Origin of the sequence: Rhizobium sp. BK661 (genome assembly GCF_024808825.1) — a bacterium.
Lineage (GTDB): Bacteria > Pseudomonadota > Alphaproteobacteria > Rhizobiales > Rhizobiaceae > Rhizobium.
The window spans coordinates 56,455-169,746 of record NZ_JANTYT010000002.1; the positions used below are offsets into that span (position 1 = coordinate 56,455).

Annotated in this window: 108 protein-coding genes, 1 tRNA gene and 2 pseudogenes (1 of these 111 only partly in view); 49 read left to right on the forward strand and 62 right to left on the reverse strand. The window is 61.0% G+C overall.

Going from position 1 to position 113,292, the window contains the following annotated elements:
• The first annotated feature begins 106 nt into the window (after positions 1 to 106).
• The 3 genes from FHX16_RS06585 to FHX16_RS06595 all read left to right on the forward strand — a co-directional run bounded on the left by FHX16_RS06585 (position 107) and on the right by FHX16_RS06595 (position 2,841).
• Entirely contained in the window at positions 107 to 856 is a 750-nt protein-coding gene (locus FHX16_RS06585) for an electron transfer flavoprotein subunit beta/FixA family protein (protein ID WP_183863625.1), read from the forward strand.
• A gap of 25 nt (positions 857 to 881) precedes the next feature.
• A complete protein-coding gene (locus FHX16_RS06590; RefSeq protein WP_183863627.1) occupies positions 882 to 1,811 on the forward strand; it encodes an electron transfer flavoprotein subunit alpha/FixB family protein in 930 nt (309 codons plus the stop codon).
• Between the two features lie 148 nt (positions 1,812 to 1,959).
• A complete protein-coding gene (locus tag FHX16_RS06595) occupies positions 1,960 to 2,841 on the forward strand; it encodes a 3-hydroxybutyryl-CoA dehydrogenase (RefSeq protein WP_016556416.1) in 882 nt (293 codons plus the stop codon).
• 197 nt (positions 2,842 to 3,038) lie between these two features.
• Here the strand turns inward: FHX16_RS06595 and FHX16_RS06600 are convergent, their stop codons facing one another.
• Positions 3,039 to 3,482, reverse strand: a complete 444-nt coding sequence (locus FHX16_RS06600) for an SRPBCC family protein (protein ID WP_183863629.1) — start codon at positions 3,480 to 3,482, stop codon at positions 3,039 to 3,041.
• 269 nt (positions 3,483 to 3,751) lie between these two features.
• Between FHX16_RS06600 and FHX16_RS06605 the strand changes: the two genes are divergently transcribed.
• From FHX16_RS06605 to FHX16_RS06625, 5 genes and pseudogenes are all read left to right on the forward strand, one after another.
• The gene (locus FHX16_RS06605; RefSeq protein ID WP_183863631.1) at positions 3,752 to 4,174 is read left to right on the forward strand and encodes a cysteine rich repeat-containing protein; all 423 of its coding nucleotides are present in this window, start codon (positions 3,752 to 3,754) and stop codon (positions 4,172 to 4,174) included.
• Positions 4,175 to 4,178: 4 nt separating this feature from the next.
• Complete coding sequence (locus FHX16_RS06610) at positions 4,179 to 4,760, forward strand: OmpA family protein (protein WP_183863633.1); 582 nt, start codon at positions 4,179 to 4,181, stop codon at positions 4,758 to 4,760.
• A 167-nt stretch (positions 4,761 to 4,927) separates the two neighbouring features.
• Complete coding sequence (locus tag FHX16_RS06615) at positions 4,928 to 6,502, forward strand: carboxylesterase/lipase family protein (RefSeq protein WP_405049263.1); 1,575 nt, start codon at positions 4,928 to 4,930, stop codon at positions 6,500 to 6,502.
• 128 nt (positions 6,503 to 6,630) lie between these two features.
• Positions 6,631 to 8,282: pseudogene (locus tag FHX16_RS06620) on the forward strand (Na/Pi cotransporter family protein).
• A 321-nt stretch (positions 8,283 to 8,603) separates the two neighbouring features.
• Positions 8,604 to 10,364: an adenylate/guanylate cyclase domain-containing protein gene (locus tag FHX16_RS06625; protein ID WP_183863637.1), complete on the forward strand. Its 1,761-nt coding sequence runs from the start codon at positions 8,604 to 8,606 to the stop codon at positions 10,362 to 10,364.
• 32 nt (positions 10,365 to 10,396) lie between these two features.
• Here FHX16_RS06625 and FHX16_RS06630 read toward each other — a convergent pair whose 3' ends face one another.
• Positions 10,397 to 11,803, reverse strand: coding sequence for an adenylate/guanylate cyclase domain-containing protein (locus FHX16_RS06630; RefSeq protein WP_183863639.1), 1,407 nt, complete (start codon positions 11,801 to 11,803; stop codon positions 10,397 to 10,399).
• 396 nt (positions 11,804 to 12,199) lie between these two features.
• Here FHX16_RS06630 and FHX16_RS06635 point away from each other — a divergent pair, with 396 nt between their 5' ends.
• Positions 12,200 to 12,832, forward strand: coding sequence for an isochorismatase family cysteine hydrolase (locus FHX16_RS06635; protein WP_183863640.1), 633 nt, complete (start codon positions 12,200 to 12,202; stop codon positions 12,830 to 12,832).
• Positions 12,833 to 12,861: 29 nt separating this feature from the next.
• The gene (locus FHX16_RS06640; RefSeq protein ID WP_259126849.1) at positions 12,862 to 12,990 is read left to right on the forward strand and encodes a hypothetical protein; all 129 of its coding nucleotides are present in this window, start codon (positions 12,862 to 12,864) and stop codon (positions 12,988 to 12,990) included.
• A 232-nt stretch (positions 12,991 to 13,222) separates the two neighbouring features.
• On the opposite strand, the pseudogene FHX16_RS06645 reads toward FHX16_RS06640, so the two are convergent.
• Positions 13,223 to 13,618 (reverse strand): annotated as a pseudogene (locus tag FHX16_RS06645) (GFA family protein); the annotation flags it as partial.
• Positions 13,619 to 13,961: 343 nt separating this feature from the next.
• On the opposite strand from FHX16_RS06645, the gene FHX16_RS06650 reads away from it, so the two are divergent.
• Positions 13,962 to 15,545 carry a Na+/H+ antiporter gene (locus tag FHX16_RS06650; protein WP_183863641.1) on the forward strand — a complete coding sequence of 528 codons (1,584 nt, stop codon included), beginning with the start codon at positions 13,962 to 13,964 and terminating at the stop codon, positions 15,543 to 15,545.
• 15 nt (positions 15,546 to 15,560) lie between these two features.
• On the opposite strand, the gene FHX16_RS06655 is transcribed toward FHX16_RS06650, so the two are convergent.
• Positions 15,561 to 16,034, reverse strand: a complete 474-nt coding sequence (locus FHX16_RS06655) for a VOC family protein (RefSeq protein WP_183863642.1) — start codon at positions 16,032 to 16,034, stop codon at positions 15,561 to 15,563.
• Positions 16,035 to 16,179: 145 nt separating this feature from the next.
• A complete protein-coding gene (gene tlpA, locus FHX16_RS06660) occupies positions 16,180 to 16,842 on the reverse strand; it encodes a thiol:disulfide interchange protein TlpA (RefSeq protein ID WP_183863643.1) in 663 nt (220 codons plus the stop codon).
• A 41-nt stretch (positions 16,843 to 16,883) separates the two neighbouring features.
• Between tlpA and argH the strand changes: the two genes are divergently transcribed.
• The 6 genes from argH (at position 16,884) to FHX16_RS06690 (ending at position 23,751) form a co-directional block, all read left to right on the forward strand.
• Positions 16,884 to 18,284, forward strand: coding sequence for an argininosuccinate lyase (gene argH, locus FHX16_RS06665; protein ID WP_183863644.1), 1,401 nt, complete (start codon positions 16,884 to 16,886; stop codon positions 18,282 to 18,284).
• Positions 18,285 to 18,363: 79 nt separating this feature from the next.
• Positions 18,364 to 18,558, forward strand: a complete 195-nt coding sequence (locus FHX16_RS06670) for an LPS translocon maturation chaperone LptM (protein ID WP_016556431.1) — start codon at positions 18,364 to 18,366, stop codon at positions 18,556 to 18,558.
• 12 nt (positions 18,559 to 18,570) lie between these two features.
• Positions 18,571 to 19,839, forward strand: coding sequence for a diaminopimelate decarboxylase (gene lysA, locus FHX16_RS06675; RefSeq protein WP_183863645.1), 1,269 nt, complete (start codon positions 18,571 to 18,573; stop codon positions 19,837 to 19,839).
• Between the two features lie 172 nt (positions 19,840 to 20,011).
• Entirely contained in the window at positions 20,012 to 22,690 is a 2,679-nt protein-coding gene (locus tag FHX16_RS06680) for a TIGR02302 family protein (protein WP_246712657.1), read from the forward strand.
• Between the two features lie 119 nt (positions 22,691 to 22,809).
• On the forward strand, positions 22,810 to 23,136 hold the full coding sequence (locus tag FHX16_RS06685) for a hypothetical protein (protein WP_183863646.1): 327 nt from the start codon (positions 22,810 to 22,812) through the stop codon (positions 23,134 to 23,136).
• A 165-nt stretch (positions 23,137 to 23,301) separates the two neighbouring features.
• A complete protein-coding gene (locus FHX16_RS06690) occupies positions 23,302 to 23,751 on the forward strand; it encodes a hypothetical protein (protein ID WP_016556435.1) in 450 nt (149 codons plus the stop codon).
• Between the two features lie 27 nt (positions 23,752 to 23,778).
• Here FHX16_RS06690 and FHX16_RS06695 read toward each other — a convergent pair whose 3' ends face one another.
• The 3 genes from FHX16_RS06695 to FHX16_RS06705 form a co-directional block, all read right to left on the reverse strand.
• Positions 23,779 to 24,138: a response regulator gene (locus FHX16_RS06695; RefSeq protein ID WP_007789408.1), complete on the reverse strand. Its 360-nt coding sequence runs from the start codon at positions 24,136 to 24,138 to the stop codon at positions 23,779 to 23,781.
• Between the two features lie 118 nt (positions 24,139 to 24,256).
• A complete protein-coding gene (gene hpt / locus FHX16_RS06700) occupies positions 24,257 to 24,799 on the reverse strand; it encodes a hypoxanthine phosphoribosyltransferase (RefSeq protein ID WP_183863647.1) in 543 nt (180 codons plus the stop codon).
• A gap of 64 nt (positions 24,800 to 24,863) precedes the next feature.
• Entirely contained in the window at positions 24,864 to 25,520 is a 657-nt protein-coding gene (locus FHX16_RS06705) for a hypothetical protein (protein ID WP_183863648.1), read from the reverse strand.
• Positions 25,521 to 25,723: 203 nt separating this feature from the next.
• On the opposite strand from FHX16_RS06705, the gene ftsE reads away from it, so the two are divergent.
• The 4 genes from ftsE (at position 25,724) to FHX16_RS06725 (ending at position 29,044) form a co-directional block, all read left to right on the forward strand.
• The gene (gene ftsE / locus FHX16_RS06710; protein WP_007528031.1) at positions 25,724 to 26,383 is read left to right on the forward strand and encodes a cell division ATP-binding protein FtsE; all 660 of its coding nucleotides are present in this window, start codon (positions 25,724 to 25,726) and stop codon (positions 26,381 to 26,383) included.
• A gap of 55 nt (positions 26,384 to 26,438) precedes the next feature.
• On the forward strand, positions 26,439 to 27,386 hold the full coding sequence (locus FHX16_RS06715) for an ABC transporter permease (RefSeq protein ID WP_016556439.1): 948 nt from the start codon (positions 26,439 to 26,441) through the stop codon (positions 27,384 to 27,386).
• A gap of 68 nt (positions 27,387 to 27,454) precedes the next feature.
• Complete coding sequence (locus FHX16_RS06720) at positions 27,455 to 28,162, forward strand: YdcF family protein (protein ID WP_405049264.1); 708 nt, start codon at positions 27,455 to 27,457, stop codon at positions 28,160 to 28,162.
• A gap of 84 nt (positions 28,163 to 28,246) precedes the next feature.
• A complete protein-coding gene (locus FHX16_RS06725) occupies positions 28,247 to 29,044 on the forward strand; it encodes a 1-acyl-sn-glycerol-3-phosphate acyltransferase (protein ID WP_259126852.1) in 798 nt (265 codons plus the stop codon).
• Positions 29,045 to 29,046: 2 nt separating this feature from the next.
• On the opposite strand, the gene FHX16_RS06730 is transcribed toward FHX16_RS06725, so the two are convergent.
• Entirely contained in the window at positions 29,047 to 29,580 is a 534-nt protein-coding gene (locus FHX16_RS06730; RefSeq protein WP_259126853.1) for a gamma-glutamylcyclotransferase, read from the reverse strand.
• A gap of 51 nt (positions 29,581 to 29,631) precedes the next feature.
• Between FHX16_RS06730 and FHX16_RS06735 the strand changes: the two genes are divergently transcribed.
• Positions 29,632 to 30,630 (forward strand): DUF2125 domain-containing protein, encoded by a 999-nt coding sequence (locus FHX16_RS06735; protein WP_259126854.1) that lies wholly within the window; start codon positions 29,632 to 29,634, stop codon positions 30,628 to 30,630.
• An 18-nt stretch (positions 30,631 to 30,648) separates the two neighbouring features.
• Here the strand turns inward: FHX16_RS06735 and FHX16_RS06740 are convergent, their stop codons facing one another.
• The 3 genes from FHX16_RS06740 to FHX16_RS06750 all read right to left on the reverse strand — a co-directional run bounded on the left by FHX16_RS06740 (position 30,649) and on the right by FHX16_RS06750 (position 33,570).
• Positions 30,649 to 31,578 (reverse strand): prephenate/arogenate dehydrogenase family protein, encoded by a 930-nt coding sequence (locus FHX16_RS06740; RefSeq protein WP_016556444.1) that lies wholly within the window; start codon positions 31,576 to 31,578, stop codon positions 30,649 to 30,651.
• A complete protein-coding gene (gene hisC, locus FHX16_RS06745) occupies positions 31,575 to 32,684 on the reverse strand; it encodes a histidinol-phosphate transaminase (RefSeq protein WP_259126855.1) in 1,110 nt (369 codons plus the stop codon). Before hisC ends, FHX16_RS06740 begins: the two co-directional genes overlap by 4 nt.
• 109 nt (positions 32,685 to 32,793) lie before the next feature.
• The gene (locus tag FHX16_RS06750; protein WP_259126856.1) at positions 32,794 to 33,570 is read right to left on the reverse strand and encodes a class I SAM-dependent methyltransferase; all 777 of its coding nucleotides are present in this window, start codon (positions 33,568 to 33,570) and stop codon (positions 32,794 to 32,796) included.
• Between the two features lie 54 nt (positions 33,571 to 33,624).
• On the opposite strand from FHX16_RS06750, the gene gloB reads away from it, so the two are divergent.
• Together gloB and FHX16_RS06760 are read left to right on the forward strand one after the other, a co-directional pair.
• The gene (gene gloB / locus FHX16_RS06755) at positions 33,625 to 34,395 is read left to right on the forward strand and encodes a hydroxyacylglutathione hydrolase (protein ID WP_259126857.1); all 771 of its coding nucleotides are present in this window, start codon (positions 33,625 to 33,627) and stop codon (positions 34,393 to 34,395) included.
• Positions 34,395 to 34,817 (forward strand): cupin domain-containing protein, encoded by a 423-nt coding sequence (locus FHX16_RS06760; RefSeq protein WP_259126859.1) that lies wholly within the window; start codon positions 34,395 to 34,397, stop codon positions 34,815 to 34,817. The genes gloB and FHX16_RS06760 overlap by 1 nt, the downstream gene beginning before the upstream one ends.
• Positions 34,818 to 34,820: 3 nt before the next feature.
• Here FHX16_RS06760 and FHX16_RS06765 read toward each other — a convergent pair whose 3' ends face one another.
• Positions 34,821 to 35,717: a DMT family transporter gene (locus tag FHX16_RS06765; RefSeq protein ID WP_183863654.1), complete on the reverse strand. Its 897-nt coding sequence runs from the start codon at positions 35,715 to 35,717 to the stop codon at positions 34,821 to 34,823.
• A 30-nt stretch (positions 35,718 to 35,747) separates the two neighbouring features.
• Positions 35,748 to 36,524, reverse strand: coding sequence for a DUF3108 domain-containing protein (locus tag FHX16_RS06770; protein WP_183863655.1), 777 nt, complete (start codon positions 36,522 to 36,524; stop codon positions 35,748 to 35,750).
• Between the two features lie 238 nt (positions 36,525 to 36,762).
• Between FHX16_RS06770 and rpmB the strand changes: the two genes are divergently transcribed.
• Both rpmB and FHX16_RS06780 read left to right on the forward strand, forming a co-directional pair.
• On the forward strand, positions 36,763 to 37,059 hold the full coding sequence (gene rpmB, locus FHX16_RS06775) for a 50S ribosomal protein L28 (RefSeq protein WP_016556451.1): 297 nt from the start codon (positions 36,763 to 36,765) through the stop codon (positions 37,057 to 37,059).
• Positions 37,060 to 37,175: 116 nt separating this feature from the next.
• Positions 37,176 to 37,811 (forward strand): queuosine precursor transporter, encoded by a 636-nt coding sequence (locus tag FHX16_RS06780; RefSeq protein WP_016556452.1) that lies wholly within the window; start codon positions 37,176 to 37,178, stop codon positions 37,809 to 37,811.
• Positions 37,812 to 38,057: 246 nt separating this feature from the next.
• Here the strand turns inward: FHX16_RS06780 and FHX16_RS06785 are convergent, their stop codons facing one another.
• The 4 genes from FHX16_RS06785 to FHX16_RS06800 all read right to left on the reverse strand — a co-directional run bounded on the left by FHX16_RS06785 (position 38,058) and on the right by FHX16_RS06800 (position 42,942).
• Entirely contained in the window at positions 38,058 to 39,089 is a 1,032-nt protein-coding gene (locus FHX16_RS06785; RefSeq protein ID WP_183863656.1) for an esterase-like activity of phytase family protein, read from the reverse strand.
• Between the two features lie 21 nt (positions 39,090 to 39,110).
• Entirely contained in the window at positions 39,111 to 41,012 is a 1,902-nt protein-coding gene (cobT, locus tag FHX16_RS06790) for a cobaltochelatase subunit CobT (RefSeq protein ID WP_183863657.1), read from the reverse strand.
• A gap of 12 nt (positions 41,013 to 41,024) precedes the next feature.
• Positions 41,025 to 42,017, reverse strand: a complete 993-nt coding sequence (gene cobS / locus FHX16_RS06795) for a cobaltochelatase subunit CobS (protein ID WP_183863658.1) — start codon at positions 42,015 to 42,017, stop codon at positions 41,025 to 41,027.
• A 313-nt stretch (positions 42,018 to 42,330) separates the two neighbouring features.
• On the reverse strand, positions 42,331 to 42,942 hold the full coding sequence (locus tag FHX16_RS06800; RefSeq protein WP_016556456.1) for a J domain-containing protein: 612 nt from the start codon (positions 42,940 to 42,942) through the stop codon (positions 42,331 to 42,333).
• A 100-nt stretch (positions 42,943 to 43,042) separates the two neighbouring features.
• Between FHX16_RS06800 and FHX16_RS06805 the strand changes: the two genes are divergently transcribed.
• Positions 43,043 to 43,324 (forward strand): BolA family transcriptional regulator, encoded by a 282-nt coding sequence (locus FHX16_RS06805; RefSeq protein ID WP_183863659.1) that lies wholly within the window; start codon positions 43,043 to 43,045, stop codon positions 43,322 to 43,324.
• A gap of 68 nt (positions 43,325 to 43,392) precedes the next feature.
• Here the strand turns inward: FHX16_RS06805 and FHX16_RS06810 are convergent, their stop codons facing one another.
• The 4 genes from FHX16_RS06810 to FHX16_RS06825 form a co-directional block, all read right to left on the reverse strand.
• Positions 43,393 to 43,872 (reverse strand): DUF2938 domain-containing protein, encoded by a 480-nt coding sequence (locus FHX16_RS06810; protein WP_183755241.1) that lies wholly within the window; start codon positions 43,870 to 43,872, stop codon positions 43,393 to 43,395.
• 67 nt (positions 43,873 to 43,939) lie between these two features.
• The gene (locus tag FHX16_RS06815) at positions 43,940 to 45,250 is read right to left on the reverse strand and encodes an HlyC/CorC family transporter (RefSeq protein WP_183863660.1); all 1,311 of its coding nucleotides are present in this window, start codon (positions 45,248 to 45,250) and stop codon (positions 43,940 to 43,942) included.
• Positions 45,247 to 46,377, reverse strand: coding sequence for a 3-dehydroquinate synthase (gene aroB / locus FHX16_RS06820; RefSeq protein ID WP_259126861.1), 1,131 nt, complete (start codon positions 46,375 to 46,377; stop codon positions 45,247 to 45,249). The genes FHX16_RS06815 and aroB overlap by 4 nt, the downstream gene beginning before the upstream one ends.
• Positions 46,374 to 46,964, reverse strand: coding sequence for a shikimate kinase (locus FHX16_RS06825; RefSeq protein WP_259126862.1), 591 nt, complete (start codon positions 46,962 to 46,964; stop codon positions 46,374 to 46,376). The genes aroB and FHX16_RS06825 overlap by 4 nt, the downstream gene beginning before the upstream one ends.
• 146 nt (positions 46,965 to 47,110) lie before the next feature.
• Here FHX16_RS06825 and FHX16_RS06830 point away from each other — a divergent pair, with 146 nt between their 5' ends.
• From FHX16_RS06830 to FHX16_RS06850, 5 genes are all read left to right on the forward strand, one after another.
• The gene (locus tag FHX16_RS06830; RefSeq protein ID WP_183755237.1) at positions 47,111 to 47,287 is read left to right on the forward strand and encodes a hypothetical protein; all 177 of its coding nucleotides are present in this window, start codon (positions 47,111 to 47,113) and stop codon (positions 47,285 to 47,287) included.
• A 4-nt stretch (positions 47,288 to 47,291) separates the two neighbouring features.
• On the forward strand, positions 47,292 to 48,245 hold the full coding sequence (gene xerD, locus FHX16_RS06835; protein ID WP_183863663.1) for a site-specific tyrosine recombinase XerD: 954 nt from the start codon (positions 47,292 to 47,294) through the stop codon (positions 48,243 to 48,245).
• Positions 48,246 to 48,308: 63 nt separating this feature from the next.
• Positions 48,309 to 49,262, forward strand: coding sequence for an acetyl-CoA carboxylase carboxyltransferase subunit alpha (locus tag FHX16_RS06840; protein ID WP_259126863.1), 954 nt, complete (start codon positions 48,309 to 48,311; stop codon positions 49,260 to 49,262).
• 187 nt (positions 49,263 to 49,449) lie between these two features.
• On the forward strand, positions 49,450 to 50,673 hold the full coding sequence (locus FHX16_RS06845) for a murein L,D-transpeptidase family protein (protein WP_183863664.1): 1,224 nt from the start codon (positions 49,450 to 49,452) through the stop codon (positions 50,671 to 50,673).
• Positions 50,674 to 50,677: 4 nt separating this feature from the next.
• On the forward strand, positions 50,678 to 50,902 hold the full coding sequence (locus FHX16_RS06850; protein ID WP_183863665.1) for a sulfurtransferase TusA family protein: 225 nt from the start codon (positions 50,678 to 50,680) through the stop codon (positions 50,900 to 50,902).
• 1 nt (position 50,903) lies between these two features.
• On the opposite strand, the gene FHX16_RS06855 is transcribed toward FHX16_RS06850, so the two are convergent.
• Both FHX16_RS06855 and FHX16_RS06860 read right to left on the reverse strand, forming a co-directional pair.
• Positions 50,904 to 52,055, reverse strand: coding sequence for a GTP-binding protein (locus tag FHX16_RS06855; RefSeq protein WP_183863666.1), 1,152 nt, complete (start codon positions 52,053 to 52,055; stop codon positions 50,904 to 50,906).
• A gap of 12 nt (positions 52,056 to 52,067) precedes the next feature.
• Positions 52,068 to 53,195, reverse strand: coding sequence for a D-alanyl-D-alanine carboxypeptidase family protein (locus FHX16_RS06860; RefSeq protein ID WP_183863667.1), 1,128 nt, complete (start codon positions 53,193 to 53,195; stop codon positions 52,068 to 52,070).
• 157 nt (positions 53,196 to 53,352) lie between these two features.
• Between FHX16_RS06860 and FHX16_RS06865 the strand changes: the two genes are divergently transcribed.
• The 4 genes from FHX16_RS06865 (at position 53,353) to FHX16_RS06880 (ending at position 55,566) form a co-directional block, all read left to right on the forward strand.
• Positions 53,353 to 54,516, forward strand: coding sequence for a M20 aminoacylase family protein (locus FHX16_RS06865; RefSeq protein ID WP_183863668.1), 1,164 nt, complete (start codon positions 53,353 to 53,355; stop codon positions 54,514 to 54,516).
• Positions 54,517 to 54,588: 72 nt separating this feature from the next.
• Positions 54,589 to 54,665, forward strand: a tRNA-Arg gene (locus FHX16_RS06870).
• Positions 54,666 to 54,812: 147 nt separating this feature from the next.
• A complete protein-coding gene (locus FHX16_RS06875) occupies positions 54,813 to 55,127 on the forward strand; it encodes a hypothetical protein (protein ID WP_183755230.1) in 315 nt (104 codons plus the stop codon).
• Positions 55,128 to 55,143: 16 nt separating this feature from the next.
• Complete coding sequence (locus FHX16_RS06880) at positions 55,144 to 55,566, forward strand: hypothetical protein (RefSeq protein ID WP_183755229.1); 423 nt, start codon at positions 55,144 to 55,146, stop codon at positions 55,564 to 55,566.
• 29 nt (positions 55,567 to 55,595) lie between these two features.
• Here the strand turns inward: FHX16_RS06880 and FHX16_RS06885 are convergent, their stop codons facing one another.
• From FHX16_RS06885 to FHX16_RS06900, 4 genes are read right to left on the reverse strand one after another with little or no spacing between them, the layout of a single operon-like run.
• Positions 55,596 to 56,393: a 3-methyl-2-oxobutanoate hydroxymethyltransferase gene (locus FHX16_RS06885; protein ID WP_183863670.1), complete on the reverse strand. Its 798-nt coding sequence runs from the start codon at positions 56,391 to 56,393 to the stop codon at positions 55,596 to 55,598.
• Positions 56,394 to 56,422: 29 nt separating this feature from the next.
• Positions 56,423 to 57,649 (reverse strand): NAD(P)/FAD-dependent oxidoreductase, encoded by a 1,227-nt coding sequence (locus FHX16_RS06890; RefSeq protein ID WP_183863671.1) that lies wholly within the window; start codon positions 57,647 to 57,649, stop codon positions 56,423 to 56,425.
• A 10-nt stretch (positions 57,650 to 57,659) separates the two neighbouring features.
• On the reverse strand, positions 57,660 to 57,974 hold the full coding sequence (locus FHX16_RS06895) for a MocE family 2Fe-2S type ferredoxin (RefSeq protein ID WP_016556536.1): 315 nt from the start codon (positions 57,972 to 57,974) through the stop codon (positions 57,660 to 57,662).
• 33 nt (positions 57,975 to 58,007) lie between these two features.
• Positions 58,008 to 59,096 carry a fatty acid desaturase family protein gene (locus FHX16_RS06900; RefSeq protein ID WP_183863672.1) on the reverse strand — a complete coding sequence of 363 codons (1,089 nt, stop codon included), beginning with the start codon at positions 59,094 to 59,096 and terminating at the stop codon, positions 58,008 to 58,010.
• Positions 59,097 to 59,241: 145 nt separating this feature from the next.
• Between FHX16_RS06900 and FHX16_RS06905 the strand changes: the two genes are divergently transcribed.
• Together FHX16_RS06905 and FHX16_RS06910 are read left to right on the forward strand one after the other, a co-directional pair.
• Positions 59,242 to 60,270, forward strand: coding sequence for a LacI family DNA-binding transcriptional regulator (locus FHX16_RS06905; protein ID WP_183755225.1), 1,029 nt, complete (start codon positions 59,242 to 59,244; stop codon positions 60,268 to 60,270).
• Between the two features lie 132 nt (positions 60,271 to 60,402).
• Positions 60,403 to 62,031, forward strand: a complete 1,629-nt coding sequence (locus FHX16_RS06910; RefSeq protein WP_259126867.1) for a phosphoethanolamine transferase — start codon at positions 60,403 to 60,405, stop codon at positions 62,029 to 62,031.
• Here FHX16_RS06910 and FHX16_RS06915 read toward each other — a convergent pair whose 3' ends face one another.
• On the reverse strand, positions 62,032 to 62,676 hold the full coding sequence (locus FHX16_RS06915; protein WP_183863674.1) for a ThuA domain-containing protein: 645 nt from the start codon (positions 62,674 to 62,676) through the stop codon (positions 62,032 to 62,034).
• Between the two features lie 188 nt (positions 62,677 to 62,864).
• On the opposite strand from FHX16_RS06915, the gene FHX16_RS06920 reads away from it, so the two are divergent.
• The gene (locus tag FHX16_RS06920; RefSeq protein ID WP_183863675.1) at positions 62,865 to 63,011 is read left to right on the forward strand and encodes a hypothetical protein; all 147 of its coding nucleotides are present in this window, start codon (positions 62,865 to 62,867) and stop codon (positions 63,009 to 63,011) included.
• Between the two features lie 7 nt (positions 63,012 to 63,018).
• Here FHX16_RS06920 and FHX16_RS06925 read toward each other — a convergent pair whose 3' ends face one another.
• A complete protein-coding gene (locus FHX16_RS06925; RefSeq protein WP_183755222.1) occupies positions 63,019 to 63,285 on the reverse strand; it encodes a BON domain-containing protein in 267 nt (88 codons plus the stop codon).
• A 191-nt stretch (positions 63,286 to 63,476) separates the two neighbouring features.
• On the opposite strand from FHX16_RS06925, the gene dxr reads away from it, so the two are divergent.
• Positions 63,477 to 64,670: a 1-deoxy-D-xylulose-5-phosphate reductoisomerase gene (gene dxr / locus FHX16_RS06930; RefSeq protein WP_183863676.1), complete on the forward strand. Its 1,194-nt coding sequence runs from the start codon at positions 63,477 to 63,479 to the stop codon at positions 64,668 to 64,670.
• 33 nt (positions 64,671 to 64,703) lie between these two features.
• Here the strand turns inward: dxr and hemA are convergent, their stop codons facing one another.
• From hemA to FHX16_RS06950, 4 genes are all read right to left on the reverse strand, one after another.
• Positions 64,704 to 65,918 (reverse strand): 5-aminolevulinate synthase, encoded by a 1,215-nt coding sequence (gene hemA / locus FHX16_RS06935; RefSeq protein ID WP_259127001.1) that lies wholly within the window; start codon positions 65,916 to 65,918, stop codon positions 64,704 to 64,706.
• Positions 65,919 to 66,111: 193 nt separating this feature from the next.
• Positions 66,112 to 66,909, reverse strand: coding sequence for a xanthine dehydrogenase family protein subunit M (locus FHX16_RS06940; protein WP_183863677.1), 798 nt, complete (start codon positions 66,907 to 66,909; stop codon positions 66,112 to 66,114).
• A gap of 12 nt (positions 66,910 to 66,921) precedes the next feature.
• Positions 66,922 to 69,267 (reverse strand): xanthine dehydrogenase family protein molybdopterin-binding subunit, encoded by a 2,346-nt coding sequence (locus FHX16_RS06945; RefSeq protein WP_183863678.1) that lies wholly within the window; start codon positions 69,265 to 69,267, stop codon positions 66,922 to 66,924.
• A gap of 82 nt (positions 69,268 to 69,349) precedes the next feature.
• Positions 69,350 to 69,841: a (2Fe-2S)-binding protein gene (locus FHX16_RS06950; RefSeq protein ID WP_183755217.1), complete on the reverse strand. Its 492-nt coding sequence runs from the start codon at positions 69,839 to 69,841 to the stop codon at positions 69,350 to 69,352.
• Between the two features lie 268 nt (positions 69,842 to 70,109).
• Here FHX16_RS06950 and FHX16_RS06955 point away from each other — a divergent pair, with 268 nt between their 5' ends.
• The 3 genes from FHX16_RS06955 to FHX16_RS06965 all read left to right on the forward strand — a co-directional run bounded on the left by FHX16_RS06955 (position 70,110) and on the right by FHX16_RS06965 (position 78,653).
• Entirely contained in the window at positions 70,110 to 70,373 is a 264-nt protein-coding gene (locus FHX16_RS06955) for a YMGG-like glycine zipper-containing protein (protein ID WP_183755331.1), read from the forward strand.
• A gap of 169 nt (positions 70,374 to 70,542) precedes the next feature.
• A complete protein-coding gene (locus FHX16_RS06960; protein WP_183863679.1) occupies positions 70,543 to 72,474 on the forward strand; it encodes an autotransporter assembly complex family protein in 1,932 nt (643 codons plus the stop codon).
• Positions 72,475 to 72,530: 56 nt separating this feature from the next.
• Entirely contained in the window at positions 72,531 to 78,653 is a 6,123-nt protein-coding gene (locus FHX16_RS06965; RefSeq protein ID WP_246712658.1) for a translocation/assembly module TamB domain-containing protein, read from the forward strand.
• Here the strand turns inward: FHX16_RS06965 and FHX16_RS06970 are convergent.
• Positions 78,650 to 79,078 (reverse strand): Lrp/AsnC family transcriptional regulator, encoded by a 429-nt coding sequence (locus FHX16_RS06970; protein WP_183755215.1) that lies wholly within the window; start codon positions 79,076 to 79,078, stop codon positions 78,650 to 78,652. The genes FHX16_RS06965 and FHX16_RS06970 overlap by 4 nt on opposite strands.
• Before the next feature lie 128 nt (positions 79,079 to 79,206).
• Here FHX16_RS06970 and rocF point away from each other — a divergent pair, with 128 nt between their 5' ends.
• From rocF to FHX16_RS06990, 4 genes are all read left to right on the forward strand, one after another.
• Complete coding sequence (gene rocF, locus FHX16_RS06975) at positions 79,207 to 80,142, forward strand: arginase (RefSeq protein WP_183863680.1); 936 nt, start codon at positions 79,207 to 79,209, stop codon at positions 80,140 to 80,142.
• Positions 80,143 to 80,154: 12 nt separating this feature from the next.
• Entirely contained in the window at positions 80,155 to 81,354 is a 1,200-nt protein-coding gene (gene rocD / locus FHX16_RS06980) for an ornithine--oxo-acid transaminase (protein WP_183755213.1), read from the forward strand.
• Between the two features lie 265 nt (positions 81,355 to 81,619).
• A complete protein-coding gene (locus FHX16_RS06985; RefSeq protein ID WP_183863682.1) occupies positions 81,620 to 82,096 on the forward strand; it encodes a chemotaxis protein CheW in 477 nt (158 codons plus the stop codon).
• 307 nt (positions 82,097 to 82,403) lie between these two features.
• Positions 82,404 to 84,158 (forward strand): methyl-accepting chemotaxis protein, encoded by a 1,755-nt coding sequence (locus FHX16_RS06990; RefSeq protein ID WP_183863683.1) that lies wholly within the window; start codon positions 82,404 to 82,406, stop codon positions 84,156 to 84,158.
• Between the two features lie 75 nt (positions 84,159 to 84,233).
• Here the strand turns inward: FHX16_RS06990 and FHX16_RS06995 are convergent, their stop codons facing one another.
• From FHX16_RS06995 to FHX16_RS07085, 19 genes are all read right to left on the reverse strand, one after another.
• A complete protein-coding gene (locus tag FHX16_RS06995) occupies positions 84,234 to 84,479 on the reverse strand; it encodes a formate dehydrogenase subunit delta (protein ID WP_016556555.1) in 246 nt (81 codons plus the stop codon).
• Positions 84,469 to 85,269 carry a formate dehydrogenase accessory sulfurtransferase FdhD gene (fdhD, locus tag FHX16_RS07000; RefSeq protein WP_405049268.1) on the reverse strand — a complete coding sequence of 267 codons (801 nt, stop codon included), beginning with the start codon at positions 85,267 to 85,269 and terminating at the stop codon, positions 84,469 to 84,471. Before fdhD ends, FHX16_RS06995 begins: the two co-directional genes overlap by 11 nt.
• Positions 85,270 to 85,295: 26 nt before the next feature.
• The gene (fdhF, locus tag FHX16_RS07005; protein WP_259126868.1) at positions 85,296 to 88,175 is read right to left on the reverse strand and encodes a formate dehydrogenase subunit alpha; all 2,880 of its coding nucleotides are present in this window, start codon (positions 88,173 to 88,175) and stop codon (positions 85,296 to 85,298) included.
• A 4-nt stretch (positions 88,176 to 88,179) separates the two neighbouring features.
• Positions 88,180 to 89,736 (reverse strand): NADH-quinone oxidoreductase subunit NuoF, encoded by a 1,557-nt coding sequence (locus FHX16_RS07010; RefSeq protein ID WP_183863685.1) that lies wholly within the window; start codon positions 89,734 to 89,736, stop codon positions 88,180 to 88,182.
• Positions 89,733 to 90,212 (reverse strand): formate dehydrogenase subunit gamma, encoded by a 480-nt coding sequence (locus FHX16_RS07015; RefSeq protein ID WP_183755208.1) that lies wholly within the window; start codon positions 90,210 to 90,212, stop codon positions 89,733 to 89,735. The genes FHX16_RS07010 and FHX16_RS07015 overlap by 4 nt, the downstream gene beginning before the upstream one ends.
• 169 nt (positions 90,213 to 90,381) lie before the next feature.
• Positions 90,382 to 91,275, reverse strand: a complete 894-nt coding sequence (locus FHX16_RS07020; RefSeq protein WP_183755207.1) for a LysR family transcriptional regulator — start codon at positions 91,273 to 91,275, stop codon at positions 90,382 to 90,384.
• A 70-nt stretch (positions 91,276 to 91,345) separates the two neighbouring features.
• A complete protein-coding gene (locus tag FHX16_RS07025) occupies positions 91,346 to 91,687 on the reverse strand; it encodes a helix-turn-helix transcriptional regulator (RefSeq protein ID WP_183863686.1) in 342 nt (113 codons plus the stop codon).
• Positions 91,688 to 91,793: 106 nt separating this feature from the next.
• Complete coding sequence (locus FHX16_RS07030) at positions 91,794 to 92,564, reverse strand: SDR family NAD(P)-dependent oxidoreductase (protein WP_183863687.1); 771 nt, start codon at positions 92,562 to 92,564, stop codon at positions 91,794 to 91,796.
• Positions 92,565 to 92,628: 64 nt separating this feature from the next.
• Positions 92,629 to 93,096 (reverse strand): redox-sensitive transcriptional activator SoxR, encoded by a 468-nt coding sequence (gene soxR, locus FHX16_RS07035; protein ID WP_016556563.1) that lies wholly within the window; start codon positions 93,094 to 93,096, stop codon positions 92,629 to 92,631.
• A gap of 144 nt (positions 93,097 to 93,240) precedes the next feature.
• On the reverse strand, positions 93,241 to 93,648 hold the full coding sequence (locus tag FHX16_RS07040; RefSeq protein ID WP_016556564.1) for a F0F1 ATP synthase subunit epsilon: 408 nt from the start codon (positions 93,646 to 93,648) through the stop codon (positions 93,241 to 93,243).
• Entirely contained in the window at positions 93,648 to 93,884 is a 237-nt protein-coding gene (locus FHX16_RS07045) for a hypothetical protein (protein ID WP_016556565.1), read from the reverse strand. Before FHX16_RS07045 ends, FHX16_RS07040 begins: the two co-directional genes overlap by 1 nt.
• A complete protein-coding gene (gene atpD / locus FHX16_RS07050; RefSeq protein ID WP_183863688.1) occupies positions 93,884 to 95,332 on the reverse strand; it encodes a F0F1 ATP synthase subunit beta in 1,449 nt (482 codons plus the stop codon). Before atpD ends, FHX16_RS07045 begins: the two co-directional genes overlap by 1 nt.
• A gap of 23 nt (positions 95,333 to 95,355) precedes the next feature.
• Positions 95,356 to 96,240, reverse strand: coding sequence for a F0F1 ATP synthase subunit gamma (locus FHX16_RS07055; RefSeq protein ID WP_183863689.1), 885 nt, complete (start codon positions 96,238 to 96,240; stop codon positions 95,356 to 95,358).
• Positions 96,241 to 96,265: 25 nt separating this feature from the next.
• Complete coding sequence (gene atpA / locus FHX16_RS07060) at positions 96,266 to 97,795, reverse strand: F0F1 ATP synthase subunit alpha (RefSeq protein WP_016556568.1); 1,530 nt, start codon at positions 97,793 to 97,795, stop codon at positions 96,266 to 96,268.
• A complete protein-coding gene (locus tag FHX16_RS07065; RefSeq protein ID WP_183863690.1) occupies positions 97,795 to 98,355 on the reverse strand; it encodes a F0F1 ATP synthase subunit delta in 561 nt (186 codons plus the stop codon). The genes atpA and FHX16_RS07065 overlap by 1 nt, the downstream gene beginning before the upstream one ends.
• A gap of 260 nt (positions 98,356 to 98,615) precedes the next feature.
• Complete coding sequence (locus FHX16_RS07070; protein ID WP_183755201.1) at positions 98,616 to 99,005, reverse strand: DUF4345 domain-containing protein; 390 nt, start codon at positions 99,003 to 99,005, stop codon at positions 98,616 to 98,618.
• A gap of 77 nt (positions 99,006 to 99,082) precedes the next feature.
• On the reverse strand, positions 99,083 to 101,299 hold the full coding sequence (locus FHX16_RS07075; RefSeq protein WP_183863691.1) for a primosomal protein N': 2,217 nt from the start codon (positions 101,297 to 101,299) through the stop codon (positions 99,083 to 99,085).
• A 60-nt stretch (positions 101,300 to 101,359) separates the two neighbouring features.
• Positions 101,360 to 102,496 carry an AAA family ATPase gene (locus FHX16_RS07080; RefSeq protein ID WP_183863692.1) on the reverse strand — a complete coding sequence of 379 codons (1,137 nt, stop codon included), beginning with the start codon at positions 102,494 to 102,496 and terminating at the stop codon, positions 101,360 to 101,362.
• 21 nt (positions 102,497 to 102,517) lie between these two features.
• Complete coding sequence (locus tag FHX16_RS07085) at positions 102,518 to 103,465, reverse strand: GNAT family N-acetyltransferase (protein ID WP_183863693.1); 948 nt, start codon at positions 103,463 to 103,465, stop codon at positions 102,518 to 102,520.
• Positions 103,466 to 103,606: 141 nt separating this feature from the next.
• On the opposite strand from FHX16_RS07085, the gene FHX16_RS07090 reads away from it, so the two are divergent.
• Positions 103,607 to 104,542: a tyrosine recombinase XerC gene (locus tag FHX16_RS07090; protein ID WP_183863694.1), complete on the forward strand. Its 936-nt coding sequence runs from the start codon at positions 103,607 to 103,609 to the stop codon at positions 104,540 to 104,542.
• An 80-nt stretch (positions 104,543 to 104,622) separates the two neighbouring features.
• On the forward strand, positions 104,623 to 105,702 hold the full coding sequence (locus FHX16_RS07095; RefSeq protein ID WP_183863695.1) for a TraB/GumN family protein: 1,080 nt from the start codon (positions 104,623 to 104,625) through the stop codon (positions 105,700 to 105,702).
• Here the strand turns inward: FHX16_RS07095 and FHX16_RS07100 are convergent.
• The 8 genes from FHX16_RS07100 to FHX16_RS07135 form a co-directional block, all read right to left on the reverse strand.
• On the reverse strand, positions 105,699 to 106,202 hold the full coding sequence (locus tag FHX16_RS07100) for a cytochrome b (RefSeq protein WP_259126869.1): 504 nt from the start codon (positions 106,200 to 106,202) through the stop codon (positions 105,699 to 105,701). The two genes, FHX16_RS07095 and FHX16_RS07100, sit on opposite strands and share 4 nt — an antisense overlap.
• A gap of 95 nt (positions 106,203 to 106,297) precedes the next feature.
• Positions 106,298 to 107,704, reverse strand: a complete 1,407-nt coding sequence (lpdA, locus tag FHX16_RS07105; RefSeq protein ID WP_183863697.1) for a dihydrolipoyl dehydrogenase — start codon at positions 107,702 to 107,704, stop codon at positions 106,298 to 106,300.
• Positions 107,705 to 107,730: 26 nt separating this feature from the next.
• Complete coding sequence (locus FHX16_RS07110; protein ID WP_183863698.1) at positions 107,731 to 108,369, reverse strand: LysE family translocator; 639 nt, start codon at positions 108,367 to 108,369, stop codon at positions 107,731 to 107,733.
• Between the two features lie 20 nt (positions 108,370 to 108,389).
• Positions 108,390 to 109,142: an SDR family oxidoreductase gene (locus FHX16_RS07115; RefSeq protein ID WP_183863699.1), complete on the reverse strand. Its 753-nt coding sequence runs from the start codon at positions 109,140 to 109,142 to the stop codon at positions 108,390 to 108,392.
• A complete protein-coding gene (locus FHX16_RS07120; RefSeq protein ID WP_405049269.1) occupies positions 109,139 to 109,663 on the reverse strand; it encodes a hypothetical protein in 525 nt (174 codons plus the stop codon). Before FHX16_RS07120 ends, FHX16_RS07115 begins: the two co-directional genes overlap by 4 nt.
• A 78-nt stretch (positions 109,664 to 109,741) precedes the next feature.
• On the reverse strand, positions 109,742 to 110,983 hold the full coding sequence (odhB, locus tag FHX16_RS07125) for a 2-oxoglutarate dehydrogenase complex dihydrolipoyllysine-residue succinyltransferase (RefSeq protein WP_183863701.1): 1,242 nt from the start codon (positions 110,981 to 110,983) through the stop codon (positions 109,742 to 109,744).
• Between the two features lie 29 nt (positions 110,984 to 111,012).
• Positions 111,013 to 111,330, reverse strand: a complete 318-nt coding sequence (locus FHX16_RS07130; protein ID WP_183755189.1) for a YciI family protein — start codon at positions 111,328 to 111,330, stop codon at positions 111,013 to 111,015.
• Between the two features lie 12 nt (positions 111,331 to 111,342).
• A protein-coding gene (locus tag FHX16_RS07135; RefSeq protein WP_183863702.1) for a 2-oxoglutarate dehydrogenase E1 component crosses the window boundary here: on the reverse strand, positions 111,343 to 113,292 show its 3' portion. It continues 1,035 nt past the right edge of the window; the window shows 1,950 of its 2,985 coding nt (coding positions 1,036-2,985); its start codon lies off the right edge, out of view; the stop codon is at positions 111,343 to 111,345.

The window sequence follows — 113,292 nt, forward strand, 5'->3', positions numbered from 1 at the left end:
TGAGCGTTGTGTTTGGAGGAAAAACGCGTATCCATGTCGCCATTCGACAATCGGAGCAGCGCCGAAACGCGCATTTTCTTGGCGAAAGAGTTGAAGGAAGGACCCCATGAAAATTCTCGTCCCCGTGAAGCGGGTGGTTGATTACAACGTGAAGATCCGCGTGAAGCCGGATGGCACAGGCGTCGAGCTCGCGAATGTGAAGATGTCGATGAACCCGTTCGACGAGATCTCGGTGGAGGAGGCGCTGCGGCTAAAGGAAGCCGGCAAGGCCGAGGAAGTCGTTGTCGTGTCGATCGGTCCTGCCAAGTCTGAAGAGACACTGCGCACCGCACTCGCCATGGGCGCGGACCGGGCGATCCTGGTCGAGACCGACGATGCCGTCGAGCCACTCGCCGTTGCCAAAATTCTCAAGGGCGTCGTCGACGCTGAAGAGCCGGGTCTCATCATCGTTGGCAAGCAGGCGATCGATGACGATTCCAACCAGACCGGCCAGATGCTGGCGGCGCTGCTCGGCACCGCGCAGGCAACCTTCGCCTCGAAGATCGAAATCGGTGATGGCAAGGCAACCGTGACGCGCGAAGTCGACGGCGGCCTGCAGACCATCGACGTCAAGCTCCCGGCCGTCGTCACATCAGATCTGCGCTTGAACGAGCCGCGCTATGCCTCGCTGCCGAACATCATGAAGGCGAAGAAGAAGCCGCTCGACAAGAAGAGCCCCGCCGATTTCGGCGTCTCCACAGCGCCGCGCCTGAAGGTCTTGAAGACCGAAGAGCCGTCCGGCCGCAAGGCGGGCGTCAAGGTCAAGTCGGTCGCCGAGCTGGTCGAAAAGCTGAAGACCGAAGCCGGCGTCCTCTAGGGTTCGAGAAAGGGAGATTATATCCATGGCCATTCTTCTTCTGGCTGACCACGACGGCAGCCACCTTTCCGACCAGACCGCCAAGACGCTGACGGCGGCATCGAAGATCGGCGGCGACGTCACCATCCTCGTCGCGGGTGCCGGCGCCAAGGCCGCCGCCGAACAAGCTGCCAAGCTGTCGGGTGTTTCCAAGGTGCTGGTTGCGGAGGACGCAGTCCTTGCCAACAACCTCGCCGAACCCCTGGCGGCCCTGATCGTTTCGCTCGCGGCAAGCTATGACACGCTCATCGCCGCCGCCACCTCGACCGGCAAGAACGTCATGCCGCGCGTTGCCGCCCTGCTCGACGTCGCCCAGGTCTCGGAGATCATTGAAGTGGTCTCTGCCGACACCTTCAAGCGGCCGATCTATGCTGGCAACGCCATCCAGACGGTACAGGCGACCGACGCCAAGAAGGTCATCACCGTGCGCACTGCCTCCTTCGCCGCCGCTGCCGAAGGCGGTTCCGCCGCGGTTGAGACCGTCGCGGCTGCTGCCAATCCCGGTCTGTCGACCTTCGTCAAGGACGCACTGTCGGCCTCCGACCGTCCGGAACTGACCTCGGCGAAGATCATCATCTCGGGTGGCCGGGCGCTGGGCTCGGCCGAGAAGTTCAAGGAAGTCATCCTGCCGGTCGCCGATAAGCTCGGGGCCGCCGTCGGCGCCTCGCGCGCCGCCGTCGATGCCGGCTACGCCCCGAACGACTGGCAGGTCGGGCAGACCGGCAAGGTCGTGGCACCTGACCTTTACATCGCCTGCGGCATCTCCGGTGCCATCCAGCATCTCGCCGGCATGAAGGATTCGAAGGTCATCGTCGCCATCAACAAGGACGAAGAGGCGCCAATCTTCCAGGTCGCCGACTACGGCCTCGTCGCTGATCTGTTCGATGCCCTGCCGGAACTGCAGAAGGCCCTGTGAAACGAGCAGATGCCTTCATTTCGCACTTGCGAATGACTGGAAAATTATCTTTTTAAGGGCTACTACTTCTGCCGGGCGATCATTCGTCCGGCAGTTTTGCTAGAAAAATGCGGCGGCGCGGCGGCGCATGCCGAGCGGGGGTTTGGAGATGAATGCGGTGTTGAAAACGGTTGGTATCATCGGCGCGGGCCAGATGGGTTGCGGCATTGCACAGGTTTCGGCAACGGCCGGCTACAAGGTCCAAATCTACGATCTCTCCGACGAACGCGTCCAGCACGGTCTCGCCACCATCAATGGCAACCTCGCCCGCCACGTAACGAGTGGCAAGATGACGGACGACGAGCGCTCCGCCACGCTTTCCCTGATTTCAGGCTCCTCCGACCTCAACGATCTCGCCGCCTGCGATCTGGTGATCGAAGCGGCGACCGAGGACGAAAGCGTCAAGCGCAAGATCTATGCTCAGGTCTGTCCGGTCCTGAAGCCGGAAGCGATCCTTGCCACCAACACATCCTCGCTCTCGATCACCCGGCTTGCCTCAACCACCGATCGGCCCGAACACTTCATGGGCATCCATTTCATGAATCCGGTTCCGGTCATGAAACTCGTGGAGCTGGTTCGCGGCATCGCGACCGACGAGGTGACCTTCGCGACAGCCAAGGAATTCGTCGCATCGCTGGAAAAGACCGTGACGGTCGCCGAGGATTTCCCGGCTTTCATCGTCAACCGGATCCTGCTGCCGATGATCAACGAGGCGATCTACACGCTCTATGAAGGCGTTGGCACCGTCGATGCGATCGACACCGCAATGAAGCTCGGCGCCAACCACCCGATGGGACCGCTGCAGCTCGCCGATTTCATTGGTCTCGACACCTGCCTGTCGATCATGCAGGTGCTGCACGACGGCCTCGCCGACTCCAAATACCGCCCCTGCCCGCTACTGGTGAAGTATGTCGAGGCCGGCTGGCTCGGCCGTAAATCCGGCCGCGGCTTTTACGACTATCGCGGCGAAACGCCGATCCCGACGCGCTAAGGTTTGGCGGCGGCCAGAGCAGCGGGAATCCCCTGCTCCACTACCAACGCCGTGAGTGCTCGCTCGACGCGAATTCGGATTTCCGCGTTTTGACCGGCTCGTGCATCAAAGCAGGCGGCGCCAATCGTTAAGTTCCGCCTTCCTTTTGCTTTTCTTGCCGCCCGAGCGGTTGATTCCGCTCAACGCTGGTTTGAGAGCTACTCCTTGATGTCAGGCTCGACGAGCTTCGCCAAGTTGCGAAGCGATTCCTGCCAGCCAAGATAACATGCCTCCGGAGGGATCACGTCTGGCACGCCCGCCTGGACGACATCGAGCTCTGTGCCGACCGAGACTTTTCGAAATGTCACGGTGACTTCCATTTCGCCGGGCAAGTTGGGATCATCGAATTTATCCGTGTAGCGAAGCTTCTCGCCCGGTACCAGTTCGAGATAACTGCCCCCGAAAGAATGGCTGTCGCCGGTCGTGAAATTCCGGAAGGACATCCTGTGTGTTCCGCCGACGGTCGGCTCAAAATGGTGGACCGTGCAGGTAAACCCATTGGGTGGAAGCCATTTGGCCAGCGCGTCCGGCTCCACGAATGCGCGATAGACTTTCTCGGGACTGGCCCCCAGGACGCGATGAAGACGTATCGTATTGGGCATGACGTTCCTCCTTTGGATTGAACTCTGAGAACGCGCATAGGACGAACCTGCTACGGTCAATCCGACAACGGGATTGAATATTTGGCACCAGCCTGGCTCGGTCCATTCAGCAGCGCCGAGCAATGCATGCCATATCTTTGCGGAGCGAAACCGGCAAAGCGATCCCATCTGAGGGGGCGTTCTTTACAGTAATATACGTCCCCAATGATGCCATCTTATGCATGATCTCCGCGTTCAATCTCAATCCGATCTGACAGAAAGAGTGCGAAATGTTGAAACGCAATTTAACGGTGGCGATCGTCCTAGTTGCCTCCGCCTTTCACTCCGGAGCAGCGAGCGCCCAGACCTTGAGCTACGCAGACGCGGTGACGAAGCTGGCGGATGACTGCGGCGCGGACATCCAGAAGCTCTGCAAGGGGCTAAATCTCGGGAATGGGCGAATTGCAGATTGCCTGCAGCAGAACGCCGCCAAGGTGTCGGCAACTTGCAAGGGCTCGTTGAGCACCGCCTTCCAGTCGATCACCCAGCGCGAACATGCCCAGGTGTCGTACAAACAAGTCTGTCAGAGGGACATGTCGAAGAGCTGCTCCGGCATCAAGGGTGACGGCTTTGTTCTCGCCTGCCTCGTCAAGAAGGAAAAGCGTGTCAGCAAGGAATGCAACCAGGTCATTACCGATGCGGGATGGAGATGAACCAATGAAGCGCATTTTTTCAAGGATGTCCCTGGCCATCGCCGTCGCGGTTCTCCTTCCCGGACTTGCCGCCGCACAGGAGGTGTCGCAAGAGCGGATCGTCAAGGGACTGGGCAAACTGACGGCAGCGGCCCCTGTGATCGATCTCGTGATTTTGCGCGAGGAGGCGATCAGTGGCGGAAGCAAGCCGATGTCGGCACTTCCAAATTGGCAACGGATCGCGAAGCTGCCGCAGATGGTTGTCGAGATCAATTTCGAGAATGACTCCGTTTCCATTCAGCCGAAGTCGTACCGCACACTCGGGATGATCGCCGACGCCCTGCATCATCCAAACCTATGGGCCTACAATTTCCTCATTGTCGGTCACTCAAGCGCGACAGGCGATGAAAAGCACAATCTCGAGCTTAGTGAGCAACGTGCGGCGGCCATCAAGGAAGCTCTTTCGACAACCTTCGCAGTCGATCCTCGACGCCTCTACGCCGTCGGCGTTGGTGAACACTTGCCGATCGAAGGCACCGATGTGAACGGGTCGAACAACAGGCGCGTGCAACTCATCAATCTTGGGGTCTTCAAGAGCAAATCGTAGTTTGACAGGGATTGCACGGCGTCGAACGAAACGCCGTGCAATCCGATGAACCGCTGCGGAGCGAAGGCGACAGCGGACGAGAGTCGCCGCCGGACGCACCCTTCTCGATGCCGCTCGCGGGGACTATTCTTTCTCCCGGACTCCCTAACCTGGCGATTGGAGGGCTCGTGTCGGTAGGCAGCCGTAGCAAACTTCCCTTCGTGTTGGCGGTCGCAACGCTTCCGACGATTTTTGCATCGGGAAGCGATGCGGCGGATCTCACCGTTCGAATTGATAGCGGAATGCTGAGAGGCGAGAGGTCAGGCACTGTCCTAAGCTTCAAAGGAATCCCCTACGCGGCACCGCCGGTCGGCAGGCTGAGATGGCGCAATCCGACACCAGTACAAAAATGGACCGGCGTCAGGGACGCGCGCAACTTCGGTCCTTCATGCATGCAGACTGACGACGTGCCGAAGTCCGAGGATTGCTTGACCCTCAATGTCTGGAGACCCGCCAAGCACTTCGAGAGATCGCTTCCGGTGATGGTTTGGATTTACGGCGGCGCGCTTGTTCACGGAAACACCGCTCAATATCCCGGCAACCAGCTTGCCGCCCAGAGAGTCGTGTTCGTCAGCATGAATTACCGCATGGGACGGCTGGGCTTCTTTGCCCATCCCGGGCTCATAGCGGAATTGCCCGGCGAACCGGTGGGCAATTATGGTTACATGGACCAGCTTGCAGCCTTGAGGTGGGTCCAGCAAAACATCAGAGCCTTCGGTGGCGACCCAACAAAAGTAACCATATTCGGAGAGTCAGCAGGTGGCGGCTCGGTGATGGCACACATGATATCGCCGCTATCACGAGGACTTTTCCAGGCAGCCATTTTGCAGTCGCCGACCCTCCCCACCGCGCGTGCGCGAAGCTTGCAGCAGCCGTCATTGAAACAAGCCGAGAAAATCGCGTTGGACTACGCAAAGTCTCTCGGAATTGCTGGCAGCGATTCAGCCGCTCTGGCGGCGCTCCGGGCGCTGCCTGCTGAAAAGCTGACGGAGGGTGCGTCTGCCCAAGCGGTGCTGACAGGAATGTCGACGGGTAAGCCCATTGTCGGCGTCTCCGGTCCGATCGTGGATGGGCGGTTCTTGCTCGAAACACCCGAAGCGGCCTTCGCAGCACGACGGCAGGCGTCAGTGCCCGTCATTGTGGGTGCGGATAGCCTTGGTCTTGGCATCGGTCAGGCGGCGTCGAAAGACGACCTCTTCCAGATGTTCGGAGAGCAGGCAGCGGAAGCCCGTGCGCTTTATGACCCAGACAATCAGGAGACGCTTGATGCGCTGAAACAGCGGGTCCTCGCCGACAAGACGATTATTGAACCGTCTCGCCATCTCGCTGACGAGATGCTCCGAGCGGGTCAGCCGACGTGGTGGTATCGTTTTTCCTATGTCGCCGAGGCCCTGCGCAACGATCCGACATGGAAAGGCACTCCGCACGGCTCCGAATTTCCCTATACGTTCGATATTCCTGCCGCGTTGGTGAAAGGCAAAGTTACGCCAGCCGACTGGGCCATGGCCGCGCTGGCGAGTGCTTATTGGGTTGATTTTGCAACGAAGGGTGATCCCAACGGCGGATCCCGGCCGAATTGGCCAATCTACGATCCCAATGTCGATAAAGTCATGAGATTCACCAATGGCGGCGCGCTTGTAGCGCCCGATCCGCTGAAACGCAGGCTTGATCTCTGGCAACGATATTGGAACGAACAGAACTGACGGGTCAGGCGCTGCGGTTCAGAGGGCTTGGCCGGTGTTGTGCCGCAAGTGGCGACGCGAGATTTTTGGACAATTCTATTTCTGGTGCTATGTCTTGAAAGCGGTTTGAGGCGAAGCGCGGAGCGCGCATGTCGACAGCGGTTGCCATTCTGGGGGGTATCGGGCTGTTCTTGCTCGGTATGACCGTCATGACCGACGGCCTAAAGGCGCTGGCGGGATCGGCGCTGCGCACCGTGCTAGGCAAGGCCGCTGCAACACCGCTTTCGGGCGCTTTTTGGGGCGCGATCGTCACTCTGCTCGTCCAGTCGTCAAGCGCTGTGACGATGACGACGATTGGCCTTGTCAGCGCCGGACTCCTGACCTTCCCGCAAGGACTCGGCCTCGTATTTGGAGCAAATGTCGGCACGACGGGAACCGCCTGGCTCGTGGCGCTGATCGGTGTGCGCGTCTCGCTTTCGACCTACGCCTTGCCGATCATCTTCTTTGGCGCGCTGGCGAAGTTGCTTGGTGGTCGGCGGATCGCGGCCATCGGCGGCGCCCTCGCGGGATTTGCGCTGGTTCTCTATGGTTTGACAACGTTGCAGCAGGGCATGGGCGGCTTGGCCGAGACCCTGCATCCGTCCGACCTGCCGCTGTCCTCGGCACGCCGGGTGTCGGCTGGATGGAGGGCTCGGTCGGCCTCTTAAGCCTTATCGTCGTCGGCTTGGCGATGACGGCAGTCATGCAGTCCTCGACAGCGTCGATCGCCGTGACCATCTCGGCTTTCTACGCCGGTGCGGTCGGCCTCGAGCAGGGCGCGGCCCTGATCATCGGTCAAAACATCGGGACGGCGACCAGCTCCGCCTTGGCGGCCATTGGCGCCAGCGCAACGGCCAAGCGCCTGGCTCTTGCCTATGTCCTGTTCAAGCTCATCGCAGCACTCATCGCAATCGTCGCCTTTCCTTTCACGGCGCCGCTGATGCGGGCCTTTACCGCATCGATCGATGGGATGACGCTGCTGGCTGCCTACCATACGGCCTATAATGTGGTCGGCGTCGCAGTGCTCCTTCCTGCGACGGAGTGGTTCACCCGCACGGTCGAGCGGCTCTTGCCCTCCAAGCAGACGGCACTTCAGCAAGCGCTCGATCCAAGCGCGCTCGCCAGTCCGGTGATCGCCGTCGAAACCGCACGCCGTGTCATAGCCGGCGTTCTCGGAAGGATCGCGGCCGCCGTTTCCGCGACCCTTTCCGGCGGCGGCACGCAGTCAACCGAGGCCAACGACGCGGCCGCGCTTCTGGAAGTGCGGGCGTTCCTCTCCGAACTGAGTGCCGGTCCAGAGACGGACGCTGAGCGCCAGCGTATGACGAGCACGCTCCACGCACTCGACCACGCCTCCCGCCTCCTCGAAAGCTTGGCCGACGGCGGTCCGCTAAGACATCCGGCCGAGGCAACAGATGGCCTCCGCACCACCGATCTTTGCACACGCACCATGCGTGCGGTGGAGGCAATCGCCGGTTCCATCACCTCGGAATGTGCTCTGACCATAAAAGCCACCCCCATCGGCTGGAACGTCTCGGCCGAGGTCGCCGTGGCGCTCGCTGACGCCGAGGCTGCTGCAAGCGCGCTAGAAGTCCTGCAGCGCAACCATCGCGCCGCCATCCTCGCATCCGTTGCCCCAGGCGAGCTGACGGCGGCGGACGCATTTGCGCGGATCGATGCTGCCCGACGGCTGGACCGGATCGCTCATCACGCCTGGCGCGCGGCCGTCCATCTCCTCGGTCGTGGTGCAAATGCCGATTGAGGCGTGTCGTGAGCCGACGCGAGCGGGCAAGATACGGCGTTGCCGCTCTTTTTTGAGAGGAGAGACCTCGGCGGGGGTTCCGCGACAACCACCGAGGTCTCCCTGTACCCCTTCGAGAAGAATTCTTGAGGTAGAGCGCGCAGCGATTTTGGAAACCCAATGACGACGCATAAATTGAGTCAACCGGCGTGCGGGGCGATGCCATCGTCACAAGCGGACCGGCTTGTCGCTCCGTCGCTATCCTTGCCAAACGCAAAACACCCAGCCCGGCTATTGTGCTAGATTGCGTCATCACGTGCTTCCGTTGCGGAGGGATCGAGAATGCAGCGCAAGCTGGCCACGATCATGGTCGGGGATTTCGTCGGCTCCACCCCTGCTATGGAAACGGACGAGGAAGGGGCAATTGTCCGAATCGATGCCGTCCTCGACACGGTTCGTTCGGTCGTCCGGCGTCATGACGGCCGTGTCTTCGGCACCGCAGGCGACGCCCTGCTCGCCGAGTTCAGCAGCCCTGTCAACGCGCTGAGGTGCGCGATCGCGGCGCGTGCCGAGATCGCCGCCATGCCTGGATCGAGCGGTGGCGAGATGCGTTTCGGCCTCCACGTTGCAGATGTCGTCGTGGTCGGCACGGACCTGCGCGGCGACGGGGTGAACATCGCCGCCCGCATCGAGACGTCGGCTCAACCTGGCGCAATCGAGGTTTCAGGGCTGCTATACGACCAGGTCCGGCGGGTGTCGCCATGCGGGTTCGAAGATACCGGCGAACGGCAGCTGAAGGGCATTATCGAGCCGATCCGGGTCTACCGGGTCACCGAACTGGTGGACCGCCACGTGTTTCAGTTCGCTCCAACGCGTTCCACGCCGAATGCGGCCCAATCTCCTCGTACGAACTCGATCGCAGTGGCGCGCTTCGACATTGCACCCGGCGCTGTCGTGGATCAATCTTTCCTGGCGGAAGGCATTACCGACGACCTCACACTGGAGCTTAGCCGCCTGAAGGGATTGTTTGTCAGTTCCCGCTCCGCGGCAACCGCCCTGACGACCAAAGACCCGGTCGAGATCGGCCGCCTACTCGGCGTTGGCTATGTCATCAGCGGTTCCATCCGGCAAGCGGGTGACGAGATGCGGATCAACATCCAGTTGACGGAAACTGGTGAGGGTCTGGTCATCTGGTCCGATCGCATCACGCGTCCGTTTCGCGAATTGCTCGATGTCATGGACGAGATCATCGCGCGCGTTGCAGCCACCGTCTCTGGACGGGTCGAGCAGTCGGAACTTGCTGCGGCTCGGTTGAAGCGTCCGGAAAACATGACCGCCTACGAGTATTATCTGCGCGGACTTGACCATCACCGCCTGATTGGCGTCTCGGATAGTCACATCCACGAAGCCATGGCCTGGTTCGAGCGCTCCATGACCACGGACCCCGGGTTCGGCCGGCCTTTCGGCATGCACGTCTGCTCATGGAGCAACCTGCCAAGTTTTGACCTCCAGAAGGCGGAACAGCAGGTCGCACACGCGCTCGCCCTCGATCCCACGGACCCTGAAGCCCATCGCATCATGGGCGCGATCAAGATGAAGTCAGGCGATTTCGTTTCGGCGCGTTACCATCATATCCGTGCGCATGAACTCGCCCCGAACGACGCCTATATTCTCGGCCGCAGCGCGGCGTTCTATGTTTATGCCGGAGAGCCTGAGCGCGCCCTCGAAATGCTTGATCGCGCCGAGACGCTCGATCCCTTCCTGCCAGTCTGGATCACCGAGGAGCGAGTGGCGGCCCTCTACGCGCTGGGTCGTTTCGACGACATGCTGCGCGTCGCGCTCACACTGCCCTTCCAGACGAGGAGGACGTCGCTCTACCAGATCGCTGCCTGCATGGCCTGCGGCAACACGGCACGGGCTGAGCTTCTGGTTCGGCAGGCGCTTTCGCTCGATCCCGGTCTCTCGGCAGTCTACATCAGGATGCAGGAAACCTATGCGGACACGTCGATCACGGAGACCATGATCCAGCGCAATTGCGATGCCGGCTTGCCATTGACGCCGCGGAAGCCCGCGGTCCGGAAGAAATCGCTCTTGCTGAGATGACGAGCGCCGAGCAGCGTGCCTTCGCGTTCAGCTCACGACAGGGCGAAGATCCTTACCTCTCTCCCGATGCCGTGAAGCTCCTCCATCCGGGAGACCGAGCTGATGCCGCTATCTCGCAGGATCTCCGAAACGTGGGCGTCCCCGACAATCGCTTCCGTCGTCAGGATCACGTTTGGATCGGCAAGGCCCTGCACGCGCGACGCGATATTGACCGTCTGGCCGAAGTAGTCCTGCCGGTCGTTCAGGTTGACGGCAAGGCATGGTCCCTCATGGATGCCGATCTTCAGGAGGAGATCGTCGCTGCCATGTTCGGCATTCAATTGAAGCATCGCCTCCCGCATCCGCAGGGCGGCCGCAACCGCGCGGTCGGGGCTCGGGAAAGTCGCCATCACAGCATCGCCAATCGTCTTGACGACCGCTCCGGCCTCCGTGGCGACGATCTCGTGAAGAACCCTGAAATGGGCCCGCACCAGGTCGAAAGCGGCGAGATCCCCCACACGCTCGTAGAGGGCGGTCGAGCCTCTGAGGTCCGTGAAAAGGAACGTCAGGCTTGTGATCTTCAGCCGCTGGTCGACGTCAAGCGTGTCGGTCCGGTAGATGTCGCGGAAGCTCTGGTTCGTCAGCAGACGCTTGGCCGTCAGGAATGGTCGCCTGCTGCCCAATAGGTTATGCAGGTCGTCTCCAGCGACGCAGATGTTCGGTACAACTCTGCGATCGGTGTGGTTCTCGAGGGCGATCCGCAGAGGGCCTGGACGGAGCGTTAGCGTATCGCTCAACGCATGCCCGCGACTGATGACCATCGAGAGGTTCTGCCGTTCGCCGGTCGGCTCGCCCTGCACGTCGATGAACTGCGCCGAATGTGTTACCGCATCGAAAATGATGACGAATTGTGCCGGCAGTCGTACGGAGACGAAAGCCTTCTCGCCCGGATCCAGCTCGATGATCTCCAAGAGGATTCGTCCGAAGATCGCTTCGAAGTCCTCTGGCAAATCGACGCCGGAGCTGAAGAAGATTTGACGGTAGTACTCCAGCGGAGGTAGCCGATCGGGATCATGGGCAGCGATCCGGCGCACGCGCGGACTGACCGTGAATGTCACCTCGACCATCTCGTCGAGCGTTGGCTCGTAGCCAGCTGCACAGAGCGCGCAATGGTAGCTCTCCTGGTCGACGGTCTTGAGGGTCGCGCCGGTGTCAAGGACTCCACCACAACCTGGACAAAGGACATTCCAGGTCATCTCGAACACGCCCAGACGGGCCGCATGCAGCAGCGCCGCGATCGTTTTCTCTTCATCGAGATGATGTGCCTTTGCGAAGGCCAGCGCATTGATGCGATTGAGATCCCGATCCGAGCCGCGCATGACTGCGTTCTCGATGCACTCGACCGTCTGCCGGTCGGCCGCCTGTCGCAGGGCGGCAAAAAGCGCGTCCACTTCACTCATCAGACAAGCCTCTCTGCGCCTGGTCCCACGACGGACGGCGCAGGAGCAGAAATCATAACACGGGAACGCCCTGATAGAAATCTTGACACCTGACACTGCCCCCTAGCACTCCGGCGTATGCGCTGCGGATTACTACCTGGACTGGAGCCAAGTCGCCAGATCTTTGCGCCGCGGAAACCCAGGCGCCCGGTGCGAAAATTGCATCGGCCGGCGAAAACTCAGCTCCCAGCGGATCAGTCGTCCGGCAACCACCGACAACCGGTTCCCGCGCACTGCGCGCAGCACAGTCGTTGTAACTTTCTTTTTCACAGGGTCTTGTAACTATGATTTTCATAGTCAATTAGGGTCTTGTTGAAGCCAGTTCAACGACCGCGTTGCAAGCCAAGGAGATGACCAATGGTTGACGCCACCTACCCTCGAGAGCAAACCGCATTCCTTCTTGTCGATCCGTACAACGATTTCCTGTCCGAAGGCGGAAAGGTTCATCCACATATCAAGCCAATCGCCGATGAGGTGGGGCTTCTTGATAACCTCCGCCGTTTGGATGGTGCCGTGCGATCGGTGGGCATCCAGGTGGCCATCGTTCCCCACCGTCGGTGGGAGCCCGGCGACTATGAGGATTGGGATCACCCAAATCCGACGCAGCAATTGATCATGCACCGCCACAGCTTCGCGCGCGGTGAGTGGGGCGGCGAATGGCACCCCGATTTTGCGCCGAAGCCCGGCGACATCGTCGCCAAGGAACACTGGGGTCAAAGCGGGTTTGCCAACACCGATCTCGACATGCGGCTGAAGCAGAAGGGTATCACCCATGTGATCGTGGTCGGATTGCTCGCCAACACCTGCATCGAGTCCACTGCCCGTTTCGCGATGGAACTCGGTTATCACGTGACCCTTGTGACCGACGCAACGGCCGCCTTCTCGCACGCGATGATGCATGCGGCGCATGAGTTGAACGGTCCGACGTTCGCGCACTCAATCCTGACAACAGCGGAACTGATCGAGGCTTTGCCTGAGGCGCAAGGCTAAACCCAAAACGGAACCTGAAAGGTACGGCAATGAAAGAGACACCAAAGGCTGAGAGCGATGCCATGTCGGGGCTCCGGCGCCCGGTCATCTTCGGTGCGGAAGTGCGTCAGGCGCTCGAAGCCGCGAAGCCTGAGGTCGTCATTAATCAGCTCCCCTGACTCCCGGCCCACCGGCTAAGCGTCGATGACGCGCTCAAAAGGCCGGTGCGAAGGTCGTCTATCATGACCTCTCACTAACGGGAGCCGCCAACCACAAGGCGAAGGCATCTCTCGGCTCCTCTCCGCGACCATGGCTCTGGAAGTCTTGAGGGCAACGGCCGAGAAGACGAGGGAGCGACGCCGTTGCCAATGAGGACAAGGAAGGCTTCACATCCCCCCAATCCCGCCGGTCTGGAAGACCTTCGAAATGCTTCACAGTGTCGTCGAGCTGCACCCACGCATGTTTCGATTGCTCGAAGACGGACATGGCAGGCGGCGCGTAGGCAGGGTCGGCAAACGCGCCGACCCCCACACCGATCCAGGACGGCGCACCATCGGCCTTCCAATAGACGGTCGAACCGCAGGTCGGGCAAAAATACATATGAACCTTGCGGCCGCTATCGGCAGTGCGAATGAATTCGGTCGACGTCCCGCATATTTCGACACAATCGATTGCATAGAACGAATTGGCGCTGAACGGTGCGCCCGTTCTTCGCTGACACGCGAGACAGTGACACAGCGCCGTCAATAGTGGTGGTTCGCTAACGGCCAGTCTGAGAGCGCCACAGGCGCATTGGGCATCGGCCATAAAAACTCCTTCCGCTTACGCGGTGAGATCAATCGAGCTGTGAGGGGTGTAACGCAGGCCCGAACCGCAATTCATGCGAAGGGGCGGAGCCCTGATGCAATGTCGGCCTACTAAACATGAATGTAGACCGCGGACCGCCGAAGTCTAGTGGACCGCCTAGTACTACGAGCGGCGAGCGCCGGATCTCATACGACGAGCAACCTTTGGCGATCGTCGCCGGAGAGGCTGGTCCGGAATTTTCGTTGCGTTATGCTTGGTGGGCATCGCTTGGCAATTGCGTTTCGCGGGAACGCGCCCTTTAGTAGAGCTGGTCGTGGCAAACGGTGTATCAGGGCACAAGCGCATGGATCCCACACACTTGTTCGAACTGGTTATCGGTATGTTCGTGGCGATCATCGCGCTGCACTATGCCGCCGACCGGTTTGGGTTGCCGCCGTCCGTGGCCCTGCTTGCCGGCGGCGCGCTGCTCGCTTTCCTGCCGGGCCTGCCGACGATTACCGTCGACCCCGGTTTGGTGCTCGTCATCTTCCTGCCGCCACTCCTCATGGACGGTGCTTGGTCCATCGCTCTTCATCCGCTGCGCCGTCATGTGATCGGCATCGCCTCGCTTGCCATCGGAGCGGTGTTTTTCACCTGCGCCGTCGTGGCCGCTGTCACCCATCTCCTGTTTCCGTCGCTGCCCTGGGCAGCGTGCGCGGCGCTCGGCGCAATCGTTTCGCCACCTGACGCCGTTTCCGCCCGCGCTATCCTGGAGCGGGTACGGTTGCCCCGGCGCCTGCAAATCCTGCTCGAGGGCGAAAGCCTGCTCAACGACGCGAGCGGCCTCGTGCTGTTCCGTTTCGCGGTCGCCGCCGCGGTCACCGGGGGTTTCAGCGTGGTCGACGCGGCAGGAAGCTTCCTGCTTCTGGCAGCAGGCGGCGCCTTCGTCGGCATCATCGTCGGAACGGTCTGGGTTCTGTTCGTGCGGCGGCTCGGCGATGAGTACCTGATAATCGCCGGAACGACCCTGTTGTGTTGGGCCTCATATCTGCTGGGCGAACTGATCCATGTTTCGGGCGTCATTGCCACCGTGACCGCCGGCCTGATCATGGGTTGGTATCAGCACACGGTCCTTTCGGCCTCGACGCGCATGCGCGGCACGTCGTTCTGGACCGTGATCGTCTTCCTGATGGAAGCCGCTGTCTTCATATTGATCGGGCTATCGCTGCGCGGGGTCGTCGAACGCGGCGGCGGCTTTGGTGTCGTCGCTGCAACGATGGGATTGCCCATCCTTGCAATCCTTGTCGCACTCACGCTCGCACGCTTTGCCTGGCTCTTCGGATCCGACCTCGTGATCAAGGTCTGCAACCTTCTGGGTTTTGATCGATACACGCCGCTCGGCAGCCGCGGCGTAACTGTCATAGGCTGGGCAGGCGTCCGCGGCGTCGTGACGCTGGCGCTTGCCCTGAGCGTGCCGGAAGGCTTCCCCGGCAGGGACCTCATCCTGGTTACGTCGTTCGCCGTCATTGTCGGAACCGTGCTTGTGCAGGGAACGACGCTCGGACACGTCATCAGTTGGGCACGGCTGACCGAGCCCCAGGCGGAAAGGGCGCACCTCTCCATGAGCCAGGCCGAAGCTGCCATGGCCCAGGCGCAATTCGCGACAGTCCAAAGCCTGGCCTACGACAAAGAGGGAAACCTCATCCATCCCCAGCTGCTGGAGCGCTATCAGCGCAGGGCCGTGGCGATCGTCGACTATGCCGCACGCACCGACCACTACTCGCCGATCCTCCATGCCCATTTCGATGTCGTTCTCGAGGCGGTAGCGACAGGGCGCCGTGAACTGATCCGGCTCCACCGCGCTGGCGAGATCGACGACGAGACGTTGCATGAGCTGGAACGGGACCTGGATCTCGAGGAGCTCAGCGCGATTTCAGCCAAGTCGTGACCGAAGCCATGGTGATCAGCCGCGCCGGGCGGCTTCGATCTTAGCAACGTCGATCTTTTGCATCGTCATCATCGCGTCAAACGCACGCTTGGCTTGCGCGCCGCCAGCCGCGAGCGCTTCAGTCAGAACGCGCGGGGTGATCTGCCAGGAAACACCCCACTTGTCCTTGCACCAGCCGCATTCGCTTTCCTGACCGCCATTGCCGACGATGGCATTCCAGTAGCGATCGGTTTCCTCCTGATCGTTAGTCGCGATCTGAAAGGAAAAGGCTTCGTTGTGCTTGAAAATGGGGCCGCCGTTCAGGCCGATGCAGGGGATACCGGCAACCGTGAATTCGACCACCAGCACGTCTCCCTGCTTGCCGTCCGGATAATCTCCCGGTGCGCGAATGACGGCACCGACCGCACTGTCCGGAAAGGTCTCGGCGTAAAAGCGCGCGGCGGCCTCGGCCTCCTTGTCGTACCATACGCAGATCGTATTCTTGGGCATGTCGCGGTTCCTTCGCTGTTGGTTGCCGTGTCCTCCTGACATAAGGGGCAAACCGACTTTCTCCAGTTGAGAGAAGCCGTTTCACGCTTCTACAACCAAAAGCGGTCGAAGGTGCTTTGGAGACGGATGGAAACGACGGAATGCCTTAAGAGCCCACCGCGCCCTTGATCAGCGCCTTCGCGTCGTCGCTGTCCCAGGCGGCCGGGCCGTTCATGGCGGAGATCAGGCAGCCCTTGTCGTCAATCAACAGCGTGACCGGCAGACCGAAGGCAAGGCCTTCCTTCTTCAGGCTGTTGAACACCTCGATGGTGTTGTCGCGATAGAGCTTCAGCGCATCGACGCCGATTTCGCTGAGGAAGGCCTTTGGCTTCTCGTCATCGCCGGTGTCGATGTTGACCGGCACGACCTGAAACTTGTCGCTGCCTAGCTCCTTCTCCAATGTGTTCAGAGCCGGCATTTCCTCGCGGCAGGGCACACACCACGTCGCCCACAGATTGAAGAGCACCGTCTTGCCGGCGAAACTGTCGAGCGTCATCGGCTGGCCGTCTGCGCCCTTGAAGGCGACGGTAGTGAGCTTGCGATGCTCGTCAGGGGCAACCATCGCCGCCACCTGGCCCTTGAGCAGCGGTGCGATCCGCGTGGCAATCTCCTTTGTCGCCGCGCATTCGCCCGAGGCCGTTTGCGTCCCGCCATTGCCAGACCCGGCTTCCCTGATGTAAACCGCTGCCGCACCGGCAATAATGCCTGCGACGGCCGCGATCCCGATCAGCTTCAGGGATGGCAGGCGCAGGGGCGTTCTTGTCGTCATTTCATTCTCCGAGACACGCGTTCTTCAAGGCAGGCATCGTCATGGCCGACAGCACGGACACCAAATCCTCCAACCAGATGTGGGGCGGCCGTTTCGCCTCCGGTCCCGATGCGATCATGGAGGAGATAAATGCCTCGATCGGTTTCGACAAGAAGCTGTTTGCCCAGGACATCCGCGGCTCGATCGCCCATGCCACCATGCTTGCCCACCAGGGCATCATTTCCGCTGACGATAAAGACAAAATCGTCGCGGGGCTAAACACGATCCTGTCAGAAATAGAGAGCGGCAACTTCGAATTCTCCCGCAAGCTCGAGGACATTCACATGAATGTCGAGGCCCGTCTCGCGACGCTGATCGGCCCGGCCGCCGGTCGTCTCCACACGGCCCGCTCGCGCAACGACCAGGTGGCGCTCGACTTCCGCCTGTGGGTGAAGGAAGAGCTGCAGAAGACCGAGCAGCTGCTCACCAATCTGATCGCAGCCTTCCTCGACCGCGCCGAAGAGCATGCCGACACCGTCATGCCCGGTTTCACGCACCTGCAGACGGCGCAGCCCGTCACCTTCGGTCATCACTGCATGGCCTATGTCGAAATGTTCGGCCGCGACCGCTCGCGCGTCCGTCACGCCATCGAGCACCTGGACGAAAGCCCGATCGGCTCGGCGGCACTCGCCGGCACCGGCTATCCGATCGATCGCCATATGACGGCCAAGGCGCTCGGCTTCCGAGAGCCGACCCGCAATTCGATCGACACCGTTTCGGACCGCGATTTCGCCATCGAATTCCTGGCCCTCGCCGCCATCTGTGCCATGCACCTGTCGCGTCTGGCCGAGGAGATCGTCATCTGGTCGACGCCTCAGTTCGGTTTCGTCCGCTTGTCGGATGCCTTCTCCACCGGCTCCTCGATCATGCCGCAGAAGAAGAACCCGGATGCCGCCGAGCTGGTGCGCGCCAAGACCGGCCGCATCAACGGCTCACTGATCGCCCTGCTGACGATCATGAAGGGTCTGCCGCTCGCCTATTCCAAGGACATGCAGGAAGACAAGGAACAGGTCTTCGACGCCGCCGAAAGCCTGGAACTGGCAATATCAGCCATGACCGGCATGGTCCGCGACATGACAATCAATACCGCCCGTATGAAGGCCGCGGCCGGCTCCGGCTATTCGACGGCGACCGACCTTGCCGACTGGCTCGTGCGCGAAGCCGGACTGCCGTTCCGCGACGCCCACCATGTGACCGGCCGTGCGGTAGCGTTGGCCGAGAGCAAAAGCTGTGATTTGGCCGAGCTGCCGCTTGCCGATCTGCAGGCCATCAACGCTGCCATCACCGACAGGGTGTACGATGTTCTGACGGTCGAGGCATCGGTTGCCAGCCGCAAGAGCTTCGGCGGAACCGCGCCTTCGGAAGTGCGCAAGCAGATCGCCTATTGGCGCGCCCGCAACTGACCTCAACAATCAGGGTGCACAAGCTGGATAAACTTCGCTATGAAGATGTCCACCAGTGCCGCTTCCCAAGAGGAATTCCATGCAGAAGAGCTTGCCGCAGATCGTCCGCCTGACGGTTGTTTTTGCCGTGATCGGCCTTGCCGTCGCCGGGTGCGGACGAAAAGGCGATCTCGATCCGCCGAGCGCGAATGCAACGAAGACCGGCGACTCGTCGAAGCCGACGCCGCAGCCGGGCACCGCGAACAGGCCATTCATTCTCGATCCGCTTCTCTAAGAGGCCAAGACCGTGAACCATTTCCAGTACATTGACGGCGTCCTCCACGCCGAAAACGTTCCCGTTCCCGAGATCGCCAAGGGCGTCGGCACGCCGTTTTACTGCTATTCCACGGCAACACTCGAGCGCCACTACCGCGTCTTCGCCGAAGCGTTGAGCGGTGTCGACGCGATGGTCTGCTATGCCATGAAGGCGAACTCCAACCAGGCGGTACTGAAGACGCTCGGCAATCTCGGCGCGGGGATCGACGTTGTCTCCGAAGGCGAACTGCGCCGCGCACTGGCCGCCGGCATCCCGGCATCGCGCATCATGTTCTCGGGCGTCGGCAAGACGCCGCGGGAAATGGATTATGCGCTCGAGGCCGGTATCTACTGCTTCAACGTCGAGTCCGAGCCGGAACTCGAGATCCTCAACCAGCGTGCCGTCAAGGCCGGGAAAAAGGCACCGGTCTCCTTCCGGATTAATCCCGATGTCGACGCACGGACGCATGCGAAGATCTCGACCGGCAAGAAGGAAAACAAGTTCGGCATTTCATGGGAGCGCGCCCGCGCCGTCTATGCCCGCGCCGCGACCCTGCCTGGGATCGAAGTGACCGGCATTGACATGCATATCGGCAGCCAGATTACCGACCTGCAGCCGTTCGAGGACGCCTTCAAGCTGCTGCGCGAACTGGTCGGCACGCTGCGCGCAGACGGCCACGCCATACACCACGTCGATGTCGGCGGCGGCCTTGGCATTCCTTACCGCGATGACAACAACCCACCACCGTCACCGGAAGCCTATGCCGCAGTCGTCACGAGCGCGCTGCGCGAACTCAACTGCAAGATCGTCACCGAGCCCGGCCGCCTGATCGTCGGCAATGCCGGCATTCTGGTCACCGAGGTGGTTTATGTGAAGGACGGCGGCGAGAAGACCTTCGTGATCGTCGACGGCGCGATGAACGATCTCATCCGCCCGACGCTCTATGAGGCCTATCACGAGATCCGCCCGGTCGTGATCTCGGCGGCGAACGCGCCCCGCATCAAGGCGGATGTCGTCGGTCCTGTCTGCGAAACCGGCGATTTCTTGGCGCTGGACCGCGAAATGGCCATTCCGAAGCCGGGCGACCTTTTCGCCGTTAGCACCGCGGGCGCATATGGGGCGGTTCAGGCAGGCACGTACAACAGCCGCCTTTTGGTTCCCGAAGTGCTGGTAAAAGGCGGCGATTTCCACGTGATTCGCCCGCGCGGCACCTATGAAGAGCTGATCGGACTCGATTCCGTTCCGGCTTGGCTGGATTGATCACGCGCTCGACGATGACTTCACTTTTTGGCGAAGAGCCCTGAAAAATCGGGATCGATCGGCGCTTGCCCTCGTCTTCGCCACAAAGAATGTTATCCTTGATTGAGAGCGAATTGCGCTAGCAATCGCCGAAGCGCCCTCTGCCCTTGAACGCCAGCTCGCGGAGAACGGATTGAACAAGAGCTCCAGCAGGGAGAAAAACGGTGCATTTGCCCTGAGGCCATCCTTGGCAAGGCTGGTTGCGGCAAAGCGCTTTCTGGCGCGCTTGGTGCTGCTGTCCGAGCAAATCTTGCCGCTCTTCCTGCCGATCCTTTCCGTCGTGGCGCTGTATCTGGCGGCATCGTGGTTCGGCGTCTTCCGCTACGCACCAGAGTGGATCCGCCTGGCGCTGCTCGTCGTTTTCGCGATTGCCGCCGTCGCAACGCTGCTTCCGCTGCGTCGGCTCCATTGGCCCGACACGGCCGCTGCCGACCGGCTGCTCGAACAGCGCAACGGCCTGCAGCACCAGCCGGTGGCCGTCCAGGAAGACGAGCCCGCCACCGACACTCCCTTCGCGCGCGCCCTCTGGCGCGAACACCAGACGCGTATGGCGGAGAAGATCGCGGCGCTCGATACTGGCTTTCCGCGTCCCGACATCGCCTCGCACGACCGGATGGCGTTGCGCGCCGTTCCCGCGCTGCTTGTGGTGATGGCTTTCGGCTATTCGCTGTCGATGAACGGCGGCTCGATTACGGACGCGCTGCAGCCGCGACCGACACCGCAGGCGACCGATCCCGCCGTGCGCATCGATGCCTGGGTTACGCCTCCGTCGTACACCGGCCGCGCCCCGATCTATCTGACGGCGAATGGCACCGAGCAGGCGGCGATCCGCGTTCCTCAACTCTCGAATCTGACGATCCGCGTCAGCGGCGGCAAGACCGCCGAGAAAGTCATCTTCAGGAACGAGAACGGCGAGGCGCAGGAGATCGTGTCTCAAGAGGCGGGCAAGCCGACCGCGCCAATTCCGCAGCCTGAAGGCGCTGCAAATACGCCTCCGTCGGCTGCCACGCATGAGATGAAGCTCGAGGAAAACGGCCAGCTTGAAGTCAACGGCCGGACGTGGAGCTTCGATGTCATCGCCGACAAGGCGCCGGAAATAGCCTTCAATGGGATGCCGAAGCCGACGGTCAATGGTGCGCTCGAAATCGGCTTCACCGTCAAGGACGACTACGGCGTGCAGGAAGCGCGTGCCGAGATCGTTCCCGTTGATGCCGACCCCGCCGCAACACCTCTGTATCCACTGCCCGATTTCCGGTTGGACATCCCTCGCCGCAACTCGCGAGATGCGAAAGGCGTAACCAGCAAGAACCTCACCGAGCACCCGCTGTCCGGCAAGCGCGTCCGCATTACGCTCGTTGCCAAGGACGCTGCAGGCCAGACCGGCCGTAGTCCTCCGCATGAGATGACGCTGCCGGCCCGCCCGTTCAACGAGCCGCTTGCCGCTGCCGTGGCCGAGGAACGGCAGGTGTTCACGCTAGATACACGGAAGATGCCGGAAGCGGTTGCGCTGAACGAAGCACTGACGCTGCGGCCGGAAGAGACGATCCCGAACCTGACCAACTACCTGCTGCTGCAATCGGCGCTGACACGCATGAAGCTCACCAAGGGCGAAGAGGCGATGAAGGACACCGCCGATTATCTTTGGGACATTGCGATCGGCATGGAGGATGGCGACCTTTCGCAGGCCGAGCGCAACCTCCGCAATGCGCAGCAGAACCTGGCCGACGCGTTGCAGCGCAATGCACCGGATGCCGAGATCAAGAAGCTCATGGACGAGCTGCGCAAGGCAATGCAGGACTACATGAAGGAGCTCGCCCAGCGCATGCAGAATGCGCCGATGCAGCCGAACCAGAACGCGCAGAACATCATTCGCCAGCAGGACCTGGAGCGGATGATGGATCAGATCGAGAATCTGGCTCGCTCGGGCAATCGCGATGCGGCCCAGCAGATGCTCTCCGAACTGCAGCGGATGATGAATAATCTGCAGGCCGGCAGGCCGCAGCAAGGACAGCAGGGCCAGGACAACAGCCAGATGCGCCAGCAGATGGACAAACTCGGCCAGATCCTGCGTGACCAGCAGAAGCTGATGGAGGAAACCTTCAAGCTGGATCAGCAGCTGAAGGACCGCATGCAGCGTGGCGACCCCAACATGGGCATGAACGATCCGCTCCTCGACGACATGCCGATGGACAACGACGGCATGCAACAGGATCAACGGCAGGGCCAGCAAGATCAGGGTCAGAATCCGAACCAGAACCAGCAAGGTCAGAACCAGCCGGGGCAGCAGCCTTCGGATCAGATGACCGCGGAGCAGCTGCGCGAAGCCCTGAAGCAACTGCGTTCGCGCCAGGACGAACTCGGCAAGCAGCTCGGAGAGCTTCAGAAGGGGCTCGGCGACATGGGTATCAAGCCCGGCCCGGGCTTCGGCCAGGCGCAGCGCGAAATGGAAGGCGCCGGGCGTGAGCTCGGCCAAGGCCATGGCGAGCCCGCCATACAGGGCCAGGGACGCGCATTGGAAGCGCTGCGCCAAGGCGCGCGCGACATGATGAACCAGATGATGCAGGCAATGCAGGGTCAGCAGGGCCAGGGCCCACAGGGGCAGGTGGGACAAGGCAACCAGAACGGCCGCGATCCCCTTGGCCGTCCACGCCGCGCTGAAGGACCGGATTTCGGCGATCAGGTGAAGGTGCCTGACGAGATTGACGTCCAGCGGGCCCGAGAAATCCTCGACGCCATTCGCGAAAAGCTCGGCAACAACCCGACGCAGGCGATCGAGCGGCAATATCTGGAACGACTGCTAGACATCCAGTAGCGCGTTTGTGCCATTTCGGGTCACAATAGCGTGAGATTCAATGCCTCCACGCGAGAGATACCTATGTCTACTGTGACGCGAGATCGCGCGTCGTTTGGGCACGAGTTGAGGGTATTTCCATGAAAACGGAATTGAAGCTGATTGCAGCTGTCGCTCTTGGATTCGGCATGGCCGCAAGCACGGCAAGCGCATGGGATATCGGTGGTTTCGCAACGACCAACAGTGGCGGCAAGACGCTCGCTGCAGACGGTTACGAATCAAACTGGGATAGATCGGACCGCTATCGCCCGGCTCCCTACAGCATGGAGACGACGGGAAGCATCTCGTCCAATGGCTCGAAGGTACGGCGACCGGTGAATTGCCCGCCGCGGCCGGTTCCCGGTACGCTGCAGACGCAGGGTGGGAACAGCGGAACGACGATAAATTCGGCTTGCCCCGATTATTGAGAAGCTGCGGCTTTCTTACCGGTTGTGCCATCGTCTTAGTGAAGCGATGACAGAGTTGTGCCGATGCCATTGTCGACGCCAAGCTCCAAAATTGAACGCCAAGGCTAGCCTTGCCTGCCGAAAGCTTCGTATGTCACCCTGCAGGTGAATAACGATAGCGATTCGATGGCAATTCTCTTCAAGACGGTAATCAGCGAAAGCGCGGCATTTGAGTTGATCGAGAATGCGCTTGCCCGAACCGGCGAATATGATGGCTACCTCAACGTCGTGGCTGACGAAGGCGAGAAGACCCTCCCCTGGTCACCCGGCATGCATGCCGAGCAGTTCCAGGCGGAAATCACGGAGATTCTCCGTTCGACCTGGGACATCTGCCGCTTCTGGGTGATCTACGAACGCCGGGACGATCGACAGGATGCCGAGGCCAACGCCATTCGCAATGCGGCGTTCAGGCTGACGCGCGGCTATGCCGGCGTCATTGTCGTCACGCTCAGCCTGCTTCACAAGCGCGACAGCCTTGCCGATATCGAACTGATCTTTGTGTGTTTCCAGCAGGACTTCCAGCGACGCAATTTTCGCGTCCGCTATGAAGGCAAATTCATCCCCAACGAGGGCTGAATTGTCGAGAGAGTGCCGTTAGCCGCCTCAGGCGGCCAACGCGCGCGCCACGGCCTTGCGAATGTCAGGCAAGGCAAAGGGCTTCGAGACGACATCGACAATCTTTTCCGCCAGGTCGTCAGCGCGTTCGCGCTGTTCCGCATAGCCGGTCATCAGCAGGATTTTCAGCGCCGGGAAAGCGGATTTCGCCTGATGCGCCAGTTCGATGCCGTCCATCACGGGCATGCGGATATCCGAGAGCAGCAGGTCGTAGACGCCGTCTCTGAGTTTTTCCAGTCCTTCCGCACCGTCGGCAGCTTCCTCGGTCTCATGACCGTCAAGACGCAAAGCGCGGGCTACGAAAGAGCGCAGGGAATCCTCGTCTTCCGTAATCAGAATTTTTGCCATGGTGTGCATCACTCCGTTTCATGCCCCGCAACGGAAATCACACGACTTTCCTTTGCGATCGGTAAACGGCACGAAGGGATGGACGGGATGGTTAACAACCCGTCTTATCCTGACATAGTCAGGCGTCGCCGGTGACGACGCCGACAAAAGGAAGTTCGCGGAACGCATAAGCGACATCCATGCCGTAGCCGACGACGAAATAGTCGGGGCATTCGAAACCGACATAGTCGGCCTCCAGCTTTTCCTTGCGCTTGACGCTCTTGTCGAGGAGCACGGCGATATTGACGTTGCGGGCGCCGCGCTCGTAAAGCAATTCCTTGGCAAACAGCAACGTGCGGCCAGACTCCAGAATGTCGTCGATCAGAAGAACGTCGCGATCCTTCACGTCGCTGTCGATGTCCTTGACGATCCGAACCCCTTGCGAGACCGTGCCGGTGCCATAGCTCGACAGCGTGATGAACTCGACCTCGGGCGCCAACCCGCTGTCATGCAGCGCGCGAATAAGGTCGGCAGCAAAGATGAACGAGCCCTTCAAAACCGCGATGACCAGCAGATCCTTCGTCGGTCCCGATGCAATCTGCTTCGCCATCACATGATTGCGTTCGGCGATCTGCTCGGCGGTGAAGAGTGGTTCGATGTTTTTTCCGCGCACGACGGGCATAAGAAGGCTTGCTCCATGACTAGAAGCACAAGCCGTTACCACAAACGGCGGGACGAAACACCCCTTAGGGCATGAAGGAAAGCCGGACTTCCGGCATTTTTCCACCCGCGTACTGCACTCTGGTCGAAAATCCGCGGCTCTGCCCGCCATAAATGACATCTGCAGGCGGGTTGATGACGATGCTTGCGGTCAGCTGCTCATTGGCAAGAAAATCAGCGCGGATGGGGCGCACGACCTGTGTCGTGCCGCTCTGATTGTCGATGATGCCATTGATCAGCAACACCCGCATGCCGTTCGCATCGCGGGGCGTCATCGTTACATGCGCGAAATGCAGCGGCGAGTCCGTCGATGCCGCCTCGCTTTGCGAAAAGCCAGCAAATCCCCCAACGAGGCCGAACACGAGCACTGAGAGAGCGAGCACCAGCGCGACGAAGGTTCTGACCGATGCCTGCTGCAACCAAGCCTCGCCTGCCCGAGCGAGCGCGGATGGAAGCGACCGCGGTTCTACGCTCGACATGCTCGACGGCTGTGACGGGCGCCGTCGATTGTCATTGAAGCTGCGTCTATCAAAGCCTTGTGTGCGGTTGTTCGAAATCACCACGAATTCGGCATCGGCGACGTCCGTTGGTCGAGCTCGGCGCGCCTCGCGCTTGATCGGTTCGGGCGGCAGAAAATCATAGGTACGGCCGGGCGCCTGGCGTCTGAACGAGGAGGAAGTCATGATGACGGCCTTTCCGGTGTCCACATGGTTTCGGGGCCGGACAGAAATCCGGCATTGAAACGAATCCTGCTCAGTCGTAAATTTTAATGGTTAATGCTTCGCAAAGATCGCCATCAAAGCGGCGTCTTTCCGGTAAATTTACTGGTTGTTAATGGTGTTGGTTAACAAGTCGTGCGGTGAACAAACAAAAGACTGATCTCCCGTTGATCCACTTCGAAAATGTCGGTTTGCGCTATGGCATGGGCCCGGAAATTCTCCGGGACCTGACGTTCGACATTCCGAAGAAATCGTTCCAGTTCCTGACCGGCCCTTCGGGCGCCGGCAAGACCACGCTGCTGAGATTGCTGTTCCTTTCGTTGCAGCCGACCCGCGGGCTGATCCGCATGTTCGGACGCGACATTTCCGACATTCCGCGGCCCGAACTGCCGCTGCTGCGTCGCCGTGTCGGCATCATCTTCCAGGAATTCCGTCTGCTGGATCATTTGACCACCTACGAAAACGTAGCCTTGCCACTGCGCGTTCGCGGCAAGGACGAGAGCTCCTACAAGACGGACGTACTCGAGCTTTTGAAGTGGGTCGGCCTCGGCGAGCGCATCAATGTCCTGCCACCGGTGCTGTCGGGCGGCGAAAAACAGCGCGCCGCGATCGCGCGCGCCCTGATCGACCGTCCCGAAATTCTTCTCGCCGACGAGCCGACCGCGAACGTCGATCCGCCGATGGCCCGCCGACTGCTCAATCTGTTCCTTGAGCTCAACCGTCTCGGTACGGCGGTTGTCATCGCGACCCATGATCTGGCCCTGATGGACCAGGTGGAAGCCCGCCGTATGATTCTCTCGGAAGGGCACCTCGATATCCATGACTAAAGCTGCGCCCAAACCGCCCGCAGAGGCCGCCCAGAAAAGCCAGAAGCGGCCGGAGATGAAGGTGCGCCCGACGGCCCCGATCCTGCCCTCCGCCAACATTCAGGGCAATGCGCTAATGGTGGTCATCGCCATCATGGCCTTCCTTGCCTGCCTGACACTCGGCGGCGTCAGCATGGTGCGCTCCACGGCTGCGAGCTGGGAAAGCCAGATTTCCCGCGAGGTCACGATCCAGATCAAGCCCGACGAGGGGTTGGACATGGAGAAGACGCTGGCGCAGGCGCGCGACCTCGCGCTCACCTTCGTCGGCACCAAGGACGGCCAGATCGTTGACGAAGCGGCAACTGCTCGTCTCCTCGAACCCTGGCTCGGCACCGGGCTCGACATCAAGGAGCTGCCGGTTCCGCGGCTTATCATCATCACCATCGACGAGAACAACCCACCGGATTTCGAGGCGATGCGGACGCTGCTGAAGGAGAGCATTCCTCAGGCCTCGCTCGACGACCACCGCACTTGGGTAGACCGGCTGGTTTCGATGGCCCACACGACCGTTATGATCGGCACCGGCATCCTGCTGCTGGTTTTCTCGGCGATGGTGCTGACCGTGGTCTTCGCGACCCGTGGCGCCCTGTCCGGCAATCGTCACATCGTTGAAGTTCTGCACTTCGTCGGTGCGGAAAGCTCGTTTGTCGCCACCGAGTTCCAGAAGCACTTTCTGAAAATCAGCCTCAAGGGATCGGCGGTCGGCAGTGCCCTCGCCGCGCTCTTCTTCATGACCGCCGGCTTCCTGCAGAGCCGCACGCTGGCGACCCCGCAGACCGACCAGGCAACCGCTCTCTTCGGTACGTTTTCGGTCGGCGCCCTCGGCTATGCCGGCATCTTCGCAACCATGATCGTCATCGCGCTACTGACGACTTTTACAGCTCGCCTCACCGTCATGCGAACGATTTACGAGATTGACACGTTGCGTTCCGATCCGACACGGGCGGACGGGCTCGTGAATTGAGCTTTACATGCCTTTTTTGCCATGAAAGCGTCTGTTCGCCGCCGCAATCTCCATATATTTTCCGATTCATGAGCATGGGCCACATGTCGCGCACCCCGATTCGCCCGGAAACGGAGCTTGCTCGCTCCGAAGGGAGGCCTGTGCGCGGTCCTGTGCGGCGCATGCTGCGCTGGGGTGGCATGGCGTCCGTTCTGGCCATGGCCCTCGTCTTTGGTGGGTTTCTGCGGTTTGCCGATTCGGTCACGACGCTGAAGCCGCCGCTTGATCCCCGGGCGGATGCGATCGTCGTTCTGACCGGCGGCTACCAGCGTATCGACCAGGCCGTCGAATTGCTGCAGAAAGGCGCCGGCAAGCGCCTGCTGATTTCGGGGGTTCACCCGGCAACCACGCCAAAGCAGATCCGCAGAATGACCCAGGCCTCGCCTGAGCTTTTCTCCTGCTGCGTCGACATCGGCTACGATGCGCTCGATACGATCGGCAACGCGCAGGAAGCATCGAACTGGATCCACCAGCGCGGCTACAAGAGCGTCCTTGTCGTTACCAATAACTACCATATGCCGCGCAGCCTGGCGGAACTCGCTTACGTCGACTCCGACACCCAGTTCATTCCCTATCCTGTCGTGAACACCGACCTGAAGACGAGCGACTGGTTCACCGACCCCAACGCCGTCCGCGTGATGCTCGCCGAGTATGCGAAAGTGCTCTTCGCCGGCGCGCGAAACCTGACCGGGCTCGGCCGTCACCCGGGGCTGCGCTCGGCCGGCGTCTCCGGCTAAGACCGACGGAAACCTTTTTCTGCGAGCCAATATCGTGTAGGAGGGCGCAACCGCCTCTTGCGGGCATTGGCCTCGGGAAAATTTATGATCGCCCTGCGTTCCGTTCTCTTCAACACGATCTTCTACGCCAACCTCATCCTCCGGATGATCGTACTGTGCCCCTATTACTTCCTCGCACCACGCAAGGAAGCCTATAGTGTGCCGAAGAACTGGGCGCTGTCGTGCCACTGGCTGATGGAAAAGATCGTGGGCACGACCTTCGAGATCGAGGGCATGGAGAACCTACCTGACGGCGGCTATATCCTGGCGCCGAAGCACCAGTCGTTCTGGGACACCTACGCCCTGCTGCCGTGGCTGAAGGATCCGGTCTACATCCTCAAACGCGAGCTGATGTGGATTCCGCTCTTCGGCTGGTATGCCAAGAAGCAGCGGATGATCCCGATCAACCGCGGTGCGCGCGGCAAGGTGATGGTCGAGGCATTGCGGCGGACCAAGGAAGAACTGGCAACCGGCCGCCAGCTGATCATCTATCCCGAGGGAACCCGCCGCCCGCCGGGCGCAGAGCCGCTCTACAAATACGGCATCGCCCGCATGTACCGCGACCTGCAGCTGCCGGTCGTGCCAGTCGCCATGCATCCCGGCTTGTTCTGGCCGCGACGCAGCACAATGCGCTATCCCGGCCACTTCAAGGTAAGAATCCTGCCGCCGATCCATCCTGGCATGGATCCCGATGCCTTCTTTGCCCATCTGATCGAGGTGACCGAGAGGGCGAGCGACGAGCTGCTGATCGATACTATCAAGCGGAACCCGGATCTGCCGCTCCCGCCGACCGCCGCTAACCGTCTCGCGGAATTGCAAAAGAGTGAGACAGCGACGGCCTGAGGTCAGGCGGCTTGTTTCAGCCGCTCCACTTCGCAGGCCACCTGCTCCAGCCAGTGATCGCGAATGCCCATTTGCCGCAAGTGCGCCAGTGTATTGAAGACATAGGCGTCGTTCGGCCCCGACTTGCCTTGCGCACGGTGGACTACGGATGCGGCCGCAATCGCATCGAGACTGCCGGCATATTGCGTGTGTTTGCGATCGACGACATAGGCGACCGCCTTGCTTGTCCGGCCGTCCGCCAGCTGGAGCGGCAGGCAGCGCTCGAGATAGACGTTGGTGACCAGCTCGCGCTCCCGGAGATAGTCGATCGTTTCGTCCCATAGCGACGGGGCGATCCGGAAGCCCATGCCGCGACATGATCCGCCGCGATCGAGGCCCAGCACGAGGCCTGGATTCTGCTCGGTGCCACGATGCACCCAAGAACGGACGCAGAGCGAACGCCTGTAGCCATAGACAAGAGCCTGAGAACGCTCCAAAAACTCGAAACCCGGATTCCACATCAGGGATCCGTAGCCAAATACCCAAAATTCGTCCATATCGCACGCCAGACCGACATTCCCACTCGCGAGTCACCATTGGAGAACATCATGGCATCGTCAAGCCAATCCCGTAGCGGCAGAAAATTCTGGTTGCTCGGCGGCGGTATCGTCCTGGTGATCGCGCTCTACACCGCCGGCTGGTTCTATGCCGCCTCGCAACTTAAGACGACCGTACTGAGGGCGATCGCACCCGGCAATACGGCCGGCGTCAGCGGCGAGTGCGCGGATATCGACTTCCGCGGCTATCCGTTCCGCATTGGCCTCTTCTGCTCGAAAGTCGATGTCGATGACAGCGTCAACGGCGTGTCGGCGAGTTTCGGCCAGCTGCGCTCAGCAGCCCAAGTCTACGCTCCAGGCCATATCGTGTGGGAACTCGACTCGCCTGCCGAGATCCGTAGCGCCCACGGCCTGACCCTCAACGCCGAATGGGCTAGCCTGCAGTCCAGCCTGATAACGAAGCTGAAGGGCATCGACCGTTCCTCCACCGTCATCGAAGGGCTGAAGGGAACGGCAGTATCCTCGCAGACCGGCCAGTCGATCAACTTCGACGCCGCTCATACCGAAATTCACCTCCGTCAGAACGGCGGCGATCTTGACAGCGCGATCTCCGTCACGGACGCCAATACCGTGATCAAGGACTGGCCGGCCTTCCCCAAGCTCTCGGCGAGCGCCGACGTGACGCTCGCCGGCAAGGCCGGCATGATCGATGGCAGCGATCAAAGAGGCCTCTACGGCTCGAGCGGCGAACTGCGCAAGGTTGTGGCCGATATTGGTGACGGCAAGGTCATGACACTGAGCGGCCCCTTCTCCTTCGACGAAGAGGGCTATCTCTCAGGCAAGTTCAAGCTGGAGATCGAACAGCTCGGCCCTTGGCGCGACAGCATCAAGCAGACCTTCCCCGAGATCGCCAAGACCGTCGATACCTCCGCCAAGCTTTTGAAGGCGCTGGCAGGCGGCGGCGACAAGGTGTCGGTCGACCTCGTCGTGGCACGCGGCAATGCCACGGTCGGCGGCTTCATCCCGCTCGGATCGATCCCGCCGATCTGAAACTAGGGCCTTTCAGGGTCAAGCATTCTTCTCGAGCGGATGCGGGCGACCGAAGTCGGGGGCATCGACATCCTGACCCGCCTGGATGATCGAGCGGCGGATCGAGCGGGTTCGCGTGAAGAGATCGAAGATCTTGTCGCCCTCGCCCCAGCGAATGGCCCGCTGCAGATAGGCGAGATCTTCGGAGAAGCGCGCCAGCATTTCGAGGATGGCATCCTTGTTGTGAAGGCAGACATCGCGCCACATCGTCGGGTCGGAGGCGGCGAGACGCGTGAAATCGCGGAAACCGGAGGCGGAATATTTGATGACTTCCGACTCAGTGACCGCTTCCAGATCGTCCGCAGTGCCGACGATGTTGTAGGCGATGATGTGCGGCAGGTGCGAGACAATAGCCAGCACCTTGTCGTGATGCTCCGGATCCATCTCGTCGACCTTGGAGCCCAACGCTTCCCAGAACTGCCGCAGCCTTTTCAGTGCTGCTTCATCCGTGCCCGCGATCGGCGTGAAAATGCACCAGCGCCCTTCGAAGAGCCCCGGGAAACCGGCATCCGGACCGGACTTCTCGGTACCCGCCAGCGGATGGCCAGGAATGAAATGGACATGCGGCGGCATATGCGGCTGCATCTGCGCTATGACCGAAGCCTTGGTCGAGCCGACGTCGGTGACAATCGCACCGGGCTTCAGGCTGCCGGCGATCTCCTTGGCAACACTCTCTGATGCCCCTACCGGCACCGAGACGATCACGAGGTCCGCATCCTTGACCGCCTCGGCCGATGACGTCGTATAGCGGTCGCCGAGTTGCAGTTCCTCGGCCCGCTTCAGCGTGTCGGCACTGCGCGTGGCGATGACAACCTCTTTCGCCAGACCAAGCCGCTTGATGTCATGCGCGATGGAGGAGCCGATCAGGCCGATCCCGATCAGCGCAATGCGATCGAACTGCACCGTCATGACTTGCGTCCCATAAACTCGCCGAGCGCTTCGATGACGCCGCGGTTCGCCTCTTCCGGGCCGATGCTCATGCGCAGCGCGTTGGGGAATCCGTAGCCCTTCACCGCCCTCAGGATATATCCGCGGCTTGTCAGGAACTCATCGGCCTCGGGCGCGCGCTTGCCGTCGACATCGGGGAAGTGAATGAGCACGAAATTGGTGACCGATGGCGTCACCTTGAGACCGATAGCCTCGAGCGCGACCGTCATCTTCTCGATCCACATCAGATTGAAGGCGACCGCTTCCTGCATGAACCCTTGGTCGCGGATGGCAGCAGCACCGGCAGAGATGGCCGCTGCGTTCATGTTAAACGGACCACGGACACGATTGACCGCATCGATGATATCGGCCGGCGCATACATCCAGCCGACACGCAGCGCCGCCAAGCCGTAGACCTTCGAGAAGGTGCGGGTCATGACGACGTTCGGGTTGGACGACACGATCTCGATGCCGGCCTCATAATCGTTGCGGCGGACGTATTCGGCATAGGCCGCGTCAAGGATGAGCACGACGTTCTTGGGTAGGGCAGCATGCAGGCGACGAATCTCGCTGACGGGGACGAATGTGCCCGTCGGATTGCCGGGGTTGGCGATAAAGACCATCTTCGTCTTCGGCGTAACCGCAGCAAGGATCGCATCGACGTCAACCGTTGCGTCCTTCTCCTTGACGGTAACGGGGGTGGCACCCGCACCCATGATCTGGATCTTGTAGACGAGGAAGCCATGCTCGGTGATGATGGCTTCGTCGCCAGTGCCGAGATAGACATGGCAGAGCAGCCCGAGCAACTCGTCCGAGCCATTGCCGCACATGATGTTAGCCGGGTTAAGCCCGTGAACCGCCGCGATGGCCTCGCGCAGTTCGAGGGCCTGCCCGTCCGGATACCGTTCGAGGCTGTCGGCGGCATTGCGGAAGGCGTCGATTGCCTTCGGGCTCGCGCCAAGCGGCGTCTCATTGGACGAGAGCTTGTAGACACGGGCGACGCCCGGCGCATGTTCCTTGCCCGGCACATAGGCTGCGATATCCAGAATACCGGAACGCGGAACGGGCTTGCTCTTGTCTTCGCTCATCAGATCGACCTTGGGAAAATACCGGGAAAAATTCGGCTGAAAATTGCCTAGAGGCAATAGAACGGAAAGGCGATCTTGTCGAGTGCCGCGGGACCTGGGTCAGGACCGGCTAGCGGCTGCGCGTCGTCGGAACACCATGCGGCGCCAGCACCGGCACGAAGACGCGCCGCGAGGCGCGGGCGGCAACGGGCAGGCCCTGATAGAGTCGCTTCTGCGCCTCGACGATGATGACGCCGGAAAAGGCGGGCCATAAGGTGCGTCCCACGCGGTCGAAAACGCTGCGCAATCGCATCATGGTCCGCAGCTTCGACGGCGGAAAGAACAGAGCCTCCGCTGTCGCGCCGGGCGTGAAATTGGTCTCGCGCAACAGACTTGTCAGCTGCCCGCGCGAATAGGGGCGCCCTGACCCAAACGGTGTATGTTCCATGCGCGCCCAAACACCGCGACGGTTCGGCACGACAATGACCAGCCGACCGCCAGGCGCCAGCACGCGCCACAGCTCCTTCAGGGTTTCCCGTGGGCTCTCGGCGAATTCGAGCGAATGGACCATCAGCACCCGGTCGATCGATGAATCGGGCAGCGGCAGCTCCTCGTCGAAGATCAGGGCCGTCGTCGACAATGCACCCACAGGCCAGTTCACCGCCCCCTGCCCCGCCGGCATGAAGGCAAAGGTTCGCTCCGTGTCGGGCTGGAAGCGATCGAGGAAGGGAACGACATAGCCCAGACCCACAAGGCGCTCCTGCGGCAGCCGGACCCAAAGCGAGGAAAGCGCCATGGCGATCGACTGCTCGGCAATACGTCCGAGGTCGGAATGATAGAACTGGCGAAGGTCGACGATATCAGCGTGCATTGAGCCAAATGTTATCAATGGGCGGTTGGACTTCAAGGCACGACCCTCTACATTCCCGGTAAACCCGCGATAAAGAGGCTGCCTGAGACTATGAAACCTTTGGATTTAGACGTTTTTCTTTGCCGTTCCGATAATTTCGGCGTGTTGGTGCATGATCCGGAAACTGGCCTGACCGCCTCGATCGACGCGCCCGATGCAGCTGCCGTCGAAAGGGCGGCAAGCCGCCGCGGCTGGACGATATCGCATATTTTTACGACCCATCATCACACCGACCACGTCGAAGGCAATCTGGCGCTCAAGGAGCAGTATGGCTGCGAGATCATCGGTCCGGTCAACGAAGCGGTGGCGATCCCTGGCCTCGACAAGACGATGGCCGATGGCGATACGTTCCTCTTCGGCGATCACACGGTTGCAGTCATCGAAACACCAGGACATACGGCCGGGCACATCTGCTACCACTTTGTCGATGACAAGCTGCTGTTTGCCGCCGATACGCTCTTCGCCCTCGGCTGCGGCCGCCTGTTCGAGCGGCCGGCCGCCGATATGTGGCATTCGCTGCAGAAGTTAGCCGTTCTGCCCGACGAAACCGCCGTCTATTTCGGCCACGAATATACCCTGTCGAATGCGCGCTTCGCACTCACCATCGACCCTGATAATCAGCGCCTGATCAGCCGTGCAGCCGAGATCGAGGCGCTGCGGGCCGAGAACAAGTTCACGATTCCGACGACGCTGGCGCTGGAGAAGGAGACCAACCCCTTCCTGCGCGCCGCCGATCCCGCCATCCGCCGCAACCTCTTGATGGAAACCAAGACCAACGAGGAAGTCTTCGCGGAAATCCGTCGGCGCAAGGACAATTTCTAATGTCGCCGGACGATATTATTAGCGAACTTGGAATGCAGCCGCACCCCGAAGGTGGTTGGTATGTGCAGACCTTTCGCGACACCGACGGCGGATCACGCGGCCATTCGACGGCGATCTACTATCTATTGAAGGCGGGGCAGCGATCCCACTGGCACCGTGTTCGCGATGCTGTAGAGGTATGGCATCATTATGCCGGGGCTCCGCTTGCTCTTCACCGCTCGCAGGATGGCAGCGGCCGCGAGACGGTGGTGCTTGGGACTGACATCCTCAAGGGCGAGCGTCCGCAGGCGGTCATTCCCGCCAACTGGTGGCAATCGGCTGAAACGACAGGCGATTACACGCTCGTCGGATGCACCGTTGCGCCAGGCTTCGACTTCGCCTCCTTCGAGATGGCACCACCGGACTGGCAGCCTGTCGGTTGAACGCTATTCGGCGGCCGCCGGCTGTTCGGCAGTCGTGGCCTTCCGGCGAAACAGCTCGTTTGCGGCGAGAACGGCGCCGCCTGTAACCAGCACGCACGCAAGCGCGATCCGCCAGCTCGGCTCGGCAAAGCCGAACAGCGTCAGGTTCAACGTCGAAAGAAGCGGCGCGGCATAGCTCGCAGCGCCGAGGATCTGGATATCACCATTCTTGACGCCGTAATCCCAGGCATAGAAGGCTGCACCGACCGGGAAGAGCCCGAGGCCGAGAACCGCAACCCACTGCGAGACCCCCACGGGCCAGACCGTTGTCTCCAGGCCGAGATGGCAGATGGACGACAGGATCGCGGTCGCGAGGCAGAAGCCGGTGACGACATCGGTCGAGACAGCATCGAACCGGCGCGTCAGCAGTGAATACCCCGACCATGTGAAGGCGCAGAGGAAGGCCGCGCCATAGCCGACGGCATAGGCACCATCGAAGTTGATGCCGTTGCGGCCGACGATCAGGAAGGTGCCACAGAGACCGGCCAGCGCTCCCGCGACATGATACCAGCGCAGCCGTTCGCCCGGTAGCAACGCCGACCCGACAACGATCAGCAGCGGCCAGAGATAGGCAATCAGCCCGGCCTCGACCGCCGGCGCATTCCTGAGCGCCGTGAAGTAAAGGAAATGATATCCGAACAGCCCGGCGATCCCAACGATCCATACCTTGGCCGGCTGCTTGAGCAGAGCGAGCCGCGACGGATTGAGGATCAGCACGACGATGCCGGGGATGCTGCCGATGGCAAAGCAGATCGCGGACAGCTGGAAGGGCGGCATCGTACCTGACGCAGCCGTGAATAACGCCAGGAACGACCACATGAGAATAGCCGCAAAGCCGATTAGCGTTGCCCGAAGCTTCACCTGTCCCCCTTTACGGAGACACTTGCTCCGTCAGCTCGCGCCGTATTTCACCGCCGTGATCGTCACCGGACCGTATTGCGTCGGAATACGGACGTAGACCGGAGCATATACATTTGCAGCATCCGACTTGGCAAACCAGATTTCCATCCGGCTGCTCTTGCTCAGATAGTCGATATCGCTGCGGCCCTTCTTGTAGCCGGAGCGCGGGACGAAGCGCACGCTGCAAACGGTCGCTTTGCCGCTGAACCCCGACGTCGAGAAATCCTGAGAGCCCTTTGGCGAGAGCACCAGATCCATGCGCATTTCGCCATCGTAGATCGGCAGTTTCTGCGCGCAGACATTGGCGTCGGCAGGGAAGATCAGGCCGGAGATCGGATCAAGGACGGAACGCAGGTCGCTTGCCGGCACGCTGACCCAGTTCTTCGGCGGTGTCCGTGGCGGCCTGACGGTCGTCGAAGTGATATTGCCGTTGTTGTAACGCACCTCGTATGTCCGGGCGCGCTTGCCGCTCTTGTAATAGAGATAGTAGCGGGACGCCTGCAGCCGGTCACCGCGCAGGACGCCGTCAACGCTGGTCTTTGCAGAGATATTGGTGACGAGATCGGCAAGTCCTGCCGAGCTGATGTCGCCGGATACCTTGTAGCTCTTGTCGTCCTCGATCTTCGTCAGGAAGGCGGCGCGCGCAATCGTCAGGATACCAAGCGAAACCCTGTACTCGGTGCGATGCACGATCTCGCTTGCGCCGGCCGGAATGGCCACCAGCGCTGCGACTGCGGAAATAAGAATGCGTTTGCCCAGATGAGCCATGAAATGAACCTTGTTCAGGCGGCTGGAAACGCCGTTGATAACGGTCTATACGCCTGTCTCTCGATGAAGCAAACACGAGCTTTTTGACAGAATTGCGGGAAATGCCAAGGATTGGCTTGACGCGCACGGCCTGTCTGACTATAGAACCGCAACTTTCCAATCATGGTCTGATGGATTGCTAGCCCGGTTTTGCGTGGGCGTGCACCCGATGGCCGAGAAAAACAAGAATAGGTGTTCCATGTCCCGCATGTGCGAATTGACCGGCAAGGCAGTCCTCGTTGGCAACAATGTCAGCCATGCCAACAACAAGACCAAGCGCCGGTTCCTCCCGAACCTGTGCCAGGTTACGCTGATCTCCGACGCGCTCGGCCAGCGTTACCGTCTTCGCGTTTCGGCTGCTGCTCTTCGTTCCGTCGAGCATCGTGGCGGTCTCGATGCCTTCCTGATCAAGGCAAGCGAAAATGAACTGTCGATGCGCGCTCGTCTGCTGCGTCGCCAGATCGTCAAGAAGACTGCCGAAGCCGCTGCTGCGTAAGCTTCGACTGCTTCTTTTTCATACGGCTTCAGAAGGCTTGCACGGATGAACTCCGGACAAGCCTTTTGCTTTGCCGGTCTGTTCCTCCAACTGGTGGCATACCCCAGGATAAAAAAATGCTGACGACACGCTCTACGCTTATCTATGTCACCCTCATGACGCTGGTCGTCGTCGCCTCGAACTTCCTCGTGCAGTTCCCTCTGAATGCCGAATTCGCCGGCATCAATCTGGCCGACATCCTGACCTGGGGTGCTTTTACTTATCCGGTCGCCTTCCTCATCACCGATCTGACCAACCGCCAGTTCGGACCGCAGGCGGCCCGCAAGGTCGTCTTCGCCGGCTTCGTCGTCGGTGTGGCGCTGTCCTTCTATACCTCGGTGCCGCGCATCGCGATTGCGTCGGGCTCGGCCTACCTGGCCGGTCAGCTGCTTGATATCTCGGTCTTCAATCGCCTGCGCCGTCAGGCCTGGTGGCGCGCGCCGCTCGTCGGCTCGCTGATCGGCTCGATGCTGGACACGATCATCTTCTTCTCCTTCGCATTTGCTGCCTTCTTCGTCTTCTTCGGCCCGAATGATCCCTTCGCGCTGGAATCCGCCCCGATCCTCGGCGCATTCACGGCCGAAGCCCCGCGCTGGATTTCCTGGGCGATCGGCGACTTTACGGTGAAGGTAGTCGTCGGTCTCGTAATGCTGCTGCCATACGGCGCACTGATGAACGTGCTGCGCCCCCTGCAGGCCGCCGCCGCCCGCTGAGCGCGCTCCCCCCAATTCGAGTTCCAGCTGTTCGGCGGAGCCTATGGCTCCGCCGTTCCTGTTACTGAGACCGAGTCAGGGAGAATTCTCGTCGGGAAGTGTGTGCGGCCCCGAGCCCAATTCGAGCGACGCAGCGAAGCAAAATAGATTCTCCGGTGACGAGCGTACGAAGAGCGGCGGGCAACGGATCGGGACTGATTGCGGGCATTGAACCGAAAGTCGATTTCGGCGGCTGATACGCCGCTGTCACCGCTGCAGGTGTGCCGTGTCGCCAGATGGTACCTCGACCAGTCGAAATTCCAGCATCAGGTTGCGCTGCAGGATGGAGTGATTGTCGTCGGAGACTATCACCACATGCGTGGTCCCGTCCTCGGCTGCGAAGACATCCAAGCCTTCCATGTTGTCGATCTGGTAGCCGAAATCGCCCTGCAGCAAGATCTCTCCGTCCATCACGGAACCGGGACGAATGTCGGCGGCCTTGATGCGGCGGAGTCGCATTCCGATGCCTTCCGCGACATTGAAGCGCCGCTCGAGGAGCAAGAGGTCACCATTCTGCAGAAACGCTCCGTCCGTCGCGTCGAAGTCGCCATAATGGGCGAGCGCAAGACGTCCCTTCAATGGCCCGTCGAGGATCGCGGCGTAGGCATTGTCATCGGCGTCCAAGCTGCGCTCGGCCACAATCAGTGTGCCGCCCTTCAGCGCGCTGTCCGCGGGCGCGACGGCGATCGTTTCAAAGCCGCGATTGGCGCGCAGGGATTTCTTGGAAAACGGATTGGGAATCATGTCGATTGCACGCGACACCTCAAAGCCCGGATCGGGATAGACGTCAACGCGGTGATCCTGTTCGAAGGAGACCAGGATTTCGTTGCCGTGCAACGCCAAGCCCTCCGCATCCATATGTCCCTTGCCTTCGAAGGTCCGCCCGGCACGATTCCTCATCGGCGTGATCGCGACGTCGGCGAGACCAGACAGGCGCCCCTGTGGATCGCGCTCGATGCGCCCGGTCATCCAGTGGCCGGTGTCGAGTACGCCGACGAAATGCGTCTTGTCCTGTCGAAACCGGATCGACGACAGCGAGCCAAACAGCCGCTGCGGCGAGACCATTTCCAACCCGCCGAGGAATTCAAGCGGACCGAACCGGGTATCGTCGGAACCAATCTTGAATTCAGTGATGGCGCGGCTGCGAACCTCGACGCTGCCATCGGCAAGTGCTGGCGGCACGAATGCCGCCAGACCAACGGCGATCGCGATCAGGCTGGCGAAAGGCTTCCCGAGCATCCAGAAAGCGTCCTTTCGCGGTTAGCCGGCGCGGCGGAGGCGACCGCCCCGCGGCTGGACGGTCTTGTCTTCGAAGAGCGATGCAAGCTGCTCGGTCATCGCACCGGCCAGCTCGTCCGCGTCGACGATGGTTACGGCGCGCCTATAATAGCGCGTCACGTCATGGCCGATGCCAATTGCCAGAAGCTCGACGGGAGAACGCGTCTCGATGCGCTCGATGACGGCGCGTAGGTGCCTTTCCAGGTAGCTGCCCGGATTGACCGACAATGTCGAATCGTCGACCGGCGCGCCGTCGGAGATCATCATCAGGATCTTGCGTTGCTCGCGCCGCGCGATCAGGCGGTTATGCGCCCACATCAGCGCCTCGCCGTCGATGTTTTCCTTCAGCAGGCCTTCGCGCATCATCAGGCCAAGATTGGCCCGCGCGCGGCGCCAGGGAGCATCGGCCGACTTGTAGATGATGTGGCGCAGATCGTTGAGACGGCCAGGCGTCTGTGGCTTACCGCTGCCGAGCCACTTTTCGCGCGCCTGTCCGCCCTTCCAGGCCTTCGTCGTGAAGCCGAGGATCTCCACCTTGACACCGCAGCGCTCGAGTGTACGGGCCAGGATATCGGCGCAGGTGGCGGCGACCGTGATCGGACGGCCACGCATCGAGCCCGAATTGTCGATCAGAAGCGTCACGACCGTATCGCGGAACTGCGTGTCTCGCTCCATTTTGAACGAGAGTGCCTGCATCGGGTCGATAATCATGCGTGTAAGGCGTGCTGGGTCGAGATAGCCTTCCTCGAGGTCGAAATCCCAGGAACGGTTCTGCTGTGCCATCAAGCGGCGTTGCAGGCGGTTGGCCAGTCGCCCGACCGCGCCCTGCAGGTGCGCCAGCTGCTTGTCGAGGAAGGCGCGCAGGCGCTCCAGCTCGGCGGCGTCACAGAGCTCTTCGGCCGTGATCGTCTCATCGAATTCCTCAGTGAAGACGTGGTAGTCGACCTTCTCGTTGAAGTCGTCGAAGGGGGTGTTCGGACGGCGGGTTTCGCCCGGAGTCTCGGAATCTTCCTCGCCCTCATCCTGCATGTCGTCGTCGGAGATTTCGGCGCCTTCGGTCTCGCCGTCCTCCATCTGCTCGTCGGCGACTTCGCTGTCCTCTACGGGTGCGGCATCGGAGCCGGCGTCGTCGTCGACTTCGTCCTGATCCTGCTCGTCGCCGTTCGGCTGGTCTTCCTGCTCAGACTCGTCGTCGGACTCCGGCTCGCTGTCGTCGTCGCCATACTCCTCGGCCATTTCCATGGCGGAGAGCATGTGGCGTATTACCTTCGAGAAGGCCTGCTGGTCACTGATGACGGCGGGAAGGTTGTCGAGATCGGCTCCGGCCTTTTCCTCGATGAAGGAGCGCCAGAGATCGAGCACCTTGCCGGCAGAAGCTGGCGGTTGCTGGCCGGTCAGCTTCTCGCGCACCATCATGGCGACGGCTTCGCCGATCGGCGCATCCTCCTGCCGCTCGATGCCAGAGAGATTCGCCTTGGCGTATTTCTCCTCGGTCATCGAACGCAAGTTGGCGGCCACACCTTCCATGCGCAGCGCGCCGATCGATTCCACACGCGCCTGCTCGACAGCGTCGAAGATTGCGCGGGCGTCGGAACCCTGCGGCGCCATCGTCGCGTGCACCTTATCGTCGTGGCAAGCGAGTCGCAGCGCCATCGAGTCGCCAAGTCCACGCGTCACCGCCAGCTCATGCTTCGTCGGGCGCTTGGAGAGTTCGGGCAAGCGGACACGCTCGGCCGTCATTCCGGGGCGCTCATTGGCGAAGGTCACCTCGACGTCGCCATCGCCGGCGATCGCGCGAACACTGCCTGATATCGCCCGACGCAACGGTTCGACGTCGACTGGCGAGCCGGGCTTTGCTTTCGAATTGTCACCGCGAGCAGCCATGGTCGGTCGGCCTTAGGCCTCCAGAACAATGTTTGCAGCACTCTCTTTCAGCTCGACGCCGAAAGCGCGCTGGTAGTGCTCGGCCACCAGCGGGCGCTCCAGCTCGTCGCACTTGTTCAGGAAGGTGGTGCGGAAGGCGAAGGCGAGGTCACCGAAAATCTCAGCGTTCTCGGCCCAGGTGATGACGGTACGCGGGCTCATAACGGTCGACAGGTCGCCATTCATGAACGAAGCGCGCGTGAGATCGGCAACGCGGACCATCTTGGAGACGATGTCGCGGCCGTTCTTGTCCTTGCCGAAGCTCTTCACCTTGGAAGCGACGATATTCACTTCGTGATCGTGCGGCAGATAGTTCAGAGTGGTGACGATCGACCAGCGGTCCATCTGTGCCTGGTTGATCTGCTGCGTGCCGTGATAGAGGCCCGTCGTGTCGCCGAGACCGATGGTGTTTGCGGTTGCAAACAGGCGGAAGGCGGGGTGCGGGCGAATGACGCGGCTCTGGTCGAGCAGCGTCAGGCGACCGGACGACTCCAGCACGCGCTGGATGACGAACATGACGTCCGGGCGGCCGGCATCGTATTCGTCGAAGACGAGCGCGACATTATGCTGGTACGCCCAGGGCAGGATGCCGTCCTTGAATTCAGTAACCTGCAGACCGTCCTTGAGGACGATCGCGTCCTTGCCGACGAGGTCGATACGGCTGACATGGCTGTCGAGGTTGATACGCACGCAGGGCCAGTTGAGGCGAGCGGCGACCTGTTCGATATGCGAGGACTTACCGGTGCCGTGATAGCCGGAGATCATCACGCGTCGGTTATGGGCAAAGCCGGCAAGAATGGCGAGCGTGGTCTCGCGGTCGAAGAGATAGTCGGGGTCGAGGTCCGGAACATAGGCGCTGCCCTGGCTGTAAGCCGGCACGCGAATATCGGAATCGATACCAAAGACCTCCCTGACCGAAACGGTGGTGTCCGGAATCTCCGAAATATCAAGGTCAATCTTGCTCATCATGTCTCCAAGGCGGGTGCCCGACACCCGGCCATACTGTATCAGCCCATTTCACAACCATGACGCCGCAAGTCTACACTGCGCTCGTTCATGTCGGAACGTCGGCGATGCTTCTCCGGGACTGAAACGAAACCTCGGGGGCGGTAAACTACCGCTAGCGAGCATTCTTGAACAAAGTCCCGGACAAGAAACGCCGCGCCCGGAAGTGGCCGAGGCGCCTGTGGGACAAACGCAAAAAATTGTGCCGCGGTTGCCTGCGGCCTCAGCCGATTTGGGACCATACCTGATTGAAGACCAAGAGCAAGGACGGGAACTAACAAAAACCGTTCTGCTTCAATAATTGATAGGCCTGGATGACGGCGCGGAACCGTTCCTCCGAACCACGGTCGCCGCCGTTGGCGTCGGGGTGGTGCTTCTTGACCAGTTCCTTGTACCGGCTCTTGATCTCCGAGGAGGTCGCGCTGGCGTCAAGGCCCATCGTGTCGAACGCCTTCGCTTCGAGGCTTTTCAGCTTGCGCTGCTCAGGGAAGCGCGGGCCGTTTCCCTTGGTGCCGTTGACGAAGCCGAAGGGATCGCGGACGCGGTAAGTACCCGAGCGCATATCGGAATGCAGCGGGCTGTTCTTGGCCGACTTGTTGACGCCGACCGTCCAGGTCGGGCGGTGGCCGGTGATCGCTTCCTTCTGGTAGCGCGCGATCTCGCCGTCGGAGAGGCCGGAAAAGTAGTTGTAGCCCTTGTTGTATTCCTTGACGTGCTCGAAGCAGAACAGAAAAAACTGCCCCTCGGCATTGCGTCCGACGGGAGCGCGATGCACGCCTTTCTTGTCGCAGCCGTCCCACTGACAGGAAGGGGGAGCCTGTTCGGGTTCCTGCTCGCGTTTGCGGCGGGTGCGGATGCGGTCGAAATATTTGGAATCGAGTCTCATGACGGCACTAATTTTAGGCCTCCGAAGAGGCGACAACAAGAATTGACAAACCGGAATGTTGCTGGCTTGGTGGGAACCTTTTTCGCAAAGCAACGAGACCATGACCCTGCAGACCCGCATCGAAGAAAAGCTGACCGCCGCGTTCGCGCCGGAGCGCCTCAGCGTGATCAATGAAAGCCATCTTCATGCAGGTCATCAGCCTGATATGACGGGGACCGGCGAGACCCATATGCGGGTTCGCATCGTATCCGCCATGTTTGCCGGCATGCCGCGACTGGCAAGACACCGTGCGATCACGGAGCTTTTGAAGCCAGAACTGGATGCCGGATTGCATGCCCTCGCCGTCGAGCCAGCAGCACCAGGCGAACCGGTGCGCTGGTAGCGAGCACGGGCTCTATATAGTGACCTGGTCGCACTTTCCAATGCGACCGAAAGGGTCATCGTCCCTTTTCAGCGGATCAGAAGAGCCGTCGCGTAAAGACCGATGCCGAATACCGTGTGCGAGACCAGGTTCAGGAAACGCACCTTGTTCGGGTTTGGCGTCTTAGACGCGGCCCAACCGATGCCGAGGCCCGGTTGCAGCAGGAACCAGCCGGCACCAACGGTGACAATCGCCCAGATCCACGCCGGTAGAAACGTCGGCGCTGCGAGCCAGGCCGGGCCCGTAAGCAGCACAAGCAGGATCCCGTAAAGAATGCCGACCGCATAGTGGCCGATCCAGCCGAGCGCGAGCTCGTGCTTGTACGGAGCGGCCGTGCCGATATCTCCGTGGAAGACCTTGCCGTCCTTCAGGTGCCAGAACCAGCGCCCCACCGGCGCCCAGTTCGGCAGTGGCCCCCCCGTGGCTTTCGCAAGAACAATTGCCCAGATGTCCATGAGGACCGTTGCCCCGACGCCGATGGCGATGGCCCGCCAGAAAATATCAAACATATCAAATCCATAATAATGATGTCGGCGACGGACTCCTCTCCGTCGCAAACAAGAGTTGATGCTCGCCTCAGGCCGGACCTGCTTCGTTTTCCTCTGCCGGCCGGATTCGAAGTTTGGTGATGCGGTTCTTTTCGCGCTTCATCACGATGAAGCGCTTGTCGTGGAAGGTGAAGGCCTGCCGCTCCTCCGGGATCGTCATCGACTCGTGGATGACGAGGCCAGCAATCGTCGTCGCTTCCTCATCCGGCAAATGCCAGTCGAGCGCGCGGTTGAGATCGCGGATGGGCACGTTGCCGTCGACCACGATCGAGCCATCCGCCTCCTGACGTACCCCCTGGATATCGATGTCGTGTTCGTCGGCGATGTCGCCGACAATCTCCTCAAGGATGTCCTCGAGCGTCACGATGCCTTGCACCTCGCCATACTCGTCGACGACGACCGCGAAATGCTGCTTGCGGCGCAGGAATGCATTCAGCTGCGCTTCCAGGCTCGTACTGTCAGGCACGAACCACGGCTTCTGGGCGATCTTGCTGATATCAAGATGCTCTGGCTCCGCATCACGCTCGGCAAGCGCGCGCAGCAGATCCTTGGAGTGCACAACGCCTATGATGTTGTCCGTTGACCCACGCCAGAGCGGCATGCGGGTGAACGGGCTTTCGAGGATCGTTCGCACGACCACCTCGGGTGGATCGTCGGCATTGATCGCCCGCATCGCCATGCGGTGCACCATGATATCGGAGAGTTCCAGTTCGCCGAGATCAAGGACGCCTCCCAACCGGTCGCGGTCCGCCTTCACGACCGATCCCTCCCGGTGCAGAAGGTCGACGGCGCCGCGCAGTTCTTCGTGCGCCGAGAGCATCGAAACCTCGCGCGAGAGATTGATGCCGAACAGCGACAGAATCCGGCGAACGATTGCATTGACGAAAGACGACAACGGGCCGACGACGGCGACGAACGTCTTGACCGCATAGGCGGTGTTCAGCGCAAACCGATCCGGCGTCGAGATCGCCCAGCTCTTCGGCAAGACTTCGGCGAAAATGACAAGAATGACGGTCATCGCGAGGGTCGCGAGCGCGACGCCCGAATTGCCAAACAGCCCGAGGAACAGGCTGGTCGCCAGCGACGAAGAGAGGATGTTGGCAAGATTGTTGCCGATCAGCAGGGCGCCGATCAGCCGGTCCCGGCGCTCGATCAGCTGACGCACGATCCCTGCGCGTTCCTCGCCATTGGCCTCGAGTGTGTGAATGCGGCTGCGGGACACCGCAGTCAGCGCCGTTTCCGAACCTGAAAAGAACGCAGACATGAGGACGAGGGCCACGATGGAGACAATTTCCGGCCAGTATACGGAAAGAAATGCCAGCGTGCCTTCGAGGGTCATTGCGGGTATTTCTCCTTGAGGAAGCTCAGCACTTCCGAGGCGGGAACATCATTGGCGACAAAGGACTGCCCGATGCCGCGCGTCAGGATGAAGGTCAGCTTGCCGCCCTTCACCTTCTTGTCTTGGGCGATCGCATCCATCAAGACTTCGGCCGGCGGCAGCGCGCCGAGAATTTCCGACATGCGGGTCGGCAGGCCGACGGCCTTCAGGTGGGTTTCGACGCGGCGGGCGTCATCCGGGCTTGCGAGGTTCATGCGCGCCGAGAATTCGTGCGCCAGGACCATGCCGATCGAAACGCCTTCGCCATGAACGAGGCGCGCGCTGTCATAGGCGGTTGCCGCCTCCAATGCGTGGCCGAAGGTGTGGCCGAGATTGAGAAGCGCTCGCTGTCCGGTCTCGCGCTCGTCGGCGACGACGACATCTGCCTTCGCCTGGCAACTCGTGGCAATCGCCTCGATCCGAGCCGCACCCCCGGCAAAAACCGCTTGCCAGTTGGCTTCCAGCCACGCGAAAAAATCAGGCTTGTCGATCAGGCCGTACTTCGCGACCTCGGCATAGCCGGCGCGAAATTCCCGAGCGCTCAGTGAATTCAAGACGTCGGTATCGGCAAGCACCAGGTCCGGCTGATGGAAAACGCCGATCAGGTTCTTGCCGTGACGGCTGTTGATGCCCGTCTTGCCGCCGACCGAGGAGTCGACCTGCGACAGCAGTGAGGTCGGCACCTGCACGAAACGCACGCCGCGGCGCACGATGCCGGCCGCAAAGCCGGTGAGATCGCCAATGACGCCACCGCCGAGTGCAATCACGTAATCGTTGCGCTCGATCCGCGCTTCAAGGACCTTGTCGCAAACCGTCATCAGGTGTTCGAAGCTCTTGGTCTTCTCGCCTGCCGGCAGCACAAGCGTTGCCGAAGCGATGCCCGCTGCTTCGAGGCTTTGCACCAGCGCATCCAAATAGAGCGGGGCCACGTGCTCGTCGGTGACGACTGCCGCCTTGCGGCCCTTGAGGCGCGACGCGATCTCCGCACCGGCGCGGGCGATCAGGCCGGGACCGATCAGAATGTCATAAGTACGCTCGCCGAGCGGCACATGGACCTTGCGTTCGGAGGCAGGGGCAATCGCATTCATCTGGCTGCACTTTCGGTTCGGGCGTCGATCACGGCTTGGAGCACCTCTTCTGCCATGAGTTCCTTGCGCACATCGCGCGAGAGGACAGTGAGGTCGGCGAGTTCGTAGATCGGATAGCGCGCGTTCATCAGGCTTTCGAGGGTCTGCTTCGGGTTCTCTGTCTTGAGCAGCGGCCGAGTATCGCGCTTGCAGACGCGCTCCCAGAGAACCTCAAGATCCGCCTTCAGCCAGACGGAAATACCACCCTTCTTGATATGCTTGCGCGTCCGGTCGTTGATGAAGGCGCCGCCACCGGTGGAAACAACGCGCGGCCCGTTCTTCAGAAGACGCTTCATGACGCGGGTTTCGAGCGCGCGAAATTCTTCTTCCCCGTAAGCGGCAAAGAGCTCGGTGATCGACATGCGCGAGACCTTCTCGATCTCGGCATCGCTGTCGACGAAAGGAATGCCAAGCTGATGTGCAACGATCCGTCCGACAGAAGATTTGCCCGCGCCCATCAGTCCGACCAGGATCAGGTTGCGAGAACCAAGCGCAGCGCGAGCCCTGTCTTTCAAGCTTTCGGCAACGGTCAGAACTGAGTCGCTCATTGGTCCATTCACACTTTGTTTTCGAACGGTATCGACAAATGCAGGTGGAGCGTCAAGTCGCGCGCAAGGGAAACGTGGTCCAAATGCAGCTTCTTGCACTTGCAAACATGCTTCTTCATAAAGAAGCAGAGCCATGGAGTTGCTGAATGCCGAGTTTGTTCCGTTTTCTCGCCATATTGGCGATCATCGCCGGTGCGATATACGGAACGATGTGGGCATTGGTTGTTTTTGTCGAGCCGCAGGAGCGCGACGTGACGATCCGCCTTCCGTCCGAGCGGGTCAATCCGCCCGCCACCGGCGCCATCAACCCGTCCAAGAAGTGAGACCATGAAGGATCTCGGCTGGGCTCACGTCGAAGCCTTTCTGGAAATGATGAGCGCTGAGCGGGGTGCTGCGGCTAATACGCTTTCGTCCTATGAGCGCGACCTCGACGATCTGCACAGCTTCCTGAACGGCAAGGGCGTGCGGCTGCTGGAGGCGACATCGGCGGACCTTTCGGCCTATCTCTCCTCGCTCGGCGCCAAAGGGTTCAAGCCCTCTTCCCAGGCGCGGCGACTGGCGGCGATGCGCCAGTTCTACAAGTTCCTCTATGCCGAGGGCCTACGCACCGACGATCCAACCGGCATTCTCGACGCGCCGAAGAAGGGCCGCGCGCTTCCGAAGACGATGGGAGTCGACGAAGTCGGTCGGCTGCTGGAGCAGGCGGAAACCGAAGCACAAGATCCAGCGCCCGGCCAGCTTCAGCGGCTACGGATGCTGGCCCTTCTCGAGTTGCTCTACGCGACGGGGATGCGTGTCAGCGAACTCGTCTCGCTTCCTGCCCGCGTACTCGACCAGGACGGACGCTTCCTGATGATCCGTGGCAAAGGCAACAAGGAACGGCTTGTGCCGCTGTCGCAGTCGGCGATCGTTGCAATGAAGCTCTACGGCAGGATGCTTGCAACCGAGAACGCCGCCGCCAAAGTGCCGCAGGAAGGTCCCTGGCTGTTCCCCGCAGCTTCCAAGGAAGGCTATCTGCCGCGTCAGGTCTTTGCGCGAGACTTGAAAAATCTTGCGATCCGGGCAGGTCTCACCCCATCTATGATCTCGCCGCACGTCATGCGGCATGCATTCGCAAGTCATCTTCTCGCCAATGGCGCGGATCTTCGCGTCGTTCAGGAACTGCTCGGTCACTCAGACATTTCAACCACGCAAATTTATACGCATGTGTTGGAGGAACGGCTTCAACAACTGGTCCAAACGCACCACCCCCTTGCCAAACAGGCCAAAAAGCAGGAATAGGACCGGCAACAAAGGGCGCGCTTAGGAATAGCAGCCCCGGCAAAAGGAACGGAAACGCACCTCATGCACAACTATCTCGACTTCGAAAAGCCGATCTCCGACCTCGAAGGCAAGATCATCGAACTGAAGAAGCTCGCGACCGAAGACGAGAGCATCGACACGTCAGATGAAATCGGCAGGCTCGAAGTTCGCGTTCGCGAGGCGATGGTCGATATCTATTCGAAGCTCAACGCTTGGCAGAAGACGCAGGTCGCGCGCCATCCGCAGCGACCGCATTTCGTCGACTACGCCAAGACGCTGTTTCAGGAATTCACACCGCTTGCCGGCGACCGAAAGTTTTCCGAGGATGCTGCGATCCAGGCAGGCCTTGCCCGTTTCCGCGGCCAGCCTGTCGCCGTTCTCGGCCAGGAAAAGGGCAATGACACCAAGAGCCGCCTGAAGCACAATTTCGGCAGCGCCCGCCCGGAGGGTTACCGCAAGGCAATCCGCGTTCTCGAGATGGCTGATCGCTTCGGTCTCCCCGTCATCACCCTCGTCGATACGGCAGGCGCCTATCCGGGCGTCGGCGCCGAAGAACGCGGCCAGGCGGAGGCCATTGCCCGTTCGACCGAGATGTGTCTTTCGGTGAAGGTGCCGATCGTCTCTGTCGTCATCGGCGAAGGCGGCTCGGGCGGCGCCATCGCGATCGCCACCGGCAACCGCGTTTACATGCTCGAGCACGCGATCTACAGCGTCATTTCGCCGGAAGGTGCAGCCTCGATCCTCTGGCGCGATTCCGCCCGTGCCCGCGAAGCCGCCACCAACATGAAGATCACGTCCGACGACCTGAAGGCGCTCGGCATCATCGACGGCATCATCAGCGAGCCGCTCGGCGGCGCCCACCGTGATCCCGACAGCGTCATTGCCGCAACGGGCGATGTCATCGCCAACGCGCTTGGTGAGCTTTCCAACCGCGCCGGCGAGCAGCTCCGCAACGATCGCCGGCAGAAGTTTCTCAACATGGGCCGCAATTTGTAGTGCACAAGCGCGCAGATGCCCTGTGAATGAGGCCAAACCTTGGCCACAATAATGTTATCAGTAACATTCCTACTTGCGGGGGACGCGAGCGCGCTTCATAGGCTGCTAAGAGTTTGTGAACCATAGTCAGCCTATGATTCGCTCCGCATCTGGGGCCAGGTTGCATACTGTTGATGGGCTATTTTGAATGCGCATTCGTCATTTTGCATATGTTTCCCTGATGGCGCTGGCGCTCGCCGGCTGCAACGACGCATTGGAAACCGCCCAGGTCGACCTCTCGAGAGTCAAGAACAAGGTCGAGCAGCCGCTTCCGCCGAAGATCCTGTCCGAAATGTCGGCCAAGGGGATGCAGCGCAATTCGCCGATCATGATCCGCATCTTCAAGGAAGAAGGCGCGTTGGAGATCTGGAAGGCGAAGACCGACAATCGCTTCGACAAGATCGCCGACTACAAGATCTGCGCCTGGTCCGGTCGCCTCGGTCCCAAGGTGAAAGAGGGTGACCGGCAGGCGCCGGAAGGCTTCTACGAGCTGACGCGCGCCAACCTGAATCCGAATTCGAAATATTATCTGGCGATCAATACCGGCTTTCCGAACCGCTACGACGCTATCAATGGCCGCAGCGGTACCAATCTAATGATCCATGGCGCCTGCTCGTCGTCGGGCTGCTACTCGATGACCGACCAGCAGGTGCTCGAGATCTACGCCTTCGCCCGTGACGCCTTTTCCGGCGGCCAGTCGACAGTGCAGCTTCAAGCCTTCCCCTTCCGCATGACGGCGGAAAACATGGTCCGGCATCGTCTGAACTCGAACATCGAATTCTGGAACATGCTGAAGGTCGGCTACGACAACTTCGAGGTCACCAAGCGTCCTCCAGAAGTGAACGTCTGCGAGAAGAAGTACGTCTTCAACCAGCAGGCAACCGGCAACGGCACCTTCAGTCCAGCCGGCGCGTGCCCGGCGATGTCGACGCCGCCGGCACTGACCGCTGCCCTTGCCTCCTACGGCAAGACCTATGACGCCGACTACGCCAAGGCCGTAAAGAAATACGACGGCATGGCTTGGTACGACCCGAGCGAAGCCGAACGCAAGGCGGTGGTCGCAAAGCTCAGGAAGGGTCGCGAATTGGCCTACGCACCAACGGGCACGTCGCTCGAAGCCGGCAAGATGGTGAAGGTCGCGGATCTGGAAGAGATGATGGCGAGCAAGACCGCATCCACGGTCGCCGCGAACGCGGCACCGGGCGCGGCGCCAGCAACGTCGGAAGCAAAGGCGATTGCCGTCGCTGCTGCTATTCCGGCCCAGGTTCCAGTCCCCACGCCGAGCCCGCTCGCCTTCGCGCCGGTGGAACAGCCTGAGCCTGTCGAAGTCGCCTCGAAGAAGCCGTTCTGGAAGTTCTGGGGCAAGGACTGATGGCGTGAGCGCCATTCTCTACGATTTGCGCGGGCTGAAATGCCCGCTACCGGTGCTGAAGACCCGCCGCAAGATGTCCTCGCTGCCGAGCGGCGCGTTGATCCAGGTCGAAACCACGGATCCGCTCGCCGGTATCGACATTCCCCACTTCTGCAACGAAGACGGCCACCAGCTGATCGAGGCGGAAAAGACCGAAGCCGGCCACCGCTTCCTCATCCGCAAGGGATAGCTCAGAACCGCATTCCCGGCACAGCGAGCGGATTGTCGTTCAGCGCCGCTCGATCCGGCGTATCGATGCGCGGCTTGCCAAGAAACGCATCGAACAGATCCTTGACGAAGGCCTCCGGCAGATCCTTGGTGATCAGCACCATGCGCGTGCGACGGTCCTCGGGGTCCGGCCAGGCCGGCAGCCGCGACGGCGGATGGAAGATGCTCTGCACGCCGTGAAGGACCAGTGGACGATCCGGGCGGTCTGAGACAGCGACGATCGCCTTCATCCGCAGTAGTTTTTCGCCGTGCGCCGACCGCAAGAGATCGATGAACATGTCAAGCGCCATCGGGTCGATCGGCTTGTCCTCGACGATCGAGAAGGATCGGATCGAAGCGTCATGACGGTTCACGTCATGCGGATCCTGATGATCGTGCCCATGATGATGGTGGTGGCCGCCCGCCCCGTGATGATGGTGATCATGGTGGTGCGCGTGGGCATCTTCGTCCCGCAGCCAGCGACCAACGTCGGCAATCTTGCTGGCAGGATCATAGAGGCCGTTGACGAGAAGGCTTGCCTGGCCAGCCTCGACGCTATCGGCATCCATCAGTGCCGCGCGCGGATTGAGCGCATAAAGGCGCTTTTCTAAAGCAAGCAATCCTTCCGGCGACGCCATAGCCCGCTTCGAGAGAACCAGCCGATCAGCAACCGCGGCCTGCTTCACCGCCTCCTCGTGATTATCGAGGGTCTGCGAACCGTTGACCGCATCGACCACCGTTACGATGCCATCGAGATCGAAATTCGTGGCGATAACAGGGTTGCCCATGATCGCCTGCATGACCGGTGCCGGATCTGCCAGCCCTGTGGTCTCAATGACGACGCGCTTCACCGGCTTGACGCGGCCGGTCTGCACCGCATCCATCAAGTTGGCGAGCGTATCGACCAACTCGCCGCGCACGGTGCAGCAAAGGCAGCCATCCGACAGTTCAATGATGGCGTCGCCGGAGCTTTCCACCAGCAGATGATCGATGCCGACATCCCCGAACTCGTTGATGATGACGGCAGCGTCCTTCATCGCCGAATCCTTGAGGATCCGGTTCAGCAGGGTGGATTTGCCGGCGCCAAGAAAGCCGGTCAGGATGGTGACCGGGATTCGATTGGAAGCTGCGCTCATCGCGAATTGACCTTAGAAGGAGGTGGCAGGACGTGGCAGCGGCACCGGCACGTTGGCAATCGTTCCTGCGGTCTCGGCGGTTGCCAGCTTGTCGGGCTGCGGCTCGTTCTGACCCGGAATGAGACCGGCAAAGACGAAGTTCGGCTCGTGGTCCATTTCCTGGATATAGGGCGACTGAACCTTCATGCGACCGACTTCATCGCGCGTTTCACTGCGGACCTTGGCGCCCTTGGCGCTGCAGATATCGGCGGTGATATCCGTGACCTGGTCCTGGCCCGGCCCGTAGGGTTGCAAGGAAGTGAGCGTATCGGGCGCGGAAAACTGCGAGGTGAAGCCCTTCTGCAGCAAGTCGGCGGACGCATCCGCGCGAGCAGCCAGACTATCGGTGCCGAGCACGACGGAGATCAAGGTACGGCCGTTACGGGTCGCCGAAGCAATCTGATTGAACCCCGAAGCACAGATGAAGCCCGTCTTCATGCCGTCGGCGCCGGCGAAGCGTCCAATCAGGACGTTGATGCTCGGTACGTTCTTCGTGCCGGTCGTGATGCCCTCGAGCGAGAAGTATCCGGCATATTGCGGGAAGTCACGGCGCAGCGCGACGGAAAGAACCGCAAGATCGCGTGCCGTCGTGTACTGGCCCTTGCCGGGCAGGCCGTTCGGATTGACGAAATGCGAATCGTTCATGCCAAGCTTCGCCGCCTCGGCATTCATCTTCAGCACGAAGGCTTCCTGCGTGCCGCCAACGGCCTCGGCAACCGCAACCGCGATGTCATTTGCCGACTTCACCATCAGGATCTTCAACGCGCTATCGAGCGTCAGCTTCTGTCCCGGTTTGAAATACATCTTCGCCGGCGGCTGGGCCGCCGCCCGCTTGCTCATCACGATGGGGGTATCGAGGCTGATCTGGCCGGCGCGAACCGCATCGAAGACCGTGTAGACCGTCATCAGCTTGGTCAGTGACGCCGGATACCACTTGCGGAAAGCCTCGTCATGCTCCAGCACGCGGCCGCTTTGCACATCGACCAGGATGTGTGGGTTCGCATAAGCCTGCGCTGTGGCCGAGAGAGCGATGGCGGCTGCGGAAGCTGCGATTGAAAGCGGCCGCAAGGCGGCAAGCAAGCGATTCTGGCGCGTCGACACGGTTCGTCCTTAAAGATGTCCGGAAGTCTCGAAAGTTTCCCCTATTTAACGTATATGGCCATGACATGGCAAAGGGCCTTGATTAAGTTATTTCTGCGGCATCGTGTCCCCGCGACCCGGTTCCGTCCCCGTTTCGATTTCACGACAGGAAGCTGACATGCCGATTTTGAACAGAGCCGCCGAACTTCAGGACGAGGTGACAGAGTGGCGCCGGCATATCCACGCGCGTCCCGAACTTCTCTTCGCCGTCGAGAACACCGCCGCCTTCGTTGCCGAAAAACTCAAGGAATTTGGCGTCGACGAGATCGTCACCGGCCTCGGCAGAACGGGCGTCGTGGGCCTGATCAAGGGCAAGGGTGAAGGCAGCCGCACGATCGGCCTGCGCGCCGACATGGACGCCTTGCCGCTGACGGAAATCAGCGGCAAGCCATGGGCTTCGACCACGCCAGGCAAGATGCACGCCTGCGGCCATGATGGCCACACCGCCATGCTGCTCGGCGCGGCGAAATATCTGGCCGAAACGCGCAACTTCAACGGCAATATCGCGGTCATCTTTCAGCCGGCTGAAGAAGGCGGCGGCGGCGGCAACCTGATGGTCAAGGACGGCATGATGGAGCGCTTCGGCATCGAAGAGGTCTATGGCATGCACAATCTGCCGGGTCTACCGGTCGGACATTTCGCCATCCGCAGCGGCGCGATCATGGCGGCCACCGACGAATTCACCATCACCATCAAGGGCCGCGGCGGCCATGCCGCACAGCCGCACCGCACGATCGATCCGATCACCATCGGCGCCCAGGTCGTCAGCAACCTGCAACTCATCGCCTCCCGAAATGTCGACCCGTTGCGCTCGATCGTCGTTTCGGTCACCAAGTTCAACGCCGGCTTCGCGCACAACGTCATCCCGAACGACGCAACGATCGCCGGCACCGTGCGCACGCTCGACGAAGAGGTGCGCAACCTTGCCGAAACCCGATTGAAAGAGATCGTCAACGGCCTCGTTGCCGCCCACGGTGCCGAAGTCGATATCAATTTCAACCGGAACTACCCCGTCACCTACAACCACGCGACGGAAACCGGACACGCCGTCCGCATTGCCGGCGAGATCGCCGGCGCGGGCAACGTCAACGCCGAGATCGACCCGCTGATGGGCGGCGAGGATTTCTCCTACATGCTGAACGCCCGCCCCGGCGCCTTCATCTTCATCGGCAATGGCGATACCGCAGGCCTGCACAACCCCGCCTACGATTTCAACGACGAAACCATCACCCACGGCATTTCCTACTGGGTGCGGCTCGCCGAACAGCGCCTCGGCGACTGAAATTCACTTCATCCAACACATGCAAAAGAGCTTGGCTTCCGGCCAAGCCTTTTGTATGCATGACGCTCAAGTGGTCCCGTAGCTCAGCAGGATAGAGCACCAGATTCCTAATCTGGGGGTCACGCGTTCGAATCGCGTCGGGATCACCACTGTTTTCGCTAGTAGACGAGGTTTTGGCGCTTCGCGCCAGCTGTCGCTATCATTTCTCGATTGACATTCCTTCCCCACACAATTCTTGCCTCGATTGCATTAGCGACATAGATTGCACGGCGTCATTGTTTCCCGGGGGACGTTCTATGCTTCGAATTTCGATGACGTTGCTTCTATGCTCTCTTGTAGCGACCGCATTGCCGGCATCCAGTTCGGCACGCAGCTGGCATTCCGATGATACTGCCGCCCTGGTCGGGGGCCTGCTGCTAGGCGGCATTGCCGCTTCAGCCGCCTCGCATGATCATGTACATCAAAACCAGTACATTCCTCCGCCACCGCCCTATCCGCCTCGCAGCGCGCCCTTCAGTCCCGCCCGCGACGTCATCTGCTATCCAAGGCAGGGCGCCTGCTTCAATCCCGACGGCGATTTTCTGCCGACCTGGACCAACCGGCTATTCTGATTGCGAGGAAACCGAGATGAGACGACTGGTAGCAGCACTCGCCGCATGCCTGGGAGCCGCTTCGCCCTCCTTTGCCGAAACCCCGACCAGCGGCTTCGTTCGCTTGCACGCGATCGACCTGCTGGAACGCGCGCTGACGCAGGAACAGCAGACCAAACTTCAACTTGTCGCCTACCAGACGGCGATTGCCGACGTCTGCCTGGGATTTACGCTCGACGGTGCAAAAATGGGAAAGGCCTTCGAGGCGCTTGCGCCGGCCGACGCGGCCAAGATGAGCGATGCCCAGAAGGACTATCACGACAAGCACATCCTGGTGATCTATGGCATTCTCGTCGGCGGTGAACTGGCCGCGCTGTCCGACGATCCGTCGGAAGCCTGCGCGGCGGCCGAGAAGGTCAAGGCCGACCCCGACTTCGCCGACCAGGTGGTCTGGCAATGAGCTGACGGGAGCACCCGACACCCGACGGCTCAGAGTCCAGACAGAAACGCGGCCAGTTCGTCGGTATCGACAGGCACCCGATGCCGCTCCTCCGGATACGCGCCGCCGGCAATGTCGGCGGCATATTCGCGGAATGCCGCGATCCGTTCCGCCTGGATGCGGTCGTATTCGGCGGCAAGATTGCGATAGACCTTGGCGTGGCGCGGATAGTGCCCGCGGTTGAGGCCTAGCACATCTTCGGAGAAGAGGTACTGCGCGTCGCATCCGCTGCCGGCGCCCATCGAGATCATCAGCATCGACGTGCGCTCCGAAATCGCCGCCGCCACCTCGGCCGGCACGACCTCGATCTCGGCGCTGAACGCGCCGGCGGCTTCCAGATCCTTCACTTGCCTATAGACGAAGGCGGCGGATTGCGCCGTCTTGCCCACGGCGCGAAAGCCGCCCGTCCAGGTGGAATGCGATGGGATGAGCCCGGTGTGCCCGCAGACCGGAATATATTCGTCACGCAACCGCCGGATCGTCTGCAGACTGGCTGCACAATAGACGGCATCGGCGGAGGCCGCCCGCATTTTCACGGCGGAGCGCAGGATCTCATCCGGGGTCGCACCGCTCTGGCCGTATTCGCCGCCGGGAATCGCAAAGCGCCCGGGGGCGGCATCACGAAATCGCGGATCGAAGAGGAGTTCTGGCGGGACGGAAATCAGGTCGATGCCGGCCGCCTCGGCGGCCTCGGCCTCCTCGAGTGACACGACGCGCAACATGCTGAGCTGCCGCTTGCCCTTCATCGACAGGAGATCATGCACAGTCGGTCGCAGTTGTTTGCCCATCACCAATACCTTGAGAATGCCACCGCCCGTCAGGCGGCCAGGAGAGATTTCAGTTTGACGCTGCTTGCGACCAGCGCGGCCGGATCCGGATGCGCGCGCGCCGCGATCAGCATCTCGGCAAGCCGGATATCGCGGGCGACGATGTTGCCGCGACCGATGCCGCTGGCCGCCAGCAGCCGGCCGGCCTGATCGAGATGAAAGAGAATGAAGGCGCCGTCGCCGAGGTCCCGGCGCAAGTGCTGGACGGCGCCCTCTGCCAGGCCGGCAATCTGCAGCGTTACGTCATATTGGTCGGACCAGAACCAGGGAACGGCGGACACGGCTTCGCCGAGCCCCATCATGTTGGCGGCGGCCAGAGCCCCCTGCTCCTGCGCATTCCGCCAGGATTCGAGCCGTACGCGGCGGCCGCCATAGATCGCCAGCGGAAAAGAGCAGCAGTCGCCGGCTGCGTAGACATCAGGCGCCGAACTGCGCAGAAATTCGTCCACGGCAATGCCATTGTCGATCTGGAGACCGGCGCGCGCCGCAAGCTCCGTATTCGGTGTGGCGCCAATCCCGACGAGCACGAGATCCGCGCTGATCGTGTCGCCATCGGCGAGGTGGATGATCGCCTTGCTACCCTCCTCGGCCATCGCCGTGATCGCGACGCCACAGCGGATGTCGACGCCCTCAAGCAGATGCCGCTCGCAGATCGCGCCTGCGACCTCCTCCGCCACGCCGCGCTTCAGCACGCGCTCCAGGCCTTCGAGAACCGTCACCTCGGTTCCGAGCGCGCGCGCCGTTGCGGCAAGCTCGAGGCCGATAAAACCGCCGCCGATGATCAGGATATGCTTTCCGGGCATCATCGCTTTGCGAAGAGCTTCCGCGTCCGCATGGGTGCGGAGCGCGCGGATGTGCTTGCTATTCTCGGCAATCCCGGGAAATGCCCGCGCGCGAGCGCCGGTCGCGAGCAGAATCCTGTCATAAGTGATGGAGCTGCCGTCGGAAAGCGTAACCGCCTTTGCCTCGGGATCAACGTCCTCTACCGTCACGCCGGTCAGCAGGCGGATGCCACTCGCCGCATATCTCTCCGGCTCGGCGATAAACTTCGGCCCCGCGGCCCCTCCAACGACCGCCTTTGAAAGCGGCGGTCGTTCATAGGGCGCAAGGGATTCGCTTCCAATCAGCGTGATCTCGCCGTCAAACTCTTTTTCGCGCAGGGCAAACGCCGCGCGTGCGCCGCATTCCCCGGCCCCGACGATGACGAAATGGGTCATGACGGCCTCCTCAGATGGAAATGAAGACAGCGCCGTCTTCGACCTTCACGGGGTAGGTAGCGAGGTTGACGCAGACCGGCGCTCCCTTGGCCTGCCCCGTCTTGTAGTTGAAGCGGCCATTGTGCTTGGGACACTCGATGATCTCGTCCATGACGAGGCCATCGGCCAAATGGACCTGCTCGTGGGTGCAGAGCCCGTCTGTTGCGAAGAACTCGTCATCCGGACTGCGGTAGACGGCAAACGTTCTGCCCTGATGATCGAACCGCATGACATCTTCCTCGTCGATGTCCTCGACCGCACAGACCTCGATCCAATTTCCGCTCATCTTGTCCTCCCATGCTTCATGTCTGGTGCTGCTCTATTGGGCGGCCGGCGCAAGCTCGGCATGGAACTCCTCGCGATAAGGCCGCGCTGTCGTTGGCAGCTCACGCTTGAGGAAATAGTCTTCGTTGCGCAGCTGGCGCAGGAACGCCGGGATCATCTCTCGATAGCCTGACCACATCGACGGGTTTGCCGCGGGCAGGTCGTGCTTGATCATGGCATGCAGGCGCGGCAACGCATGATAGGGCACCATCGGGAACATGTGATGCTCGACGTGGTAGTTCATGTTCCAGTAGATGAACCGGCTGATCGGATTCATATGGACGGTGCGGCTGTTCAGACGATGGTCGATGACATTGTCAGCGAGGCCACCGTGCTGCAGCAGGCCGGTCAATACGTGATGCCATGCCCCATAGAGCCGCGGCAGACCGATCAACACCAGCGGCAGGACAGACCCCATCGCAATAGCGGCGGCAATCGCCACGACATAGATGGCGAGCCAGATGCGGGCGATGAAGATGGCGCGCGGCTGCTCCATCTCGGGGATGAAGGTTTTCTCTTCCGCACTGATGACGCCGAAGGCATTGCGCAGCATGTCCACCATGGCATGCCAGACATCGAGAATGCCGAAGAAATTGAGGATCAGCCGCAGCAGATCCGGCGGGCGCATCACGGCAATTTCGGGATCCCGGCCAACGATCACCGTATCGGTGTGATGGCGCGTATGGCTCCAGCGCCAGGTCACCGGATTGCGCATGATCATGAAGCAGGCGATCTGATAGACCGCATCGTTCATCCAGCGCGTCTTGAAAGCTGTGCCATGACCGCACTCATGCCAGCGGCTATCGGATGCCGAACCGTAAAGCACTCCATAGGCAAGGAAAAAGGGCACACAGAGCCAGGAGCCCCAGAAATAGACGCCAAGCCCGGCAAGTAGAATCATCGCACCGAGCCAAATGATCGTGTCGCGAATGGCCGGCGCGTCGGAGCGCTGCATCAGCGCCTTCATCTCCTTGCGCGGAACCTCGGTGTGATACCACTCGGCGGCCGCCAGGCCCATATCGACGGCCGTCCGGCCGCTTTCGCCGAGCAGGCTATAGTCCCGCTTCCTCGTCTGATCCGCCATCGCAACCTCCCGCATGTCATTCCTCCCGGCCTGTGCAGACGAGAGTATGTTGACTTTCACCAAGCGACAATGCAGCCTTGATGTATTCTATCAAAACCCATCATTGCGACACCTCTCAATGATGGATTCTTGCAAAGGGCCGACGGTGAAGCGACCAACGATCCAGGATCTGGCGGATGCCTCCGGCGTCAGCGTAGCAACAGTCGATCGCGTGCTGAACGGTCGTCATCGCGTTCGTGAGGAGACGGCGCGAAGGGTCTATAACGCAGCTGCCTCAATCGGCTACCATGCGGTCGGCCTGCTCAGACAGCGCGTTTTTCAGGATCTCCCGCACCATCGGCTGGGCTTTCTTTTGCAGCGTCCGACGCAATCCTTCTATCAGACGCTCGCCCGCGAAATCGAACATGCCGCGCATGCCCACACAACGTCTCGCATCACCGCTCAGGTCGAATATGCGACGGCATCGACGCCGGCCGCGATAATCGAAACCTTGAAGCTTCTTGCCAGCCGCAACCAGGCCATCGCCTTGGTCGGCCCCGACTATCCTGCCGTCGCCGCCGAAGTGGAAGCGTTAAAGGCCAGGGGAATCCCGACCTTCTCGATCCTGTCCGATCTCGCAAGCGGCGTGCGGCAGGGCTACGTCGGATTGAACAATCGAAAGGTCGGTCGCACCGCAGCCTGGATGATCGCAAAGGCCGCCAAGCGGCCAGGAAAGGTCGTCTGTTTCGTCGGCAGCCACCGCTACCACGGACACGAGTTGCGCGAGATCGGCTTCCGCTCGTATTTCCGCGAGAACGCTCCTGAGTTCGAAGTTCTCGAGACGCTGATCAATCTCGAAACGCCCGAGATAACCCATGAGGCCACCGTCAATCTCCTCAAGGAACATCCGGATCTGGTCGGATTCTACGTCTGCGGTGGCGGAATGGAAGGCGCGATCTCTGCTGTGCGCGAGGAGGGCCTCGCAGGCAAGCTCGTCGTCGTCGTCAACGAACTGACGCCGGATTCGCACTCGGCCCTCGCCGATGATGTTGTGACCATGGCCATAGCCACGCCCGTCAAAAGCCTATGCAGCGAACTGGTCACCTTGATGACGGCATCCATCGGATCAGAAGGCGACGCTGTCCCCGGACAGTCGTTTCTGCCGTTCCACATCTACACTTCAGAGAATATTTAGCTGCCCTCAACCAATTTCGACTGCGCTCGGCCCCTTCAGGTATGCGTCAGTTTTATGACAGATAGTAAGCAACTGCTGCGGTGAACTGAAGTTCGCCCGTGCGAACAACAAGACACCGAAGGCCCCCGCCTCTTGAAACGACAGTCGCCTTATCGGCCACAAATTGGCAGCATTTCGCTGTCCGCCATCACGGCGCTCTATCTCGTCCTGTTCACCAACCGGACTTTCTGGGGAAAGGTTCACGCCTACCTCGGCGCGACACCGATCGCGGTCGCCGCCCTCTACCTCGCGGTATCTGTTCTGTTCGTGGCCTTTGCCACGGCCTTCTCGGCAAAGTACGTCATCAAACCGGTCCTGATCTTCCTCGTTCTCGCGGCTTCGCTTGCCGCGTGGTTTACCGACTCCTTCGGCGTGATTGTCGATTCGGACATGATCCGAAACGCGATGGAAACCACACCTGCAGAAACAAATCACCTGATCACGCCGGATTTCCTTTGGCATGTCCTTCTGTTCGCTGTCATCCCGATCGTGTTGATCCTGTGGGTCAGGGTGGTTCACCGCCCGGTGCTGCAGAAGCTCTGGTGGAACAGTGTGACGATCGTCGGCTGCCTCGTGATATTCGGCGCCGTCGCGGGCGTCTACGCCAAGGAATACACCGCGGCAATCCGGCAGCACCGCGATATCGTTAAGAGCCTGAATCCCGTCACCCCGATCGTTAGCACCACACGATACTTCATCCAGGCCCGCAAGGAAGCGCGGCTTGTCGTCAAGCCGCTCGGCACCGACGCCAAAGTCGTTCCAGTCATGGACGCCCACAAGCCGCGCGTGACGATCATCGTTGCTGGAGAGACGGCAAGGGCGATGAACTTTTCGCTCGGCGGTTACCGTCGCGACACCAACCCCGAGCTTCGGAAGCAGGGCGTTACCTACTTCCCGCAGACGACGAGCTGTGGCACTGCGACGGCTACGTCGATCCCTTGCATGTTCTCGCAGTTCACGCGCGCGAACTTCACCCACACGAAGGGTATGGAGAACGAGGGCTTGATGGATGTCCTCGCCCACGCTGGGATCGATGTGGCCTGGTTCGACAACAACACCGGCAGCAAGGGCGCCGCAGCGCGCATCAACTTCGTCAACCTCGCGAATTCGACCGACCCACGTTTCTGCAAGAACCGTGAATGCCAGGATGGCATCTTTTTCGACAAACTGGACGCATGGCTGAACGGCGTGACGAAGGATAGCGTGCTTGTGCTGCATCAGATCGGCAGCCATGGGCCAGCCTACTATCTGCGCTATCCAAAGGAATTCCGGAGGTTTATGCCTGAGTGCGAGACGGCCGAGCTAGGGAAGTGCAAGGACGATGAGATCGTCAATGCCTATGACAACTCGATCCTCTACACCGACCATTTCCTTTCCACCGTCATCGATAGGCTCAAGGCCCGCAGCGACAAGATCGCCAGCGGATTGATCTACATGTCGGATCACGGCGAGTCGCTCGGAGAAAAGGGTCTCTACCTTCACGGCACACCCTACATCCTTGCTCCCGAGGAGCAGACACACGTTCCGTTCCTCGTCTGGCTCGACCCCGATTTCACGGCTTCGATGGCGCTCGACAAGACATGTCTTGGCCAGTCGGCTGCGCAGCCCACATCCCACGACAACCTGTTCCACAGCGTGCTCGGGATGATGAATGTCTCGACATCCGCCTATAACGCGAAGCTCGACGTCTTTGCTGGATGCAGGACAGGCCGGACCTCCTAGCTAGGAGCGCGCCGCCCACGAAAGACCGCGACGAAGAATGAGGCGCATGTAAGGGTGATCGAACTCGCTCGCGACATGGCCAAGTGCCGTGTAGAACACGCGTCCCGCGCCGAAGTGGCGCTTGAAGGCGACCGGCATCGTGACGTTGCGGGCGGCCGCATCATACTTCCCGGAAAAGCTCGTCGTCGCCAGAATATCGACCGACGGATCATAGTGAAGATAATATTGCTCTGACCGGTAATCGAAATCGGGAATACCTTCCATCACCGGGTCGTGCTGGCGCGTCACGTTGACGCGAAAGTCGATGATGTTGCCGGGATGGGCGACCCAGGTAACGCCGGAGACATAGCGGAAGGGCGCACTTTCCTTGAACGAGGTCGCAAGCGCCCCGTGATGTCCGCCGAGGCCGAGACCGCCACGCACGGCCTCCACCAAGCCATCGGCATGCGCTTTCTCGAGCTTCTCGCCGGTAATCACGGGCACAAGCAAATCGGCCTTCGCGATCGCGGCCGAGCCAAAGATGTCCAGCTCGGGGGTCACCTCGACGGCAAAACCATCGTCTCGCAACAGTTCGGCGACACGGTGCGCACAGGCTTCAGGTTCATGACCGCTCCAGCCGCCCCATACGATAATCGCTTTGCGCATACCCACCTCCATTTGCAAATGCATCAAGCCACGGCGTTGAAACAGGTGGCCCTATCTTTACCCTTTACGACAGGAGCGGCGACACAAGCCAGTGCTAGGCGAGGAGATCACATTTTCTGACAGCCATCGGAAGTCGGAACTTTCCGACCTGTACGGCGTTTGAGGCGTAAAAGAGAGGAGTGCTCGACATGCGTATGAAGCTGACGTTGCTTGCATTCGCATATCTTGTTGTCAGCGGCCTGCTGCTCGCAACCGCCTACAAATCGACAGGGCCAATTACCACGCCGAAGACGGACAGAGTGGCCGTTTTCGAAATGGAACGCTTCGCTGGCTGAGGGTTAGCTACGCTATCTTGATATCATTGCGCACGGGTCGTGTTCCGGCGATGGCTCGTGCGACGGCCGTTGCGCGCTCGATTTCTGCCGCGGTGGCAACCAGGCCGGTCAATACAACAGCGCCATCATCGAGCGTCACGTTTACATCCGCAGCGTCAATCCCACCAGCGACAGCCAGAGCATTCGCCACGGCCTCCTCGAGCGCTGCATCCTTGTCAGCCCCGGACTCCGGCTCATAAGGCTCGCCAAAGAACGTCGGTTGCTTGAAAACCATCTGCCTTCCTCCTGCTTCGACCATAACAAAACGCGGCAATCAGCCAGTTGGTTTCGCTCCGCGGCAAGAGATCGCTGACGAAGGCAGTGACATCCTGCTGGGCGTCAGATTTCTGCTGCGCCGCACACTTGCCGCCTATTTCAATCCCCTGTACAGCCAGAGCCAATGCAAGTGTTTTGGCGAAATCACCGATGATAGCAGGCGAAAGCGCGCCGAGGCGCCTTAGTATTTTTGGCTCAACCGGCTCGATCGGACAAAATACGCTCGACGTTGTCGAGCAATTGGGCGGACGGGACTGCTACGAGATCGCTGTCGTCACCGGCAACGAGAACGTCCAGTTGCTGGCGCAGCAGGCAAAATCGTCTGGCGCCAGGTTTGCGGTCACCGCAAGCGACGACAAGTATCACTCGCTGAAGGAAGAACTGTCCGGCAGCGGCATCGCCGTGGCTGCCGGCGTATCGGGCCTGGCGGAAGCCGCGGACCTCGAGGCGGATTGGGTCATGGCCGCCATTGTCGGTACGGCCGGACTGGCGCCGACGCTTGCCGCGGCCCGTAAGGGCGCCACGATTGCGCTCGCCAACAAGGAATGCCTGGTGTCGGCCGGCGATCTGTTCGTCGATGCCGTGGCGAAGGGCGGCGGACGGCTGATCCCGGTCGACAGCGAACACAGCGCGATCTTCCAGTCTCTGGACGAGGATCAGCGGCACGCCGTCGAACGGATCATCCTGACGGCTTCGGGCGGTCCGTTCCGCACCTGGTCGCGCGCCGACATGGCGAATGTGACTGCGGCGACGGCGCGAGCGCACCCCAACTGGTCAATGGGATTGAAGATCTCGGTCGGCAGCGCCTCGATGTTCAACAAGGCGCTGGAGATGATCGAGGCGAAGCATCTCTTCGGCGTGCGGCCCGATCAGATCGAAGTAATCGTGCATCCGCAGTCGATCATCCACTCCATGGTCGGCTACACCGACGGGTCGATCATCGCGCAGCTCGGTTGCCCCGACATGCGCACGGCGATCGGCTACGCGCTCGACTACCCGCGCCGACCAACATTGAATGTCGAGCGGCTGGATTTCGCCAAGCTCTCGCGCTTGGACTTCGAGGCACCTGACGAAGAACGCTTTCCGGCACTGAGGCTGGCGCGCACCGCGCTGGAGCGCGGCGGACTGCAGGGCGCCATCATGAACGCGGCCGAGGAAATTGCGTTTCATGCCTTCGTCGAGGAACGGATCGGTTTCCTTGCGATGGCCGATATTGCCGAAGCGGTGATGGACAAGATGATCGCAACCGGCGAAGCGACGACGATGGACGACGTCTTTGCTGCTGACGCCGAGGCCCGCAGGCTTGCCGCAGAACTGGTAGCCTTCAACGAAAAGGCCGCCTGACGGCGGCCTTGCTTTCCCAAATAACGCGAACCCTTAGGCCACGTGCCGGGCCAATGCACAGCGCGACCAGAGCGAATGCAGCGCCTCGACCAGATGTTCGATGTCCGTATCGCTGTGCAGCGGCGTCGGGGTGATGCGCAGGCGCTCGGTCTTCTTCGGCACCGTCGGGTAGTTGATCGGCTGGACGTAGACACCGCAATTGTCGAGCAGCAGATCCGAGATCCACTTGCACTTGGCGGCATCGCCGACCATCACCGGCACGATATGGCTCGGGTTCGGCATATGCGGAATGCCGCGCTGATCGAGCAGTGCCCTCAGCTTGCGGACCCGCTCCTGATGCCGCGCCCGCTCGAACGGGCTGACCTTCAGATGCTGGATCGAGGCAACCGCACCGGCGGCAAGCGCCGGTGGCAGCGCCGTCGTGAAAATGAAGCCGGAGGCGAAGGAGCGGATGAAGTCGCAGAGCGCCGTCGAGGCAGCGATGTAGCCGCCCATGACGCCGAACGCCTTGCCGAGCGTGCCCTCGATCACCGTCAGGCGATCCATCAGGCCTTCGCGCTCGGCAATGCCGCCGCCGCGCGGTCCGTACATGCCGACGGCATGGACTTCGTCGAGATAGGTCATTGCACCGTACTTGTCGGCGAGATCGCAGATTTCCTTGATTGGCGCGATATCCCCATCCATCGAATAGACGGATTCGAACGCGATCAGCTTCGGCGCCTTCGGATCGGCAGCCGCCAGCTTGGCTTCGAGATCGGCGACGTCGTTGTGCTTCCAAATCACCTTGTCGCACTTGGCATAGCGGATGCCTTCGATCATCGAGGCGTGGTTCAGCGCGTCCGAGAAGATGATGAGGCTGGGGATCTTGGCACCGAGCGTACCGAGTGCCGCCCAGTTCGAGACATAGCCCGAGGTGAAGATCAGCGCCGCTTCCTTGCCGTGGAGGTCGGCCAGCTCGCGCTCAAGCAGAACGTGGTAGTGGGTGGTGCCAGAGATATTCCGGGTGCCTCCCGCACCCGCGCCACAGTGATCAATGGCATTCTTCATTGCCTCGATCACTTTCGGGTTCTGGCCCATGCCGAGATAGTCATTGGAGCACCAGACTGTGACGTCCTGCGGGCCGTTCTCCGTGTGTCGCGTGGCGCGCGGAAAGCTGCCGCGGTGACGCTCAAGATCGGCAAAAACGCGATAACGGCCTTCCGTGTGAAGCCCATCCAGCTCGTTTTTAAAGAACGCTTCGAAATCCATCATCTGCTCCAGTATCGTGCGAGCGTTTTTTTGCCAACGGACGCGCGCACGTCAACCCTTTGCCCTCGCTTTACCATTAACTGCGTCAAAAGGCCCATACTCTTGAATTATTTTAATTCGAAAAAGCTCATTTTGAGGCAGATGGCAGAAAAATGCGAGGCAGCTTGCCTGCCTCGCATTTGCGCGGGTTCCGTCAAGTGGCGGCGGAAACGGCGCGTTTAGCCATCACTTTGATGAGGTTGGCGCGGTATTCCGCACTGGCATGCAGGTCCGACATCAACCCTGTCGGATTGACATCGACACCAGCGACGGAGCCGGCAGACCAGTTGGCGTTAAGAGCTGTTTCCATGGCCGGCTCGCGGAAGACGCCATTCGAACCAGCCCCAGTGACGGCGACCCTTACGCCCCCAGCACCTTTGGCAACGAAAACCCCGGTCATTGCGTAGCGCGACGCCGGATTTGGAAACTTCGAATAGCCGGCCTTGTCGGGAGCCTCGAAGCTGACCGCAGTGAGCAGTTCGCCGTCCTCCAATGCCGTCTCGAACAGACCCGTGAAGAAATCGTCGGCAGGGATCTCGCGCTTGTTGGTGATGATGCGGGCATTGAGCGCCAGCATGGCCGACGGGTAGTCCGCAGCAGGGTCGTTGTTGGCGATCGAGCCGCCGATCGTGCCCATGTGCCGGACATGCGGATCGCCGATCATGCCGGCGAGGTCGCAAATCGCGGGACAAACCGCACGCAGAGCCGCCGATGCGGCAACTTCGGCATGCGGAGTCGCCGCCCCGATGGTCACCTTGCGACCATCGACCTTGATTCCCTGCATCGCGGGAATATGCCTGAGATCGACGAGATCGCTCGGCGCGGCGAGGCGTTGCTTCATCGTCGGGATCAGTGTCATGCCACCGGAAACATATTTGCCCTCCGATGTGCCCGAAATCATCCTCACGGCTTCATCGACCGAGGACGCACGGTGATAGTTGGTCTGATACATCGTCGTTCCTCCTCAATGAACCGCGCGCGCTGCCATCCACACCTTCTGCGGCGTGGCCGGCATCGTCAGCATGTTGTTGCCGATGGCATCGGTGATGGCGTTGATGAGCGCCGGCGGAGATCCGATGGCACCAGCCTCGCCGCAGCCCTTGATACCAAGCGGATTGCTCGGGGACGGCGTTACCTGATGCGAGACCTTGAACGACGGCAGATCATCGGCGCGCGGCATGGCGTAATCCATGAAACTTGCCGTCAACAGCTGCCCATTCTCGTCATAATGCACGGCCTCGAGCAGAGCCTGACCGATGCCCTGTGCGATACCGCCATGCACCTGGCCTTCAACGATCATCGGGTTGATGATGTTGCCGAAATCGTCCGCCGCGACGAACTGGATGATCTCCGTCTTGCCGGTTTCCGGATCGACTTCGACTTCGCAGATGTAACAGCCGGCCGGGAAGGTGAAGTTGGATGGGTCGTAGAAGGCGGTCTCCTTCAGCCCCGGCTCCATGCCGCTCGGCAGGTTGTGTGCGGTGTAGGAGGCGAGCGCCACCTGGAACCACGGCAGGCTCTTGTCGGTGCCGGCAACCTTCACCTCGCCGTTCTCGATGACGATATCGCCCTCGTCGGCTTCCATCAGGTGAGCGGCGATCTTCTTGGCCTTGGCTTCGACCTTGTCGAGCGCCTTGACCACGGCCGACATGCCTACGGCGCCGGAGCGTGAGCCATAGGTGCCCATGCCCATCTGCACCTTGTCGGTGTCGCCGTGGACAATCGACACGCTGTCCAGCGGAACACCGAGACGATCCGAAATGAGCTGCGCGAAGGTCGTTTCATGCCCCTGTCCGTGGCTGTGCGACCCGGTGAGCACCTCGATGGTGCCAACCGCATTGACCCGTACCTCGGCGGATTCCCATAGACCGACGCCCGCACCAAGCGAGCCGACCGCCTGCGAGGGAGCGATGCCGCACGCCTCGATGTAGCAGCTCATGCCGAGGCCGCGCTTCAGGCCGCGGCTTGCCGCCTCTGCCTTGCGCGCCGCGAAGCCGTTCCAGTCGGCGGCCTGCATGGCGGCATTGAGTGATGCCTCGTAGTCACCGGCGTCATAGTTCATGATGACAGGCGTCTGGTGCGGGAAGGAGCGGATGAAGTTCTTCCGCCGCAGCTCGGCCGGCGAAATGCCAAGCTCGCGGGCTGCCGTTTCCATCGTCCGCTCGAGCAGGTAGGTGGCCTCGGGGCGACCAGCGCCACGATAGGCATCAACCGGCGCGGTGTTGGTATAAACCGTACGCACATTGGCATGGATGGCCGGAATATCGTACTGGCCGGACAGCAACGTTGCGTAGAGGTAGGTCGGAACCGCCGACGAAAACAGCGACATGTAGGCACCGAGATTGCAGATGGTATCGACTTTTAGCCCAATGATGCGGTGGTCGCTGTCAAAGGCCATCTTTACCTTGGAGACATGGTCGCGGCCATGGGCGTCTGTCAGGAAGGCCTCGGTTCGGTCCGAATTCCATTTCACCGGCACGCCTGTCTTCTTGGAAGCCCAGAGACAGACGATCTCTTCCGGGTAGATGTAGATCTTCGATCCAAATCCGCCGCCAACGTCAGGAGCAATCACCCGCAGCTTGTTCTCGGGCGCGACGTTGTAGAAGGCACTCATCACGAGACGGGCGACGTGCGGGTTCTGGCTAGTCGTGTAGCAGGTGTAGTGATCTTCGGCGGCGTCGTAGATCCCGAGCGCAGCACGCGGCTCCATCGGATTGGGCGACAAGCGGTTGTTGTGGATCTCTATTTCCGTGACATGCGCCGCTGCGGAAATAGCCTTGTCGGTTGCAGCACCGTCGCCGAGTTCCCAATCGAAGATCAGATTGTTCCGAGCTTCCGGATGGATCTGGGGTGCACCGGACTTCAGTGCGTCGACAGCCTCGACGACAACGGGCAATTCGTCGTAGTCGATTACGACGGCCTCTGCGGCGTCCCTGGCCTCTGCGAGCGAGTCGGCAACCACGATGGCAACAGCATCGCCAACGTAGCGGACAGTCTCGACCGCCAGCGGACGCCAAGCCCCCATCTTCATTGGCGAACCATCCTTCGAATGAATCATCCAGCCGCAGATGAGGTTGCCGATGCCGTCTGCAAGCAGCTGCTTGCCGTCAAGCACGTCGATGACGCCCGGCATGGCCTTGGCCGAAGCCGCATCGATTCCCGTGATCCTGGCGTGTGCATGTGGACTGCGGATGAAATAGGCGAATTTCATGCCCGGCACGACCATGTCGTCCGTGTAGCGGCCCTTGCCGGTCAAGAACCGTTTATCTTCCTTGCGTGCGACGCGTGCACCAATTCCTTCAACACCCATGATGTCCTCCCAATGGGGTTTCGGGCCTGGCATTCCGCCAAAGCGAATCGTATTCGGCAGTCAGCCAGACAATTCCTGAGAGCTATTCGGCCGCCTGCTTGGCGGTGCCGTGCATCTGTTCGTTGGCAGACAGGACGGCTTTGACGATGTTGTGATAGCCGGTGCACCGACAGATATTGCCGTCGAGTTCATGGCGGACCGTCTGTTCGTCCAGCTGGCCGCCGTGGCGCGAAATCATGTCGACGGCCGTCATCACCATACCCGGCGTGCAGAAGCCGCATTGCAGACCGTGATGCTCCTTGAAGGCGGCCTGGACAGGATGCAATTCACCGTTGCTGGCGAGCCCCTCGATAGTGGTGACCGTGGAACCCGACGCTTGGACAGCAAGGATCGAACAGCTCTTCACCGACTTGCCATCCATGTGAACGACACAGGCACCGCATTGGTTTGTATCACAGCCGACGTGGGTTCCCGTCAGGCCGAGTTTTTCGCGAATAAAATGGACAAGAAGCGTACGCTCTTCACAGTCACCGCTGACTGCCCGGCCGTTCACCGTCAGTTTCACTTTCGCCATGATTTCCTCCTCGCGCCTCCTCCAGGCACGGACGGTATCATTTGACGTTTTCGCTTTAGGATCAACCACTACTTTCGGGAGGTTAGTTAAATTCGCCGTGTCCGGTTGCGTCGAATTTGGACGAAAGTTGCAGCTCCATTGTGCGAAAGGTGGGCATCGAAGGCAGGCTGCTCTTTTTGCGCCACAGTTTGACGACTAGCATGACAAAAACAAGAATCAGGGACGGCCACCGCTCTTTCGAGGGCGACCAACCTAGGAGAAGAATTTGATTAAGAAGATTGTTGCATTCGCTTTGATTGGATTTTCGATTGCAAGCTGCACGCCGACCCAGCAGGGCGCCGGTATCGGCGCTGCCTCCGGCGCAATTATCGGGGGTGCAGTAACAGGCAATGTTCGTGGCGCTGCGGTTGGCGCGGCGATCGGCGGTGTATCTGGCGCCCTCATCGGCCGTGTCGCCGAGCAGCCGGGACAGTGTTATTACCGCGACCAGTACGGTCGCCGGTACATCGACGATTGCCGCGGCGGCTATTGAGCGGCGCAAAACTGTCTCGAAATCCCGGGTGTGAAGCCCGGGATTTCTCGTTTTTTCCACCATTTCAGCGGCCAGGCGATTTAAAACGGTACACGCCGAGGAAATTTGCCGCTAAGGTTGCCGCCGGCCGGGGGGCGCGAAGCAATTCTAGTGTAACCAAAAGCGGCGGATGCAGATTAGAGGGCAGGCACCGAAACCGGGTATAGCGTATCGGCGCGCAGGCACCATACTGGTGGTCGCGGCGGCATTCGCGTTTTCGCCGGCTTTGATCTCGGAGGCTTTCGCCTTCAAGCTTTTCGGCATCACATTGTGGGGCAAGGATGACGACTCGGCGGCCGACCAGGTGCCTGATCCTGTCCGCTACGATGTCACGCTCACGACCGACAGCAGCGATCCGGATCTCAAGGAAGCACTGGAAAACAGTTCACGTCTGGTGGGCGACAAGGATCGACCCGTGTCGGGCGACCTCGGCGTCGTCGTCAAGGCCAGAGACGATCGCGAACGGCTGATCGCCGCCCTTTATGAGAAGGCGCGCTACGGCGGCGTGGTGACAATCAGAGTCGACGGCAGGGATATCGACGCTCTTCCGCCCAATCCGACCTTCAATCGCTCACGCCCTGTCCCGGTTACGATCAACGTTGCTGCGGGTCCTGTCTTCAAAGTTCATGAGGTTCAGTTCGGCGGCGACGCCGCGCGCCGCAACCCCGCAGACTACGATCTTGCTCCCGGCGAGACGGCTGGCTCGTTGACCATCATCAAGGCCGGCGACACGATTGTCGAACAGTTGAAAAGCGAAGGCCGGCCGCTGGCGAAGCTGACGACTCGCAAAGTCGTCGCTGACCACAGGACGAACACCGTCGACATTGTTCTCGCCGCCGAAGGCGGTCCGGTCGCGCCGGTCGGCGACGTCGACGTCACGGGCGCAAAGGCCGTAAGACCGGGCTTCATCCAGCGCTACTCGCGGCTGAACAGGGGCGAGCAATATTCGCCCGAAGCATTGAAGAAAGCCGGAGAGCGACTGCGCGCATTGGGGGTCTTCTCCAGCGTGACCATTCACGAGGCAGACGCTCTGGCACCGGACGGCACATTGCCGATGACGATCGAGGTATCGGAGGGAAAGCAACGCTATCTCGGTATCGGCGCCCAGTATTCGACCACGGACGGCTTCGGGATCAACGGCTATTGGGGTCACCGCAATCTCTTCGGAGAAGCGGAAGCACTGCGCATCGAAGGGTCGGTGGGCCGCCTGGGCGAAACGACCAACGTTGGCGATCTCGACTATTCAGCAGGTGTCACCTTTACCAAGCCCGGCGCGTTCGTTCCGGCCGCGACCCTCCGGGCCAGCATCCTTGCCAAAACCGAGAACCCCGATGCCTACACCGCAAAGCTCGTCACTGCGTCCCTCGGCCTTTCCTACGAACTGTCCGACTTGGATACAATAACCGGCGCCGGCGAGGTGAGCTGGGAACGTGATGACGATGCCTTTGGCAACAACAGCTACCTGACCTTCTCACTGCCCTTGCAGTACGACCGCGACGCACGCGACAACAAGTTCGACCCGACCGAAGGCTATCGGGGAATGCTCAAGGCGACGCCAAGCTACGAGGCCTACAACGGCACCTTCTTCTCGAGCGTCGAGGGCTTGATCACCGGATATCACGCGTTGGGAGCGGAGGACCGCATCGTTCTTGCCGGCAAGCTTTCCGCAGGCTTTCTCGTAGGGGCAGACGACCTCCAGAACATTCCTGCTACACGCCGATTCTTCGCTGGCGGCGGCGGCTCGGTTCGCGGCTTTAGCTACCAGGAGATCTCGCCCAGGAACGCGGACAACGAAGAGACCGGCGGAGCATCCTATGTCACTGCATCGTTCGAGACCCGCGTAAAGATCACCGATACGATCGGCATAGTGCCGTTCATCGATGTGGGGACGGTTTCAGCCGACATCGCGCCCGATTTTTCCGACATTCGGGCGGGTGCGGGCATCGGCATTCGCTATGCGACGCCGTTTGGTCCATTGCGGCTTGATTTTGCCGTGCCACTCAACAAGTACGAGGATGGCACGGATTACGGTATCTACGCCGGCATCGGCCAGGCATTCTAACATACTGGCAACCCGCGGCGCCTTCGTGTGCCTTGAGCCGCCACAGAAACGGAGTAATGTCCGCGCCCATGCAGACACTGGCGAAAATCTTGAACTGGATCGTGCGGCTGCTCGGCTATTCCGTCGGCACCCTCCTCATCCTGCTTGCCATCGCCATCGGTGTTTTCGGCTTCACATCCTTTGGCGCGCGCATCATCACCGACAGGGTCGCCTCCAGCATCTCCAACCGGGACATGACCATCAAGGTTCAGGAGCCGGAGGGACTGCTGACGGGTGGCCTGCGGGCGAGCCAGATTGTGCTCTCCGACACCAAGGGCGTCTTCGCTCAGGTCGATGGCCTTGCCATAAGCTGGAATCCGCTCGCGCTCCTTACCGGCAGGTTCCATGCAAGAAGCATTGAAGCTACGGCTATTCACGTGCTGCGGCAGCCGGTGCGCACGCTACCGTCGCGCCCGGCCGCAACAGGCGAAGCCGACACCGGCTTTTCGTTGCCGGTCAAGATCGACATCGACAAGATCGCCCTGCCGGAAATCAACCTTGCTCAACCTCTGATCGGACGGGCTTTCTCGCTTGCCGCGGACGGCAGCATGCGGGCCGACAATGACGGGGGCAATGCGTCGATCAACGTGCATCGGCACGATGCCCCGGATGCCAAGCTGATCGCAGATGCCGCCTTCCTACCGGACCGCAATCAGTTGCGGCTCAAGGCAAAGCTGACGGAACCGAAGGGTGGGCTGCTCGCTGGCCTGCTGGGGCTGCCTGGCAACCCGGCGGTGGAGATTGGCTTGACGGGAGACGGACCCCTCTCGGATTGGCGGGGACAGCTGCAGGCCGCTCTCGATGGACAGCAACGCGCCTCGATCGAGGCGCATCACACCCTGACGCCGGAGAACCTTCATCACCTTGACCTGAAGGGCGGCGGCGACCTCAGCTCGCTGCTGCCGGCCGCCTTCCGTCCGCTCTTTGCGGGACAGACGAACATCGACGTCGCCGCGAACTTCGACAATAGGGGCAAGATCGACATCCAGACCGGCAATCTGGCGACCGGCGCCGTTGTCATCGCGGCATCAGGCACGCTCGATCCAAAAGGCAACAACAGTCTTAACGCCAATCTGTTGGGAACGTCCGGGCCGGTTGATTTCCGCTGGCCTCTGGCTGACGGTGAAGCCCGTCTCCTGGTAGCGGGTATCAATCTTTCGTTGACGGGCGACGCGAAGGCTTCCCGCCTTAATGCCAGCGCCTCGCTCGATTCGGCCGCCTTGCCACAGGCGACGATGGGCAACGTGAAGCTGACCGCCAAGAGCGACAACTTCAATCTCGCCGGTCGCACGGGAAGCGTTCAGATTACGCTTGCCGCAGGTGACACGTCATTCGTCAATCCCGACATCGATCGTGCCATCAAAGGCCCGGTCACGATCACGCTGCCGTTGCAGATCTCCCCGGACGCGCTCGGCTTCAACGGTGCCACGATCGAAAGCGCGGCAGCGAATGCAAACCTCAACGGCTCCTATAAGCTGAGCGCCAGCGCGATTACGGGCAACATCAAGCTGACTGCTCAACCGGCCGTACTGCCGCCGGCGGTCGCAACCCGTTTCAATGCTCCGATCGTCATCGAGGGTCAGGTTGCGGGAACGATTCCCTCGAAGTTCAACATCTCGAACCTCTCCATCAAGTCGAACGCGCTCGAAGCGACCGGCCAAGTGGTGCTCGACGAGGAGAACCTCGACGCCAACCTTTCCGGTCGCATTCCCAACGTTCAGGCGCTGCTGGAAACCGCATCGGGCGAGCTGAACTATCAGCTGAGCGCAAAGGGGAATGTCTCTGCTCTCGCGGTAGCGGCTAACATCAAGGGGCCGTCGCTCGTGATGGCCGGGCGTCAGGTCAAGCAACTCGAGCTCAATCTTTCCGGAACGGCCGACCCTAATGCGCCAAAGGCGCAAATCACGGCGAGGGGCGCGATCGACAACCAGCCAATCAACGTCGCCACGGCAGTTCAGATCGTCCACGGGAAGGTGCAGCTTCCGTCGATTGCCGGCGACGTTGGCAAAAACCGACTGACCGGCCACCTCGAACTGTCACCTGCTTTCGAGCCGACCGGACAGGCGACGTTTGACTTTCCGGATATCGGCCTTCTCGCGGCACTGGGCGGACAGAAGGCGGAAGGTGACCTGAAGGGATCGGTCGATATTGCCAACGACAGCGGTAAGATCGCCCTCAAAGTCGTCGCATCCGGCAGCGGCCTGAAGCGCGATACCTTTGCAATCGTCGGCCCCGATATCAACGTCGCTGTTACCGACCTCAAGGCTTTTGCCGCGACGGGCACAATCACCGCGCAGGAGCTTGCCTCCGGGCCTAACAAGGCGGAGAGCCTGGCGCTCAATTTCACGCAGCAGCAGAACCGGACAAACTTCGATCTCGGCGCCACCTATGACGCCAATCCGTTGGTCGCATCCGGCAGCGTCGAAGTGAACGCCGGCACGACGCTGCTTCGCCTGGACCGCTTCTTGGCCAAACCCCGCAACATCCAGGTAGAGCTTGCATCGCCGTCAGAGGTGTCGATCAGTGGCAGCACGGTGACGCTGAGCGCCGTCGAACTGAAGACCGGCGACGGCTCGGTTCACGTCAGCGGCACGGTCGGCGAAACTCTCGATATCAAGGCTGACATCCGGAACCTGCCCGCAAGCCTGGCCAATAGCTTCGTTCCGAAGCTCGATGCCGCAGGCACGATCTCGGGCAAGGTTGCCGTGACCGGAACGCCAGCGGCACCCATCGCCAATTTCGACCTGGATTGGAAGGACGCGGCCACGAGCCAGACAAAGGGCGCCGGCCTTTCGCCCCTGGCGATCGATGCAAGCGGGACGTTTGCCAACAACACGCTGGACTTTGAAACGAACGCCAACGGCAAAGGCGGAGTCTCGCTGAAAGCCGCCGGCAGTGTCGTCACTGGCGGCCCGGATGCGCAATCGCTGAAGGTCGATGCGGATATCATCAACATCCCAGCGGGCTTGGCGAACGCATTCGTTCCGGACCTGGCTGCCGAAGGTTCGATCTCGGGCAACGTCACCGCAGCCGGAAAGCTGCCAGCACCGACGCTGGACTTCAAACTGAATTGGAAGAATGCCGCAACGAGCCAGACCCGAAGTGCGAAGCTCTCATCGCTTGGGCTGACGGCGAGCGGCAATCTCAAGGACAACATTCTCAACTTCGATGCCGACGCACGTGGCAGCGGCGGCATGTCACTGCAGGCAAGCGGCAATTTCGTCGTCGCCGGCGCCGAGGCTCAAACACTGAAACTCGATGGGCAGATCGCCAACATTCCGGCCGCTCTCGCCAACGGGTTTGTTCCGAATCTTGCCGCAGAAGGCATGATATCGGGAACCATATCGGCCACCGGCAAGTTGCCGAAGCCAGCGGCAACCTTCGATCTCACCTGGAAAGACGCCGCCACCAGCCACACCAGGGCAGCGCGCCTTTCGGGCATGCGCTTGGCAGCGAAGGGCAACTTCGCCGATGAAAAATTGAACGTCCAGGTCGACCTTACGGCCAATGGCGGTATGGCGCTGAACGCCTCCGGCAATGTCTCGCTGGCAGGAACGACAATCGAAAACCTCACTGCTGATGCAACGATACGCAACGTTCCAGCGAGCCTCGCAAACGCCTTCGTATCCGGTCTCGGCGCCAGCGGCACGGTCTCGGGCACGGCATCCGCGTCAGGTACACTGCAACGGCCGACGGCAAGCTTCGACCTGACTTGGAAGGACCTCGCGACTGCCCAAACCAAGGCTGCTCGGCTCTCTAGCCTCGTGCTCGGCGCCAAGGGCACATTCGCCAACAATGTGCTCGACTTCCAGACAAATCTGACTGGCGATGCAGGTTCCGCTCTGTCGGCGAACGGCAAGGTTACTCTCGAAGGTACGACCGTGAAGAGCCTGCAGGCGGATGCGACACTGAGCAACCTTCCCGCCGCGCTGGTGAACAACTTTGCCCCCGATCTTGGTGCCGAGGGAACGATATCGGGCACGGCGACCGCGTCCGGCTCCCTCCCGATTCCCGCCGTCGATTTCAAGCTCAACTGGAACAATGCAGGGACCCGCCAGACCAGGGCGGCCGGCCTTTCGGGCCTCACGCTGAATGCGTCCGGCAATGTCGCGGATAACAAGATCGCCTTCGATGCCACCCTGACCAGCAGTCGCAGCAGCCTCCTGAGGGCAAAGGGAACGGCAAACCTGCAGGGAGCGAGCGTCCAGGGTCTATCGGTCGATGCCGACATCGCGAATCTTCCCGCGAGCCTCGCCAACGGATTTGTCCCTGGTCTGGGAGCGGAAGGGACCATCTCAGGCACGGCAAAGACGTCTGGGACTCCGAGCAATCCGATCATCGACTTCAACCTGGATTGGAAGGACGCGGCAACCACGCAGACACGGGCATCCGGCATCCGGCCGCTTTCAGTAAATGCAGGCGGAAAGCTTGCGAACGGTAGGCTCGATTTTACGACGAACCTCAGCGGCACCGGCGTGTCGATGAAGGCCGGCGGCAACTTCATCATCGCCGGGCAGAACGCCCAATCGCTGACGGTCAATGCTGACATCTCCAATCTTCCCGCCGGGCTTGCCAACGCATTCGTTCCTGGGCTTGCGGCCGAAGGCAATATTTCGGGCACCGTCAGGGCATCGGGCAGGCTGCCGGTGCCTGCTGTGGACTTCAACCTTGACTGGAGAGGGGCAGCGACTAGCCAGACCAGAAGTGCTGGGCTTTCGCCGCTTAGCATCGCTGCGAACGGAAGACTGCAGGACAACCGGCTGACCATCGACACCAATGTGGCCGGCGACAGCGGCCTATCCCTGCGCGGCGGCGGCAGCGTCACCATTACCGGCAATCGCGCCTTGGACATGCGCTTTTCCGGCAGTCTGCCATTCGCGGTCCTCGGCTCACAACTCGCGGCCCAGGGTTTCGTCGCCGATGGCACTGCCAACCTCAATCTGCAGATCGCCGGAACCGCCGCCGCCCCGTCCATCAACGGGACCGTGGCGACCAGCGGCGCGAGGTTCGTCGATGTCCGGCGCAACCTTGCGATCAACAATCTCGCGGCAGACATCCGGTTCAACGGCAACGAAGCCGTCATCTCCCGGCTCACCGGTCAGCTCGCCAGCGGCGGCAGCATCTCGGTTTCTGGCAGCGTCGGGATACAGCCCGCTTCCAATTTCCCCGCCAATATCGACGTCAGGCTCGATAGGGCCGTCTATGTCGATGGAACGCTCGTCGTGGCGACCGTCGATGGCACGATCGGCTTGCGCGGTCCGCTACTCGCAAACCCCACCCTGAACGGCAGGCTGCGGCTCGAAAGAGCCTCGATCACCGTCCCAGAGAGACTGCCGACCTCGCTGCGTGAGATCGACATCAGGCACATAAACGCCCCGAAAAGTGTTCTCGCCCAGCTGCGCGACGAGACCCAGCAAGGGGCACGCGCGAAGTCCAACACCATCAATCTCGATCTTCAGTTGGACGCACCCTCGCAGATCTTCGTGCGCGGCCGCGGTATCGATGCTGAACTCGGTGGTAGCGTCACGATTCGGGGAACGGCGGCGGCGCCGATCGTTTCGGGTGGTTTCACCATGCGGCGCGGGCGCATGACGATTCTCAACCGGCGCCTCGATTTCACCAACAGAAGCCGGATCAGCTTCGCCGGCGATCTCACCCCCGCCCTCGATATGGAAGCCAGCTCGACGTCCGGCTCAACGACACTGACGGTCAATGTGGCGGGACTGGCCACGGACCCCTCAATCACCTTCTCGTCGTCGCCGGCCTTGCCGCAGGACGAGGTTCTGGCGCAGCTGATCTTCGGCCAGTCGATGTCCAGGCTGTCGCCGGTTCAAATCGCCCAGCTCGCCGATGCAGTCAGCCAGCTGGCCGGCGGCCGTTCCGGATCGTTGTTCCAGGGCCTTCGCAACCAGCTCGGCGTCGATGACTTCGACGTCAGTACCGATGCCAAAGGCCGCACCAGTGTCAGCGTTGGCCGCTATCTCAACGACCGGACCTATTTCGAACTGCAGCAGACCACCGGCAAGGGCGGCGCCAAGGCGATCATCAATTTCGATGTCGGCCGCGGCGTGAAGTTGCGTGCCGGCGCAGGTGGAGATGGCGAGGGAGAGGCGGGCGTCGTCTACGAGCACGAGTATTAAAAGCTGGTCTTGCTGGTCTTCAGTAGGATATTGGTTTCCGTGGTATTGATCCCATTGATCAGCCGGATGCGCCTCAGCGTTTCGTCGAAGGCGACGAGATCGCGATCCTCGAGTTCGGCGATGAAATCCCATTTGCCGTTGGTGCTGTGCAGGGCACGCACTTGCGGCAAACCGCGAAGCTGATCGGCGACCTTGTCCGCCAGCTTCCCGAGTACCTCGATCATGACAATCGCGCGCACGCCCGCGGCGCGGGTTTCATGGCCGGTGCGCACGGTGAATGCCGTGATGGTGCCATTAGCAACCAACCGATCGATGCGGGCTGCGACTGTCGCGCGAGATGCACCCGTCATTGCCGCTAGCGAAGAGACTGGCGTACGTGCATTGTGCCGCAGAGCGCTGAGAAGTTCCTGATCGAGATCGTCCATGGCTGCCACTTTGTCAAAATGCACTTATCAAACTGATCAATCGTAGCGCATTATCGGCACTTTTTCATCTTTTTGTCGCCGTGCCGATATTTCAATATGCTTTCCGAAACGCGAGCTGGAGAAGACGCATGCAGCCACAAGCAAGATCGGTCACGCTCATCGGAGCACCGCTGGAAGAGGGTTCGGGACGCAGGGGCGCCGCGATGGGTCCGGCCGCACTTCGCATCGCAGGCGTCGACCAGACGCTGATCGATCTTGGTCATGATGTCGTCGATGCCGGTGACGTGCATGTCATTCCGGCACGCGATCTGCCGAACCATCCGAAAGCACATAATCTGCGCGTCGTCGGCGCATTCACCCGCGCGCTCGAAGCTGGCGTCTACGAGGCCGCGACGGCCGGGCGCTTTCCGCTGATTCTCGGTGGCGATCATAGCCTGTCCATGGGCACCGTATCCGGCATGGCTCGCTATGCGGCAGAGCAAGGTAGGCCGCTCTTCGTGCTGTGGCTCGATGCCCATTCCGATTTCAATACGCCTGCGACGTCGCCCTCCGGCAACATTCACGGCATGCCGGTCGCTTATTTCTGCGGCAAGGCCGAACTCGCGGAAATCCTGCCGAAGGACCGTCCGTTCGTCGATCCCCAGAACGTCTTCCAGGTCGGTATCCGATCGGTGGATGCGCCGGAGCGGGATCTGATCAAGGAACACGGCGTCAACGTCTTCGACATGCGCTGGCTCGACGAACAGGGCGTTGCCGCGGCGATCCGCCAGGTGCTCGGCGCGGTCTCCGATGCAAACGGTCTGCTGCATGTGAGCCTTGATGTCGATTTCCTCGATCCCGAGATCGCCCCTGGCGTCGGTACAACAGTGCCTGGCGGTGCAACCTTCCGGGAGGCGCATCTCATCATGGAAATGCTCTGCGACAGCGGCCTCGTCTCCTCGCTCGATCTTGTCGAACTCAACCCCTTCCTCGACGATCGCGGTAAGAGCGCGCGGATCCTGGTGGAACTGACGGCAAGTCTGTTCGGCCGCCGCATCTTCGACCGTCCGACCCGCGCTGCCTGAGGAGAGCCGACCATGAGCAATTCCAAGAATCTGATCGATACCGAACAGCGCCTGGGCGCCCACAACTACAAGCCGCTCGATGTCGTGCTGACCCGGGGCGAAGGTGTCTATGTCTGGGATACGGACGGCAAGCAGTATCTTGATTGCCTATCGGCCTATTCCGCAGTCAACCAAGGGCATTGCCACCCCAAGATCCTGGCGGCAATGGTCGAGCAGGCCGGCAAGCTGACGCTGACCTCGCGTGCCTTCCGCAACGACCAGCTCGCGCATCTCTACGAGGAACTCGCGGCGCTGACAGGCTCGCATAAGATCCTGCCGATGAACTCGGGCGCCGAGGCTGTCGAAACCGCCATCAAGGCTGTGCGGAAGTGGGGCTACGAGGTGAAGGGCGTGCCTGAGGGCAAGGCCGAGATCATCGTTTGCGCCGACAATTTCCATGGCCGCACGCTAAGCATAATCAGCTTCTCGACCGACCCCGACGCCCGTACCGGCTTTGGCCCCTACACGCCCGGCTTCCGGACAATACCTTTCGGCGACGCCGACGCATTCGCTGCCGCCATCAACGAGAACACGGTCGCAGCGCTGATCGAGCCGATCCAGGGCGAGGCCGGTGTCATCATCCCGCCGTCAGGTTACTTCAAGCGCGTGCGCGAACTCTGCACCGAAAACAAGGTGACTCTGATCCTTGACGAGATCCAGACTGGCCTCGGACGCACCGGCAAGCTATTGGCCGAAGAGCACGAGGGAATCGAGGCCGACGTCACCCTGATCGGCAAGGCGCTCTCCGGCGGCTTCTATCCGGTTTCAGCGGTGCTTTCCAATTCCGAGGTGCTTGGTGTTCTGAAGCCTGGGCAACATGGCTCGACATTCGGCGGCAACCCGCTTGCCTGCGCCGTGGCGCGCGCCGCGCTCAAGGTGCTGACCGAAGAAGGCATGATCGAGAACGCCGAAAAGATGGGCAACTATTTCCTGGAAGGGCTGCGCTCCATCCGCTCCAACATCGTCAAGGACGTGCGCGGTCGCGGACTGATGATGGCGGTCGAGCTCGTGCCGGAAGCCGGCGGCGCCCGCCAGTATTGCTACACCCTCAAGGATCGCGGCCTACTCGCCAAGGACACCCACGAGAACACGATCCGCCTCGCCCCGCCGCTGGTCATCACCAAGAGCCAGGTCGACTGGGCCGTCGAGCAGATCGAGAAGACCCTCGCCTGAGGCAGCGAACGGACAATGCGGCGGGAAGGTCATCCCGCCGTTTCCACGTAGCTTCTCCTCATTCCGAGATCCAACCCAACCGAGCGCCTGACCAGAAATCAGCTGCCTCAGTTTAGATTTGGGCAACACTCTTTCGTTAAGGTCCGGAGTAACCGTATCGTTAATCCTTCCTCGGGAGACACGCGCGGTTTGAAGGCAAAGTCCATCCGCGCCAATGGTGGCGCGGTTGCTTCTGCCCTGGCTTTTGACGGTTGGGACAATACTCATGGCTACGATCAATTCCACGAACTTCAGCGGCGATACGCTGGAGATCATTGCCTTCAGACTGCACGATCAGGAATTCTGCGTTAAGACGACGACAATTCGCGAAATCCGCGGCTGGGCACCATCGACACCGATTCCGCATGCGCCGGCGGACGTCATCGGCGTCATGAACCTCCGCGGCTCCGTCATCCCGATCATCGACCTCGCGTTCAAGCTCGGCATGAAGAGCACCGTGGCCAACGAGCGCAGCGCCATTGTCGTGGCCGAGGTCCACAACATGGTCATCGGCATGCTGGTCGATCGCGTCTCGGATATCCTGACGATCTCTTCCAGCCAGGTGCAGCCGGTTCCGGAAGTCACAGCGTCCTTTGACCGGGCTTATTGCGAAGGTATCATCGCCTCCGAAAATGGCATGATCTGCTTCCTCAACCTCGCCAAGATGTTCAAGGAAAGCGAAACCGACGAGCTCGCCGCCTGACACCATCACTGGACCCAAAGATAAAAGCCCCTCTTCGAGAGGGGCTTTTTGTTGACAGATACAATCATTATAAGAAATCGATCACAAGTTCTACTGTAGAACGAATATTAAATTCGCTATTTCTTATACATATCTCATTAACCGCCCCCACTTCATCATCGGTTGTGAAGTCGCTGGTTATTCTCCCTCTATAGTAGGCGCCGCAGGACGGATCGGTCTCCCTTGTGTATCCCTTGAGGTTAATGTGCCCGCGAGCTTCTTCACTGGCTGACGCCGAAATCGGCGCCTGCATCACGAGGGATGGGGAATGTTCGGTCTATCGCCTGATTCTAAGTATGTTCTTGATGCCATTTCGAAGTCACAGGCCATCATCGAGTTCGACCTGAAGGGCAACGTACTCGCGGCCAATGAGAATTTCTGTGGTGCGCTTGGCTACAGCCTACCGGAGATCGTCGGCAAACATCACAGCATGTTCTGTGATCCAGCTTACACCGCCACTGCGGAATACCGCGAATTCTGGGCCCGTCTCGGCCGTGGCGAATATGATGCCGGCGCCTACAAGCGGCTTGCGAAGGGTGCCCGCGAAATCTGGATCCAAGCCTCCTACAACCCGGTCTTCAAGTACGGCAGGCCCTACAAGGTCGTCAAGTTCGCGGCTGATATCACGGACGTGAAGAAGAAGTCCATCGACGATGCGGGCAAGCTGGATGCCATTTCGCGGTCTCAGGCTGCCATCGAATTTACCCCTACCGGCGAAATCCTGACGGCAAACGAGAACTTTTGCAGTGCGATGGGTTACTCGCTCACTGAGATCACCGGCAAGCATCACGGCATGTTCTGTGACCCGGCGTATACCCGGACGGAGGAATACGCAAACTTCTGGCGCCGTCTCGCACAGGGCGAGTTCATCTCCAACGAATTCGTTCGTTACGGCAAGGGCGGCAAGGAAATCTGGATCCAGGCAGCCTATAACCCAATCAAGGACGCAAACGGCAAGGTCTACAAGGTCGTGAAGTTTGCGACCGACGTAACCCAACGAATGAGCGCGATTAGCCAGCTCGGCGAAGCGCTGCGCCATCTCTCCGAAGGCGATCTGACGAAAACGGTCGACTTGCCCTTCGTGCCGTCGATGGAACAGCTTCGCCATGACTTCAACGCGACTGTCATCAAGCTCGCCGAGACCGTGAAGACCATCGGCGAAAGCGTCCATGCGATTGCCGCCGGCTCCCGTGAGATCGGTTCCGCCGCCGATTCGTTTTCAAAGCGTACGGAACAGCAGGCCTCATCGATTGAGGAAACCGCTGCGGCGCTCGAAGAGATCACCACCACGGTCAATGACTCCAGCCACCGCGCCGACGAAGCTGGGAAACTGGTTGCCAAGACGAAGCAGGGTGCCGAACAATCCGGCCTGGTTGTCCGCAATGCCGTCTCTGCCATGGACCAGATCGAGCAATCTTCACGTGAGATCACCAATATCATCGGCGTGATCGACGACATTGCTTTCCAAACCAATCTCCTGGCGCTGAACGCGGGCGTCGAAGCAGCCCGCGCCGGTGAGGCTGGCAAGGGCTTTGCCGTCGTCGCTCAGGAAGTCCGCGAACTCGCGCAACGCTCGGCAAGTGCGGCAAAGGAGATCAAGTCCCTGATCACGACGTCAAGTGAGCTGGTGAGAAACGGCGTCAATCTGGTCGGCGAGACCGGAAAGGCGTTGGAGACGATCGTGGCGCAGGTTGGCGATATCAACGTGAATGTGGCAGCGATCGTCGAAGGCTCCAAAGAGCAGGCGACCGGTCTCAAGGAAATTAATCAGGCCGTTAATTCCATGGACCAAGCAACACAAAAGAATGCAGCCATGGTCGAAGAGAGCACGGCAGCAAGCCACAAGCTGGCTGGCGAAGCGGAGGCACTGCGCCGGCTGCTGGCTCAATTCCGCCTTGACGAAGCCCATAGTCCAAGGACCGTGCAGAAACATCCGGCCTCTCCGGCACGTCATCTGATCGCTCGCGTTGCCAAGGCGCATGGGGCCGCCCTTCCGGCCGTCGGCAGCTGGGAAGAATTCTAGATCACCCAAAACGCTCGATTAAAAACGGCCGGCAGCGAAACTCGCTGCCGGCTGTTCTGCACCCACCGAAGCACTCTAGTGCGATACTGTCGCCGCAGCCTCGGGGCGTTTGATCAAAGGGGCGGCCTGCACGACGAGCGGATTGAGGCCATGGCTTTCCCGTTCCATGATCTCGAACAGTTGCCGCCGCATGCGCGGCTCCCAGAATTTGTTGATATGCGTCGCCACACCCTCCGCGGCTTCGCTCTCCGGCTGGCTCTTGAAGAACGTCGCGATCTGATTGGCCATATAAACCAGTTTGGACTGCGTATCATGCGACATCGGAGATGGTTCCCGGTTGGATGCGCTGTGGATGCGTGAAAACTTCGAAATCCTCGCCGCGCACCAAGGCGACGAGGGTCATGCCGGCCTCATCGGCCGTTCGGATGGCAAGCGCGGTCGGTGCCGAGATAGCCACGAGCACCGGACTGCCGAGGATGGCCGCCTTCTGCACCATCTCGACGGACAGACGGCTGGTGACGGCGACGATGCCCTCAGCTCCCGGCTGCGGTTGGGCAATCACCGCGCCGCAAAGCTTGTCGAGTGCATTGTGACGACCGACATCTTCGCGCACCGCAAGTAGTCCCTTGCCCGGCACGTAGAAGCCGGCTCCATGTACCGCGCGCGTTTCGCGATGCAGCGGCTGTGCGCCATTCAGCAGCGAAACGGATTCGATGATGTCTCGATGGGTAATCTTAAGAGGGACTGCCGCCACATCGGGCACCTTGCGAACAGCCTGTTCGATCGACTCTATGCCGCAGAGGCCGCAGCCGACCGGTCCGGCCATGCTGCGTCTCCGTGCTGTCAGTGCCGTAGCGACCTCATCGACCAGCGTGATCTGAACGTCGATGCCCTTATCGCCCGCGACAATCTCGACTCCCGCGATCTGATCGACTTCGGAAATGATCCCCTCGGTGAGGCTGAAACCAATCGCAAAATCCTCGAGGTCCGCAGGTGTTCCCATCATCACCGCATGCGTGCTGCCACCATAGGAAAAGGCGATCGGCACCTCCTCCGGAACGATCCGCTCGCCGGGCGTGACGACACCGCCGCTACAGGCGGTGCGCTTCACGGCAACGCGGTTCGGCCGGTCAATCGTCACTCTGCGGGCTCCAGTTTGCTGACGATCCGACGGCTCTGCCGTGCCTGCTCGTCGTAGTCACGTTGCCAATCGGTCGGGCCGTTCGAGGGCGAAACCTGCACAGCCGTGACCTTGTATTCCGGGCAGTTGGTGGCCCAGTCGGAGAAATCTGTCGTGATGACGTTCGCCTGCGTGTCTGGATGGTGGAAGGTTGTGTAGACGACACCGGGCGCCACGCGATCGGTGATCAGCGCGCGCAGGGTCGTATCGCCCGAGCGGCTCATCAGCTTGATCCAGTCGCCATCGCGAATGCCGCGCTGTTCGGCATCGTGTGCATGGATCTCCAGACGGTCCTCCGGATGCCAGACGACGTTTTCTGTACGGCGCGTCTGCGCGCCAACATTGTACTGACTGAGGATGCGGCCCGTCGTCAGCAGCAGCGGGAAGCGCGGCCCGGTCCGCTCATCGGTTGCAACGTACTCGGTGCGGATGAACTTGCCCTTGCCGCGGACGAAGCCATCGACATGCATGATCGGCGACCCCTCGGGATGCGCTTCGTTGCAGGGCCATTGCACAGAGCCCATCTTGTCGAGATAGTCGTAGGAGACGAGCGCAAAGCTCGGCGTCGTCGCGGCGATCTCGTCCATGATCTCGGAAGGATGCGTGTAGTTCCAACCAAGGCCCATGGCCTGCGCCATCTTCTGCGTGACCTCCCAATCGGCATAGCCGTTGCGGGGGCTCATGACCTTGCGAACGCGGTTGATACGGCGCTCGGCGTTGGTGAACGTCCCATCCTTCTCCAGGAAGCTGGAGCCCGGCAGGAAGACATGCGCGTAGTTCGCCGTCTCGTTCAGGAAGAGGTCGTGAACGACGACGCACTCCATGGCGGCAAGGCCGGCCGCGACGTGCTTCGTATCGGGGTCTGACTGCAGGATATCCTCACCCTGGACGTAGAGGCCCTTGAACGACCCATCGACCGCTGCATCCAGCATGTTCGGAATGCGCAGCCCCGGCTCATTGCTGATCTTGACGCCCCAGAGCTTCTCGAAGATGTCGCGCGTCGCGTCATCGGAGATGTGACGATAGCCGGGCAGTTCGTGCGGGAAGGAGCCCATGTCGCACGAACCCTGAACATTGTTCTGGCCGCGCAGTGGATTCACACCGACGCCGGGACGACCGATATTGCCGGTCACCATCGCAAGGTTGGCGATCGCCATGACAGTTGTCGACCCCTGGCTGTGTTCGGTTACACCGAGACCATAATAGATTGCGCCATTACCGCCCTTGGCATAGAGACGCGCAGCGCCGCGCACGCGATCGGCCGGGACGCCGGTGAATTTCTCCGATGCTTCAGGGCTGTGATGCGGTTCGGCGACGAAACTTGCCCAGTCCTCGAATTCGGACCAGTCGCAACGCTCGCGAATGAAGGCCTCGTTGAACAATCCCTCGGTGACGATGACATGCGCCAGCGACGTCAGGATCGCGACGTTCGTGCCGGGCTTCAACGGTAGATGATAGGACGCCTCGACATGGGGCGAACGCACGATATCGGTGCGGCGCGGATCGATGACGATAAGCTTGGCGCCCTGACGCAGCCGCTTCTTCAGGCGCGAGGCAAAGACCGGATGGCCGTCGGTCGGATTAGCGCCAATGATGACGACGACGTCGCTCTGCTCGACGCTGTCGAAGTCCTGCGTGCCGGCGGACGTGCCGAAAGCCTGGCCGAGGCCGTATCCGGTTGGCGAATGGCAGACGCGAGCGCATGTATCGACGTTGTTGTTGCGGAAGCCGGCACGCACCAGCTTCTGAACCAGATAGGTCTCCTCGTTCGTGCAGCGAGACGAGGTGATGCCGCCGACCGAGTCGCGGCCATACTGATACTGGATGCGGCGGAATTCGGAGGCGACATGCGCGAAGGCCTCGTCCCAGCTCACTTCGCGCCAGGGATCGGTGATCTTCTCGCGGATCATCGGATTGAGGATGCGCTCCTTGTGGCTGGAATAGCCATAGGCGAAGCGCCCCTTGACGCAGGAGTGGCCGCGGTTCGCCTGCCCGTCCTTCCAAGGCACCATGCGCACCAGCTCTTCGCCGCGCATCTCCGCCTTGAAGGAGCAGCCGACGCCGCAATAGGCGCAGGTCGTAACGACGGAATGCTCCGGCTGGCCGATCTCGATGACCGACTTTTCGATTAGCGTCGCTGTCGGGCAGGCCTGCACGCAGGCGCCGCAGGAAACGCATTCAGACGAGACGAAATCCTCATGCATGCCGGCCGAAACGCGCGAATCGAAGCCGCGGCCCTCGATGGTCAGTGCGAACGTACCCTGGACTTCCTCGCAGGCGCGCACGCAGCGCGAGCAGACGATACACTTCGCGGGATCGAAGGTGAAATAGGGGTTTGATTCGTCCTTCGGCGCCCATTTGAGATTGAGGTCGCCGTTGTTGCGCGCTTTGACGTGATTGTCGCCATCATAGCCATAGCGCACGTCGCGCAGGCCGACGGCTCCCGCCATGTCCTGCAGCTCGCAATCGCCGTTGGCAGCACAGGTCAGACAGTCGAGCGGATGGTCGGAGATGTAGAGCTCCATCACGCCCTTGCGAACGTCCTTCAGCCGGTTCGTCTGCGTCGAGACCACCATGCCCGGCGCAACGGGCGTCGTGCAGGACGCAGGAAGGCCCGCGCGCCCCTGGATCTCGACCAGACAGAGCCGGCAGGAGCCGAAAGCATCCATCATGTCGGTGGCGCAGAGCTTCGGAATTTCGATACCCGCATCCATCGATGCGCGCATGACGGACGTTCCCTCGGGCACAGTCACCTGGTTGCCGTCGATGGTGAGCGTCACCATCGTTTCGGAGGTCGAGGCCGGCGTGCCGTAATCGGTTTCATGGACGAGAGGCATGGTCTTACTCCGCCGCTTCGATGAGAGGTGTGGGAACGAAATCTTCGGGGAAGTGCGTCATCGCGCTCATGACCGGATAAGGCGTGAAGCCCCCGAGCGCGCAGAGCGACCCGAATTTCATGGTGTTGCAGAGATCGGCAAGCAGCTCGCGATTCTTTTCCGGTTCGATGCCGCGGGCAATCTTGTCCGCCGTTTCGACGCCACGCGTCGAGCCGATGCGGCAAGGCGTGCACTTGCCGCAGCTTTCGACGGCGCAGAATTCCATCGCGAAGCGGGCCTGCTTCAGCATGTCGGCACTTTCGTCGAAGACGACGATCCCGGCGTGGCCGATCAACCCATCCTTCGCCGCGAAAGACTCGTAGTCAAATGGCGTATCGAACAGGGCGCGCGGGAAGTACGCGCCAAGCGGACCGCCGACCTGAACTGCCTTCACCGGCCGCCCGGATGCGGTTCCGCCAGCAATGTCATCGATCAGCTCGCCGAGCGAAATGCCGAATGCGGTCTCGAACAGACCACTATGTTTCACATTGCCGGCGATCTGGATCGGAATGGTGCCGCGTGAGCGGCCAAGGCCGAAGTCGCGGTAGTAGGCTGCTCCCTTGTCCATGATCACGGGCACGGAAGCGAGAGAAATGACATTGTTGATGACGGTTGGACAGTCGAAGAGGCCCTTGTGGGCCGGTAGCGGCGGCTTGGCGCGCACGATGCCGCGCTTGCCTTCAAGGCTGTTCAGGAGCGCCGTCTCCTCGCCACAGACATAAGCGCCCGCGCCGGTGCGGACTTCCATATCGAAGGTCTTGCCCGAGCCCAAAACCGACGTACCGAGGATGCCGGCACTGCGCGCGATATCGATTGCCCGGCTCATCGCCGCGATCGCATGCGGATATTCCGACCGCGTGTAGATGAAGCCCTTGGTGGCGCCCGTCGCAAGGCCGGCAATCGCCATGCCTTCGATCAGCACGAAGGGATCGCCTTCCATGATCATCCGGTCGGCGAAGGTGCCGCTGTCGCCTTCGTCCGCATTGCAGACGATGTATTTGCGCTCGCCAGGCGCGTCGAGCACCGTCTTCCACTTGATACCAGTCGGGAAGCCCGCGCCACCGCGGCCACGCAGGCCGGAATCGGTAACTTCCTTGACGACATCAGTCGGCAGCATCGAAACCGCGCGACGCAGGCCGGCGAGGCCACCGTGAGCCTCGTAGTCATCAAGCGAGAGCGGATCAGTGATGCCGCAGCGGGCAAAGGTCAGGCGTGTCTGGCGCTTGAGGAACGGCAGTTCGGCCACTTCGCCAAGACAGAGGGGATGACCCTCGCCCGTGGCCAAGCCCGCATCGAACAGCGAAACGACATCCTTCACCTTGACGGGACCGTAACCGATGCGCTTTCCGGAGACTTCGACCTCGACCAGCGGCTCCAACCAGTGCATGCCGCGCGAGCCATTGCGCACGATCTTGGCATCGAGGCCACGAGCGGCAATCTGCTCGGCGATCGCTTTAGCGACGCGTTCTGCACCCAGCGCCAGGGCCGCCGCATCACAGGGAACATAGATCCGGACGGTCATCGACGTGCCTCCGAAATCAGCGCCTCGAGATCGGCGGCGTCTACTCGGCCATGTACCTCGCCGTCCATCATCGCGGACGGCGAGCACGAACAGAGCCCAAGACAGAAGACGGGCTCGAGGGTGATCGCTCCGTCAGGCGTCGTGCCGTGCCAGTCGACGCCAAGCAGAACCTTCACGCGCTCGGCCAGCGCGTCGCCACCCATCGATTGGCAGGCTTCTGCACGACAGAGCTTCAGCACATGCCGGCCGGCGGGATGATCGCGATAATCATGATAGAAGCTGACGACACCATGCACCTCGGCGCGCGAAAGGTTCAGCTCGTTCGCGATAACGGGCAACGCCTCTTGCGGGACATAGCCGAACTCATCCTGAATCTCGTGCAGGATCGGCAGCAACGGCCCTTCGAGATGCTTGAGTTGATCGATGATCGCGATCGTGCGCGTTGCGATATCGCCCTTGGCGACGTGGATGTTCATCAGCAGCCCTCCCACGGCCTGCAAATTGCACGTGGCGACGCTGGGCAGGCGGGCTTTCCTCAGAACCCTATGGCCGACAGAACCGCTCACGTCTGTTCATTATAGAACTTTCTCAGGGATGGACGAAGCGATCAATAATGCTGCTCCGTCAAACGATAGGAGATTCCTATCAGAATTCCGGTTCTTCGGCGAGAATTCGGGCCTCATGCAACAGAGCCGAGACCAACGGCGTGAACGGCTCACGATGCGTCGCAACCAGGCCGACAAGGTGATGCGCTCGCGGCTCGGTGATTGGAATCATCCGTATTTCTGCCGGAAAGCCAAAGGATTTCGCGACATTGCGCGGCATGATGCTCGCCCAGCGCCCAGTACGAACATGGGAAAAGAGCACGATCATCGAGTTTGACTCGAGCGTCGGATGTGCCGTAACACCGGCTTCAGCCAGGTGATGATTGATGATACGGCGGTTCTGCATGTCCGCCGTCAATAGGCAAAGCCGAAGACTACCCACTTCCTTCCAGGTAACGCTATCGCGATCGGACAAAGGGCTGCCGGCGGCGGTAATCAGGTTGTACTGCTCGGCATAGAGCGGCACGCTCGTCACCCGCCCAAGGGGCTCATTCTCCAGATAGGTGATCCCCGCATCAATCTCGAGATTTTCCAGCATGCTGAGCACCTGCAGGGAATTGCGGGAGACGATGGAAAACGTCACATCGGGGTGCCGCTCCTGAAATGGCGTCGTAATGCGCGGCAGCATCGCCAGCGCTGTCGGGATGACGGCGATCTTGATATGGCCTGAAAGCCCCTTGCGCGCCGCCCGCATCTCCTCGCGCATCGTGCGGGCATCGCCGACAATGCGCCGCGCCCATTCGAGCACGCGTTGGCCCTCAGGCGTCAGCCCCTGGAAGCGCGAGCCGCGTTGCACCAGCATCACGCCGAGCTGATCCTCGAGCTGACGAATGGCGGCGGACAACGTCGGCTGCGAAATACCGCATTCCTCGGCTGCGCGGCCGAAATGTTTCTCGTTGGCGAGCGCGATAAAGAATTCCAGCTTGTCGATCATCCGGCCTCCGCGCCGAACTGCGGCACACCGTCATCTTCACGTCCAGCGGACCGGTCCGCAAGGCCGGTTGTCAGTTGTCCTGCTTCCCCGGAAACATCGCCAACAGGAAACGTAGCAGCCCCGTCGTATCGGGATGGGCAACACTGTAATAGATGAGACGTCCGTCCCGGCGGCTGGAGACGAGACCATCCAAACGCAAGCGCGCCAGCTGCTGCGACACCATTGCTTGCTGAATGCCAAGGCTCTCCTCGAGCTCGCCCACAGTCTTCTCTCCCTCCGTCAGAAGGCAGAGAATGATCAGCCGCGTATGATGGGAAAGTGCCTTGAGAAAGTCGCTCGCTTCCCGCGCTCTAGCAGAGAGCTTCTGCAGATCCCGATCGGCCATGCCCGATCCCGGTGTAGGCAAATGCATTCTTTATCTCTGGTTGCATAAACAATATGTATGAAGCGTGACAATAACATATTCGCAGCAACCAGCTGTTTGGATCTGTCAAAATGCCAAAAAAAGTCCCGCCAGCTCAGCAGATCAGCTGGCCACCATTGATCTCAAGCACTTGACCCGTGATGTAACCGGAAAGCGAAGGCGCCGAAAGGAAGAGATAGGCGGGTGCGCAATCTTCCGAGGTGCCCAATCGCTGCAGCGGAATGGTCTTGCGGGTCTGCTCAAGCTTTTCTGCCGACGAATACCGTTGGTGGAAGTCGGTTTCGATCGTTCCCGGTGAAACGCAGTTGACGCGGATGCCGTCCGGCGCGAGCTCCCTTGCTAGCGCCTTCGAATAGGTTGCTACAAATGCCTTCGACGCCGAGTAGATCGCGGAACCGGGGCTGCCGCCCGTCAGCGCCGAAATCGAGACCGTGTTGACAATCGCCGCCTGCTGCGATGCACGTAGCGCCGGCAAAAGAGCTCGCGTTACCTCAACCACCGAGGTCTGGTTCAACCGGACGATCGTCTCGTATTGCTCGTCGGTCAACGCATCGGCGGGAAAGCGTCCGACCATGGTGCCGGCATTGTTGATCAATGCGTGGACGCGATCGAACGTGGCGCGCACCTTTTCAGCGAATCCTGTCGTGCCACCCGGTGTCGAAAAATCGGCTGTAACAAGAAACGCCCGGCGGTCCTCCTCCGCCGTCAGCAAGAAGTCCGGCAAATCACGCTCGGCGCTTCGCCCGAGGTGCACCAGCACGCGGGCGCCGCAATCGAGAAATTGCCGCGCGACTTCGAGGCCAATGCCCCTGCCGCCGCCGGTGACCACCACATTGCGGCTTTCGAACAGCTTGGGGTGAAACATTCATTCCTCCGGGACGCGCCGTCTACGGCTTCCATAGTGTGTTAATACGCAAGGGGAACGTCACTTAGACGTCGTTGGTTTCCAGCAGACGCGGACCCGGCCCATCTTTAGCCAGCCGGTCATACGGATTGCGCAGTGGGCAGCTTTCAACCGAGAGGCAACCACAGCCGATGCAATCCGTCAACCGATCGCGCAGGGCGACGAGCCGATCAATGCGAACATCGAGGTCTTGCTTCCATAGGAGGGACAGGCGCTGCCAATCGCCAGCGGTCGGCGTGCGGCCCTGAGGCAATGTTTCGAAAGCCGCCTGAATCTCCGCCAGGGGGATGCCTACGCGCTGCGCGACCTTGATGATCCCGAGGCGACGAAGCACATCACGGCCGAAGCGGCGCTGGTTGCCACGCGAACGAATACTGGAGATGAGACCCTTCGCTTCGTAGAAATGCAGCGCAGAGACGGCAAGACCGCTGCGCTCCGCGACCTCGCCAACCGTCAGCAGCTTTCGGAACGGATTGGGGGAGCCCTCTTCCATGACATCGACCTCAATGTAACTTGAGGTGTTGTAGCCGAACGTTCGCGTGACCGAAAGGCCATCGGAACACCGGGAGCCAAGGGGTCCCGGAAAACAAAAAGGCGGCCCTAAAAGGCCGCCTCATGACACCGTGACGGGCACGGGTTAGTCTTGGTCGATCACACCCCGAAGGTGCGTCAGTTCCATGATGTAGTGTTCGAGGCGCGACTTGTGCTCGTGATGAACGGCATCTGCGATTTCTCTTTGTGCCGCCTCAATGCGCAGCGTCAGTTCGTCCTTGGAGAGATCCTGAACAATGACGGCAGACTCTGCCAGCAGCGTGCAGCCTGTCGGCAGAATGTCGGCGAAACCGCCGAAAACAACGTAGTCCTGCTTCGAGCCGTTGGCCGAACGAACGCTGACGATGCCTGGCTTGATCGTCGTCATCGTCGGGGCGTGGTTCGCCATAACGGTCATCTCGCCGTCGGTTGCCGGAATGACAACTTCGGTCACCATCTCCGAAAGGAGCAGACGCTCGGGAGATACGAGTTCAAAATTGAAATTGTCAGCCATCAGTGACTTACCTTCTCGGCAGCTTCTGTATCTTGCAAATTGGTCCCGCAGAACGGGCAGTGCACTATCGCTTGATCAAGATACCCAAGACCCTCTTCGGTCTGGATCAATCCCACCACCATCATCATCTTGCCGTCGTCCGATCTGTAGATCGTCGGGGCAGCAGGGGCGGGAAGCTCTGCTGCGACCTCCCGAAGGGCGTCGCAGCAGAAGATCTCGTTGAGAGCGTCGCTCATCAGGCAGCTGCGGACAGCTTCTTGGCCTTCTCGATAGCTTCTTCCATCGAGCCGACCATGTAGAAGGCAGCTTCCGGCAGGTGGTCGTATTCGCCGTTGACCAGGCCCTTGAAGCCCTTGATCGTGTCTTCGAGCGCTACGAGCTTGCCCGGCGAACCGGTGAAGACTTCAGCGACGAAGAACGGCTGCGACAGGAAGCGCTCGATCTTGCGGGCGCGGGCAACGGCCAGCTTGTCCTCTTCGGACAGTTCGTCCATGCCCAGGATCGCGATGATGTCCTGCAGGGCCTTGTAGCGCTGCAGCGTCGACTGAACCTTACGAGCCACTTCGTAGTGCTCTTCGCCGACGACGATCGGGTCGAGCATGCGCGACGTGGAGTCGAGCGGGTCAACGGCCGGGTAGATACCCTTTTCAGCGATCGAGCGCGACAGAACGGTCGTTGCATCAAGGTGGGCGAACGACGTTGCCGGAGCAGGGTCGGTCAAGTCGTCGGCCGGAACGTAAATGGCCTGAACCGAGGTGATCGAGCCCGTCGTCGTGGTCGTGATGCGTTCCTGCATCTGGCCCATGTCGGTGGCGAGCGTCGGCTGGTAACCAACGGCGGAAGGAATACGGCCGAGCAGAGCCGACACTTCCGAACCTGCCTGGGTGAAGCGGAAGATGTTGTCGACGAAGAACAGAACGTCCTGGCCCTTGTCGCGGAAGTCTTCAGCGATCGTCAGACCGGTCAGAGCGACGCGAGCGCGAGCGCCCGGCGGTTCGTTCATCTGGCCATAAACGAGGGCTGCCTTCGAGCCTTCGCCACCGCCATGCTTGTTGACGCCCGACTCGATCATTTCGTGGTAAAGGTCGTTGCCTTCGCGGGTACGTTCACCCACGCCTGCGAAGACCGAGTAACCACCATGCGCCTTGGCGACGTTGTTGATCAGTTCCATGATGAGAACGGTCTTGCCAACGCCCGCGCCGCCGAACAGGCCGATCTTGCCGCCCTTTGCGTAAGGAGCGAGAAGGTCAACGACCTTGATGCCGGTAACGAGGATCTGTGCTTCGGTCGACTGGTCGACGTAGGCAGGCGCATCCTGGTGGATGGCGCGCTTGCCTGATGTAACGAGTGGACCAGCTTCGTCAACCGGCTCGCCGATGACGTTCATGATGCGGCCGAGCGTTTCCGGACCAACCGGAACAGTGATCGGGCCACCGGTGTCGGAAACCGACTGACCGCGAACCAGACCTTCGGTCGAGTCCATGGCGATCGTACGGACTTCGTTTTCACCAAGATGCTGCGCCACTTCGAGCACGAGGCGGTTGCCGCCGTTCGTGGTTTCGAGCGCGTTCAAGATCGCCGGCAGTTCGCCTTCGAAAGCAACGTCCACGACGGCGCCGATAACCTGCGTAACCTTGCCGGCGGAGCCTGCCGCGGCCTTCTTGGGGGTAGCTGCCTTAGCCATCTTCTTACCCTCTTTCCCTAACCTCAGAGCGCTTCCGCGCCCGAAATGATTTCAATGAGTTCCTTGGTGATCTGAGCCTGGCGCTGACGGTTGTAGGAAAGCGTCAGCTTGTTGATCATTTCACCAGCGTTGCGCGTTGCATTGTCCATGGCGCTCATCTTGGCACCCATTTCACCGGCGACGTTCTCAAGGAGCGCGCGGAAAATCTGGACCGAGATGTTGCGCGGAATCAGATCCTCGAGGATCGATGCCGGATCCGGCTCGTATTCGTAGACTGCGCCGGCATGCTCCGCATCCTGGACAACTGCCGTGGGGGCCGATGCCGGGATGAGCTGCTGTGCCGTCGGAACCTGCGAAATGACCGACTTGAATTCGGAATAGAACAACGTGCAGACGTCGAACTCGCCGGCTTCGAACATCTCGATGACGCGCTTGCCGATCTGATCCGCATTCTCGAAGGAGACCTTCTTCACGTCGCGCAATTCCTTGCGCTCGGCGATGAGCGAGGCGAATTCACGGCGCAGAACGTCGTAACCCTTCTTGCCGACGGTGAAGAACTTGACGGTCTTGCCTTCAGCAATGAGCTTGCGAGCGTGATCGCGCGCGAAACGCGAGATCTGCGAGTTGAAGCCGCCGCACAGACCGCGCTCGGCAGTGCAGACGACCAGCAAGTGAACCTGGTCCTTGCCGGTGCCGGTCATCAGCGCAGGCGCACCGTCGGCTTCCGTCATCGCACCGGCGATGTTTGCCAGAACGGCACCCATGCGCTGCGAGTACGGACGGGCGGCCTCGGCCGCCTCCTGGGCACGCCGAAGCTTCGCCGCGGCGACCATTTTCATCGCCTTGGTGATCTTCTGCGTCGCCTTGACGGAGGCGATCCGGTTTTTCAGATCCTTAAGTGAAGGCATCCGTTATCCGTCCTTTGGGGTCCGATTAGGCGAAGGACTTCGCGAAGCTATCGACGGCAGCCGTGAGCTTGCCCTTCGTATCGTCGCTGATTGCCTTGTCCGTGCGGATCGTGTCGAGGATAGCCGAGCCTTCCGAGCGAAGGTACGACAGCAGGCCCTGTTCGAACTTGCCGACCTGGTTGACCGGGATCTTGTCGAGGTAGCCGTTGACACCTGCGAAGATGACCGCAACCTGCTCTTCCGTCTTCAGCGGCGAGAACTGCGGCTGCTTCAGGAGTTCGGTCAGGCGTGCACCGCGGTTGAGCAGGCGCTGCGTGGAAGCATCGAGGTCCGAACCGAACTGGGCGAAGGCGGCCATTTCGCGATACTGGGCGAGTTCGCCCTTGATCGAGCCGGCGACCTGCTTCATGGCCTTGACCTGAGCGGCTGAACCAACGCGCGAAACCGACAGACCGACGTTAACGGCCGGACGAATGCCCTGGTAGAACAGGTCGGTTTCGAGGAAGATCTGGCCGTCGGTGATCGAGATCACGTTGGTCGGAATGAACGCCGAAACGTCGTTGCCCTGGGTTTCGATGACAGGCAGAGCCGTCAGAGAGCCAGCACCCTTCTCGTCGGAGAGCTTTGCAGCGCGCTCGAGGAGACGCGAGTGAAGGTAGAAAACGTCGCCAGGATAAGCTTCGCGGCCCGGCGGGCGGCGCAGCAGCAGCGACATCTGGCGATAAGCAACAGCCTGCTTGGACAGGTCGTCGTAGCCGATCAGCGCGTGCTGACCGTTGTCGCGGAAGAATTCGCCCATCGTGCAGCCGGCGAACGGTGCCAGGTACTGCATCGGAGCCGGATCGGAAGCCGTTGCAGCAACGACGATCGAGTACTTCATTGCGCCGCGTTCTTCGAGAACCTTGACGAACTGGGCAACGGTCGAACGCTTCTGGCCGATAGCGACGTAGACGCAGAACAGCTTGTCGCCGTCCGGGCCGTTGTCGTGAATGGCCTTCTGGTTCAGAATCGTGTCGAGAATGATCGCGGTCTTGCCGGTCTGGCGGTCACCGATGACGAGCTCGCGCTGGCCACGACCGACCGGGATGAGCGCGTCGATGGCCTTGAGGCCGGTCGACATCGGCTCATGAACCGACTTACGCGGAATGATACCAGGAGCCTTGACGTCGACGCGCGCACGGCGGGTCGCGTTGATCGGGCCCTTGCCGTCGATCGGGTTGCCGAGAGCGTCGACAACGCGGCCGAGCAGCTCCGGACCAACCGGAACGTCAACGATGGCGCCGGTCCGCTTGACGGTGTCGCCTTCCTTGATGTCGCGGTCCGAACCGAAAATAACAACACCGACGTTGTCCGATTCCAGGTTCAGCGCCATACCACGGATGCCACCGGGGAATTCGACCATTTCGCCTGCCTGAACATTGTCCAGACCGTAAACGCGAGCGATACCGTCACCGACGGAGAGAACCTGACCGACTTCCGAGACTTCTGCCTCTTTACCGAAGTTTTTGATCTGGTCTTTGAGAATTGCGGAAATTTCCGCAGCGCGGATATCCATCAGCCGACCTCTTTCAATGCAAGCTTAAGGGTAGAGAGTTTTGTACGAAGAGACGTATCAATCTGACGGGACCCGACCTTCACGATCAGACCACCAAGAATTGACGGATCAACCGTGACGTTGATCGCCACGTCTTTGCCGGTGACGCCCTTGAGCGCCGCCTTCAATTCAGTTTCCTGCGCTGCAGTGAGCGCATGCGCCGCAGTAACGTCGGCAGTGATTTCGCCACGCTGGTTTGCAGCAATGATGCGGAAGGCCTTGATCATGCCCGGGAGGGCAAAGAGGCGACGGTTACGCGCCACGACCTTCAGGAAATTCGCGAAGAAGCCGCTGATGCCAGCCTTCTCACTGATGGCAATGATTGCCTTGAGCTGATCGTCGGCCGAGAAAACAGGGCTCGAAACGAAACGCTTCAGGTCTTCGCTCTCGTCGAGCATCGCCTGGAACCGATCGAGGTCCTTGGTGACGACCTCAACGGCGCCCTGCTCGAGCGCAAGCTCGAACAACGACGAGGCATAGCGCTCTGCAACACCAGAAGTAAGCTGGGATGTGTCTGCCACTGGCCCAAATTTCCCTGATTTCAACCCAAGAATCCGGTCCTCGGCGGGCGCCTGACCTATAATCTTGAATTCGTTATGATTTCCCCCAGAAATCGCAAGAAAAGCCTCTTGCTTCTTCCGAAATTCGGGGTCCGTCTAACATAGGATGTTCGGACTCGCAACACGCGTAACGCCCGAATACTGCTTTCCTATCGATTTCTAACGCAAAAATGCTCGAGCCCCGGCAGGGAAGAGCTTAGCGCGAGCGATATCCGCTCAACTCAAGCGGAAAAGAAACCGAAAACATAGGCGAGAGGAAGCGCCGCCAGAATGATTTGCACAACCAGGAGTAAATAGTTGAGAATTGTGCTCCCCTTATCTGAAAGGAGCGAAATGATGCGTGCAAACGCCGCCATGGCGAAGGCGCCGCCGAGCGCCATGTAGATCCAGTTCTGCGCCAGCATGATGGCCGAGAGGCCGAAGCCGAGATAGAAGCCGCCGACGGAGCGTTGCTCCGCATAACCGTCACGCCGACCCTCGCGAGGCATGATGCCGAACAGCCGCATCGCGTATCCCGGCGCAAACATGATGACAAAGCCCACAAGCGCCGTGAAAGCGGCCGCTCCGAAGGCGAGTTGTTCGCCAAACTCCGTCGGAAAATAAAAATCCATAGTCGACCCCGAATCCCCTGCTTCGCCGTCCTTATGGCATGATTGCCGTGCCGGACAAAAGCCCGCAAGGCAGCGATCTACAGGAAGCTTTGAGGGTCGACGTCGAGCTGTACATGCACCGACCCACGCTCCTTCGGCGCCTGCGCAAGCATAGTCCTCAGAAACGCCTGCATGTCGGAGTTCCGCCGCCCGTGTACGAGAAGCCGAAAGCGATAGCGGCCGCGCACCAGGGCAAGTGGCGCTTCCGCCGGGCCGAGGACGGCGATGCCAGAGACATGAGGTGCCGCGTTCCTGATCCCGCGGGCATGGTTTTCCGCATCGTGGCGCGCTTCCGCCGAGACGATGATCGATGCCAACCGTCCGAAAGGGGGAAGAATGGCGCGCTCGCGTTCGGCGATCTCGCGTTCGTAGAATGCGCTCGCATCGCCGGAGACGATCGCTTGCATAACCGGATGCTGCGGCTGGTAGGTCTGTAACAGTCCGTGGCTCTTCAGGCCGGTACGCCCGGCGCGGCCTGTCACCTGCGACAGGAGCTGGAAGGTCCGCTCGGCGGCGCGTGGATCGCCGTTGGCAAGGCCGAGGTCGGCATCGACGATGCCAACCAGCGTCATCAGCGGGAAATTGTGACCCTTGGCGACAAGCTGCGTCCCGATGACGATATCGGCCTCGCCCTTGGCGATGGCTTCGAGCTCAAGACGCAACCGTTTGACGCCGCCCATCATGTCGGACGAGAGCACGATCGTCCGTGCCTCGGGAAAATGACGTTCCACCTCTTCGGCGATACGCTCGACGCCCGGCCCGCAGGCAACGAGGTGATCAAGTGTGCCACATTCGGGACAGGCTTCCGGCGTCCGCTCGGCATGACCGCACTGATGGCATTGCAGCTGCCTCTTGAATCGATGCTCGACGAGCCAGCTGGAGCATTGCGGGCATTGGAAGCGGTGACCACAAACGCGGCAAAGCGTCAGCGGCGCGTAGCCCCGCCGGTTCAGGAAAAGAAGCGCCTGTTGCTGCTTCTCAACCGTCTTGCCGATCGCTCGAATCAGCACTGGCGAGAGGAAGCCGCCGCGCTCGGGCGCATGACGGCGCATGTCGATGAGATGCAGATCCGGCAGCGCCGCGTCACCGAAGCGGGTCGGCATGTGAATGGTGCTGTAACGCCCGCTCTGCCCATTGACCTGGCTCTCGACCGACGGCGTGGCCGAAACCAGAACCACCGGGAAATCGCCAATGCGGGCGCGCACGACCGCCATGTCGCGCGCATTGTAATAGACACGATCTTCCTGCTTGTAAGCGGGATCGTGTTCTTCATCGACGATGATCAGCCCAAGGTCCTCGAAAGGCAGGAACAGCGCCGAGCGCGCGCCGGCGACGACGCGAACCTCGCCCGTGACTGCCTGACGCCAGACCTTTTCGCGCATGCGTGGCGCCAGATCGGAATGCCATTCCGCCGGCTTGGCGCCGAAGCGATCCTGGAACCGCTCCAGAAAGCTGGCCGTCAAGGCAATCTCCGGAAGGAGAATCAACACCTGCTTGCCGCGCTTCAGCGTTTCCGCGATCGCTTCGAAATAGACTTCGGTCTTGCCCGAACCGGTAACTCCGTCGATCAGCGAGACTGCGAACTCGCCCTTTCGAACTTCGGAGAGGATCTCGTTCGCCGCTTCCTTCTGGGGACCTTCGAGCCGCGCGGCCACAAAATCCGGATCCGGTCTGGCGACCACTGGCGGGGGCGGCAGGAACACCGTCTCGAAAATGCCCTGACTGATCAAACCATCAACGACGCTGGTCGACACACCGGCGGCGTGGGCCAGCCCGCTTCGCGTCCAGGACAAGCCATCCCCGGCAATATCCAGCACCCGGGCGCGCGCCGGCGTCATCCGTTCCGGCGCGCCGCCGGCGAAGCGCAATCCCTCCACCATCGGCTCGGGCTCGAAGGCGTTGGGTGCACGCAGCGCCATCCGCGCCACGAGCCCAGGTGGAGAAAGTGTGTAACTCGCCACCCAGTCGATGAAATCGCGCATCTCCTTGGTCAGCGGCGGGCAATCGAAGACATGACTGATCGGCCTGAGCTTCTTCGGGTCGACACCGTCCTCGCCACCGTCCCAGACGACGCCGATCACCTGCCTCGGACCGAGCGGCACCTGCACGACCGAGCCGGGCTCGACCGCCATCCCTTCCGGCACTGCATATGAATATGGCTTCGGCGCGGGCATGGGAACGAGCACCGGAACCGTACGGTTTGCCGGCGGCGCCTCAAACAACGCTCCAAAGAGATCTGACGAATCTGTGCTCATCGGGCGTGACCATGCCCGGATCGACACGAAAAGAAAACCTGTAAGACTGGTGCCACCGGTTTACTCGTCGTCATCGATAACGCCCGTTAGCCGCATGCCCTCGATCCACGTTGCGCCGTCCTGCCGCACCACGTGGCGAGCACGGGCACCGCATTTTTCGCGCACGGCGGCCGCCAGCGCTTCGGAATGCGTAACGATCCAGATCTGGCTGCTGCTGGCGGCCTCCGCGATCATGTCCGCCAGAGGGGGCAGCATGTCGGGATGGAGGCTTGCCTCTGGTTCGTTGAGCGCAATCAGCGGCGGCAGCCGATAGGACATCAGTGCGGCCGCAAGTCCCAGAAAGCGGATCTGTCCGTCCGACAGCTCGCGCGGCTTGAACACCCGATTTGGAAACTCGGAAAAGGAAAGGCCGAAAGACGCCGTCTCCTCGGGCAGCGGCATAACGAGCCGCGCACCGCCAAGGGCCGCGGCCACGGCACGATCGAGATCGACCGTATCCTCCCGCGTATGCGCCAGCGTCGCGAAGACGGCAGCAATGTTGCTGCCATCCTCATCGAGCAGCGGCGCGGTGACAGCAAGACAAGGGGAGCGCAGTGGTGACAGGCGATCAGTCCGGAAGCCGTGAAAGAAACGCCAGCCGTCGATTGCACGGCGGAACGTTCCGATCTCGGGATACTGGCCGGCATCACCGAGCAGCGCGATCGCGGTTTCCGATGTCAGCGCCTGCTCCGGATAATCCTGCATCCGCCCATTCGGTCCACGAACCGAAATGGCCGGGCCGGCACGCTTCATCATCGTCACCGGCCGCGTTCCCGTCTCGATCGACAACTCTTCAGCCTTGATCTGAGGCTCAAAGGGAAATCCCGCCGCAGCCGCCGGCGGCCGCAACCCGGCCTCGACGCGATAACGGAAGGTAATCGCTCGTTCCTCGTCGACAAGTTCGGCTTCCAGGCGAATCCGGAAGGGTCCGTCGGCATCCCGGCGCGGGCCCGACCACAGCGCCGAAAACATCCCGCCCTCGGCGGCGATCTCATGCGCCAGGCGCCCTCGCGTTGCCGCTTGGATGAGCTGGAGAGCGCGGTAGAGGTTGGATTTTCCGACGCCGTTCTCGCCGATGAAGAGGTTAATCCCGGAAAGATCCATACGGATCGATCGCAGGGACCGGTAATTCTGTGCAAACATCGAGCGGAGCAGCATGCCTCGCTTTAGCCTATCCAATCAGCGAATTGAATGGGCGCTGGCCAGTTCCCGTTCCGCGGGCGGGACCAGCGGCAGGAATTGTGCTCCGCCATCCGCGGCAAGCGCGTGGACGGTGTGGTCTTCCAGCGCCTTGGTTACCTCGTTGATGTCGCCGTCGAGGTGTTCCACGGGGATCGGGTTGCCGACCACGAAGTCGAAGCGATCGCCGCGCTTGTTGAGGAGCTCGTGGAAGACGGTCATGTCCCGGAGCTCGGTCGACCATTTCGCAAGCCAGTAGAACAGGCCGGAGTTCCGAGCCGTCATATGAACGGGAAGGATCGGCAGATTGTACTTGCGGGCAAGGCCGACCGCCGAGGTTTTCCACGGGCGTTCATTCAGCCGTCCGTTCGCCCAGTAGGCGATGCGGCCAGAGGGAAAGAGCACTGTTGCCTTGCCTTCCCTGACCGCACGGTTGGTGATCTGCAGCGTTTCGCGGGTCTTGAGCTTGCTTTTGTACTCCTCGCGCCACTCGACGGGGATAATGACCTCGGCAAAACGCGGATTGACGCGCACGGCGTCACGGTTCGCAAACACCATCACATCCGGTCGCTTATGCTTCAGGAGGTCGAAGACGGCGACACCATCGGCAATGCCGGTCGGATGATTGCTGACGAGAATGAAGCCGCCGGTCTCGGGAATGCGGTCGCCATGCCTGACATTGATGTCGAGGTTCAGCAGGTTGCTCATATACTCGAAGCACTGCAAACCCGGCATGTTCGCAACATCGTTGGCAAAGCTGACCGCCCGGTTGTAGCGGAGCAGCGTATAGAGAAACGGCCGCATGATCGGCCAAAGCGGATGCTTCACGATCCGCTGCCCGCGTTCGGCGATCAACGTGTCGACGATGTGACCCGGCTTGCCATGGGAGACGAGTGCGATCGCTTCCGCGAATTGTCCAAAAGCGGTCGTGGGTTGGCGCCGTGGCATTCAAGATCCTGCGTCGTTGGGAAACCGGTTACGTGGAATGATATGATGGGAGCATGACAAGCACTTGGCCGGCATTAGGAATTCCATAACTATCGCTCCCTCAGAATTGGCGGCAGGATTGGCAAATTCAAGGCCGAATACGTGAACGAACTCCTGATCATCGCCGACCCACGCCTGATGGCCGAGCGCTCGGCTTGGCTCGATAGCCTCGCGCGCGAACGACGCCTTTCAGAGCACACGCTCGATGCCTACGAGCGTGATACGCGTCAGTTCCTGACCTTTCTGACTGGGCACCTCGGCGGGCCCGCAACGCTGAAAGATATCCACGCACTCAGGCCTGCCGACTTCCGTGCGTTCCTGGCCGCACGGCGCAAGGAAGGCTCCGGTGCCCGTTCGCTTGGCCGCAATCTGGCCGGGCTGCGTTCACTGCTGCGTTACCTGGAAAGGAAGGGGCTGGTAAATGCCGCCGGCGTTGGCGCAATCCGCTCGCCGAAACAACCCAAATCGCTGCCGAAGCCGTTATCCGACCGGCAAGCCATCAACGTCGTCAGCGACGAGGCGCAGTTGCACGAGGAGCCCTGGATCGCCGCCCGCGACGCCGCCGTCTTTGCTCTGCTCTATGGCTGCGGACTGCGCATCTCTGAAGCCCTCGATCTGACGCCCGGCGATTTCAACCGCGGTGCTGCCACGCTGCGCATCACCGGCAAGGGCAACAAGACCCGCCTTGTGCCGCTGCTGACCCTGGTCTTCGACGCCGTCGAGAAATACCGGGCGCTCTGCCCCTATCACCTCGAAGGCAACGAGCCCCTTTTCCGTGGCGCGCGCGGCGGCAAGCTGCAGGCTGCGATCATTCAGCGCACCATGCAGAAGATGCGCAGCGCCTTCGGCCTTCCCGAAACGGCGACACCGCATGCGCTGCGCCATTCCTTTGCGACCCACCTGTTGGCCGGCGGCGGTGACCTCAGAACCATCCAGGAATTGCTCGGCCACGCCAGCCTTTCCACCACCCAGGTCTATACAGGTGTGGATTCCTCACGATTGCTTGAAGTTTACGACCGTGCCCATCCTCGGGCGTAATCTTTTGTTAACGGCTTCTCTTAAAGGAATATCCGCACGCTGGGCGTAGGCTTGGCGATCATAGTGACCGGAACACCACCATGACGATCTCCATCGGCCGTCGCAGCCTGCTCATTGCATTGCCGGGCAATATCCTTCTCTGGCTGATTGCCGCGTTTCACATGCTGCTTGCGGCAACCCTGATCGCCGTGCTGTTTTCGGTGTCGCCGGTGGCTGCCGCGAGCGACGATGCCTGTACCGGCCACAACATCCTGACCGATCTCAAACAGAGTGATCCCGCCCGATACGCCGAAGTCGTGAAGGAGGCCGATGCCGTGCCGAACGGCAAGGGCATTTTCTGGAGAATCGAGAAGGCGGGGATAGCGCCGTCCTGGCTGCTTGGCAGTATGCATGTGACCGATCCCCGCGTGCTGAACTTGCCGCCGCGCGCGCAGACTGCCCATGATGCTGCCGATACCATCATCATTGAATCCGACGAGATCCTCGACGAAAAGAAGGCGGCGGCTGCGCTGCTGATACGGCCGGAACTGACGATGTTCACCGACGGCACGACCATCGAGAAGCTTCTTTCCCGCGACGACTATACGCGGCTGGAAGCCGGTCTGAAGCTGCGCGGCATCCCGCTTGCGGCGGTTTCTCGCATGCGCCCTTGGATGATCTCGAGCGTGGTTGCCCTTCCCGGCTGCGAAATGGCTCGCAAGGCGAAAGGCGTTCAATTCCTCGACCAGAAAATCGCGGCGGATGCCGCCGCTGCGGGCAAGCAGGTCAAGGGCCTCGAAACGCTGGCCGAACAACTGCAGGCAATGGCTGAGCTGCCCACCGAGTTCCACCTGAAATCGCTGATCGAAACGCTGGCTCTCGGTTCTAAGATGAACGATGTCGTCGAGACCATGACCGATCTCTATCTTTCCGGTGATATCGGCATGACGATCCCCATGCTGAAGACCGTGTCACCCGACGGCGAGGACGAAGATAGCGACTACGCCGCCTTCGAGCAGCGCATCATCCTTGATCGCAACAAGGTGATGGCCGAGCGCGCCGCGCCGATCCTCGCCAAGGGCAACGTCTTCATGGCCGTCGGCGCCCTGCACCTACCAGGCGACGGCGGCGTGATCGAACTGTTGCGCAATCAAGGCTTCACCGTCACCGCCGTTAACTAGCGCCCGACGGTCATACGCTTGAGAACATTGGTCTTCCAATAGAACTGGTGAACGAGCGCGCCCGCGACATGCGCCGCGACAAACACCCAGAGGACGACCTTCAGCACATCGGCGTGAAGCGATCCGACGGCATCCATCCCAAAATAATAGGCGGCAATTCCAGTTAGCGGCATCACGAAGATGAAGGCATAAAGGCCGAAGTGCACGACCTTGGCCGCGAGGCGAAATATTGCAGGCTCGCCCGCGATTTCGATCGGTGCACCCTGGGAAAAACGCAGGCAAACCCGGATAATCGCGAGCGCCAGAATGGCAATACCGACATAGGCGTGAATGTTGGCCGCCGCGACCTGGTCGGCAGTGGCAATGCCGGTGCGACGCATGGCGCGATGCCATTCGTTCATGCCGTCAGGAAATAGGAGGTTGAAGAAGATGAGCAGTGCCATACCCCAGTGAAGCAGGCGTTGCGGCAAGCTGTAAGCATCGACGGGTGCGGATTGCATCGGCTCTCCTTTCGAACGACTTTAGAACCATTCAAAAGTAAAACGGCCACCTGTCGGGAGACAAGCAGCCGTTCGCACATTGCCGAAATTTAATATTACATATGGATCGGCTTGAAGAAGGCGGCGAGAGCCGCTTCCTTGACCGCTTCCGACATGGTCGGGTGTGCGTGGCAGGTACGGCCGAGATCTTCCGCGGAACCACCGAACTCCATCAGAACGGCGATCTCGTGGATCATCTCGCCGGCGCCGAAGCCGACGATGTGGCCGCCGAGAACGCGATCGGTTTCCTTGTCGGACAGGATCTTCACGAAACCATCGGTGGCAAGCATTGCGCGGGCGCGGCCGTTTGCCGTGAACGGGAACTTGCCGACCTTATAGGCGATACCAGCGGCCTTCAGCTCTTCCTCGGTCTTGCCGACGGAAGCGACCTCAGGCTGAGTGTAGACGACACTTGGGATGACGTCATAGTTCACATGGCCATGCTGGCCGGCGAGAATTTCGGCGAGTGCGACGCCTTCGTCTTCCGCCTTGTGAGCCAGCATCGGACCCTTCACCACGTCGCCGATCGCGTAGATGCCGGCAACGTTGGTCCGGAAGTGACCGTCGATTTCGACGCGGCCACGGTTATCGAGCTTGACGCCGGCTTCTTCAAGGCCAAGGCCGGCCGTGTAGGGCGTGCGGCCGGTCGCAATCAGAACGACCTCGGCTTCGAGTGTCTGTGCATCACCGCCCTTGACCGGCTCGAAGGTCACCTTGGCACCCTTGCCACCCTTCTCAACGCCCGTCACCTTGGAGCTGAGGTTGATGGCGACGCCCTGCTTGGCGAGCATCCGCTGGAATTGCTTGGAGACTTCGCCATCCATGCCGCCGAGAATCGTGTCGAGATATTCGACAACCGTGACCTTGGCGCCGAGGCGCGACCAGACCGACCCGAGCTCAAGGCCGATGACGCCACCGCCGACGACGATCATCGTTTCCGGCACCTTCTCAAGCGCAATTGCGCCTGTCGAGGAAATGATCACCTTCTCGTCGATATCGACCTTGACGCCGGGAATGCCGGCGACGTCGGAACCGGTGGCGATGACGATGTTCTTGCCTTCGATTTCCTGCACCTTGCCGTCTTCGGCGGTCACGGAAACCTTGCCCGCCGAAACGATCTTGCCGGTGCCCTGGAAAGCATCGATCTTGTTCTTCTTGAAGAGGAAGGCAACGCCGTCGACATTGGCCTTCACAGTCGCATCCTTGTGCGCCAGCATCTTTTCAAGGTTCAGCTTTGGAGCGGCGACCTCGATGCCGAGCGCATCCATGCCGTGGCCGGCCTGATGGAACATTTCGGAGGCATGCAGCAGCGCCTTGGACGGGATGCAGCCAACGTTCAGGCAGGTGCCGCCGAAGGTTGCCCGCTTTTCGACGACGGCGACCTTGAGGCCGAGCTGGGCTGCCTTGATGGCAGCAACATAGCCGCCGGGGCCGGTTCCGATAACGATCACATCGTAGGACATTGTTTCTTTTCCCTTTCGTTATTTGCTTAGTCAGCCGCGCGGGCGAGCGCGAGGCGGAAACCGAAGCCGACCAGAGCGGCGCCGGTGATGCGGTTGAACCATTTGCCGCTTGCGATGAAGCGGTCGCGAATGGGTTTAACGGTGAAGAAGGTGGAGACGCCGGCGAACCAGGCGACGAGCGCGGTGGCCATGCCGATGCCATAGCTGAACTGGATCAGTGCCGGGGTATCGTGATGCACCAGCGTCGAGAACAGCGACAGGAAAAACAGGACTGGCTTCGGATTGAGCGCGTTGGTGATGAAACCCATGCCGAGACACTTGAGCGCCGAGATCGGCCTGCGGTCTTCCTCCGTCACCTCGATCTGATTGACCTTGAAGCCCGGCTCGCGGAAGGATTTGATGCCGAGGTAGACGAGATAGGCGACGCCCGCCCACTTGATCATGGCAAACAGCATCAGCGATTTGGAGACGATCAGGCCGAGGCCGAGTATCGTGTAGCTGATGTGAAAGAGCAGCGAAAAACCCATGCCGAGGCCGGTCATCATGGCGGCACCGCGGCCGTGCACGATGCTCTGGCGCAGGATGACCGCAAAGTCGGCGCCCGGTACGACGATGAAGATCGAAAAGACGGCCATGAGGCCGAGAAATTCGAAGAAGTATTGCATGGCGATATGGTCTCCGCGTCCTAACGGCCGCCGCTGACGTTGAGTATGGCGCCCGTTATATAGGAAGCCGTCGGCGAGAGAAGGTAGAGGGCCGCATCGGCGATCTCCTCTGCCGTACCGGGCCTCTGCATCGGAATGCTCGGCGCGAGATCTCGTGCGCGGTTCGGCAGGCCGCCGGATGCATGAATGTCGGTATCGATGACGCCGGGGCGGATGGCGTTCACGCGCACGCCCTCGTTTGCCACTTCTCGCGACAGGCCGATGGTGAAGGTATCGATCGCGGCCTTCGATGCGGCGTAGTCGACATACTGCGAGGCCGAGCCCAGAACTGCTGCCATCGACGAGATGTTGACGATCGCCCCGCCCTTGCCGCCATGCCTCGACGACATGCGGCGGACGGCTTCGGCAGCGCAGAGGATCGAGCCGGTCACGTTGACGCGCATCATCCGTTCAAGTCGCTCGACGCTCATCTCGTCGACGCGCTGCTGGGCATCGACGATGCCGGCATTGTTGACCAGTCCATCCAGCCGCCCGAAGTGCTTGTCGACAGTCTGGAACATCGAAACGATATCCTGCGCGCTGCCGACATCGCCCTTGATCGCGATGGCATCGCCACCCTCTGCCTTGACATCAGAGACGATAGCGTCGGCGGCAGCGCGGTTCGCGGCGTAGTTGACGGCGACGTTCCAGCCCTGGCGGGCAGCGAGGCGGCTGACGGCCGCACCGATGCCTCGGCTGCCACCGGTAACGAGAAGAACCGGTCGTTCTGTCATTTCGCGCACTCCTTGAATGCCAGGACATCCCACGGCGCAACCGTCGCCTTGCCGTTGCCCCATATCTGCGATTGGCGGATCGCCGGGCCGACACCCGGCAGAAAGACGTTCTCAGCGGCGGCTGCGGCTTCGGGCTGCAAATTATCGATCTCGCCCTTGGCGTTTACGCTATAGACCGCGCCCCGCCAGATCGTACAGGCGTCCAGATCCGCGCCGGTCACGTCACCGCCGGGGCATTTGAACATCAGGATACCGACGGCGCGTTCCGGATCGTTGAATGGCATGACATAGCCGTCCAGCTCGATCGACGTCTTGAGGACCTTGAGCGTGAACCGATTGCTGGCAGCCGCCGCGTCCGAATTTATTGGCGTAAAGCGAAGCTCGTAGGCGCCATCCCGGTCGGCATAGACCGCACTCGCCTGCCGGCAGCCAGGAGCAGCCACAGCCATCACGGGTGACAGCAGCAAAAGCGCGAACAAGGCTCCCACCCCGCCTTTAGCAAGGGGAGGCTTCATGATCATACGCCTTGTGGAGATTGCCAGCGACATTACGCGCCCCGCTGAGGTGGAAAGGGCCGCTCACGCGGCCCAGTCGAATGCTTAGAGATCGAGAACCAGACGCTCCGGATCTTCCAGGCTTTCCTTGACTCGAACGAGGAAGGTCACGGCTTCCTTGCCGTCGACGATGCGGTGATCGTAGGAGAGCGCGAGATACATCATCGGACGGATGACGATCTGGCCGCCGACGACAACCGGACGGTCCTGAATCTTGTGCATGCCGAGGATACCGGACTGCGGCGCGTTCAGGATCGGCGAGGACATCAGCGAGCCGTAGACGCCGCCATTGGTGATCGTGAAGGTGCCGCCCTGCATGTCGGCCATCGACAGCGAGCCGTCGCGGGCAGCCTTTGCCAGACGCGCCAGTTCCTTTTCGACCTCAGCGATCGACATCTGGTCGGCGTCGCGGATGACTGGGACGACGAGGCCCTTGTCGGTGCCGACGGCCATGCCGATGTGGCAGAAGTTCTTGTAGATGATGTCGGTGCCGTCAATCTCGGCGTTGACGGCCGGCAGCTCCTTCAGCGCGTGCGTGATGGCCTTGGTGAAGAAGCCCATGAAGCCGAGCTTCACGCCGTGCTTCTTTTCGAAGACGTCCTTGTACTTGGCGCGCAGGTCCATGACCGCCTTCATGTCCACCTCGTTGTAGGTGGTGAGCATGGCGGCGGTGTTCTGCGCGTCCTTCAGGCGCTTGGCGATCGTCTGGCGCAGGCGCGTCATCTTCACGCGCTCTTCGCGAGCCGCATCCTCGACCGTCGACGGGCCACGAGCGGCAGCCGGAACGGCAGGTGCTGCAGCGGCTGCCGGAGCGGAGATGCCCTTGGCAACAGCGGCGATCACATCACCCTTCAGAACCTGCCCGCGCTTGCCTGATCCATCGATCTGATCTGCCGACAGGTTGTTCTCGGCGAGCATCTTGGCGGCAGCCGGGGCCGGCGGCATCGCAGAAGCAGCTGCTGCCGGAGCAGCGGCGGCTGCAACAGCCGGTTCGGCTACCTTTGCCGGAGTTGCGGCGGGAGCAGGAGCCTGGGCGGCGGCAGCGCCGGCGCCCGCGGCGATCTGGCCGAGCAGTGCGCCGAGACCGACGGTTTCGCCAGCCTGGGCAACGATTTCGGACAGCGTGCCCGAAGCCGGAGCCGGTACTTCGATGGTCACCTTGTCGGTTTCAAGCTCGAGAATCGGCTCGTCGGCCTTGATGGCGTCGCCAACCTTCTTGAACCAGGTGCCGACGGTTGCCTCGCTGACGGATTCACCGAGAGTTGGAACGCGGATTTCTGTGGCCATTGTTCAAATCCTGATTTGCTTGTGTTCGTTTATTCGTTTCCGGCAGCGAATGGCCGGAGAATGATCGAGGGCATTGGCAATATGTCGAAGCGAAACCCGTAACCGGACTGGATGATCGGATCGGCGTCGGCCATTGCCTGCGCTGCCTGCTGATCCTCCACCGAGACCACTGCCATGCCCCAGCCCCCTTCACCCTCGAAGACGGGACCGACGGCGATCGCCGATCCCTCTTCTGCGTTCTGGTGCCAGTAGGCGGCATGGCGTTTCATCGCGGCCATTTCCTCCCCGGTCGCGTCATGCGGGAAACGAGGGCGAGGCGGCACAAGTCTGAGGAAGAAATATGCCATTGCCCCGATCCCTTAGCCGCCCAACGCATCCTCGAGGAATGCGGCGAGCTGCGACAGATGCTTGGACATCAGACCCGTTGCCGGCGACGCGGCGGCCGGACGGCCGGTGTAGCGGACGCGCTGGTACTTCGCATCGATGTGGGCGAGCACCCACTCCAGATACGGGTCGATGAACGACCATGCGCCCATGTTCTTCGGCTCTTCCTGGCACCAGACCATCTCAGCGTTCCGGAAGCGGGAAAGCTCGTTGATGAGCGCCTTTGCCGGGAACGGATAAAGCTGTTCGACGCGCAGCAGATAGATGTCGTCGATGCCGCGCTTTTCGCGCTCTTCCAGAAGGTCGTAATAGACCTTGCCGGTGCACATGACGACACGACGGATCTTCGCATCCTTCTGCAGCTTGATCGGGCCGTCCTTGATCACCTCGGCATCGTCCCAGAGCAGGCGATGGAAGGAGGACTCTCCGGCCAGTTCCGCGAGCGTCGACACAGCCCGCTTGTGACGCAGAAGCGACTTCGGTGTCATCAGGACGAGCGGCTTGCGGAAGTCGCGCTTCAACTGTCGGCGCAGGATGTGGAAGTAGTTCGCCGGCGTCGTAACGTTGGCGACCTGCATGTTGTCCTCAGCGCAGAGCTGCAGGAAGCGTTCGAGGCGGGCCGAGGAGTGCTCCGGACCCTGACCTTCGTAGCCATGCGGCAGCAGGCAGACGAGACCGGACATGCGCAGCCACTTGCGTTCGCCGGACGAGACGAACTGGTCGAACACGACCTGCGCACCGTTGGCGAAATCGCCGAACTGGGCTTCCCAGAGCGTCAGCGCATTCGGGCGAGCCAGCGAGTAACCATACTCGAAGCCGAGGACCGCTTCTTCCGAAAGCATCGAGTTGATGACTTCATAGCGAGCCTGGTTGGGCGACAGATTGGCCAGCGGAATGTAGCGCTCTTCGGTTTCCTGATCGTAGAGAACCGAATGACGCTGCGAGAAGGTGCCGCGTTCGCAATCCTGGCCGGAGAGGCGGATCTTGTGGCCTTCGACAACAAGCGAACCGAAAGCAAGTGCTTCCGCCATCGCCCAGTCGAGGTTCTCGCCCGTCTGGATCATGTTGGCGCGGTTTTCCATGAAGCGCTGGATCGTTCGATGCGCCCGGAAGCCTTCCGGAATCTCCGAAAGCTTGCGGCCGATGTCCTTGAGCGTCTTCATCGGCACGGCGGTCTTGCCGCGGCGCTGTTCGTCCGCATTGTCGGCAGTACGCAGCCCCGACCACTCGCCGTCCAGCCAGTCGGCCTTGTTCGGCTTGTAGCTCTGGCCGGCGTCGAATTCCTGCTCGAGATGCGCGCGCCAGTCAGCCTTCATCTTCTCGACTTCGCCGTCGGTCAGAAGACCTTCGGCGACAAGCCGATCCGCATAGATCTGCAGGACCGTCTTGTGAGCGCGGATGACCTTGTACATCTTCGGCTGCGTGAAGGACGGCTCATCGCCTTCGTTGTGGCCGTAGCGGCGGTAGCAGAACATGTCGATGACGACGGGCTTGTGGAACTTCATACGAAATTCCATGGCGATCTTGGCAGCATAGACGACCGCCTCCGGATCGTCACCGTTCACGTGGAAGATCGGCGCCTCGATCATCTTGGCGACGTCCGACGGATAGGGCGACGAACGTGAGAAGGCCGGATTGGTGGTGAAGCCGATCTGGTTGTTGATGATGACGTGCATCGTGCCGGCAACGCGGTGACCACGCAGGCCGGACAGGCCGAGGATTTCGGCAATGACGCCCTGGCCGGCAAAGGCCGCGTCGCCGTGGATTAAGAGCGGCAGAACCTTGGCGCGCTCCGACAGCGGAATGGTATCCCCGTCCCAGACAGTGGCGCCCATATCCTGCTTGGCGCGAGCCTTGCCCATGACTACAGGGTCAACGATTTCAAGGTGCGACGGGTTGGCCGTCAGCGAGACGTGGATCTTGTT

Coding starts and splice junctions, on each gene's coding strand:
- FHX16_RS06585 (WP_183863625.1), top strand. CDS start 107: ATGAAAATTCTCGTCCCCGTGAAGCGGGTGGTTGATTACAACGTGAAG.
- FHX16_RS06590 (WP_183863627.1), top strand. CDS start 882: ATGGCCATTCTTCTTCTGGCTGACCACGACGGCAGCCACCTTTCCGAC.
- FHX16_RS06595 (WP_016556416.1), top strand. CDS start 1,960: ATGAATGCGGTGTTGAAAACGGTTGGTATCATCGGCGCGGGCCAGATG.
- FHX16_RS06600 (WP_183863629.1), bottom strand. CDS start 3,482: ATGCCCAATACGATACGTCTTCATCGCGTCCTGGGGGCCAGTCCCGAG.
- FHX16_RS06605 (WP_183863631.1), top strand. CDS start 3,752: ATGTTGAAACGCAATTTAACGGTGGCGATCGTCCTAGTTGCCTCCGCC.
- FHX16_RS06610 (WP_183863633.1), top strand. CDS start 4,179: ATGAAGCGCATTTTTTCAAGGATGTCCCTGGCCATCGCCGTCGCGGTT.
- FHX16_RS06625 (WP_183863637.1), top strand. CDS start 8,604: ATGCAGCGCAAGCTGGCCACGATCATGGTCGGGGATTTCGTCGGCTCC.
- FHX16_RS06630 (WP_183863639.1), bottom strand. CDS start 11,803: ATGAGTGAAGTGGACGCGCTTTTTGCCGCCCTGCGACAGGCGGCCGAC.
- FHX16_RS06635 (WP_183863640.1), top strand. CDS start 12,200: ATGGTTGACGCCACCTACCCTCGAGAGCAAACCGCATTCCTTCTTGTC.
- FHX16_RS06640 (WP_259126849.1), top strand. CDS start 12,862: ATGAAAGAGACACCAAAGGCTGAGAGCGATGCCATGTCGGGGCTCCGG.
- FHX16_RS06650 (WP_183863641.1), top strand. CDS start 13,962: ATGGATCCCACACACTTGTTCGAACTGGTTATCGGTATGTTCGTGGCG.
- FHX16_RS06655 (WP_183863642.1), bottom strand. CDS start 16,034: ATGCCCAAGAATACGATCTGCGTATGGTACGACAAGGAGGCCGAGGCC.
- tlpA (WP_183863643.1), bottom strand. CDS start 16,842: ATGACGACAAGAACGCCCCTGCGCCTGCCATCCCTGAAGCTGATCGGG.
- argH (WP_183863644.1), top strand. CDS start 16,884: ATGGCCGACAGCACGGACACCAAATCCTCCAACCAGATGTGGGGCGGC.
- FHX16_RS06670 (WP_016556431.1), top strand. CDS start 18,364: ATGCAGAAGAGCTTGCCGCAGATCGTCCGCCTGACGGTTGTTTTTGCC.
- FHX16_RS06685 (WP_183863646.1), top strand. CDS start 22,810: ATGAAAACGGAATTGAAGCTGATTGCAGCTGTCGCTCTTGGATTCGGC.
- FHX16_RS06690 (WP_016556435.1), top strand. CDS start 23,302: ATGGCAATTCTCTTCAAGACGGTAATCAGCGAAAGCGCGGCATTTGAG.
- FHX16_RS06695 (WP_007789408.1), bottom strand. CDS start 24,138: ATGGCAAAAATTCTGATTACGGAAGACGAGGATTCCCTGCGCTCTTTC.
- hpt (WP_183863647.1), bottom strand. CDS start 24,799: ATGCCCGTCGTGCGCGGAAAAAACATCGAACCACTCTTCACCGCCGAG.
- FHX16_RS06705 (WP_183863648.1), bottom strand. CDS start 25,520: ATGACTTCCTCCTCGTTCAGACGCCAGGCGCCCGGCCGTACCTATGAT.
- FHX16_RS06715 (WP_016556439.1), top strand. CDS start 26,439: ATGAAGGTGCGCCCGACGGCCCCGATCCTGCCCTCCGCCAACATTCAG.
- FHX16_RS06720 (WP_405049264.1), top strand. CDS start 27,455: ATGAGCATGGGCCACATGTCGCGCACCCCGATTCGCCCGGAAACGGAG.
- FHX16_RS06725 (WP_259126852.1), top strand. CDS start 28,247: ATGATCGCCCTGCGTTCCGTTCTCTTCAACACGATCTTCTACGCCAAC.
- FHX16_RS06730 (WP_259126853.1), bottom strand. CDS start 29,580: ATGGACGAATTTTGGGTATTTGGCTACGGATCCCTGATGTGGAATCCG.
- FHX16_RS06735 (WP_259126854.1), top strand. CDS start 29,632: ATGGCATCGTCAAGCCAATCCCGTAGCGGCAGAAAATTCTGGTTGCTC.
- FHX16_RS06740 (WP_016556444.1), bottom strand. CDS start 31,578: ATGACGGTGCAGTTCGATCGCATTGCGCTGATCGGGATCGGCCTGATC.
- hisC (WP_259126855.1), bottom strand. CDS start 32,684: ATGAGCGAAGACAAGAGCAAGCCCGTTCCGCGTTCCGGTATTCTGGAT.
- gloB (WP_259126857.1), top strand. CDS start 33,625: ATGAAACCTTTGGATTTAGACGTTTTTCTTTGCCGTTCCGATAATTTC.
- FHX16_RS06760 (WP_259126859.1), top strand. CDS start 34,395: ATGTCGCCGGACGATATTATTAGCGAACTTGGAATGCAGCCGCACCCC.
- FHX16_RS06770 (WP_183863655.1), bottom strand. CDS start 36,524: ATGGCTCATCTGGGCAAACGCATTCTTATTTCCGCAGTCGCAGCGCTG.
- rpmB (WP_016556451.1), top strand. CDS start 36,763: ATGTCCCGCATGTGCGAATTGACCGGCAAGGCAGTCCTCGTTGGCAAC.
- FHX16_RS06780 (WP_016556452.1), top strand. CDS start 37,176: ATGCTGACGACACGCTCTACGCTTATCTATGTCACCCTCATGACGCTG.
- FHX16_RS06785 (WP_183863656.1), bottom strand. CDS start 39,089: ATGCTCGGGAAGCCTTTCGCCAGCCTGATCGCGATCGCCGTTGGTCTG.
- cobT (WP_183863657.1), bottom strand. CDS start 41,012: ATGGCTGCTCGCGGTGACAATTCGAAAGCAAAGCCCGGCTCGCCAGTC.
- cobS (WP_183863658.1), bottom strand. CDS start 42,017: ATGAGCAAGATTGACCTTGATATTTCGGAGATTCCGGACACCACCGTT.
- FHX16_RS06800 (WP_016556456.1), bottom strand. CDS start 42,942: ATGAGACTCGATTCCAAATATTTCGACCGCATCCGCACCCGCCGCAAA.
- FHX16_RS06805 (WP_183863659.1), top strand. CDS start 43,043: ATGACCCTGCAGACCCGCATCGAAGAAAAGCTGACCGCCGCGTTCGCG.
- FHX16_RS06810 (WP_183755241.1), bottom strand. CDS start 43,872: ATGTTTGATATTTTCTGGCGGGCCATCGCCATCGGCGTCGGGGCAACG.
- FHX16_RS06815 (WP_183863660.1), bottom strand. CDS start 45,250: ATGACCCTCGAAGGCACGCTGGCATTTCTTTCCGTATACTGGCCGGAA.
- aroB (WP_259126861.1), bottom strand. CDS start 46,377: ATGAATGCGATTGCCCCTGCCTCCGAACGCAAGGTCCATGTGCCGCTC.
- FHX16_RS06825 (WP_259126862.1), bottom strand. CDS start 46,964: ATGAGCGACTCAGTTCTGACCGTTGCCGAAAGCTTGAAAGACAGGGCT.
- FHX16_RS06830 (WP_183755237.1), top strand. CDS start 47,111: ATGCCGAGTTTGTTCCGTTTTCTCGCCATATTGGCGATCATCGCCGGT.
- xerD (WP_183863663.1), top strand. CDS start 47,292: ATGAAGGATCTCGGCTGGGCTCACGTCGAAGCCTTTCTGGAAATGATG.
- FHX16_RS06840 (WP_259126863.1), top strand. CDS start 48,309: ATGCACAACTATCTCGACTTCGAAAAGCCGATCTCCGACCTCGAAGGC.
- FHX16_RS06845 (WP_183863664.1), top strand. CDS start 49,450: ATGCGCATTCGTCATTTTGCATATGTTTCCCTGATGGCGCTGGCGCTC.
- FHX16_RS06855 (WP_183863666.1), bottom strand. CDS start 52,055: ATGAGCGCAGCTTCCAATCGAATCCCGGTCACCATCCTGACCGGCTTT.
- FHX16_RS06865 (WP_183863668.1), top strand. CDS start 53,353: ATGCCGATTTTGAACAGAGCCGCCGAACTTCAGGACGAGGTGACAGAG.
- FHX16_RS06875 (WP_183755230.1), top strand. CDS start 54,813: ATGCTTCGAATTTCGATGACGTTGCTTCTATGCTCTCTTGTAGCGACC.
- FHX16_RS06880 (WP_183755229.1), top strand. CDS start 55,144: ATGAGACGACTGGTAGCAGCACTCGCCGCATGCCTGGGAGCCGCTTCG.
- FHX16_RS06885 (WP_183863670.1), bottom strand. CDS start 56,393: ATGGGCAAACAACTGCGACCGACTGTGCATGATCTCCTGTCGATGAAG.
- FHX16_RS06890 (WP_183863671.1), bottom strand. CDS start 57,649: ATGACCCATTTCGTCATCGTCGGGGCCGGGGAATGCGGCGCACGCGCG.
- FHX16_RS06895 (WP_016556536.1), bottom strand. CDS start 57,974: ATGAGCGGAAATTGGATCGAGGTCTGTGCGGTCGAGGACATCGACGAG.
- FHX16_RS06900 (WP_183863672.1), bottom strand. CDS start 59,096: ATGGCGGATCAGACGAGGAAGCGGGACTATAGCCTGCTCGGCGAAAGC.
- FHX16_RS06915 (WP_183863674.1), bottom strand. CDS start 62,676: ATGCGCAAAGCGATTATCGTATGGGGCGGCTGGAGCGGTCATGAACCT.
- FHX16_RS06920 (WP_183863675.1), top strand. CDS start 62,865: ATGCGTATGAAGCTGACGTTGCTTGCATTCGCATATCTTGTTGTCAGC.
- FHX16_RS06925 (WP_183755222.1), bottom strand. CDS start 63,285: ATGGTTTTCAAGCAACCGACGTTCTTTGGCGAGCCTTATGAGCCGGAG.
- dxr (WP_183863676.1), top strand. CDS start 63,477: ATGATAGCAGGCGAAAGCGCGCCGAGGCGCCTTAGTATTTTTGGCTCA.
- hemA (WP_259127001.1), bottom strand. CDS start 65,918: ATGGATTTCGAAGCGTTCTTTAAAAACGAGCTGGATGGGCTTCACACG.
- FHX16_RS06940 (WP_183863677.1), bottom strand. CDS start 66,909: ATGTATCAGACCAACTATCACCGTGCGTCCTCGGTCGATGAAGCCGTG.
- FHX16_RS06945 (WP_183863678.1), bottom strand. CDS start 69,267: ATGGGTGTTGAAGGAATTGGTGCACGCGTCGCACGCAAGGAAGATAAA.
- FHX16_RS06950 (WP_183755217.1), bottom strand. CDS start 69,841: ATGGCGAAAGTGAAACTGACGGTGAACGGCCGGGCAGTCAGCGGTGAC.
- FHX16_RS06960 (WP_183863679.1), top strand. CDS start 70,543: ATGCAGATTAGAGGGCAGGCACCGAAACCGGGTATAGCGTATCGGCGC.
- FHX16_RS06965 (WP_246712658.1), top strand. CDS start 72,531: ATGTCCGCGCCCATGCAGACACTGGCGAAAATCTTGAACTGGATCGTG.
- FHX16_RS06970 (WP_183755215.1), bottom strand. CDS start 79,078: ATGGACGATCTCGATCAGGAACTTCTCAGCGCTCTGCGGCACAATGCA.
- rocF (WP_183863680.1), top strand. CDS start 79,207: ATGCAGCCACAAGCAAGATCGGTCACGCTCATCGGAGCACCGCTGGAA.
- rocD (WP_183755213.1), top strand. CDS start 80,155: ATGAGCAATTCCAAGAATCTGATCGATACCGAACAGCGCCTGGGCGCC.
- FHX16_RS06985 (WP_183863682.1), top strand. CDS start 81,620: ATGGCTACGATCAATTCCACGAACTTCAGCGGCGATACGCTGGAGATC.
- FHX16_RS06990 (WP_183863683.1), top strand. CDS start 82,404: ATGTTCGGTCTATCGCCTGATTCTAAGTATGTTCTTGATGCCATTTCG.
- FHX16_RS06995 (WP_016556555.1), bottom strand. CDS start 84,479: ATGTCGCATGATACGCAGTCCAAACTGGTTTATATGGCCAATCAGATC.
- fdhF (WP_259126868.1), bottom strand. CDS start 88,175: ATGCCTCTCGTCCATGAAACCGATTACGGCACGCCGGCCTCGACCTCC.
- FHX16_RS07010 (WP_183863685.1), bottom strand. CDS start 89,736: ATGACCGTCCGGATCTATGTTCCCTGTGATGCGGCGGCCCTGGCGCTG.
- FHX16_RS07015 (WP_183755208.1), bottom strand. CDS start 90,212: ATGAACATCCACGTCGCCAAGGGCGATATCGCAACGCGCACGATCGCG.
- FHX16_RS07020 (WP_183755207.1), bottom strand. CDS start 91,275: ATGATCGACAAGCTGGAATTCTTTATCGCGCTCGCCAACGAGAAACAT.
- FHX16_RS07025 (WP_183863686.1), bottom strand. CDS start 91,687: ATGCATTTGCCTACACCGGGATCGGGCATGGCCGATCGGGATCTGCAG.
- FHX16_RS07030 (WP_183863687.1), bottom strand. CDS start 92,564: ATGTTTCACCCCAAGCTGTTCGAAAGCCGCAATGTGGTGGTCACCGGC.
- soxR (WP_016556563.1), bottom strand. CDS start 93,096: ATGGAAGAGGGCTCCCCCAATCCGTTCCGAAAGCTGCTGACGGTTGGC.
- FHX16_RS07040 (WP_016556564.1), bottom strand. CDS start 93,648: ATGGCTGACAATTTCAATTTTGAACTCGTATCTCCCGAGCGTCTGCTC.
- FHX16_RS07045 (WP_016556565.1), bottom strand. CDS start 93,884: ATGAGCGACGCTCTCAACGAGATCTTCTGCTGCGACGCCCTTCGGGAG.
- atpD (WP_183863688.1), bottom strand. CDS start 95,332: ATGGCTAAGGCAGCTACCCCCAAGAAGGCCGCGGCAGGCTCCGCCGGC.
- FHX16_RS07055 (WP_183863689.1), bottom strand. CDS start 96,240: ATGCCTTCACTTAAGGATCTGAAAAACCGGATCGCCTCCGTCAAGGCG.
- atpA (WP_016556568.1), bottom strand. CDS start 97,795: ATGGATATCCGCGCTGCGGAAATTTCCGCAATTCTCAAAGACCAGATC.
- FHX16_RS07070 (WP_183755201.1), bottom strand. CDS start 99,005: ATGGATTTTTATTTTCCGACGGAGTTTGGCGAACAACTCGCCTTCGGA.
- FHX16_RS07075 (WP_183863691.1), bottom strand. CDS start 101,299: ATGAGCACAGATTCGTCAGATCTCTTTGGAGCGTTGTTTGAGGCGCCG.
- FHX16_RS07080 (WP_183863692.1), bottom strand. CDS start 102,496: ATGCTGCTCCGCTCGATGTTTGCACAGAATTACCGGTCCCTGCGATCG.
- FHX16_RS07085 (WP_183863693.1), bottom strand. CDS start 103,465: ATGCCACGGCGCCAACCCACGACCGCTTTTGGACAATTCGCGGAAGCG.
- FHX16_RS07095 (WP_183863695.1), top strand. CDS start 104,623: ATGACGATCTCCATCGGCCGTCGCAGCCTGCTCATTGCATTGCCGGGC.
- FHX16_RS07100 (WP_259126869.1), bottom strand. CDS start 106,202: ATGCAATCCGCACCCGTCGATGCTTACAGCTTGCCGCAACGCCTGCTT.
- lpdA (WP_183863697.1), bottom strand. CDS start 107,704: ATGTCCTACGATGTGATCGTTATCGGAACCGGCCCCGGCGGCTATGTT.
- FHX16_RS07110 (WP_183863698.1), bottom strand. CDS start 108,369: ATGCAATACTTCTTCGAATTTCTCGGCCTCATGGCCGTCTTTTCGATC.
- FHX16_RS07115 (WP_183863699.1), bottom strand. CDS start 109,142: ATGACAGAACGACCGGTTCTTCTCGTTACCGGTGGCAGCCGAGGCATC.
- FHX16_RS07120 (WP_405049269.1), bottom strand. CDS start 109,663: ATGATCATGAAGCCTCCCCTTGCTAAAGGCGGGGTGGGAGCCTTGTTC.
- odhB (WP_183863701.1), bottom strand. CDS start 110,983: ATGGCCACAGAAATCCGCGTTCCAACTCTCGGTGAATCCGTCAGCGAG.
- FHX16_RS07130 (WP_183755189.1), bottom strand. CDS start 111,330: ATGGCATATTTCTTCCTCAGACTTGTGCCGCCTCGCCCTCGTTTCCCG.